Here is a 115,343-nt window from a genome sequence, read left to right as displayed (position 1 = left end):
ACGATTCTAGAAAAGCAATCAGACAAAATCACGCAATTCGTCAAAATTATCAATACTATTTCTGATCAGACAAACCTGCTGGCATTGAACGCAGCCATTGAAGCTGCCAGGGCAGGAGAACACGGAAAGGGATTTGCTGTAGTCGCAAACGAGGTCCGCAAGCTTGCTGAGGAAAGTGCAAAATCAGCTTCGACCATTATTTCCATCGTTAACGAGAATGTCCAAAACACTCGTACTGCAGTTGATTACATCACAAAAACAAGAGAAGCAGTCCAGTATAATAAAGACCTTTCTATGAAGGCGAAAAATACGCTAAATGAAATTTATGAAACAACCTTGGAGATCGAGGATAATTCCAATAATATCGCGACAGCCATTGAACAGCAGGTCATCGCATTTGAACAAATAACCAACTCACTCGATACAGTCTCTCAGGCGTCCCAGCAGATTGCAGCAGGTACCGGCCAGACAGACCAGTCCACACAGGAACAGCTCAGAATTGCCGAAAATGTAAACGAAAGTGCAAAAATCCTTCAACGCACAGCATCGGAGTTAGAGAAATTGACTGGAAACTTCAAGTTATAGGCCTGATTTCTACAATTGAAAAAGGATGCCCTCGGGCATCCTTTTTACCTTTTCCTGAATCCTTCTTCTTCCAAATATTGTTTGGCCTCATTATATGAAAGAAATGTCCCGTCAAGATTCAGGCCAGCATACACATTCCACATTTCATCTTCATGAACAAGGATCAATGTATGGTTTTCTGAATTAATCCAGCGCTCTTCCTCATTGTCCTCAATAATGGCAGATTCAACGGTACTATTGGCTGACAACGATTGAATGGATTGTTCAATGATGTTTTTAAGCTCTTCCGCAGTAAAATCACGGATATTTACCAAGCCTTTGGGATCGACATCATAGCCATCTAAAAACTCTCCATAGACAAAGCCATTTCCATTAGGATGCAGATGGTACACAACATTTTTCTTGTCATAAACACTTTCCGCAAAATGAAAGTTAACACGGCCCAAAGAGACATTTTTCCGTTCCAGTTCAGGGAATGATTCTATGATTGCAAGTTTTTGTTCAAAAGTAAGCATAATTGCCTCCAGCTAATTCTATTTTTTTCGATTCTGTTCATTATAACATTTGGAAGCAGCTTAACAAAAAATTTCAGTGAGCATTTAACATGTTACATAATTAGATTTAGGATATAATTAAGTTACCTAAGGGAGTGATATGATGAAAACCGTAAGTCCAATCAAATCGAAAAACAAGATCATGCTTATGAAGGATTTCCTTATAAATCACTCGACCAGGGATTATTGTTTATTTGTACTTGGTATTAATACCGGGATCAAACTGCATGATCTACTCAACCTGCGTGTACATGATGTGTGCCGCCAGGATGGGGAAATTACAGAAGTCCTTTCAATTCCTCTTTATAGCAATCCACCTGTTTACTTAAATGAGTCCATCAGAAGTTCCCTAAAAAAGTATCTAACCGAAAGTTCTTTTATTGGAACAGACTATCTCTTTAGGTCCCGAAAAACTGCGAATCCAATTACAAGGCAACAAGCTTACAGGATAATCAACGCCGCTGCTAGAAATGCCGGAATTGATGAACCGGTAGGTATGACCACTTTGCGTAAAACATTCGGCTATCATGCCTACTCCCAGGGCGTTGCCATTTCACTGATTCAAAAAAGGCTGCTGCATGCCTCTCCATCCGAAACAAAGCACTTCATTGGAATAGACCAGGAAACAGTCCAGGTTAAAATTGATATCAATTTATAAAGGGGGAGTTTTTATTGCCAGAACATGTTATTAGTACAGACTCTTTCATTCTTCTTCTTGCTTTCTTATTCATTGTTGGGGTTATAACAACGAGGTTTTCAACCAGACTTGGGGTTCCCTCTCTGATTTTCTTTATCATGGTCGGGATGGTCATGGGCAGCGATGTCCTTGGCATCATTTATTTTGATAATGCAGCAGTTACACAGATGATTGGTGTTATCGCACTAGTCATAATCCTGTTTGAAGGCGGCCTGCAAACAAATTTGAAAGACGTCAGGCCAGTAATTATCCCATCTTTATCACTTGCAACGGTTGGAGTGCTAATCACCTCTGGAATCGTTGCCGTCGCTGCGAAAATGATTTTGGGCCTTGATTGGCTGGAAGCCATTTTATTCGGGGCAATTGTTGGTTCCACTGATGCCGCAGCTGTTTTTGCAGTCCTGAAAGGCCATAATATATCTTCAAAACTTGGTTCTACTCTCGAAGCAGAATCTGGTTCCAATGATCCGATGGCTGTATTCTTAACCGTAGCAATGATTGAACTTATTACGATTCCTGATGCAAGTATCCTAAAGTTGATCGGTGACTTCTTTTTGCAAATGGGACTGGGCCTGATACTGGGTGTGATTTTTGGAAAGGTCGCAGTCAAAGCTTTGAATTCGATAAACTTGGATTCGAGTGGACTTTATCCCGTTTTCGCCACCGCATTTGCTTTGCTGACTTATGGAGTAACTACATTTTTGAATGGCAGCGGTCTTTTGGCCGTATACATTGCGGCGATTATCATTGGAAACGCTGAGATTGCATATCGCCATTCTATTTTCCGCTTCACAGAAGGTTTCGCCTGGATGATGCAGATTCTTATGTTTGTCATCCTTGGGCTCCTTGTATTTCCATCTGAACTTTTCAACCCGGCTATCTTGATTCAGGGCATATTGATATCCGTAATCCTGATGCTGGTGGCAAGACCTGTAGCTGTATTTTTATCAACAATAAAAATGGATTACTCTCAAAAAGAGCGGATTTTCCTTTCATGGGCTGGCTTGAAAGGCGCGGTTCCGATTATCCTCGCCACCTTCCCATTGCTGGCAGGTATTGAGGACAGCCATCAGATTTTCAATGTTGTCTTCTTCGTCGTTTTGACGAGCGCACTTATTCAGGGATCTACCATACCGATGCTAGCAAATAAGCTGGGATTGAACGGTCCCAAAAAAACGATACCAATGCAGTCACTTGAGCTGATTTCACTTGGAAAAGCGGATGCCGAGATGATTGAATATGAGATGGAAAGCGACAATGCCATCGTTGGTAAAACGTTGGTGGATATCCCCTTTCCTGAAGGAACACTGGTGAATGCGATCATCCGCAATGGCAAACTTATCGCACCTACGGGGAATACCGTCATCATGACAGGTGATTTCCTCTATATCCTTTCAGAGAGGAAGAACAAGCCGAAACTGAAGAAGCTCTTGAAGGAAAAAGCAAAATATAGTCAAGATGCACTAGACCTTAAATAATCGCGGTTCACATACTGCAAACTAAAAACCAGTGAGGATCCTCACTGGTTTTTAATCATTTTGAGCTTAGTTTTTCTAAGAATATCGACTGCATTTCTCTTAATATATGCTTATAATGGTAATCTTCAAGTATGGTAGCCTGCAATGTGGCCCCATTGACAATCGCCCAAAATATATCCGCATATGTCTCTGGATCAAGTTCCTTGTTAAATTCACCTGCTGCCTGACCTTCTTTAATGATTCCTGTCAGCAATGAAACAAAGAAATCTCTGTATCGCTTCGTCAACATATCCTTTAATTTTGGATTCCGTGTTGAGTACAATCTGAATTCGTAATGAACGATCGCATGCCCGATGTTTTCTTCATCATTCGGGTCATTGTCCAGGTAGGCTTCAATCAGGTAATTGAGTTTTTCCAATGAGGTCTCACGCTCAGCAATGGCTTTGGCAAATTTACTTCCCGAGTCATTTGTTTGGCCTTCCATCAGTGCCAGATAAATTTCATCCTTACTTTTGAAGTAATTGTAAATTGCCCCCTTGCTTAGTTTGGAGCGGGCCACAATATCATCAACAGTCGATGCTTCAAATCCCTTTTCGGCAAAGCAAACATGGGCACTCTGCAAAATTTCCTGACGCTTCTTTTGCTTATATTCCTCTGAAACAATTGGCGTCATATGATTTACCCCATTTTTCCGCTAATATTAGAGTTTATATACCTTACTATATTTCTCTTCCAGGTACTGTACCAGATAATCCGCATTCAATTCTTCACCGGTAGCTTTTACTATCAGTTCATTTGGTGTATAGAGCATTCCGTACTGATGAATATTTTCCCTTAACCAGTCCTGGATCACTGCAAAATCCCCTTGCTCGATACTTTCATAGAATCCAGGTACATCCTTCTTGATCTTAGTCAAGATCTGTGCCGCATACAGATTCCCAAGAGAGTATGACGGGAAGTACCCCAGCCCTCCGAATGACCAGTGGATATCCTGAAGGACCCCTTCACTGTCAGTGGATGGTGTGATGCCTAGGTAATCCCTCATTTTTTCGTTCCAGATTCCAGGCAGATCTTTTGCCTCTATTTCCCCGGCAATCAATGCCTTCTCAATTTCATAGCGAACCATGATATGAAGATTATATGTGAGCTCATCTGCTTCCACCCTGATGAAGGATGGCTGGACAGCATTTGTGGCACGATAGAAATCTTCCAATTCAACATTCCCTAATTGCTCCGGAAAATGTTCCTGCAGCTTCGGATAGAAGTACTTCCAGAATTCCTCGCTGCGTCCCACCATATTTTCCAGGAATCTGGACTGGGATTCATGAATTCCGAATGAAGCCCCTTCCTGTAAAACTGAATCCTGGAACTCTGGATTGATATTTTGTTCATAAATACCATGTCCAGCTTCATGAATTGTTCCAAAAATCGCCGATCGGACATTATTTTCAAGGTACCTGGTCGTAATCCTGACATCCCCGGTATTCACAGTTTGTGCAAATGGATGAACCGTTTCATCCAGCCTGCCTGCTTCCATATCGAAGCCGATCACTGGCAGAATATAACGATTGAATTCTTTTTGCTTCTCTACTGAATAAGGCTGTTCGAATATCTCGACTGATGGTTTGTCAGAAGACCCTTGAATCCTTTTCAGTAAATCAGTGCTTGATTCTCTTAATTTACTAAACAATGGATCAAGTTTTTCAACTGTAAGACCAGGTTCAAATTCATCCAGCAGCGCATCATATGGATGATTTTCATAACCGTAAATCTCAACAGCTTTCCTCTTAAACTCTACAATCTTCTCAAGGTAAGGAAGATATCTTTCAAAATCATTGTTCTCCCTTGCTTCTTCCCAGGCATCATTTGCTTTTGATGTCAGCACTGTGAAATCTTTAATCATTTCTGCCGGGATACTTTTGGATCGGTTATAAAATTTCAGCCGTTCACGAACCTTGGCCTTTGCAGCCTCATCAAGGTGCTCCTCTGCTTCCGGTGTCGTTAGTACCTTAAGCAACTCACCCATTTCTTCAGAAACAGTCAGTTTGAACGCTTCAGTTCTTAAAGTTCCATTCGCATTCGCAAATATGGAGCGTCCTTTCTTCGGTGAGATTACTTTTTGATCCCAGCTCAACAAACCTAAAATACTATTAAAATGCGAAATCTTCTCATCCAATTCATTGAACTTTTCGAGCGCAGACATGATTGATTGATTCAGTACCTTTTGTTCCATGCCATTTCCCCTCTCTCTGATTGAGTTAAATTCCCCCTGGATTGTGAATCCCATAATTCTTGACTACAGATACTTTGCTATAAATTAAAAACTTTAAATAAACTATCCAGTCGGTTTATTATAATCCATATTACATTATTTTTTCAATTATCACAAAATTATTAAAAAAAATCTAAAATCTTGCAACCTTTCATAAACATCCTACGTCAAAAACTAAAAAGAAATTTTTCCCAAAGGAGAGTATATGAAAAAAATCATTCATTACCCATTTTTATTTTTGACCTCTATTGCAGGTCTTTTATTTTTCATGGCCTTTCCCAGGCTTTTTAACTTCCGCCCATCAGAAAGTGAGCACCTTGGCATGCAATTATCTGGCTTTATTAAAGCAATTGAAGCTACTGCAGTGCAATTTTTCAAGCCTGAAAGCTGGGGAGTACTAGAAAGCTGGTATCAGGAAACAGTCATCGACCGCTATACATATTCTCTTGAACTTATTTTCTTCAGTCTGTTGTTCACTATTTTTATAGGAAGTGTGATTGCCTATCTATTTATGAATCTTCCATATAAACAGCGTATAAGAGTAAAGAATGTCCTGAATTTCTTCGAGGGAATTCCGGATTTGCTGGTTATATTCATGATGCAGCTGTTTTTGTTCATGCTCTACAGGGAGTTCAATATTCGCCTTGTCACAATGTACGGGCTGGCAGGGAAAGAGCCAATCATCTTCCCGATGATCATTAATTCACTCCTTCCATCCTTATTTTTTGCTCAATACCTGATCAAAGTAATGGAAGAAGAATTTGAAAAGCACTACATTCTTTTAGGCCAGGCAAAAGGGTTATCAAAGCTGCAGCTTCTTTTTTCACATTTGACCAGGAATATTGTGCCCGTTGTCTCTATCCACTTTAAAACCATTATATTCATGGTTTTGACAACCCTGGTCCTCGTTGAACACATGTTTGTTCTTGATGGGTACATTAAAGAGCTTAATAAACTGCTGCAGATTCAAAATAGTTCTCCTGTGCATATCTTCTTTTACGTGGGAGTTTTCATGCTTCCTGTCATTCTTGTAGAAAGATTCGTTTCGTTGATCGGTAAAAAGTTCGGAAGCGTTCGGGGGATGGATATATGAGAAAGATGAGGAACAATATTTCATCAGCAATATTGTCGATTTCCACTAAAGTAAGTGATGGCCTATCCTGGCTTGTCAGGGAGTCAAAAGAACTGAACCCCCAAAAAGCAAAAAGGGGATTGTTTCATTTTCTGAAAATGATTATGAAAATAACTGCCTATATCAATAACCATAGACACCGGAATATGCTGGTTGGTTCAGCGATACTAGTTACATTGTTCCTGATCAGTTGGAATACAGAATTGATGCCTGAGAGCAATGAGCCGCTGATTTTCGATGAGAACGGAAAATTTGTCGCGGCTCCGCCTGCTCCTCCTTCGCTCACCTTTCCGCTCGGGACTGATTTGGGAGCACGAAGCATGGTTAACCTTGTTCTCGTTGGAGTTAAGTATACTCTCGGTGCTATATTGGCTATCACAATTGGCCGGCTATTGCTTGGAACAATACTGGCACTTGTGACAACCCTATTCTACCCGAGCTTTAAACGGTATTTCACTGCATTCTTTTGGCCATTCAGGTATATCCCTCAATTGCTTGTTGGGATTATCTTGATGCTTCCAGTAGCAGCATCACCAATCGGCTACTCAGCAAAGGTCATTTTGGAATATCAATTGATTATCATGCTGCTGATCGGCCTTCCAAGCGTTTTTTATTACATGCTAGATATGATTGATGAAATTGAAAAGCAGCCTTATGTGCTAAGTTCAACATTAATGGGTGGAAGCAAGTTTCACACCTTGAAAAAGCATGTATGGCCCAATGCCAAATCTCATCTGCTGTTATTGACCACTCAGCAAATTTTATCAGTATTACAGCTGCTGACGTTTTTAGGAATTTTCTCATTGTATTTAGGGGGTCCGCACCCCACAGCTTTGACTGATTCACCTCGACTGATTTACAGAACGATCACCAACGAACTTGCAGGAATGGCCGGCCAAAATTTCTGGCTGATCAGAAGAGCACCATGGATGGCCTACAGTCCAATCCTGATCATTGCCTTTATCGCCATTATCGTGAATTGGATGAAAAAAGGGGTCGAGGACCATATAGCGGGTGTGATACCAGTAAAACATCGGCCCAATACGTCTGCCGAGCAGGTATTAAATGCAGATGCAAACCTCTCCAGGAATTTTACAATAGTAGGCGTGCCAGAGCAGCCTCTGGCGAAACATGATAAGAAGAAATATGTTAGTGACGTTATCCGTGAAAAACTCAGGGGTACTCGTGGGTACTTGCTCCGCTACAAGGTTTACCGATTAATTGATGTGCTTGCCATCAGGACTGCAGAACATATTTCAGATTACCCTAAGCACGCATTTACCGCATTATTGACGGTATCCTTCGTCCTTTTGGCGGGTGTATTTTCGTATGCAGAGTTTTTCCCAGAGGAAAATACGAAGAAAGAGGGAAAAAGTGTTGAAGCATCAACTGAACCAAAAGAAACTAAAGATTTATTTAGTTACAGCTTTACCAACAGGGAGCATAATCCTGTAAAATATAAGGCCGACTTGACCTATATGGATGCTGATGCGACATTGCAGGGAACACTGCATGTCGAAACCACTAATACCACCGGTGCCGAACAGGATAAAATCTATTTCCACCTGTATCCTAACCAGTTTAAGGAACCGATAGATGGGCCCGAATGGGAATTCGTCAGAGGCCCTTCACCGACACCAGGCTGGATTGAAATCCAAGACATCAAAGTGAATGAACAGAAAGCTGATTTTAAAGTCGAAGGAACTATTCTGGAAGTTACTATGAATCAGTGGAAAGACATGGCACATTCCGAAATCGACATTCAATTCAACTTCCAGCTCCCTTCGAATTACAGCAATGCAAGCTATGATTATGCCGCAGTATGGCTTGGCAATTTCCTGCCAATACAGGCTGTATATGATAAAAACGGCTGGAACCTGGATCCGTATTCACCTTTTGGATATCCATTTTATAGCGAAACAGCTAGCTATGATGTAACCATTAACGCTCCTGCTAAATACGAGATCCTTTCTAATGCAGAAGAAGCTAATGCGACAACAGAAATACAAGGTGAAAACAAGAAATATAGCGCCAAGGTAGAGGGTGTCCGCGATTTTTCTATCGTCTTATTGGATACTCAATATTATCAAACTGAAAGATTCATGACCCAGAATGAAACACTCGTGAATGTTTGGTACCGCCCAACCACTGACAAACAAGAAACAGCAAACAGAAATGCCATGGGCGCTGGTCAATCAATCGATTACTTTGAAGAGTTTTTTGATTCCACATTACCATATAAAGAACTGGATATTATCCGTACAGTAGAAGGCAACTCCCAAATGGCTTACCAGGGAATGATCTTCTCAGCTGGGTATAATTTTTCAGATAACAGCTTTACTTCTCTCAGCATGACTGAGGGAGTGGTCCGCCAATGGCTGTCAGGATTGGTCGGAAGCCAAGGATATAAAGAACCATGGGTAAATGAAAGTCTCGTAAGCTATTCCTTGAAAACCTATATGGGTGAAAAAGGCTACATGGCCAGAACCTCTGCCGAAGATCAAATAAAACAACAGGAAGAGATCGCGAGAATCCAAAAAGAAGGCCAGTATTTAAGCAGCCCATTAAGCGATTATAAAAATATCAATGACTACGCCATCATGATGGGTATACAAGGTTACAATATGTACGCTGAACTGGACTATTTAGTGAAGGCTGGAAAAGTAAATAAAGCTTTGAAAACATATGTCAACGAGTATACAAATAAAAATGCCTCTGGACACGATCTAATCACAATCCTTGAAAAGGCAGGACACCCGCAGGCAAAAGGATATTTTGATAGTTGGCTGAAACCTGAGGTAACAGAATAGTTTTTGTGTTCGCCTGAGCTCTTGATGTTGAGCTCAGGTGTTTTTTAATTGGGGCTTGTCCATCACCTTGGATAATAATTCGCCTGGGCTTCCTCGTTTTGTTCGAACCTGCATCTACTTCAGACAAAATAGCGCCTGAGCTTTGTCCGAACTCGCATCTACTTCAGACAAAATAGCGCTCGGGCTTCCTCGTTTTGGCCGAACCTGCATCTACTTCAGATAAAATAGCGCCCAGGCTTCCTCGTTTTGGCCGAACCTGCATCTACTTCAGACAAAATAGCGCTCGTGCCTCCTCGTTTTGAACGAACTCGCATCTAATTCAGACAAAATAGCGCCCAGGCTTCCTCGTTTTGGCCGAACTCGCATCTACTTCAGACAAAATCTCACCTGGGCTTCCTCGTTTTGGCCGAACCTGCATCTACTTCAGACAAAATAGCGCCCAGGCTTCCTCGTTTTGGCCGAACCTGCATCTACTTTAGACAAAATCTCACCTGGGCTTCCTCGTTTTGGCCGAACCTGCATCTACTTCAGACAAAATCTCGCCCAGGCTTCCTCGTAGTGGCCGAACCTGCACCTAATTCAGACAAAATAGCACTTGAGCTTCCTCTTTTTGTCCAAACCTGTACTTACTTTAGACAAAATTGCGCTCGAGTTTCCTCGTTTTGTCCGAACCTGCACCTACTTCAGACAAAATCACGTTCGTGCTTCCCTGTTTTGTCCGAACCTGCATCTACTTCAGACAAAATCACGTCGGTGCTTCCCTGTTTTGTCCGAACCTGCACCTACTTCAGACAAAATAGCGCTCGGGCCTCCTCGTTTTGGCCGAACCAGCACCCGATTAAGCAAGTAGCACTTCTCACTATGATCCTGCATTCAACGAAACACCATCATTCGTAATATGTATCCGAGGTGTTTCCGGCTGCTTTATAGTACTTCTTCAGTACTCGGGTTATTCTTCTTTTATTTATATCAATGTTGCACCATTCATAGATGCTTTGTGCTGTTATCTTTCTTTCCGGAAACAGAAGCTTGAATTCTTCTATTTGCTGTATAATTGCATTTTCCGCACGTTCAGAATTTCCACACTTTCCGCAGACTAAATGCTGTTTTTTAATAGAAGTGTTAAAGGAACCACAAGCCCTGCAGTGCATTCCCTTTTCCAATTGTTCATAATTATATTCAGGTAGAGTGGTAAACGGGTTTTTATCATGATGTAATGTTAGCAATTTTTGGGCGAGTATTTTATGATTCTCGTCCAACTTGGAAAGTGTATCGTTAAGTTCTTTTAAAAAGCGATTAATTTGGGTTGGAAAAATGATTGGCAGGTCCATTGAGGCTTGGTAAAGGGTGAATGCAGGGTTGTTGAAAACAACAGAAGCCTGGACGAGGTAATTTAGTTTGAGGTTTTGAAGCAGTTGGCGAAAGAGTGTCTCGCTACGCTTTAATTGTATGATTGGATTTTTGTATTCTTTGCCACTGGTTACTGAGTAGAATCTGTCTGATTCCAGATAAAAATCACCTTCATGATATTTCACATCCAATAGATGGATCAATCCCCCAGAGATTATTACCTTATCAATTTGAAAATAAGAATTATTCACTTGTAGCAGGAGATCATCTATTATATACCTTTCCTCAGAGAGTTTTTCTGTCAGCACATCGAATTCTGTCTCCCCTCTATACCCCTTTTCTAAATTGGAAAGTTGAAATTTATCCTTTGCAGATAACTCCTTTCTCATATTTAGATAGCGCATTACTACTAACTCCCTCGACTCACTTCTTTTTTTAAGTAACATACTCCACTTCCTTTCTTTAAGTTCATTCTAATTCAAACCTCATTTAATTTTTGTGAATTTTTTGTTAACTTTTTGGATTGATTCACTAAAGCTTTTAAGCCAAAAAATGGCGTGGATTATTCCCACGCCATTTGCTATGTCTTTAATCGGTACTTACCTCAGACGGGTTTCCCTCTTATTCTTCCTGCTTTATCACAGCTTCAATCCTATTTTCAGGCTTGTTTTCGCGAATTTCATCTGTCAAAGCGTCGATGCTGTGTCTGACATTCGCTTTTCCTGAGAAGTTTTCAATCAATTCTTTGACGTCGATTCCGGATGATGCTTTAAGGGATTCTTGAAGTGTCGACATCAGGTTTGTGGCATAGCCTGTTACCTTGTTCGCTCCACCATTGGAATCACTGCCTCCAGTATCGACAACGGTGATCTTGTCAATGTTGCCAAGTGGTGCTGCAACTTGCTTCGCGTATTCAGGAAGCATTTTCAGGATCATGTCGAGAATCGCAGCCTGGCCGAATTGTTCGAATGCTTCGGCGATCTTTTCTTTCGCTTCTGCTTCTGCAAGACCTTTCAGGCGGATGATCTCAGCTTCGGATTCACCCTTCGCTCTTTCTGCTTCCGCTTTTGCAAGACCATCCATACGGACTTTTTCTGCTTCTGCTTTAGCCATTGCTTCAATACGGTATTTATTCGCATCTGCCTCGGCGATTTGCTTCGCTTTTTCCGCAGCTGCTGATTGTTCAACAGAATAACGGTCGGCATCGGCTTTCTTCTTGACCTCAGAATCATATTGGCGTTCGCGGCGGAGGATTTCTTTTTCCTCGAGCTCGATTTGCTTTTGGCGCTCGATGATCTTGACCTGCATTTCCTGCTCTGTTACCTCCTGCTGAGCACGGGCATTTTCCAGGTCATATGCTTGGTCGGCACGTGCCTTGGCAATGTCTTGCTCACGGCGGAATTCAGCCATTTTCAACCCGTTGATTTTTTCAGCTTCGGCAATTTCAGTCGCACGTTCAAATTCTGCTTTTTTCGCTTCTTTATCTGCTTCCGCCTTCTTGATGCGTGTTTCTTTTTCCGCATCCGCAGTCGCGATATCCGCATCACGCTTTACCTGGGCAATACGAGGTTTACCAAGGGAATCAAGGTACCCGTTTTTATCACGGACATCCTTGATTGTGAATGACACAATGACCAGACCCATTTTTGCAAGGTCCTGTGAAGCAACTCGCTGGACTTCCTGTGAGAACTTATCACGGTTCTTATAGATTTCTTCTACGGTCATCGACCCTAGAATGGAACGTAAATGCCCTTCCAATACTTCCTTCGCTTCATTCTCGCGGTCTTCTTTTGACTTTCCAAGGAATTGTTCTGCAGCGGTGGCAATTTCACTAATGGATCCGCCGATTTTAATGATCGCCGTTCCATCTGCCATGACTGGCACACCCTGTTCTGTGTATACCTCAGGAGTAGTCACTTCAAGCTTGCTTGAGAGCAGGCTGAGCGGGCGGGACTGCTGGAAAACCGGGAAGATGAACGTACCGCCTCCACGAATTATTTTTATTCTGTTGTTCGATTCATCTGTATGAACATTTCGGCTTCCCAAGAAGCTTCCCGTAACAATCAAGGCCTCGTCAGGCCCCGCCGTCTTATACTTGGTGATGAAGACGGCTACCATTGCGATAACTAGGAAGACAACAAAACCAATAACAATAAACATAAGATCCATACCTTTTCCCCCTAAATATAAGTCTATAATTCTTCGTACAACTTGACTTGCAGGACTCCGTTTTCAATATCAATGATCAGTACTTTTTTTCCATAGGGTATTTCTGTTTTTGTAAAACTGACTGCCGGCTTGGAGATGCGGCCGCTGATATTCTCAATCATGACTTCACCATAGCCGTCGACCGGAATACCTGTGATCACGGTTCCAACCCTCCCCCTTAAGTCACTCTCTTTATACACGAGAGACTCCTCGGCATTTGATAGTGGAATCAGCACAAATACATTCAGCAAAGTTACTAGAATAAGAGCAATAATGGCTGAAGCAGCAGCAATCATAACACTGTGCAGCTTTGTAAAAACCTCACCTAAATAACCGCCTGCTGAAAAAATCGCAACAAAGGAAAAAATTAATGTTGGATTCACAAAAGGAATAGCTTCTGTCAGTCCCTCAAGGGCATCACCAAAGAATAAATAAATGATCGTAACACCACCTGAAATGACCAACCCGTAAAAATAAATCGTTTCTAATGGCATGCCAAATAGCTCCATTTTACTCACCCCTTGCTAAAATCGAACAAGCACCCTCCCTTATTCCATTTATTTCTTGATATGTAATACGATTGTCACAAAAATTAGTTTCAATATTTTTAAAAATTTGTAGAAAATTAGCTGTATATGGATATATCGCAAAAAATCCGTGAATGCTTCACGGATTCTGCTGGTTACTCTATTTGGCTAAATGTTCTTTTTGCAAGCTATGAATCTTCTTGATCATCCTAATCTGGCCGCGGTGGTTAATTTCATCTTCAAACACGTGGAACCATTTAAAGTAATTGTTTCCTGGCTCGCCCCACCACCAATCCGTCTGCTCAAACAGCCAATCGTCAGAAAGTATCCCGAACTTGCGATACGTATCTTCCCGTTCAGCCTCGAGATCAGCCAAATAATGTTCCAGAGGAAATCCGTTGAATGCGGCCTTTCCTTTTTCACCAAGATCAAGGCCAGCTGCAAGGGCTTCTTCCTCTTCTGCAGTTGGATCTCTTTTCTCAAAAGTAACAATCTGGTAAATTCTTTCTACTGCAGCCATGTGGGCAAGCAGCATGCCAATAGAATTTGCTCCATCATGAATCAGGAAATCCAGTTCCTCTATTGTGAGTCCTTCTACTGCCTCCAGGGTGGTGGAACGGACGTAATTCATCATTGACACAAGGTGACTGAAAGTGGGGCCGAAACCCTCTTTCTCATCAATTAAAAACAGTTGAGACCTGTCTAATACCATAATTCCCCTCATTTCTGAAGTTTCATGAACTAATATTATTCGGCATCTTCCACAATTATCCTTTAATAAATTCTTTATTTTTGGGACAGGCTCCTTTTCATTGAACACAAACATGGCAGTTCGCCCACTACTCAATAAATGGGGATTCAAAAAAGCCCAGCTGAATTAGCTGGACTTTTTTGAATTAGCTTTCCAAATCAGTTGACTCTTGATCTTCATGGACTTGCGGAGCAATCAATTCATTGTAGAAGGTTGCATTTGCTGTACTGATGTAGGGAGTCAGCCAGAGGAAGCCAATTCCAAGTGTAAATATAGCAATGAATGCCCAGCCGATAAAACTGAGATTCATCAGGAAATATTTCCACTTATAGCCTTTCATCCTGATTTTACTTTCGGTAATCGCTTCAAGAGCGGAGAGCTGCGGGTTATCCCTAAGCAGGAAGAATACTTGAGAATAGGATAGCCCTTTGATAATGCCCGGGATGATTAATAATAATGACCATAGAATTGTAAAGATTCCAACGAGGATGGAGGTCCCGATTAGCTTAAGTGAAAGCTCCCATTCTTTATAAACCGCAAATACTTCAGAAATTTTCGGGTCATTCCACCGGGCAATGCTCAAAAAGAACCAATAGCTTGCAACCGTCAGCGGGATGAATAAAAAAGAAATCAATAGATTGACCATATCTGCAATTACTGGAGTTTCAGTTTGATTAATCCATTGAGAAAATCCACCACTTAACAAAATCTCTAAAATCGTGGGGACAATCGTCGTAACCAGAAAGACTATAAAAGTAAGTGCGACACCGAGACCCCACTTTCCTTTTAAAGTGGCAAGGGATTTCTTTTTGATTTGTGAAATCGATAAATTCATTTACTTTTCTCCTTTGATTAAATTGTATCGTCATAAAAATGAAGATACCTCATGTATATTTTGAAATGATTAAATCTTTCATAGAATATTTACTCAGACTGCAATCTCATTAAAATCATCAATCCAACTAACAAGCCCATCTGCCTCTAGCGGTTTAGAGTAGTAATAACCCTGGATAATTGGATTCTCGGAATTTGAGGATAGGAATTTCATTTGTTCTTCGTTTTCCACTCCCTCAATCACCACTTTCAGTTTCAATGAATGTCCCAGGCTAATAATGGCTTTCATGATTGCAGAATCCTTTTCTGATTGAGGTACATCATCCACAAAGGATTTGTCGATTTTCATGGTCGAAATCGGCAGTCGTTTTAAATAAGATAATGAAGATACACCTGTCCCAAAATCATCCAGGGCTACCGTAAAACCAAATTCCTTGAAGGCACCCACCGCTCTTATTGCATCTTCGATCTGGTCAATTACACTCGTCTCGGTAATTTCAAGCTCGAGAAAATGACTGTCGATGCCATATTTTGATACGCACTGCTTCAATGTTTCCATTAAATGGGGAGAGGTAAAATAAGATCCCGGTATATTGATTGCTACTTTGAAAATGGGCAGTTCAAGTGAGTTCCAGACGCTAATCTGCTTGCACACATGATCTATGAGCCAATCTGTAACTTCATGCATTTTCCCGTTTTCTTCAAGAATCGGTATAAAGATACCGGGTGAAATCACACCATGTACTGAATGCTTCCAACGAAGCAGAGCTTCAACCCCGAACACCACCCGAGTCTTGGAACATATTTTAGGCTGATATAAAACAAAAAGTTCATCCTCCCGCATCGCCCTGTCTATGTCCTGGATCAGATTCCGTTCGAAGGCGAAGGTATGGATATTTGGGTCATATTCAATCACTGCATGATTAAATGCAGTGTGAGAGTGCTGTAGTACTGCCATCGCATTGGCAAAGAGTTCAGAACGGTCATTTCCTTCAGAAGAAGCCACTGAACAGACCATATCAATAGCTAATTTTTTTTCATTAATAACTAACGGTTTTTTCAAAAATGCCATGATTCTTTCCATGGAAAGAATCAGTTTTTCACTGTCACGTTCATTCTCTAATACCAGGGCAAAACGATTGCCTTCTATTCTGTACAACATACAATACGCCGGCTTAAGCTTGACAAGAGTTTCGCTGACAGCCCTAATCACTTCATCGCCAACTTCATACCCATATCTCCTATTCCATTTTTCGAGTCCATGTAGGTGGATGATGGCTATATTTGCAGGCGAAGAGACATTGAGCATTTTTTCGAACTGCCGTCTATTCGGCATCCCTGTCAAGGCATCGAAATGATTTAAACGGAAATCTACATACCGATCAAGCAGGCTAGATAGACCTGATAGTCCCAAAATCACTCCTATTCCTAATGTCACAGAAACAATGAGCATCTTTACATTCATATGATGTGCATGCGCTGTGGAAGGAAGTGTATTTCCCTCTGTGTAAAAAACAACCGCCTCCATGCCAGTATAATGCATGCTGGCGACAGCTATCCCCATTAATAAGGAGGTGATCGCTTTGAGAAAAAAGTTACCCATGAATTTTTGCAGGCTGGTAAAGATGTATAGCGCAACATATGAAACAAGAATGGAAATCATGATTGATAGGATGAAAAGGACCGGCTGATAGGCATAATCAATTTCCATTTCCATCGCTGACATCCCGATATAATGCATCGAAGCAATACCGATTCCCATAATGAAACCGGCCAGTATTTTAGGCCAGCGAGTTAAATTGGTCCGATTTGAAATATAAAACGCCAGGTACGAGGCCATTACCGCCGGAAAAATAGATAATATAGTCGCTGAAAGATTATATTCCATAGACACCGGAAGCCTAAAAGCACTCATTCCGATGAAATGCATCGCCCAAATTCCCATTCCCATTGCAATGGATGCCAGGACCAGCCAAAAATTCCTGCTGAAGAAACCATTCTTCCTGATCCTCTCATTCAATGAAAGCGCAGTATAAGAAGCGAGAAATGCGATGACTATCGAAAGCAATACAATCGACAGAGAATATTCTCCTTGTAAAATAACAATATCTTCAGGTTTATGAGTGATAAACATGCTTGGCAAACATCCCTTAGCTGTATTTTCATGCTGGTTACATGGTAATTATATCGGCTTAAGGTAAACTTATTTAAGTGATTTTGTATGAAGCCCTTTTAAAAATTCGCCTTGCTCAGGATGCAGCCACAAAGCGGCAGATTGTTTTGCGATTTGTTCTTGTGAACTTTGTTCATCATTTGTACCTTTACGGCTCATTGGTGTCAAAATAAAAACAGACTGTAGACATTCCCGGTTCCCACCTGAGTCTGTCTACAGTCTGTATTAAGGGTTGGCCTATACTAGGTCATTTTTTATTTTTTTCTGGCTCTTTACTAGCTGCTTTCTCTAACCTCCGGAATCGTCTTAAATCTGCAGGCCTGATCGGCAGTGGTTCTTTTTTCAGCAGTTTAAGAATCGCGAACATCAGCAGCAGAAGCAAGACAGTAAATGGAAGTGCAGCAATCAATGAAGCAGTCTGCAATGCTTCGAGCCCGCCAGCGTATAGCAGCACGGCTGATATAGCTGCCATTAAAGATCCCCAGACGATTTTTGCGAATCTAGGAGGATTCAAACTCCCTGATGTCGTCATACTTGCAAGGATGTAGGTAGCTGAATCCGCTGATGTGACCAGGAAGGTGAAAATCAAAATGATCGATAATATCGATAAAACTGACGTCATTGGCAGAACTTCGAAAGTCTTGAATAAAGCAGATGTTAAATCTTCGTTTACTGCTGCCGCAATCCCTGTATCATAATTCAGGTCATTCCATAAAGCTGTTCCACCGAAAGCCGCAATCCACAGGCAGGCAATCACAGGCGGAATCACCATGACTCCAAAGATATACTCCCTTATTGTCCTTCCCTTGGAAACACGGGCAACGAAGGCTCCTACAAATGGAGACCAGGCAATCGCCCAGGCCCAATAAAAGATCGTCCAATCCCTTGTCCAGGTTCCTTCCTGGTAGGGCTGCAGCCTCAGGCTATATTGGATGAAATTCGCGAAATAGTCACCAATTGCCAGTGTAAAGCTTTCCATGATAAAAACGGTAGGACCAGCTATCAAAACGAATAACAAAAGCACAATCGCTATCCCGAGATTCAAATTACTGAGCATTGCAATTCCTTTATCTAGACCGGTTGATGACGAAATCATGTAGGCAATGAAAATGACCAAAATAATGATCATTTGTATGCCGATAGAGTTTCCAGTGCCGAACACAGCGTTAAGGCCGCCATTCATTTGCAGGACACCTAGGCCGACAGAAGTTGCGATCCCCATTACAGTTGCGACGACAGCAAGTGTATCTATTGTATTTTTCACAGCCGGTTTTGTGCCGGTAATCGGCTCAAGAGCTGTAGACACCAATCCATTTCTTTGCTTTCGGAATTGTAGAAATCCGATTACCAGCCCCACAATGGCAAAAACCGACCATTGGCTGACTCCCCAATGAAAGAATGAATAGCCCATTGCGACTCTGGCTGCATTCCTTGATTCTCCTTCAATATTGGCAAATGGGGTGTTGAAAAAGTGGCTCATTGGTTCAGCAATTCCCCAGAAAACGAGTCCGGCTCCAAAACCGGCTGAGAAAAGCATGCCAATCCAAGTAAAGAAAGAAAACTCGGGGCGCTCTCCTTCACCGCCAAGCCTGATGGAGCCATATTTACTTACAGCCAGTCCTATTAAGAACAACACAATGATAAATACAGCAAGCAAGTAGAACCAGCCAAAATTGACAGTTGTAAAACCAAAAAGCTCTCCAGCGATGGCGCCAAACTTCTTTGGCACAATCGCCCCAACTACGACGAACAGCAGAATCACCGCAGCTGACACAGAAAAAACAAAGTTTGATAATATATTTTTGAGCATGTCAGCCTCCATGAATATGTAATTTTCAGTTTGTATAACTTCGTACAAAGCAACCGTAAATAGCGTGATGCCATGTAATTATTCTGCAATCAATTTCCCTTTATTATCCACTGCGAAACTTTATTTTTCACATACCTTTTATGCCATTCGAGTTTAACCTGATAAAGAAGCGGGATTGATCATTCTACTTAACCAAAGAGAAAATGAACGCTTAGAGAAACTAAGCGTCCATCCTTTAAAATGTTTTGCTTAAAAACTCGCGTGTACGTTCTTCGACTGGGTTTTCAAATATTTCTTCAGGATGACCTACTTCTACGATCCGTCCTCCATGCATATAGACAACCCAATCCGCCACCTCACGAGCGAAGCCCATTTCATGTGTGACAACTACCATTGTCATCCCTTCTTCTGCCAGTTCCTTCATGGTTGCCAAAACTTCTCCTACCAGCTCAGGATCCAGTGCTGATGTCGGTTCATCAAACAGCATGATATCAGGTTTCATCGCCAGCGCCCTAGCAATCGCTACACGCTGTTTCTGTCCGCCGGAAAGCTTGGATGGATAGACTTTTTCTTTATCCGCCAGGCCAACCTTCCCCAGCAGTTCCCTTGCTTCCTTAATGGCCTGGGATTTGCTGATCCCTTTTACATGAATAGGTGCCTCGATAATATTTTCAATCACATTTTTATGTGGGAACAGGTTAAAGTGCTGAAAAACCATGCCTATTTTCTGGCGCACTTCATTCAAATCATGAGAACCTGCATTTATTTCTTCCCCTTCAATGATGATCTGTCCATCATCCTTGATTTCCAGGAAGTTCAAGCAGCGAAGCAGGGTGCTTTTACCAGAGCCACTGGCTCCAATCAAACAGACCACGTCGCTTTCTTTTACTGTTATATCGACGTCCTTCAATACATGAAGGTCACCAAAAGATTTATTCAGTTTCTTAACATTGATCATATCTCTTCCGTCCAAAACAATTCCTCCTTAATCACTTACCGAAAGTTTCTTCTCAAGCAGTCCAACCAAAGCAGATATCAAGTAAACAAGGAATAAATAGTACACAGCAACAATGAGCAAGTACGTCATATTATCGAAATCGTTCGCACCTTTTGTTGTCGCTACGTTAAATAACTCGTACATTCCGATAAAAGCTGCTAATGATGAATCCTTGAGGCCGATGATAAACTGATTGCCGAGTGGAGGCAGAGCGCGACGGAATGCCTGTGGAAGGATAATTCTCCTCATAGTCAAAACCCTGCTCATTCCCAGTGAACGGCCAGCTTCCATTTGTCCCTTATCAATAGACTGAATCGTTCCCCTGAAAATTTCCGCAATATAGGCACCGTTATGGAATGCCAGTCCTAGTGCAACAGACCAAAAAGCAGAGATATTTAAATTTGTCATTCCAAAGTAGAAGATAAAGATCTGAACGATCAATGGGGTTCCTCTGACTAAATAGATATAGGCATTTGCAATCCATTCCAGAACTTTAATACCTGATATTTTGAGGAAAGCAAAAAACAATCCTATGAAAATAGCAATCAAAATCGATACTGCTGTGACTTGCAATGTGAGTAGCATGCCTTTGAGGAAAATATCATACGTGTCAAAAAAGACTTCTATAACATGCGATAGACTTGGCAAATTCATTCAACTCCCTGTTGGCTCTATTATTCATTACTATCATTCTTCGTTCTTAAGCAGAAACGAATGTGCAGTTACACCGCACATTCGCTCCAGATGACAACTTATTACTCCGGTTTAGCTGTGATGTCTTCACCGAAATATTTTTCACTGATTTCTTTCAACGTTCCATTTTCTCTTAGAGTTTCCAATGCTTCGTTGACTTTCTCCAGTAATTCATCGTTGTCTTGGGCTATGGCAATTGCCTGCTCGCTTCGGCCAAGAAGCTCTTTGCCTTCAATTTCAAGGCCAGCACCCATCGCTTCTTTCCCTGTAATAAAGTCCGTTATAACAGCGTCGTGCCTTCCGTTGGCTAACGCTTCTAAAGCAGTTACGTCACTGTCATAAAGCACAATATTATCTGTCACTTCTTCAGCAGTTTTTGCATAAGTAGAGCCTTTTGATACTGCAATTTCCAATCCATCCAGGTCTGCTAGTTTTTCATGATCACTGTCTGGTCGAACAAAGATCTGTGGTCCCGAGTAGTAGTAAGGTGTGGAGAAATCCACGTGCTTCAAGCGATCTTTGTTAATGGTATGGCTTGCAACAGCTGCATCGAATCGGCCAGACTTCACACCTTCTACGATACTCGCAAACTTGAACTTTTTCTGGTTTGGTTCCAGGCCAAGTTCCTTCGCCACGGCCTCTGCCACGTCGATGTCAAAACCGCTCATCTTTCCTGACCCATCCGTTACGCTGAATGGTTTGAATTCACCAGATGATGCAAAAGTGAACTTGCCATCCTCAGCCAGTTTCATACCGCCGTCACCGGATGCTTTTTCATCGCTGCCACAAGCAGCCAGGAGACCAATCATGGTCACCATAAGAATGAATAATGTTAAAATTTTCTTCACTGTTTAAAACTCCCCCTCATAATCTATAATGTTAAATTTATTCTGTTAAACGGCTCTTATACCAACTATAAAAAACCGCAACATTCACCCTAAAACCTTAATACCCAGTTCTCGATTATAGTAAACTACTATTGTCGGAATTGATTCATATTTCCTAATTCATCGAATATGACAATTTGAGTTTCAAATACGTTTATAAAGATAATTGTAACAATTCTGTAACATTCAATCAAAATCCAAATTATCTGATAATTCTCCATATCAATTGATATTCATTGCTCTCGCCTACTGAGCCAACAGAGACTCCCTTTTCCCTCTATATCCTCTTATATACTCCGGATTCTTTCTCGTCCGACAAGGTACGAGGATAAACTACATTATATTAGGAAAAGCCAGCAGCTCCTTATGAGAGCTCCCGGCTATCATTAAATCATTCTTTATACCTGTTCATTTAAATTATGATAGAAGCTGTGTTAGAACCATCTCGGCCCTCTCTGCCTTTCACTTTTCCCATCTACCGAACTGCTTTCATCCTCAAAGTGTCTGCCTTCTCCGGAGTCATTCCTTCCTCTGTTTCCGTGACCAAAGAAATCCAAAGGATGCCTTCTATCCCTAGGGTGTCTATTAGGTCTCTCCTGAATGATTTCAACTTCTTTGGCATGAATCGTAAGCTTATCTACATGGATCACTTTTTCTTTTTCACGCGACATATCTTCCCTCCTCTTATATTTATTCTGTACTATCCTATTCGTGTTCCCAGGAAAGGTATAGGCGAATTTGAATTTAGTCCTTCTCCATTTGATAAAAAAGCACTTTGTACAGATTATGGAACTTTAGAAAATAAAAAGGTATTTGTGTCATATTTTTCAACCCATATATTCGTTTATATGACTAGGCCATGGGTAAAACTTGTACATTGAATACTTAGGTTCTTTTCATAAACATTGCAGTCCACAAGCTAATAGTATTCGATTATCAACCATTTCCTACGCCTATTCAAAAGAGCCAAATCTAAGAAATGCGGATATAACAATAAATATCAAGCCATTACTAAAACAGAATAATAATAAGAGAGGAGGTTGCTAACTCATGTTCGGATTTTCTGACTTCGTGGGCTTTCTATTAGCCCTTTTACTTATTTATCCTGTCGTTTCACTGATACATGAATTAGGACATTCTTTTTTTGCGTGGATCTTTGGAGGGAAATTCACTTTCTCCCTCGGACGAGGCAAAACAGTTTTCAAGAAAGGACCATTCAGTTTGAATAGCATGTATTTTTTGGACGCTTTTTGTGAGTATGAGCAACTTAAATGGAATAATCGGTTAACACACTTCCTTGTCCATGCTGGCGGTATCATTTTTAACCTTGGGTCGGTATTGGTGCTGAATATACTCATCTCACAAGGCTTCATAGAACCTCATAGTATATTTGTGCGATATTCCTATTTTTCTGTCTGGCTGGCAACCTTTTCATTGGTCCCAGTTGATTACGGCAACGGCAATTATAGTGACGGGCTGGCCATTTACCATGTTCTTCGTTATAATGAGTGGCCAAAACTTACCGGATAAATTCGCATCATCAATAGCACCTGTCCAAATTGGACAGGTGCTATTTTAAATGGAAACGAGAAGTTATACTCATCTAGTAATGGTTTGTCCTCCATTTTCATAAGATGGTGAAAAGGAGGCTAGCCATGATTTTGTTCAATGCTTATATTTTTTTCACTCTCGCAGTTACCCTTGTGATTTCCATAATATTGGGCCTTCGATACAGAAATGAATTGACGAGCATGAATGGGATGATCATATCAATGTATCTCGGCATGAATATCGGATTGACTAGCGGGGTATTACTTGGAGCTGTTTTTCGCGGAGATTTATTTTTATCTACCATTCTTTCCATGCTTTTAGGAGCAGCAGCTGGCACAATAATGGGAGCTGTATTCAATGCTGCTGCATCAATCGAGGGGCTTATGTCAGGAATAATGGGCGGCATGATGGGGGCCATGCTTGGAGAAATGCTGCCACCTGAAAAGTCACTGATATTGATCAATATCTTCTTAACCATTTCAATAGCTGCTTTATTCCTGTTTAAAATACTCCCCCAAACAGAGTCAGCAAACGCACCCAAAAAATATGTAATGAAACCTATTCTCGCCTTTATAATGCTGGTTATCTATCTCTATTCAGGAAGCCAACTGGGAGACACTTGGATCGAAGCTCTTACGGGAAGTATCCCTCACCAGGAACACCTACACCATCCATAAGAAAAGAAACGGTTTTTATACAACCGTTTCTTTACACAATAACTGCTCTTTCTTGACAGCTTTGGGCTCCACTACCGGAAAGTTGTCATAATAACCGCTTTTTCTTGACAGCTTTAGACTCCACAAACGGAAAGCTGTCACAATAACCGCTTTTTCTTGACAGCTTCGGGCTTCACAAACGGAAAGTTGTCATAATAACTGCTCTTTCTTGACAGCTTTGGGCTCCACTACCGGAAAGTTGTCATAATAACCGCTTTTTCTTGACAGCTTTAGGCTCCACAAACGGAAAGCTGTCACAATAACCGTATTTTCTTGACAGCTTCGGGCTTCACAAACGGAAAGCTGTCACAATAACCGTATTTTCTTGACAGCTTTGCGCTCCACAAACGGAAAGCTGTCACAATAACCGCTTTTTTTGACAGCTTCGGGCTTCACAAACGGAAAGCTGTCACAATAACCGTATTTTCTTGACAGCTTTGCGCTCCACAAACGGAAAGCTGTCATAATAACAGCACTTTCTTGACAGCTTTGCGCTCCATCAACTAAAACCTGTCATAATCAAACCACTATCTCGACATCTTTGCGCATATTCCTGAAGGAAGTTTTTCACACCCAGTAAGGAACCTATAGACAATTAACGCTCCCTCCTCCCAAAGGAATGCTAATCAAATATAGAAATAATTTTTTTAGCAAAGGCTGCTAGTTCAAGCTTTTCGAGTGTTTGGCAATACTCATATTCTATATTTCCAACAGCGGGTTCCTCTATCTCCTTAAGATACTCCAAGACTCTAATATCATGAAACCATTCTCCAGTTTCTGCCTCTGGATGCTGAATGTTTTTCCATACGTTTTGCAGTGTGGGGCTATAAATCCTTCTAGCCCCTCGTTTTAGCTTGCATGAACTCAATTTAATTTGATATTTAAGTCCGGGGCTCCCTTCATGAACGTCATTAAATATATGGGGCCAGTAATCCTTTCTTGAACCTGTATGGTACTGTTCGATGGCCCACTCTTCCACCTTGTTCAGGACATCAGGATCAAATAGAATAACATAAAGCCGCTTTCCCAGTTGGATTCTTTCGCGCACCGACTCAAATTGGTTCACTGTCTGGCCCGCCAGTTTCATTACACCATAATCATTGTATGGGAAAAGAATTTGATTGAAGGACAAAATATCCTGTATTTCAAACTCTAGTGTATGAAAGACCTCTTGGATGTACTTTTGATTTTGAATGACTCTTTTCTCTATATAATGCTGTTCATTAATGATCAGCCCTACAGTGAGCAAAGAAGAGTTGGAAGTCTTCCAAAAGTGCTCCCATATCGTCTCCATAAATACAGATACGTTCATGTGCGGAAGGAGCCTGAATAGCGATTCTTTCCTCTTCATACTTTCTTCATAAAGCAGGAGCTGTGGATAGGCATCCTGGAAGATCAGCCAATTCCCTCGTTCAAGGAAGGAGAAATAGGATTTCTTTTCTTCCTTAGATAATATTCTATTTAAAAGCTCAGCTTTTAAATCAGTCATGCTCCAACCGCCATTCCGAGAAACCATATGGGCCAGGAATGCCCAGTGGATTTCCGGATGCTTCTTATAAAAATCGAGGTAGGCTTTCGTTCTTGTAATATTATTTTCATTTAACTGTTCGGTTTTCCGCTTTATCTCATTGATGATTTTTTTCTCCTCCGCTGTAGGGTTCCTTACCAGCTTCACCTTTTGCCTATTTTGCAACTCCACTTTGATCACTTCAATTGGTGATTTTACTCTTCTTTTAAAAAAGGAAATGGTCCATTCCCCCCTTCCAATGATGTTTTTCGTACTAGGATATGAAGGATTATTTAGGATAATAACTTGTCTCCGTGGATTGAAACCAAAACAATGGTAAATGATTCGCGACATTCCATGTCTCTTTTTCAAATCCAAGTTCCTTAAACCTTAATAGCCCATATGATAAGTGTGGAATGCATTTTTTGTTTGAGGAGGAATATGATGTTTTACCATGTAAAAGAGTTACAATATCAAGCAAAGCCAGAACGGCCAGATCCTGTCTATGCTAAGAAACTACAGGAAGTTATAGGTGGACAATTCGGGGAAATCTCTGTTGCTATGCAATATTTATTCCAGGGATGGAATACGCGCGGGGATGGGAAATATCGGGATCTCTTGATGGATACCGGGACAGAAGAACTTGCCCATATTGAAATGCTTTCTACAATGGTCGCCAGACTTTTAGATGGAGCACCTGTTGCCGCACAAGAGGAAGCCGCAAAGGATCCCATGATGAAGGCGATTTTAGGAGGCATGAATCCTCAGCATATCATCGTCTCAGGATTAGGCGCCATGCCGGCTGACAGTGTTGGAAACCGGTGGACAGCAGATTACATCGTCGCGAGCGGCAACCTTCTTGCCGACTTCAGAGCTAACCTGAATGCTGAATCCCAGGGAAGGCTACAGGTTGCAAGACTATATTATGAAACGACAGACCGGGGAGTACGGGATATGCTATCCTGGCTGCTGGCAAGAGACACCATGCACCAAAATCAATGGATTGCCGCTATAAAAGAATTGGAATCAAAGGAAAATGTAGTGGTGCCAAGTACATTCCCGAAACACCTGGAAAAACAGGAAGTTTCCTACGTGCTATTTAACCTTTCAGAGGGAGACGAAAGTGCTGCGGGCAGATGGGCAAGCGGTACTAGCATGGATGGCCTGGGCACATTCCAATATGTTCAAAATCCGGTTCCATTTGGACCGAAGCCAAAGCTTAAACCAGCACCACCTTATATTTTCAATACACCTCCTGCGGTTTTACGCAATGAACAAATACCACCAAACTTGATGTAAAAAATGTTGGTGAACGAAAAAAAAGCTTCAACCCTTTATAAAAGGATTGAAGCTTTTTAGTATGATTCCTACTGGGTTCGAACCAGCGACCTCTACCCTGTCAAGGTAGCGCTCTCCCAGCTGAGCTAAGGAATCGTATTTAAGTTTGTCCTATTTAGTGAGGACATTTACTAATATATACTGGATTGAAGCTATTGTCAATATTATTTTGTGTAAAAATCCTAATCTATAAATACTTGATCGCCTTAATCACACTTTCGATATATGCATCTTCATGGGGAACAAAATCGCTCCTGGTCACAAGCATGCTTTGCGATTTTTTTTCATTATTCCCACTTACCAGGAAACCTTCAACTGTAATTTCTTGAACCTTTCCAAACCATAATTTTTCAAATTCAGCGAGCTTTGCCAGCATGATGCCGGAGACTTCTTCTCTTTGCAGCATGAAGTTATCAAAAGGTTGATGTTGATCATATAAAAAGACATGGCATAATTCATTATCAATGAATCCAGGACTGGTCAATGAATCTTTGATCATCCCTAAAGAATGCAAATCTTCCAGAGACAGGTCGATCCCTAGCTCCTCCTTTACCTCTCTTAAGCCATCAGGAGCACTTTCATTAGCAAGAATATGCCCTGCTGCCGTAATATCCAGCAAACCGGGATAATCTTTCTTAACTGCACTGCGAACTTGGAAGTATAGAAGAATCTCTTTGCCTGTCCTCTCTGTAAACCAGCAATGAAATGTTTCGTGCCAATGACCTGCTTTATGTACTTCTGACCTAGGTGCTGTTCCTATTTCCGCTCCTTGTTCGTCAAAAATTTTCAGCTTTTCGTTTTCCATATTTATCACCCCATGAATAAAATTATAACATTTAACACAAAAATTAAAACGAACATTCGTTCTTATTTTCTTGAATAAAGAACGAATGTTCGGATATAATAGGAATATACAATTAAGGTGGTGATACTATGAACAATCTGCTTACAAGATCACTTAATGAAAGCCAGCCTGTTGAAATGATTTACCTGGCCGCAAATAACCAGATTACTCATCGCAGGATCATCGTCAAGGAAATGCGCGGCACCTGCTTTAAAGCCTTTTGTTTTCTCCGCAATGATGATCGCCTTTTCAAGGTCGAAAATATTCTTTCAGTCATGCCTGAAAAACGTACATTGCTAAAAACAAGCTAAAAAAGAAGCCCCCGCAAAGAGGACTTCTTAAATAGACTATTAGCTGGCTGGACTTGTCTCTGCGGTATCATTTCGCTTAATCAATAATTGCAAAGCAATGATTAATACAAATGAACCAAGGCCGATGATATCGGTAATTTTCTCAGGATAGATAAGCATCAATCCACTAACGACACCAATTAACCTTTCGTACCAGAATAACTTCCTCAGCCAGAATCCAATAATTCCAGCTCCAATTAACATCATTCCTGCCAGTGCAGTAAATACTACCCAAATCAAATAATACCATGTTGTATCAATCATTAACAATTCTGGTGACAATACGAACATATAAGGTATGATGAACGCTGCGATAGCCAGTTTTGCCGAGTTGACACCTGTTTTTATCGGTTCCCCTCCAGACACTCCTGCTGCGGCAAATGCTGCAAGCGCCACTGGTGGGGTAATATCAGCAATAATCCCGAAATAGAACACAAATAAGTGTGCAGATAAATCAGGTACACCCAACAGTATGATTGCCGGGGCAGCAATCGTTGAAGTAATTACGTAGTTAGCAGTTGTTGGTGATCCCATACCAAGAACAAGAGATGCTACCATAGTGAATGCCAGGGTAAGGAGCAAATGTCCTCCGGCAAGATCCAAAAGCCCGTTGGCAAGCTTTAAGCCCAGACCTGTTTTTGTTACTACTCCAACAATGATACCTGCAGCGGCAGTTGCAGCTGCTACGCCTAATGCCGTGCGCGCACCGTCCACCAGTGCTTCAATCATATCTCTGAATCCAATCCTTGTTTCTTTCTTGATCGCACTTACAGCAACGGTGATCAAAATACTCCAGAGTGCAGCACGCATAACACTCATTCCGGATACCATCAGGATAATGACCGCCAGGATTGGCAGAAGCAAGTAAATTTTAGCCAGAACTTCCTTACGATTCGGCATTTCTTCATCCTTAAGACCTCGGAGTCCGACCCGTTTTGCTTCGAAATGGGTCATGATCCAAATCCCTGTAAAATAAAGCAACGCTGGGATAGCGGCAGCCTTGGCGATATCCCAATAAGTAATTCCGCCGCCGATGAATTCTACCATCAGGAATGCAGCTGCCCCCATTATAGGTGGCATCAGCTGGCCACCTGTAGAAGCCGCAGCCTCAACTGCACCAGCAAACTCTTTGCGGTAACCAAGTTTTTTCATCATCGGGATCGTAAATGAACCAGATGTTACAACGTTAGCTACAGAACTTCCGCTGATGGTTCCCTGCAGGGCACTCGAGAAAATCGCTACCTTTGCAGGCCCGCCGACTCTTTTGCCCGCGATTGACACAGCAAGGTCATTAAAGTATTGGCCAACACCTGTTTTAACAAGGAAAGCACCAAATAATAAGAATAAAAAGATAAAAGTTGACGAAACACCTAATGGGGTTCCAAGTATGCCTTCAGTGGTGAAGAACATAGTTTGAATTAAACTGTCGAGTTCCAGTCCCCTGTGTGCCAGGAATCCCGGCATATAAGGACCATACAATGCATATACCATAAACAAAATTGCAATAATCGTAATTGGCAAACCCACGGTTCTTCTTGTCGCTTCCAGGACGAGTATTACAGCCGCAAGCCCAATATAAAAGTCAACAGGTGTGAGACGCCCAACCCTGTTAACTAGTTCATCAATCATTAATGGCCAGTAGGCACCTACTGCAATAGCGATAACAGCCAATATGATATCATACCAGGCCACTTTGTTATGTACACGGTCTTTCTTCCGTGCAGGAAATAAAATAAAAATCAGCGCAAGCGCAAAGCCTAGATGAATCGATCTTTGCAGCTGCGCAGTCAAAACCCCAAATATTGATGTATACAGCTGAAATAGTGAGAATGACAGCAACAGAACGAATGCTATCATGCCCATTATTCCTTTTAATTTCCTTGAAGCAGCTTCAGGATCGTATTTTTCCAGCAGTTCTTGCTGTTCCTGTTCTGATAAAGTTTCATTCTTTACGCTCAAGGATATTCACTCCTTTCATTTGCTGAATAAAATTAATTTTCCTGACCTGTATCCTCACTCTTGTTCCTGGCTCTATTGCCTTGGAAAGCGGAAAGGAGATCTTCCCCTGAACAAACGTGTGATTGGCCCTCACTTTTCCAACTCGCAGGTCGAAATGTTCAAACCTTCTATCCATATTCTTTATATAGTACTTACCATCCTCCATCAAGAACCTTTCACTTCCAGATACTTCTGAAGGCATTCCTATTGCAAAGTCTTCGTATTCTAGTTCATATTGCTGTATTTCATTTTGCTTCGTCACTTTATAGCTTTCAATTACATCAGACAAATGAATTGAATGCTTATACCTTATCTTAAAGTTTTCCCCGGAAGCAATAGGCACATAGCAGAGTATATCACCTTTTTCCGGTTGAAGAAAAACCAGAGCTTGTTTGTAAGGAATTTTAATTGAGATTATCAATAATAAACTAATGAGGAGCAACAGAACGAAGATCTTGTTTTTAATCTTAATTGGTTTCATATAACTTCTTCCTCGCCTGTTCAATAACTATCAAAGAGGTTGATATCCATACAGTAAAAGAGACCGGAATTGGGTTCGGTCTGTTCTTTCGTGGAACCGCCGGAGTACAGATGCCATCCAGAATATTAATTGACCGGGCAAAATCCCTGAAAGGGTTTTGTCCGGCCATGGTTTACCCTATTACTCGGCAGCTTTGATTCCTTTTTCGTCAAAATACTTTTGAGCTCCAGGGTGTACATCGATTCCTACACCATTCAAAGCATTTTCAGCCTTGATTTGTTTTGCTTTTGCATGTTGTACCTGATCCAGGTTTTCAAAGATCGCCTTAGTGATATCATAAACAACATCATCTGAAAGATCTGCTTTAACAACAAGCATCGCCTGAACAGCTACAGTTGGAACAGCTGCACCAATCTTGTATGTTCCGCTAGGAACTTCTTCCTTTGTATAGTAAGGATATTTTTCGATAAGCTTATCAGCTTTTTCAGCATCTACCGGAACAATTACAACTTTTTCTGTTGCTGACAGTTCCTCAACAGCAGCTGTTGGATGTCCAGCAGTTACGAATGCAGCATCAATATTGCCATCTTTGATTCCGTTTACTGACTCATCAAAGCTAAGATCTTGCTTTTGGATATCATCAAGAGTCATGCCATATGCTTCAAGAATCTGTTCAGCATTCGCTGCTGTACCAGAACCTGGTGCTCCGATAGATACTTTTTTGCCTTTCAGATCTTCTACTGTTTTAATTCCAGATTTTTCAGTTGTGACGATTTGGATTGTTTCAGGGTATAGTGTTCCGATTGCCTTGATATTATCAATCGCATTTCCGTCAAACATCAGCTTTCCTTCAGTTGCATAGGAAGCAATATCTGTTTGTGTGAATGCAATTTCACCTTTATTGTCTTTAATGCTCTGCATGTTTTCTGCAGAAGCTCCTGTTGTTTCAGCATTTGTGCTAACCCCTGTTGCGTCAGATACGATTTTGGCAAATGATCCGCCCAACGGGAAGTATGTACCACCCGTACCACCAGTAAGGATGCTCATGTATTTTGGTTTTTCTTCTGATTGTCCTTCTCCGCCGCCCTTTTCCTCAGAGCCGCCGCCACATGCTGCAAGCACCATTGAAACGACCAGCATTAATGCAGTGAACAAAAGAAACTTTCTTTTTTTCATCAGATTTCCCCCTTAAAGAAATAGAATTATTCAACTTTATCTTACCATAAGAGTTCACACAATTGTCAAACATGTTACTTGCTTACTATATTTCTTTAATACTGCAAGTAGATTGCCAAAAAAGCTTTTTTAAAATACATATGCTAAAATCTTAGTGATGAAACACAAGATATTTGTTGTTTGGAGGTAAATGAATGGAATTTCCAATGGGCAAAATAGAAGAAATCAATCTTAAAAGCAAGGAACTCGGAGAAGAAGTAATCATGCTGGTATACTTGCCCGCCAATTATTCTCCCTTATATAAATATTCAATACTTATTGCACAGGATGGCCGGGATTATTTCCAGCTAGGCCGAATCGGAAGGGTTGCAGACGAGCTTCTTGGCAAAAAGGAAATTGAAAACGTCATCATCGTAGGCATCCCATATGAATCGGTTGAGGACAGGCGGCGCAAATATCATCCAAAAGGAGAGCAGCATCAAGCCTATATCCGTTTTCTGGCTCATGAACTTGTACCCTATTTGGATGAACAATACCCAACCTACCAAATGGGCATGGGCCGCGCACTGATTGGGGATTCTCTGGCAGCAACCGTTTCCTTGCTAGCAGCACTTCAATACCCGCACACATTTGGCAAAGTGCTGCTGCAGTCACCATATGTAAATGAAGATGTATTTGAGGCCGTTAAGGATTTCCGCCAACCTGAGTTGCTCCACATTTACCACACGGTCGGTGAGCAGGAAACAGAAGTCAAAACGAGCTCAGCCAAAAATAAAGATTTCCTTACACCAAACAGGGAGCTTTCAAAGGTTTTCAAGGACAAAGGTTTTGGGTATTTTTATGATGAGTTCAGCGGGGATCACACTTGGACTTATTGGCAGCCTGACCTCAAAAGGGCCATTAAACAAGTGTTTTCATAATATATGCTTCTTTATATTATATATTTAGAAAATTTGTTATAATGAATGGTAAATCATATTTTTAGTATTCTTAGTTAATCCATGTGCACCACACTAATGAAACGGGGGTATCTGAGATGAAGTTCGGTATTGTCATTTTTCCATCGAAGAAAATCCAGGATTTTGCGAATTCAATGAGAAGGCGCTATGATCCTCACTATGCGTTAATCCCGCCTCATGTGACACTAAAGTCCTCATTTGAAGCAACGGAGGAAGAAATCAAGGAAATCGCAAATAAACTCGATACAATCGCCAGAAATTTCAAACCAATCAATATACAGGTCACTAAGATTGGATCCTTCAAGCCCGTTAACAACGTCATTTACTTGAAGATTGAATCACCAGAAGATCTGGAAAGGCTTCATAATGAGCTAAATGCAACATTTGATGATGGGAATCAGGAGTATAACTTTGTGCCCCATATCACCATCGGGCAAAAAATGTCCGACGATGAGCATTCCGATGTATATGGTTCACTGCGCATGACAAAGGTTCATTATGAGGATACTGCCGACAGGATTCACTTACTGTACCAGCTGGATAATGGATCGTGGACAGTATATGAAACATTCAGGCTTGGAAAGGAATAATCAAACGTGGAAGTAAAAATCGTAACCAACGAACAAGAATTAGCAGACGCATTCGAGGTACGCAAGACTGTCTTCATTCATGAGCAAAATGTACCTGAAGAAGAAGAAATTGATCAATTTGAATCAGACTCAATCCACTTTGTGCTATATGATAACGGAAAAGCTGCTGGAGCCGGGAGATTCCGTGTATTGGATGGAGTCGGCAAGGTTGAAAGAATTTGTGTCTTGAAAGAGAACCGCAAAAACGGTGCTGGTGTCGCCGTCATGAATAAAATCGAGGAATATGCCAAGTCACAAGGCATCTCCACCTTAAAACTGAATGCGCAGACACATGCCATCCCATTTTACAGCAAGCTAGGATATGAAACGGTATCAGAAGAATTCCTGGATGCCGGGATTCCACATAAAACGATGAAAAAATATGTATGAATGAAATGAAACTCCACTCATCTGAGTGGAGTTTCGCTTTTTCCTCTAAGCTTAAATAAAAAAGCACTGCAGCTGAGTTTAGACTGACTCGCTGTAGTGCCTTCCTTTTCCTGTTAGTTCAGCATATGCCTTGCTGACCACTGAAGGATTCACCTTTTTCTTATAAATCCGATCAATAGCAGAGTAGCTTATGTCAGAAGCTGCCAGCTGCATTCTTGTAACAGGCTGATGGTCCTTCCGTTTTTGCATAGGTGCAACGGCTTGTTCTTGTCGTTCCTGCCCTTTTTCTACCGGATCTTCTTTGCGGATCCTGCTAACCTTTTGGATCTGAAATGGATCATAATCTGTTCCTATTTCCCGCTCAGCATATTGTATATATTGATAATTTGTCACTGGAAGAATGTATCCCATTTTGATATCCCCCAAGCCATATTATTTACCTTCTCACTATATTCTTCTTTTCCTTTTCCCTGTTTATGACCGTAGTAAACTATTAATGGAAAACTTTTCTGCTAAATCGTAAAGTGGTAAACCGAGCAGAAAACATCTTTTGTAAAAAATCTTATTCTGATATGATAAAGATTGTGCTATTTTTGGTCGGAGATGAGGGAAAACATGAAAACAGCCAAGTATAATCAACAGATAATAAACCTTGATCACTATAACCGTGAGGATTACCAAAAGCTTTATGATGATGCTAAAAAAGGAATGCTTACATGTTCTGTATGCGGAGAACAAGTACTCCTTTATCTAGGCATAAAAGAAAAGCCCCATTTCTACCACTATCTTTCTGCAAAGGAAGGCTGCATCGATCATAACGAACACTTCCCAGCCCTTCAGACTACCGAGAAAACAGAATATACCGAACGAAACGGCTTTCGCATGCCAAAGTCCCGTACGATTACAGCTGAGGCTGAAAGAGAAGAAAAATTCATCTATCCGCGTGAAGTTAAGATTCCATCACCTTTTACTCCGCTCCCACCTGCTAAGCCAGGGGTAAAGGTAAACTATTTAAAACTGCTTAAAGAAGCTGGGGTCCATTTTGATGGCAACCAGGAAAAAGCTGTTGTTTCTACAGAGGGCCCCTTATTGATTCTGGCAGGTGCCGGGAGTGGAAAGACGAGAGTGCTGACCGCTAGAACCGCCTTCATGATTGAAGAAAAGAAGGTTGACCCTGGTTCAATCATGCTTGTAACCTTCACCGCGAAGGCTGCTGCTGAGATGAAGAAACGGATTGCCCATTACCCGGGCATGTCCCCCGCTAAGGTCAATCAGCTGATCGCCGGCACATTCCATAGCATCTTCTACCGTATCCTTTGTTTTCACGAACGTGAAAAATGGTCATCTGACAAGCTGATGAAAAAAGAATGGCAACGGGAGCAAATTCTTAAGGAAGCTGGGAGGAAGCTGCAGCTCGATGAAAAAGAGTTCGCTTATGATCTGGCTCTGCAGCAAATCGGTTTATGGAAAAATACAATGATCATGCCACATGAGGTTAAAGCGGAATCTCCTTGGGAAGAAAAGGTTGCTCTGCTGTATAAAGACTATGAAACAGCTAAAGAGAGGCAACATTTATTTGATTTTGATGATATGCTTCTCGGATGTTATCAGCTTTTCAAGGAAAAGCCCGAAATACTGGAAAACTATCAAAATCGTTTTCATCATTTTTTGATTGACGAGTTTCAGGATATCAATAAAGTTCAATACGAACTCATGAAAATGCTATCTGGAAAGCATGGAAATGTGTGTGCTGTCGGAGATGACGACCAGTCAATCTACTCATTCAGGGGCAGTGATCCTGCCTATCTGTTCAAGTTCAAGACAGACTTTCAGAATACCCAACTAATCATCTTGAACCAAAATTACCGTTCGCCGCATGAGATTGTCGAGACAGCCAACACGCTGATATCAGCAAATCTCACTCGCCATGAAAAAGAAATGCGGGCTCAGTTTTCCGGAGAGTGTTCGCCGGTAATCTTCCATCCTTATGATGAAGAAGAAGAAGCAACGATGATTTTGACAGACATAAAAGAACGGATTGAACAAGGTGAACGCCCCGGTGATTTCGCCATCCTGTTCAGGACCAATGCAGCCAGCCGCTCAGTTTTCGAGAGGCTTGCCACTTCAAGCTTGCCATTCCGGCTGGATCAGGATATTGAATCCTTTTATGAACGCTTCATGGTAAAAGGAATGCTGTCCTTCCTGCGGCTTAGCATGAATCCGGATGACCCGGAGGCCATCAAAAATATTCTTCCATCCCTATTTTTGAAGCAGTCGATTTTCCGTGATTTACAGGCGAATAGTATCCTGAATGATTGTTCCATGCTTGAAGCACTTACCTATGTAAAGACCGGCTTTGCCTTCCAGGAACAAAAATTAAAAAGACTTATCCCGATTGTCCACTCTCTGACTTCACTATCCCCCCTTGCGGCGATTGATATAGTTGAAAAGGACCTTGGTTACCAGGACTTTATCAAAAAGCGCGGGAATGAAGGCAACCAGCTTGAAAAGGGCTCTGACGACATCCGGGATTTAAGGGTGGCTGCCCGCAATTTTAAAACGATCGGAGAATTCCTTGAGCATGCTGACCATATGACAGCCATGAATGCTGAAATCAAACGGAGCAGCAGAAAGCTTAACGACGCCATCACTCTTAGCACCATCCATCGAGCCAAGGGGTTGGAATACGGAAATGTCTATATTATCGGGACAGTTGACGGCAGCATTCCTCATGATTACGCTTTGGATGCGTATCGTAATGGAGACCAGCTGCCCCTGGAAGAAGAACGCCGTCTACTCTATGTTGCAGTGACAAGGGCAGAGAAGAACTTGTTCATTTCAGTTCCCCAAAAGAGACGCGGAAGAAAGGCTAACCCTTCCCGCTTTTTATCCAACATAAAAAGAAAAATGCCAAATCAGGACCTGGGGATTTAAACTCAGGTCCTGATTTGGCATTTCAAGAATTACTTCTTGTTGATCATTTTTGAGATCTGGCCAAAGTCAAGCTGCTTTCCATCCTTGACAATGGATTCCACAATCTTGTCTTCCATTTCTTTATTCACAGGTTTGTTAGCCATTTTTGATACACGGCGGATAACGCCTCTTACAGTTTGCTCATCTTTAAAGTTCGCATTTTGTAATGAATTTGCTAGCTCAAATACATCATTCATATTTACGCCAGTCTTTTTTTCTATATTCTTGAAGAAATTATTATCCATATAAATCACGCCTCCTTCTTTAACTACTCTATAGTATGAAGGAAGCAAAAAAAGGTGAAAGTGAGATTTGGAATATTAACATAAGTTCATGCAGAAAAAGCTGTCCCGAATTGGAACAACTTTTTCTTCGGCTTCTTAGCTGTAGAAGCTTGCTCCTACAATAATCAACAAAATGAACAATACGACGATCAAAACGAAAGTGGAGCCGTTATAGCCGCCACCGCCATAGCCGTAGCCGCCACCACACCAACCGTAGCCCATTCTTCTTCACCTCACTTTTTATTACTCAATAGCAATATATGTGAGGCTTGACGATTTTGTATGGGCGAGCCCCCACCCATTTATGAATCGCTGATCAAATATGATCAAAGTCTGGAAAAGGACAGGATATGTATTCATCATAAAGGTCTACACTAAGGTCTCCTTTTGAATCCATTTCTGCATAAAAAACCTGCTGAGGTTCAAATCCTTTTTCCTGGATTCTCCCATTAAGTTCTTCTCGATCGATGCCTGCACGGCCAAGGTTTTCCTCAATTATTTTGCCGTCAATCAAAACGGGCACCGGGGCAGACTCTTCTTCCCATTGACTTCCGAGGTCTTCGTATTTTAAAGGTTGTTTTGCTTTTTTCAATAAAACACTCAATTCACCGTTCGAATCAAGTGACGCAAATTCAACATCAGCCACCTTAAATACACTTTTCTTGCGGAGTTGTTCCAGCAGCTCGTCAATACTGTATCTTTCTTTCCGCATATTCTTCTCTAAAATATTGCCATTTTTAATGAAGGTCGTTGATTTCCCCTCCACTATTCTGCGGAACACTCTGCTCCTTAAGGATATAGTTGAAATCGCCAAGGGAACGAATGACCAGACAACCAGGCTGGCAATCCCATCCCTTAAGCTCAAGTCAGGATCCATCGATAATGTACCGGCAATATCGCCCACCGTGATCCCTACAATATATTCGAAAAATGACAGACTTGATAGCTGTTTTTTCCCAAGAAGCTTTGTGATGATGAACAAGCCAATGATAAGCATGATGGAGCGTATGATTGTCCTAAGAATATCCGGCATTTGATCATCCCTCTTGCCACAAAATCAACCTTTTGGTTTAAAAATAAGGGCACCGATAAACCCAAAGATAACTGCAGCCGAGATACCTGAACTCGTTATCTCAAACATTCCTGTCAGGACCCCGACAAGCCCATGCTGCTCCGCTTCCTGGAGCGCTCCATGAACTAGCGAATTGCCAAAGCTAGTAATTGGAATCGTAGCACCCGCTCCAGCAAAATCAATCAAGGGTTCATATAATCCAAACCCATCAAGGATAGCCCCTATAACCACGAGCAGGCTCATCGTATGTCCTGGTGTCAATTTCACAATATCAAACATCAGCTGGCCGAATACACAGATCAAGCCTCCGACAACAAAAGCCCAGAAAAACATTGGCAGCAAAGCGATTCCTCCTTTCTAATCCATTTCAATCGAAACAGCGTGGGCAATGCATGGTATCGTTTCTTTTTGCTGGAATGACAGTGGTGATAACAGAGCTCCTGTAGCAACAACAAGGATTCTCTTATATGCCCCACTGTTCATCTTGTTGAGTAAATGTCCATATAAGACGGATGCAGAACACCCTGCTCCACTCCCCCCTGATTGAACCGGCTGGTCTTCGTTATAGATCATCAGACCGCAATCCTGAAATTGTTCCTTCGTTATATCAAGCCCAGCCTTCTGTAATAGCTCGTAGGTAGCCGCCTGCCCAATCCTTCCAAGATCCCCCGTGACGACTAAATCATAATAAGATGGTTCCCGTCCAAAATCTTTAAAATGGGAGATGATCGTATCCGCTGCTGCAGGTGCCATAGCCCCTCCCATATTAAACGGATCCGAAATCCCCATATCCACTACTTTTCCGATAGTGGCTGAGGTCGTGACGATTTTCCCTTGCTTATCAGAATTGTCCGTAACAACTGCCGCTCCTGCTCCAGTTACGGTCCATTGAGCAGTCGGAGGTTTTTGCCCGCCATATTCTGTAGGATAGCGGAATTGTTTTTCTGCGGCTGAATTGTGGCTTGAAGCACCGGTTACAACCTTCTTTGCTCCCTGGTAGTTGATGATGAACGATGCTAGTGCAAGCCCCTCCATTGAAGTAGAGCATGCGCCGAAAAGGCCAAAATAAGGAATTGCCATCGTTCTTGCCGCAAAACTGGTCGGTGTAATCTGGTTGATTAAATCACCTGCCAGCATGAATTGCATGTCCTCTTTGTTGAAATTCCCCTTTTGCAACGCTGATTTAATCGCTTCTTCCAATAGAACTCTGTGAGCCTTCTCGTATGATTCTTCTCCCATCCACAAATCATCATGCAGGACATCAAAGTCCGCAGCGAGTTTTCCCTCCGCTTCAAACGGGCCCCCTGATGAGCCCCATGACTCGATGACAGGACGGTTCGAAAATTGCCATGACTGCTTTCCAACCAACATTTACAGCACCCCCATCATGGTCAACAAAGTCTTTATAAGTGCTACAATAAAAGCAGCAAAGACACCAAACAAGATGACTGATCCTGCAAGCTTGAACATATTTCCACCGACACCAAGGACAAAACCTTCAGTACGGTGTTCTATCGCTGCCGAGATGACAGAGTTCCCAAAGCCAGTTACTGGAACAGCACTGCCCGCTCCTGCAAATTGGCCGATGTGGTCGTAAACACCAAACCCGGTCAGCAGCATGGATAGAAAAATCATTGTCGCAACTGTCGGATTTCCGGCTGTTTGTTCAGTGAAATCAAAAAAGTAGATATAAAAATAGGTGATTGCCTGTCCAATTGTACAAATCAATCCACCAACCAAAAATGCTTTTATGCAATTTTTCACTACTGGCCGTTTGATTTCATGCTTTTGTTCCAACTGCTGATATTGCTGCTGCTCAGGTGTCATTTTTTGCTTTTTTTTATCCCCCATCACACCCATCCTTTCTTATGTTAATTCTTTTTTCAACGAAATAATCCGCTGCAATTGCTCCTCAGCTTTCTTATCCGGAAAGGACGGATCCTTCATTCTCTCCCGAAGCTCGACAGCCTCTATAAAAATCTTGTAATCGCTGGAAACAATGAAATCTTCATCAGGATAGTTCTTTTCCAACTTCTTATTGATTTCTTTCTCAATCTGCTTCATGCCAAATCTCTTCAAATGCTTGACCTTGTATACGACTAAAATTTCTTTTTTTCCTGCAATGACGGCCACATCATAAATAGCATCAAGTGCTGCGATATCTTTCTTGACCTTCTTAGCAAGCTTAAGATCCTTCTCCTCCAGATCATTCGTCGCTCCTGGGTCAGGATTGACTGATTGAATCATGGATGCTCTGCTCTCTGGGGAGGTTTTTCCGAAAGAAGAACAGCCAGCCGTTCCAGCTCCTAGCATGACTAATATTGCCAAAATACTTACTGTCTGTCTCATATTCATCATAAATCCCTTCCTATGGTTCATCTGATAAAATTATTTTCCACGTCTAAAACCCAATTTATGAATTTTTCAGCACGAGTTTTATTTCCAAGTAATGTAAATGAAGTGGTTTCAGCATTTCTGGCAGCAAATTATTGGAAATATGGGTATGTCCAAGAGCCAAATTCATCTGCCCTTTATAGAATGCCCAATTCAGCAAAATCATTAAAAAAAAAAGACGCCTGCCATATGATCAGGCAGACGCTGCTTTCATGATGATTGTTTTTTCTTCTTTCCACAACCACAGCCACGTTTTTTCCGCACACGGCGAGCTGAGGCATTTTTCTTGGATACCGTCCAATCATTGCTGCTTGGAGATTTTTGTTCTTGCTCCATTACTACAACCCCTTTTTTAAAGAGTCCATATGGTAGTTTATGAACAATGTTTCAAATGGGTTCTGGACGGACTCACTAATTTATCTCTGTCAGTCTTTTATGAAATGATGCTGGATTACCGAAGCCACCCCGGAAATCGCCAACACTATGATGACTGGCATTGATAGCTGCGGCAGCAAGGCGTAGCCAGCATACAGGACTGTCGCCGACCAAATCCCCGTGCACCAATGGCAGCTTAACAGCTCGCCGATCCAATACCTCAGCCCTTCTCCTTTTATTTCAATATAAGTTTCCGTGCTGCCGTCCTCCTGGCTTTCAACCACCGTATCATGAAATGGTGCCCGAATAAATTCAGTGATTGTATCGTAGACGATCAGCCTGGTCAAACGGAAGCTCGCAAATACAATAAGGAATAGATCCATCCAATTGCCCATCCACTTCACCACCAGTATTAAATCGAGTCCCTACAGTTTATGTGGGGCAAATCCCTATGTATAGGCTTGTGCCTGTCCGCTCCTGTCATCATTTTTTATGGGAATCATGATGAAAATTAGACAAACACCCACACCATTAGAGAGGCAATTCATATTCTATTAAGGACAATAGGTCATATCAACTAAAAGGAGATGAATTATATGTCTTGTGGAAAAAGAAAATTTGACACAGATAGTTGTGTAGCGGATATTTTAAAGCGCGTTGCAGACGCTCAAGACGAAGTTGACAACGATGATGGTGATTGTGATGTAAGCTGCCATAAATCCATCCAGGATCTTCTTGCGGGAGCGACTACTCCGACAACTTTTGATACAATTCCGCTAATCCTGTACTGCGGATGTGAACCATTCCTTGGTACAGGTGTTCAGTTGCTTCAAAGAACAAATGGAACCACTCAAACATTACGCTGCATTGAGTCTTTCTTCTTCAGGGTGTCAAAAGTGGATGACAACTGCGCTAAGCTGGAGTTGCTGACAACAACTGACGAACCTAATGGTTTGAGCAAATATGACGATCCTTGCAGCCAAATCAACGGAGAAACTACTTTCTTCAGAACCGGCATCTGTATGACTGTAGACCTTGACTGCTTCTGCGCAGTGGTTTGCCTGGATCCAGTAGCTACAGAAGACCTGTAAGGATAAGGGGCTGCCAAAAGGTAGCCCTTTACCTTTATAAACCGCTAATTCTAATGTCCTGGAGTTCATCGATCATTATTTTTAATGGCTTTCTTTTGTTCCTTGGAAAAACTCGGATGTGATCATCTTCCTTAGAAATGAAATATCCTACAATCTTATTTTCCTTAGTGATGAAACTGTATTGAATTTTCACAATCGTAGCAGGAAATTGTGCTAAATACTCAATCTTTTCATGAATGGCCATTTCCTTGAATGGCTTTTTTTCCGTTTCTTCCATTAGCTCATCGCTTTCCATTATGTCTTCCTCAGTACTGGTTTCTGCCATATCAACCGCAACTTGGCTTTCTGCTGCAGCTTCCTCTGGCAATTGAACATCCTTCTCTTCAACTTGCTCTTGATCATTGAAAATAAATTTATCCTGCATTTTGGTTGAAACATCTTGATATGTCGGCTGATCAATATATAACAAAGGGTTCATACGTTTTCTTCTTCGGGCCATTTCGAAACCTCCCGGGTCGAATCAATTAGTCTCTTTATGTTTATGCTGGACATTCACCCAGGGTTAAAACTTTTTGAAGTAAAAATGCCTATATACATAAAAAAAGCCCGTTTGAGATTCAAACGGACTTTGCTTTCGTAAAAGATCTTTATAGGATATGGAACCCTGAATCAACATGGATATTCTCGCCGGTGATTCCTCGTGACATGTCGCTGAACAGGAATACCGCTGTGTCGCCTACTTCCTCAGGAGTAGTGTTGCGGCGAAGCGGAGCTCTTTCTTCAATATCCCTCAAGATTGAATTAAAGTCACTTACACCTTTAGCAGACAGTGTACGGATTGGTCCTGCCGAAATAGAGTTCACACGGATATTATGCTTTCCTAAGTCTGCAGCAAGATAGCGGACACTTGCATCCAGGGATGCTTTTGCGACACCCATGACATTATAGTTCGGGATTGCGCGTTCCCCGCCCAGGTAAGTCAATGTCACAATGCTTCCGCCTTCAGCCATCAGCTCTTTCGCTTCCTTGGCGACGGCAGTCAGTGAGTATGCACTGATATTATGGGCCAGCAGGAATCCATCGCGTGACACATTCATATAGTCGCCCTGCAGTTCTTCCTTGTTCGCGAATGCGATACAGTGTGCAACACCATAAATCGTGCCAGAAGCTTCCTTGATGTCCTTGAAGCATTTAGCGACATCTTCATCACTTGTTACATCGCAAGGCAGGACTAAATAATTTTCATCCAGGGATGCCGCAAGTTCGCGTACGCTCTTTTCCAGGCGTTCTCCTGCATAAGTGAAAATCAAATTTGCCCGGGCATTGTGGAGAGATTGAGCAATACCCCAGGCGATGCTCCTTTTATTGGCTACACCCATTACTACATATGTTTTACCGTTCAATGAAAGAGTCATTTTAAAATAATCCCCCTGTTAATACAAGTTATTAGTACCTAGTGCTAATTCTACACTATAATGTTTCATTTGAAAAGAAAAACCCGCCGGTAAGGCGGGTTTAGTTCAATTTAACACCAAAAACAGAATTCAAGCTCGCGTTTCAGTTCATCGACATATTCCTTGGAACCTGTAACGATAAGACGGTCGTTCAGCCTTAGCTCGGTATCACCGTGAGGTACAATTGAATCATTTCCGCGCAGGATGCGGACAAATATGACATCTCCGGTGAACGGGAATCGTCTTATAGTCATACCGTCAAAGTGATCATTCAGCATTCTGATCTCATGGAGCGAGTTATCCTGATTGGTCAGAATCGTCATGACCCCAGGTGATTCAATCATGGCTCGAAGCAGCGATTCGGTAGAACGGAGGACCGAGAAGACCTCAATTCCCTCTTCCTGGGCTTTTTCTGCCAGATCCGGACTTTCAATCCTGGCAATGACACGACCAACACCCTGTTCCTTCGCACTGACGGCAATCGTTGCATTCAAGTCAGGATCTCCGGTGGAAATGACAATAATATCGGCGGTATATACTTCATGTTTTTTAAGCGTTTCAATTTCGTAATTCTCCATCTCAATGATATCAAAAACAGAATCAGCGATTTGTTTTTCAGCTTTTTCTTGCTTTGTATGATAAAGAACAGGTTCATATAAGGAAGATTGCAGACCCCGGGAAACAGGAAGTGTCATCTGATTGGCACCAATGAAGACCACTTTCACTTTCTTCTCTTCTGCTTTTTCCTGCGGGAACAACTTCTTGAACAAAATCGGTGTCAGGACACTCGATATCACCGCTACAAGAATTAATGTCCCACTCATCTGAGGAGTGATCATTTCCATTCTTTCCCCTATTGTTGCGGCCGCGATGACAAGCGATAAAGTTGACGTCAACAAGAATCCAGCTGCTAATACCGTTTTCGAATCATACCATTTTTTCAATAGGTAGACGGGGATCAGTTTAGATAAGAATAGCGCCAGCAGTAATAGCGGAATAAGCATTAGAAGCTTCTTATCGCTGAATAGTGCCCAGATATCCAAATCAACACCGACCATGACGAAGAAAATCGGGATTAAAAACCCATAGCCAAACGAATCCAGTTTGTGGACCATTTCCTGGTCTGGTGCCAGCAGTGAAACAAGCACACCAGCAAGGAATGCACCCAGGATATTTTCAGCCCCAACCGTCTCGGAAATTGCTACCAGCAGGATAATCAGTGCGAAAACTGCACGTGTTCCTATTTGGGTAGTACCAGTCGATAGCGCATTTATGAACGTACGATTTTTGAAAACTTTTCCTACAAAATACAATGCAACTCCTGCTGCAAACAATACGAGAAGCAGCCATGTATTTCCTTCTCCCCCATCATAAAGGGAGACGAAGACAGCAAGGAGGATCATCGTAGCAAGATCCGCGATGACGGCCACTAATAAAATAATCTGTCCGATATTCGTCTTCATTAAATGGGCGTCTTTAAGTGTAGGGACTACGACCCCTAGTGAGATGGTCGATATAATCAACGTCATTAAGAATACATTTTCGATAAAGCCGGCAAGTACAAATAAATAGGATAATCCAAGTGAGGCAATAAAAATGCCCGCGAAGATGATGGATGCAACTGCAAAAGTGTTCGGCTCCTTTTTTCCATTAGCCAATGTTTTATTCTTTTTGCCACTTGAGAAGGCAGAGAAATCTATTTCCAACCCGCTCAGGAACATCAGGAACAGGAAGCCTAATGTAGAAAGCGTCCCCAGCCAGGCATCTTCATGGACGATGTTGAAGCCGCTTTTACCAATGATGAGTCCCATAATGATTTCCGCGACAACAACTGGTATGATGCTCAATTTTAACCGGTGAAGTAAAATAGGTGTTAAAAATGCAACAATGATGACAATCACTAGTGAAGTTATCGAAGCATGATGTTCCATCTTCATCCCTCCTTTATTTAGTAAGATAGCTCATGAAAGCCGTAGCAATTCCAAAATAGATCAAGATGCTGATAATGTCATTAATAGTAGTTATGAAGGGTCCTGATGCCACAGCCGGGTCAATCTTAAGCCGGTGCATCAGCAAGGGCACAAGTGACCCCGCAAGTGTGGCAATGATTAGTGTAATAAAAATAGAAATGCCTACAAGGGCCCCGAGGAATAGTTCACCTTTCCAGAAGTAGACAACGAATGTGATCAGGATACCGCAAACTGCACCAGTTATAAATCCAGTTCCCGCTTCTCTCAAGATAATGTTCCATTTGCTCTCTTTATCAAGGTCCCCAGTTGCGATTCCTCTGACAGCTACGGCCAGTGCCTGGGTACCAGTATTACCTGCCATTCCGGCAATGAGTGGAATGAAAACTGCCAAAATAGCTACCTTATCCAATGTATCCTCAAACCTACCAATCAGGCTTGCCGTGAACATGCCCAAAAAGAGCAAGATGATCAGCCATGGCAGACGCTTCTTGGCGGCAGCTAACGGATTCCGGTCAACCGTATCAAGATCCGCAATACCTGCCAGCTTGGAGTAATCATCAGAAGCCTCTTCTTCCATAACGTCCATGATGTCATCGACCGTGATAATTCCGAGAAGGTGATTTTGGAAATCCACGACAGGAAGAGCAAGGAAATTGTAATCCCTCATCATCCGGGCAACTTCCTCCTGATCTTCTCCAACAGAAACAGATACAACTCGATCATTCATGACCTCAGCAATCATTGTTTCATCATCCGCCACAATCAGGTCTCTCAAAGAGATAACACCTGCCAGCCTTTTATCTTCATCAACGACAAATATGTAATAAATCGTTTCAGCCTGCGGAGCTTCTTTTTTCAGGATATACATTGCTGATCTCACCGTCTGGTTGGCAGATATCGCAATGAATTCCGTTGTCATGATACTTCCGGCAGTGTATTCTTCATAATGCAGCAAGTCCTTGATTTCCTGTGCTGCTTCTTCGTCCATGATCGTCAAATAACTGGCAACCTGGTCTTTATCCAGTTCATTCAGGACATCTACCGCGTCATCGGCATACATGTTTGACAGCATGTCGGCAGCATAATTAGGATTCATCTGGGCCAATACATCTTTGAAGTCTTCTTCATCCGCTTCCAGGTTCTCGAAAAGGTCAGCCATCTCTTCTGGTGATAGGAAGTTATAGACCTTGGCCCGATCCTCATCATCAAGCTCACTGAAAAATTCGGCCTGGTTATATGGATGCAAGTCTAAAAATTCCGCACGGAAATCATCAATTTTCTCAGAGTAAAGTGCTTCCATCAGCAGCTCAGTATTGATTTGCTGCCTAGATGCTGATTCTTGACGTTCTTCAGACATACACCTTACCCCCTTTCCTTTATGTACATTTCATTATACTAGCATTTATTAAAATCTTTGTCTTTTATCTACTCTTTTTCAATTAAAATTAATTGGGCAACATATTTTATATGCCAGCTTATTGAACCTGGCCTTTCCTTTTAACATTCCCTTTTTTGAAGTAAAATTGTCTTTTTTCAGACTGTGAAAACCAACAATCAAGGAGGAATTCCATATGAACCTCGATATTATAGGCGATATCCATGGCTGTTATGTTGAGTTTGAAAAACTCACCGAAAGACTTGGATACGACTGGAGCACTGGTCTTCCAGTTCATCCCGATGGCCGGCACCTTGCTTTTGTCGGTGATCTGACTGACCGCGGACCAGAATCCTTAAAAACAGCCAAACTGGTTTGGGAGTTAGTGGTAGGTAAACAATCCGCTTTCTATGTTCCCGGGAACCATTGCAATAAATTGTACCGCTACTTGTTAGGAAATAAAGTCCAGACGACACATGGTCTTGAGACTACTGTTTCGGAGTTTATGTCGTTGAATTCAGAGCAGCGAAATGAGTTCCGCGAAAAATTCCTTGATTTATACGATTCTGCACCTTTATACTATGTCCTCGACCAGGGGCGACTTGTGATTGCCCACGCGGGGATTCGGGAAGATTACATAGGGAAAAGCAATTTAAAAGTAAAAACATTTGTCCTTTATGGTGATATCACGGGGCAAAGCAATCCGGACGGAACTCCTGTACGGCGTGATTGGGCAAGGAATTATCAAGGAAAAGCAACCATTGTTTATGGACATACACCGGTCAAAGAGCCGAGAGTCCTCAATAATACGTACAATATCGATACAGGAGCTGTTTTTGGCGGCCACTTGACAGCCCTGCGTTATCCGGAGATGGAACTTGTATCCGTTCCCTCTACAATGCCAATTGTTCCGGAAAAATTCAGGGAGATAAACTAATACCCGGTATTGAAAAAGCTAACCATCTTTGGCTTGATGGTTAGCTTTTCTGCTTTATTTTCCAATAAACATTTGGGTCCAGTAATTCCCTTGGGTTGTATGCCCAACGCCAATATGCGTGTAGTTAGGACTCAGAATATTTTTCCTGTGACCTTCACTGTTCATCCATGCGTTCACGACTTCTTCTGCACTCTGCTGGCCCATCGCGATGTTCTCACCAGCAGTGTTATATGAAACACCAAAGTCCCTCATCATATCGAACGGTGATCCATAAGTAGGACTCGTATGTGAAAAATAATTTTTCGCCTGCATATCATTGGATTTCTCCTGTGCCACATTGCTTAGAGCCGTATCTGGCTGGAGGTTTTGCAAACCATTTTTTCTGCGTTGCTCGTTAGTCAAGTCAATGACTTTCGCTTCAAACGCACTGAGCTCGGTACCAGAAGGAGTTGCTTTTTGCTCCGGAGCCGGGGCAGCTTCTTCTTGAGGAGCTGGGGCCGTTCTTTCCTGTGGTGCAGGCGCTGCTTCTGGTTCTGGAGCTGGAGTCGCTCTTTCCTGTGGTGCAGGCGCTGCTTCTGGTTCTGGAGCTGGAGTTGCTCTTTCTTGTGGTGCAGGCGCTACTTCTGGTTCTGGAGCTGGAGTTGCTCTTTCCTGTGGTGCCGGTGCCGCTCCTTGTTCAGGTGCCGGAGTCGCCCTTTCCTGTGGTGCAGGTATTGCTCCTTGTTCAGGAGCTGGAGTTGCTCTTTCCTGCGGTGCTGGTGCTGCTCCTTGTTCAGGTGCTGGAATTCCTCCGCGATTCAATTGCGGGAGTTCGACACCTGAACGGCGCTGCAATTCAGCCAGCATTTGATCCAGGTCAGCTCGTTGCCCTTCTGTTAAGGTCAGCCTCCCTTGACCGTTCATTTGTGTATGTGGAAATTTAGAACTCGGTATGCCCGTACTATAAGAGTTCGGGTCTATGGTAATATACCCATCAGGCGTTTGCATGATTTCACTTGTTGTATTTCGCCCTTTTTGATTAAAACCTTTGTCATTTGTATTTCTTTTAGCAGAATTGATTTCTGCTCTGCGCCTTTGCTGCTTGATTCTGTTTGCATCGTTATCCCAATAGCTTTCCTGATTATTCCCCAGTGTTGTCATCCTGTTGTCACGCATATCCATCGCTTCATCATTGGTGTTGCATGCGGCAAGACCTAATAACATGACAGCAGATACTGCCATTGCTTTTCCATGTTTATATATGTTCAAGTGATGCTTCCTCCTTCAGGTTTCATTCATTACTCCTTTATGATTTGATTTTTTCACGGAAATATCTGATGAAATATTTGAGAGAAATGTAAAAAGGCAAATCGCGATTAGCACGACTTGCCTTGATTCAGCACTTTATCCATATCGGTAGGAAGATTGGCAGTAAAATGCATTTGTTTATGTAAAAGTGGGTGGATAAAGGTAAGTTCTCTGCAATGCAAGGCTTGCCTTTGAATGAAGTCCTTATTGCCTCCATATAAAGTATCACCAAGAAGCGGATGGCCAAAAAAGCTCATATGGACCCTGATTTGATGGGTCCTGCCAGTTTTTAGCCTGATGTTCATATGAGTGAACTTTCGATATCGTTTGTTTACTTTAAACAATGTACAGGCATATTGTCCATCTGGACGAACTTCGCGTTCAATGATGCTGTCTGGCTTCCTTGCGATCGGCGCTTCAATCATCCCTTCATCCTGTGCAACATCACCGACAGCAAAAGCTTCATAGCTGCGTTTTACACCGCCCGAACGCTGCTGCTTGCTGAATAAGTGATGGATATGGCTATGTTTCGCAATCAGGACCAGTCCGGAAGTATCCCTGTCCAGCCTGGTGACGATATGGGTCGTAGCGGAAATACCATTACGTTTATAATATCCGATCAATGCGTTCGCCAGGCTGCCATTCGGATGCTCCCTGGAAGGAATCGTATTCATCCCCGGAGGCTTGTTGACCACCAGCAAATATTCATCCTCATAAACAATCGTAAGAGGAATTTCCTCCCCCTTCATCCCTTCAGATGGAACTTCGGGAGGGAATTCAACTTTAACTCTATCAGCATCTTTCAAAATGTACCGGACATTCACTTCGTCACCATTGACGGAGATAAATCCACCCTTGAACTTGATATCTGTCAGAGCAGATTTTGAAATTTCCTTCTCTTTAAGGTATTCCCTTAGCATCTTCCCCTGATCAGCTTGTGCAGCTGTAAATTCCAGTGTGAAGTTTTTTGCCATATCAGCGGCTCCTGTCGTTTACTTTCATAAGACCTTGACTTAGTTGTTTACTTTATTGAATATGCAGCTTGAAACCATTGTCCAAAATGAGACTTAAGGTGCTCAGCAGTCTCTAGATATTAATTAGAAAGTGGTTTTTAGACATTGGACGCTCACCAGCCTGGAAATGTCTATAAAACCCTAGTTCTTAGACATTTTGGATGCTCATCAGCCTGGAAATGTCCATAAAACACTGGTTCTTAGACATTTTGGACGTACACCCGCCTGAAAATGTCCATAAAACCCTAGTTCTTAGACATTTTGGACGCTCACCAGCCTGGAAATGTCTATAAAACACTGGTTCTTAGACATTTTGGGTGCTCACCAGCCTGGAAATGTCCATAAAATCCTAGTTCTTAGACATTTTGGGTGTTCACCAGCCTGAAAATGTCCATAAAACCCTAGTTCTTAGACATTTTGGGTGCTCACCAGCCTGGAAATGTCTATAAAAAACTCTTCTTAGACATTTTGGAGATTCTTCCCCTTGTCCAATAAGATCCATATCGCCAGCCGCTCTTAATCACTGTCAGAGATAAAGGAATCATGCACCCTTTTCCAGAATGGAAACGGGCGGAATCGGGCGAAGCGGATTTTTTCATCGGCAACGCGGAATTGGATTGACTTCACGTCTTTATGCAGAAGTGTTAAATGGTCAACCGTTACCTGGAAGTCTGGTCTATTAACTGGTTTAAGAGTACAGGTATGGTGGTCAGGAAGGATCAGCGGTGACCCCACTGTCCGGAATACACGGTTGTTGATGGAGGCCATTTCCGCAACTTGGATTGCCCTTAATGAAGGATGCAGTATGGCACCGCCCAGAGCTTTATTGTATGCAGTACTTCCTGAAGGCGTCGATACGCATAAGCCGTCTCCACGGAAGCGTTCAAAATGCTGGCCCCTGATTTCGACATCCATGACGAGGGTGCCTTCAACAGATTTGACGGTCGATTCATTCAGGGCTAAATACCTGGTTTCCCTGCCGCCATGCTGGTACCTGATGATGACCTCGAGCAATGGGTATTCGATCACCTGGTATGGCGTTTTGGCCACGGCGATGACAAGTTTTTCGATTTCTTCAGGGACCCAGTCGGCATAAAAGCCCAGGTGTCCGGTATGTACTCCAATGAAAGCTGTTTTGTCCAGCCTGCTGCTGTATCGGTGGAAGGCATATAATAGAGTGCCATCCCCTCCTACTGAGATGCAAATATCCGGCTGGTCTTCATCATATTGTAGATCAAAGTCCAAAAGATACGTTTTCATCTTGTGCATCAACGTATTGGACCGGGAATCCCCTTTTGAAGTGATCGCAAATTTCATGTATCAAACACCCCTGCATTTCGGATTTTAACTATTTCTTTCCATCCTGCTGCATTTCTTTTTTTCGTGTAAAAAATGCTTGTGCATCCTGAATTTCTCCTCTGATGGTCGACATTTCTTCATCGAGCCGGAAAGCGGCCTCTGCTGCACGCTGCAGCCTGATTTTAATATCCTCCGGAAAAAGCCCCTTATATTTATAATTAAGCGAATGTTCTACTGTCGCCCAGAAATTCATCGCCAATGTCCTGATTTGGATTTCTGCCAGGATCTTTCTTTCACCGCGGATTGTCTGTACAGGATAGCGGATTACGACATGATAAGAGCGGTAGCCGCTCGCTTTTTTATGCGATATATAATCCCTTTCTTCTACAATCTCAAAATCATTCCGGCTTCTCAATAGTTCCACGACCGTCTTGATGTCATCAACGAACTGACACATGATTCTCAGGCCGGCAATATCCTGCATTTCTGAATCAAGCTTATCAAGTGATATTCCTTTTTGATGGGCTTTATCGAGGATGCTTGCAATAGGCTTTACCCTTCCCGTGACGAATTCAATCGGGGAATGGTCGGAATGGAGCTCATACTGGCTCCTGATTCCCTTAAGCTTTACCTTCAATTCTTCAACAGCATGCTTATAGGGTTCTAAAAATTGATCCCAGTGTTTCACTTCAGTCACCTCATCCGGTTCTATTCACGAAAGCCTAAGCCGAGGGTGCGGCAAATACCTGTTCCACTTTCGCGACCATTTCCTCTCCGTAATTGCTGTTTCCGGTTATATTTTCAATCAAATATTCCATTTCACTTTGGAAGCGATACAGTTTAATTTTTCCGTCTTTATACGTTAAAAAGGTTTCAAGTCCTGCCCGGAGACCATCCTGAATAACACTCCAGGTATCCTCAGGAATGGTGACGTATCGATAACCATCCTCTTGATCAACGATGTAAACAAATGATAATTGATCGGAATCGACGAGCATTTGCCCTGTCGGAACAACACCCGCAAGGTCAGTCTCTATGTTTGCAGAGAGATGTAATTCATTATTTTCAATTTTTGCATCGGTAATTAAAATTCTTTGGCTCATTTCTTCAACCTCCATAATCTTTTTTATTTTATCATATCGCACCATTTTCTACTAAGGATTGAAGCATACCCGATTTAAGGAGATAATAAGGACAACATACTGGAAAGGGCGGAAAAATGTGAGCCAGAATATCGAAATTGAATTTAAGAACATGCTGACTCAAGAAGAATTCCAATTACTAAGAATACACTTTAAAATAGAGCCAGAGCAATTCAAAAAACAAATTAACCATTATTTTGATACTAATTCATTCTCCTTGAAGGACAAAGGTTCTGCATTAAGGATCAGGGAAAAAGGATCAAGCTTTGAAATGACATTGAAGCAGCCTGCTGAACAGGGTTTGCTGGAAACAAACCAGATGTTGACGGCTAGTGAGGCTGAGGATGCTTTGTCTTCAGGTAAGCTTCCTGAAGGTGAAGTAAAAAACGCAGTATCGAAATTACTGCCGGACACAAATTCCCTGAACTACTTCGGATCACTGACAACCGTTCGTGCAGAGGTGGAGTATAAAGATGGATTGCTTGTTTTGGACCATAGTTACTATTTAAATACAGAAGATTATGAGCTAGAATATGAAGTGACGAATGAGTCTGAAGGATATAAAGTTTTCTCCAAATTACTGGAAGAACTAAAAATCCCTCTCAGACCGACCGATAATAAAATTAAAAGATTTTACGCAAAAAAATATAACCTTTTACAAGAATAGAACCAGGCAGGAGAATCATGATGAATGTTAACCAGTTAAAAGTCATGCTTGAATTGCAGGCGCTTCAAAACTTCAACCAGCCAACGAGCCAATCCGGAAATGGCCTTTTCCAGGATATGCTTTCTGGCATCCTCATGGATCAAAGCAATGCTCTTGGTGCTACCGCCACAAGACTGGAAGAATTATTTGACAATGCGCAAACTGCGGTTAACACTTTCGAACTCCCAAAACAGAACATTGCACAGATGCTTCCCCCTTTACAACTGACGAAAGTAGCGGGCAAAAGCACTGCTGATTTTGACAGCATAATTGATAAAGCGGCATCTATGTTCAATATTCCAGCAAAACTCATTAAATCCGTTATTCAAAAGGAATCGAATTTCAATCCAAATGCCGTTAGCCACGCTGGTGCATCAGGGCTGATGCAACTAATGCCTGCGACAGCCAGGGGCCTTGGAGTTAAAAATGTATTTGATCCAGCGGAAAATATAGTTGCCGGAAGTAAATACCTTCGCCAAATGCTCGACAGATATGATAATAATCTAGAGCTGGCGCTTGCAGCCTATAATGCCGGTCCCGGAAATGTAGATAAATATGGCGGAATCCCTCCATTCAAAGAAACGCAAAACTACGTTAGGAAAGTCACGGATGTCTTTTACGGATAAAAGGAAGCTTTAAAAGGAGAATATTCCCATCAGTTTAGACCGTCTGTTAGTGGTAACAGGCGGTCTTTTTGTGTAAATTAGTAAAGCAATCAATAAAAAACCCCTTTTTACAGAATTCAAGACGATTTGTTTGAGATATAAATTTAGCATTGCTACAATAAATAGCATAACTATCAATGCAGAATGAAATTTCAAAATCTATTTTAAAAGGAGTTATCAACATGGTTGAGAATAAGACCTTACCATTCGAAGCCATTGGCGAAGGGACACTTCACCGGCTGGTCGATGCTTTTTACCACCGAGTTGGAATGCATCCTGATCTTGCTCCTATATTCCCGGATGATTTATCAGAAACTGCTAGAAAACAAAAGCAGTTCTTAACTCAATATTTAGGAGGGCCTCCCTTATACACCAATGAACATGGCCATCCAATGCTACGTGCAAGACATTTGCCATTCGATATCACGCCGACCAGAGCGACAGCCTGGCTCGCCTGCATGAACGAGGCAATGGATGAAGTGGGACTTGAAGGGCCAGTAAGAGAGGATTTTTATGCAAGACTTTACCTGACCGCACAGCATATGATTAATACACCAGACGATGATGAAACTGGTGATCATCCATGAAACTGAGCCGGGAAAACCTTTTGAGCTATGACCCATCAGAGTTTTGCCATAGCCTGGATAAAAAACCTATTGAAATTTATATGTTTGTCGACCCGCTCTGTCCAGAATGCTGGGCACTGGAACCAATTATCAAGAAGCTCCAAATCGAATATGGCAGGTATTTTTCCATTCGCCATGTATTAAGCGGCAAATTGGCCACCCTGAACATGAGCAGGAAAAAGCGTTATGAAACGATTGCGGAACTTTGGGAGAAAACAGCAAGCAGAACGGGAATGTCCTGTGACGGATCTCTTTGGTTTGAAAATCCGGTATCATCCCCTTACTTGGCATCCATTGCAATAAAATCCGCTGAGCTTCAGGGTAGAAAAAAAGGCATTGGATTCCTGCGCAAGCTTCAGGAAGTCCTATTTCTTGAAAAACAGAATGTTTCTAACTTCGAGGTGTTAAAAAACTGCGCAAGGAGCGTCGGTTTAGACGTAGAGGAATTTGTCACAGATATTCATTCTGAATCCGCTGCAAAAGCATTTCAGTGTGACTTAAAGATAACGAATGAAATGGATGTCCAGGAAATCCCGACTTTCGTCTTTTTTAACGCTAATGTCGAGGAAGAGGGCATCAAGATTACCGGTCTCTACCCATATGAGGTGTATGTGCAGATTCTTGAGGAAATGCTGCAGGAAAAGCCAGAGCCTGCACAGCCCCCGTTGCTGGAACAATTCCTGAAGCAATACAAGATGGTCGCCTCGAAGGAAGTTGCTGTTGTCTATGACATGACTGTCCAACAGGCCGAGAAGGAATTGAAGAAATTAATGCTAAAACAAAGAGTCGAACAAATCCCTGCTAAATACGGGGTGTTCTGGCGATATCATGAAGGATGACCGTGCATTTGCACGGTTTTTTTATAGGCTCCGTGATCATTTTCATGTAATGTATGAAAATTCATTAGCGGAGAATTTCCTTCTATTGTCTATAGAGGTCGCTTTTGGGGCAGTAATAGACGGAGATATTCCGATTAACTGCATAAAATAAGCCAAATTTCCACGATTTTAATTGTATAACCGGAAAAACGCCTCTTATTTTTACGAAAATAAGGAGTGATTCCAAATTAAGCGGAACTTTTCCGTTAATTTTGGAATCACTGTGAAATCAACATTCAGATAAAACAGAAAAGGCCTTGCAGCTCTCCAACTGCAAGGCCTTTTCTCTATTTTATACGAACAAAGGGGATGGGAGAAATTTTTCACGGTCAAACAAAGGGGTAAATGTTTGCTTGTGATCAACTTCACGCCATAAATATATCATATCTATGCTCCTTTTCACAATATCCTTGTGTGTTATTTCACAATATTGTCAAATCCAATTCATGAATGCCTGGACGCAAGCATATAAATGATATATAAAGTGATTCGGAGTGATTAAATTGGATAAACTGGGACTTTCCCTTATGGCACTTTTCTTACTTTTTTCATTTATACTTAATCTATTAGGATTGATGCATCTCTTACCCCTGTATCTTACTTCCCCTATCCTTTTTCTGGCACTATTTATTTTACTGATATATTTAAATAACCGTAAAAAGTTCAAAGGGTTTTAAATTTGTTTCCTTGATTTACGTGCTAATATCAGCAGGATCTTTATTTTCTACCTAAAAACTTTAAAAACCGGCCGCAATGAACTTTGCGGCCGGTTTCGTTTTGTTATGAAAGCAATGCTTCCATTTCGTTTAGCTTTTCTTCAAAGACTTTCAATGCTTCCTCTATTGGTTTTGCACTTGTCATATCGACTCCTGCCTTTTTCAATACTTCGATTGGGTAATCCGAGCTGCCAGATTTCAGGAAGTCAATATAGCGGTCAACAGCAGGCTGGCCTTCTTCAAGGATTTGTTTGCTCAGCGCTGTTGCTGCACTGAAACCAGTCGCATACTGATAAACATAGTAATTGTAGTAGAAATGCGGGATTCTTGACCATTCAAGACCGATTTCTTCATCAATGATGATGTCCTCTTCACCAAAGTACTTTTTGTTTAGCTCGTAGTAGTCCTTTGTCAGAGAATCAGCTGTCAGTGCCTCGTTATTCTGGGCTTTTTGGTGGATCATATGTTCAAATTCAGCAAACATGGTCTGTCTGAATACTGTTCCACGGAAGCCTTCGAGGTAATGATTCAATAGATACAGACGCTTCTGCTCATCATCGATGGTTTTAAGCATATAGTCATTCAATAACGCTTCATTGCAAGTTGACGCCACTTCAGCGACGAAAATAGAGTAGTTGCCGTAAGGATATGGCTGGGTTTTTCTTGTGTAGTAGCTGTGTACGGAATGGCCGAACTCATGAGCCAGCGTAAACAAATTATTTACATTGTCCTGCCAGTTCATCAGGATATATGGATTTGTGCCATATGCACCAGAAGAATAGGCGCCGCTGCGTTTCCCTTTGTTCTCATACACATCCACCCAGCGGTTTTCGAATCCTTCCTTAAGGATATTGTTATATTCATCGCCAAGAGGTTCTAAACCTTTTAGGACATATTCCTTTGCTTCTCCATAAGGAATCTCCATTTTAACATCCTTAACAAGCGGTGTGTACAGGTCATACATATGAAGCTTCTCCAAACCTAGTACCTTCCTGCGGAGCTTTACATATCTGTGAAGCAGGTGCAGATTGTCATTCACCGTATTCACAAGATTTTCATAGACACTTTCAGGAATATTGTTCGCAGCAAGCGCAGCATGCCTCGCAGAGTCATATTTGCGGATTCTTGCATTGAAGTTATCCTTTTTGATATTGCCGCTCAATGTGCTGGCAAAAGTATTCTTGAAGCTGCCATATGTTTTATACACAGCCTTGAAAGCATCCTCACGAACCCTGCGATCCTCGCTTTCCAGGAACCTGATATAACGGCCGTGCGTGATTTCCACATCTTCTCCGTTCTCATCCTTGATGGAAGGAAATTCGAGATCGGCATTGTTCAGCATTCCAAATGTATTTGAAGGTGAACTCATCACTTCTGAGGCCTGAGCCAGAAGTGCTTCCTCTTCAGCTGAAAGGACATGCGGGCGCTGAAGGTTGATTTCCTCCAATGCATGCTCATACAGCTTCAATTCTTCTTTTTCATTTAAAAAGCCCTTGATCTTCTCTTCATCAACAGCGAGGATTTCAGGTACGATGAAGGCAAGCTCGCTTGCTGCTTGAGAATATAGATTCTTGATACGGTCATCCATACCTTGATAAAAGGAATTGGTTGTATCCTGGTCATAGCGCATATGCGCGTATGTATAAAGTCTTCCTAGACGCTCAAGCAATTTATCCTGCAACTGTAGTGCATTATATAGTTGGTCCGCGCTTTCGCCTAGCTTGCCCTGATACTCCTGGACAGAAGGAATCAAGCCCTTTACTTCATTGAATTCTTGTTCCCATTGCTCATCAACTGCAAAAATATCCTCAAGTCTCCACGTATTCTCTGTGGCAACCTCGTCCCTTACTGGCAATTTCTTTACTGCAGATTCATTTGACATATGGATCCTCCTTACAACAATTTCGGAATTCGAAAAACTTTTCTAGTAACATATTCGCTAATGGATTCTTAATTCCTTCAATAAATCGAAGGAGAAGAAAAATTTTTCATATTAATATACCCATTCTTAACTTCCTTATTTTACGCCACCTTTTCCATTTTCATGTTAGGTTAAAAAGCAATTGGGCAATTTTATTTTGATGTTCAGCAAAAAACTCCGCATCAGCCTCCAGTTGCTCCTCGATAGAGTTAGCAATCACAAATTCCTTTACCACCTGCACGGTACCAGAGTCAATCTTATCCAGATACGATAGCTTGGTTAACAGAAAAACATATTCTGCAAGCGTATACCAGGCATCCCTTTGGCCGGCAGCTGGCAGCAGTCTGAGTTTGATATCCCTTCTTTTAACCCGATTGGCAAAAGCCTCTCGAATGCTCGCATAATATATGATATCCCCTTTTTTAAAATTACGAAAAACATCGAGGTAGAGATAGGTTTGCCAAATGAAGGATGGAGTTTCAATATAGGGGCTTGAGTGTACAGGAAGACCGAAAACAGGAGGGAGAGAGAGAAGGCTTAAACGGTTACGGTACAACTCTTTTAAAAATCGGTTTTGCCTTGCGCCAGGCGATCGCAGATACTGTGATTTCAACTTTTGATTCTCGTTTAGCCAGATTTTCATAAAGGGAAACTTTCCTGCAGCGGGACTAATGAGGTGCTGAATTGAAAATTGATTAAGAGACTTTACTTCAAGATTAGTGATGGTTTTTCTTGCGGAAATTGGAATAGCACCATGAAGGTTGATGAATTGTCCAGAAATCGGGCAAAAAGCGGGGATATTCCAACTGTGCCGATGCCGACGAATGAAGAGGTAGAGGAAGTTATTCAATGACACAACATTCTTCGTCTTCCGTTTAACCAGTGTTTCGGCAGCAATCCAAATCGGGATTACACCATGATCAAGATACGTTTTCGTTCTCTTTTCAAATATCTCAGCAGATATGACTGAACATTGGAATTCAATCGCATATTTTTGACTCTGTAATTTAAAAGCAACATCCGGTTTTTGCTTCATCAGTGGATCATAGCTCTCTAATTCAGCTTGGATTCCCTGCTTTTTCAGCCAATCATAAAGCATTAGCTTCCCTGATCGATGATAATCTGATTCTCGATCATACTCATACTGGCAGCTGCCACCTGCCAAATGTGAAAAATGCCAGCTCTTCTTGCTTCCTAACTTCATGACCACTTCTTCACCGCACTCCGGACAGTGAAACTTCTCCCGTGAACGGATTCCTATTAAATCACTCTTATTCCACTTTTCTCCCAGTGATAATCTTTTACCATTGCTCATGTTTGCTACTAGCACATTCTTTGCGCCTCCTTCCACTGTGAAATATTCTCTGCAACTTAGGAAATACCTTTTTAAAATATAAAAGGTTTATAAAACGTTCACAAAAAAGAAAAACCCGGACACTTGATCCGGGATGTTAAAGCATCGGCGACAGGAGCCGGGATGTGGATTCCAGAAGCCTATAGCCGATATGGCGTTTATTGAAGTCATCCATGACAATCTCTGTTGAATCGAGAATATCGTTTTCGAATTCTTTCACAAGCTTCACCGTGCTGCTAGTTTTATAAAGAAAAGCATTGACCTCGAAATTCAGGTGGAAACTTCTCATATCCATATTCGAAGTTCCGATGGAAGCGAGATGACCATCAACAATAACAATCTTGCTGTGCATGAAGCCTTTTTCATATTCATATATCTTCACACCAGCTTCGAGCAACTCAGGAAAATACGACCTCGAAGCAAAGAACACGATTTTTTTATCTGGCCGCTTCGGCACTAAGAGCCTGACATCCAGTCCACTGAGGGCGGCAACTTTTATCGCACTGAAAATGTCTTCATCAGGAATGAAGTATGGTGAGGCAATCCAAACAGACTTATCAGCAGAGGAAATCATTGAAAAGAAAATATTCTTGATGACACTCCATTCATTATCAGGACCCCCTGCAATCATTTGTACCCCGCCATGTGTGTTAGCCTGCAGAGCTGGCGACAGATAATCCGACGTCAAAAAGCTATTGTTCGTCATGTAATACCAATCTTGAAGGAAAATCAGCTGCAAGCTCCGTACCGCTTCTCCTTTTGCCATTAAATGAGTATCACGCCAAAACCCAAAGCCTTCGTCCCTTCCAAGGTATTCATCACCGATATTCAGGCCTCCGACAAAACCGACCGTCCCATCTATGACGATGATTTTCCTATGATTCCTAAAGTTGAATTTACTGTTAAGGAACGGCAGGCGGACAGGCCCGAATTCAACCACTTCTACCCCCGCTTCACTCAAGTCAGCAATATACTTTTTCGAGAGCTTCCAGGATCCAACAGAATCGTAAAGAAACCGAACCTTTACTCCTTTACTTGCTTTACTGATCAAAACCTCTTTAATTTCCTCCCCTATCTCATCATGGCGGACAATGTAATATTCCATGTGAATATGGTGGGTTGCCTTTTTCAATTCTTCGAGGATATGACGAAAGGTTTCATCTCCATTCGTCAGTACTTGTGTCGAAGTCGCAAATGAAATCGGGCTGTTTCCCAGCTTCTGGGCAAGATTGAATAATCGGCGATGGTCTTCTTCCATTTCCAGCATTCTTGCTTTGTTGGCTCTCTCACTGTCCCCCTCTATCCTTGAGAAAGCCTGTTTATCAAGAAAGTATTTACGGCGGAACATTTTTTCCTTCCGATGGTTCCTGCCGAATAATAAATAAAATATAAAACCAACTACTGGAAATCCACCAAGAACGACAATCCAGGTCAGTGTCTGGGCTGGATGGCGATTCTCGAGGAATATCACAAAGCTGATAAAGATCACGGTTAAAGACATAAAAATACTGATGTATCCAAGATAAACTGTATCAAGTTTTTCATAAAACAAATAATAGATGCCTGCTAAAATTAATAAAAACGCTAAAATCCGCACTGTGTTCTTCATTGTTACCACCTGTTTTCTCTCTCTGGATTTTTTCCCGTAATCATGGTTAGGAGCTTTAGATATATATACGTTTCTATTAAGTAAAGGGATTCATACATAAAAGATTATATCAAAAAAGCCGATTTCATCTCTGAAATCGGCCTGCACTCATGAAAAATGTTTTCTTATGACACCAAATACATCTTCTCCGATAATCTTGTTACCGTATTCATCAAGACGGTGAACCGTAACTGTCGATTCTTGACCATACTCGAGAATGACGCTTAGTATATTGTCAATTTCCTCTTCATCCTCAAAATCCTGCTCAGGAAACTCAATGTACAAATAATACTTATCTTCATAGCTGTACAAGCTAGTTTTTACACTGTCAATTCCCGGCCTTTTTGAAAGTGCTATGACATCTTCGAAATCCTTGAAATAAAGAAGGAATTCTAAATCATCATCGAATGCAGAATCATCATCCTCAATTCCTTTTGGATTGAATTGATGGTCAAGCAGTTCCTCAATTCGTTCATCGACAGGCAAATCCTTCAGCTTGTCATTTGGAAGCGGCAATTCAAACTTAGGACCATCCTTAGAAAGCTGTGCCTTTGTCACCAAAACTTCCAGACCCTTTTCCAGTGCCTGAACCTGGATCCATAAAGGACCTTCAACGGCAAACTCTTCCTCGGCATGGACTTCATCCATCATTTCCCAGAATAGTTCTTCGCTGCGATCACGGTTATACCAGATTTCCTCCCGGTCAAAGCCGCGTTCCTCTATATCCATATATGAAATATAAAACTTAACCGTATTCTCATTAATACGTTCGATTTCCATTCGCTTTCTCTCCCTTCCAGGCAAAGATTTGAAGGGACTAAATACCCCCAAAAAAGCAGTTGGTCTTTATCATTTACCCTTAATAAATAAGTCTGAATCACCTTGATTTACAAAGGGACTGTGTAAAAAAGATAAACAATCTTGTACTTTTATTTTATGTTATGTTAAGCCATTTTGGAAACAAAATATACACCCATTTTTATAAAAGGCTAATGAATGATATCGGCTGAAAAAAATTACAGTTGAAGATGCTGCAGGGAGTCGCAAAATATGATGCCTAAAAGATAGGCATTCGCCCCTTTAGATCCAATCAAGCAGGTTATCCAAATTAAATGGGATTTTAACAAACTAATTTAAAGTATTCTTTACATTTTAGCAGAAAAATGCTTGAATTTCAATTTGTCTGCATGTTCAGGCGAGGAACAAAAATTTATTTTAGATAAAAATAAAAAGCCCCCATAGGGAGCTCTAATGAATTTATTAGGTTTAAGTTTAATTTACTAAACGCTGAGCCTCACGCAATTGGAAAGTACGCACTTTGCGCGGCAGGAACCGTCTGATTTCATCTTCATTATATCCAACCTGCAGGCGTTTTTCATCAATGATAATCGGACGGCGAAGCAAGCCAGGGTTTTCCTTGATAACCTCAAACAATTCCTGTAAAGGCATTGTTTCCAGGTTCACATCAAGCTTTTGGAAGGTCTTAGAACGAGTAGAAATGATCTCATCCGTTCCATCTTCGGTCATACGTAGAATTTCCTTTATCTCATCAATCGATAAAGGCTCAGAGAATATGTTTCTTTCAGTATATGAAATTTCATGTTCTTCCAGCCATGACTTGGCCTTTCTGCATGAGGTACAACTTGGTGAAGTGTATAAAGTGACCATTGGTAATTCACACTCCCTTAGATTTACTTATATATTATTTGCTTCAAATGAACTGTCATTTCTTAAATAATAATAAGTTTAATTTTATAATTCATATTGTTTATTATACACCAAGGATTTAATAAAAGGTATCCCTTTTGATAAATTATTCCGGGTAGTTATGTAAGGTTATTTTTACTCTTCTCTATATATAACGAACGAAATAGAAAAAAGTTTCAATGAAATTATATTTTTTCATCACCTTCTACGTACAATCTATATAAATATTCGTACAATTCATGCCAGTTATGTCCGTCTGGCTTTCATTTTGGTAATTTAATTATATTTACCCGGTCTCACCAGGCTTAAACCTGCTTTTTCAAAAAAGTTTTATTCTCATTTGATTATACAAAAATGAAAACGCAACCAAGTAAAAACCCTGGTTGCGTTTGTGAATTAGATGTCTTGCAGTAAATCATCCCGTTTGTCTTCAACAGTCAGGACTTCTTCAACTGGCTGATATGATGCACCATAAAACTTTTTGTCTTTATAAGTATGGATCATATTGTAGGTTTTCTTCATTGCCTCATAAACCAAATCCTCTGATGCTTCATCCGGCGACCAATAAAGGATTTCCATTTCATTGATTTCTTTCGTAGCGAGCGACCGGCGTCTGTACCCAACTGTCCTGGCATGCTCGAAGCCTTCCCGCTTATAAAAACGAAGGCGTTTTTCAGTATCTGTATCCTCATAATTAACTGGTTCAACCTCAAGGATAATTGGCTTGCCCTTTTCCTTCAGCTTCTCGATCAATTTGTGGCCGAGTCCCTGCCCTCGAGTCGTCTTCGAAACGAAGAGGTAATCAATGAAGACAAAATCGTCTGTCTCTACATACATGAGAACATGGCCAGGGCCTTCATCCTTATGGTAAATCTCTGGTCTTTCCTTTAGAAGTGTTTCCATATGCTCTTTTGATTTCATTTCCTCGATTGGGAAATACTGATTTAATTTTTCATACCAATGCATTGCTTATCTCCTTTTTGATTTTATTCCATCCCGATAAGCACCCAGCTTTTCTTATATAACCATGATCTAACTACTTGTATTATTTTTTCTTTATAAAGTTCTTTTAATACACGAACAATTCTTTTAAAATAAAGATGTACGGGGATCATGAATTATATTTATCACAAAATCACGGTCATTACTTTGTGAAAAAAAAGGTGGAGGTTTATCATGGGCGGTTACATAATGGATTTAACTATCGTTGCTTTACTGATTGTGGGTATCACCGCGACAATTGGTGTCATTACCAATGGAGTAGGAACCAGATTTTTTAGTGGAAATAAAAGAAATGAATTCGTTGATCAATCAACAAGTCTGCAAACTGGCTGGAAAAATGTCGGCGGCAGCAAGAAGTAATCCATATCCCCTTTGTAATTATAACGTACTTTCGTACTGATAATCTAATGATATGAAAAAGCCTGTAATGATTGATCCAGTCATTACAGGCTTTTTTAGTTGAGCTTAAGGTGTGTAATCAACATTGGGCGAGTATCTATTGCTTGCATTCCATAATAAATATTCGTTAATTCCCTGATCCTTCAATGCCCTGATTTGATCTTCGACTTCCTTCTTTCCATATACAAGGTAATTCCCACTGCCTAACCATGATGCGGTGAAATCCTGCAGCCAAGGACGGGATACAGGCGGACTCTTTAATTCCGCAAGTTTTTTCTTTTCTAATTTTGCATATTCCTGAACGAGACGATACGGCTCAGTGTCAGGCTTGGCGATTCCAAAATAAGATGTCCAATGACTTGGATAAATCATTGAGGAAATGACGTCAACATTCTCGGAGATTTTCGAGAAGTTTTGTCCTATTCCCGGAGCTTCCGGGAGAGTGGCAGTATAACCAAAGATATCGACTGATACTTTGACATCATATGGTTTTAGTTCTTTCCGAGCGTACGCCACAAAATCAGTTACTGCTTTAACCCTTTTTTGTACATTATCCATTTCAACATCCTTATAATCACCCATCGAATATTGAAGTTCAGTATCTCTCTTTTCAAATCCCTCTGGGAAGCGGACATAATCGAACTGGATTTCCTGGAATCCCATTTTAGCTGCCTCAATGGCAATTTGAACATTATAATCCCAAACATCTTTCACGAATGGATTGACAAACGACTCGCCCCTTCCGTTTTTCCACACTTGATTTCCATCTTTGAAAGACCATTCAGGCTTTTTATTTGCCAGAGCTGTATCTTTGAAAACTACTACCCTTGCGATAGGGTAAATTTGTTTCTCTTCAAGGGTCTTTAATAGTTTTTGAGGATCCTTAATATAGGGCTTTCCGATATCCTGAAAAGGAGAATCCTCATTTGGTTTATATGTAAGATATCCATGGTCTTCCTTTATATCAATGACCATTGCGTTTAGATCAGTCTCATCAACAAGCTTGGTAAGACTATTAAGCCTCTCTCCTCCAGCTGAATTCCCGGTTACATAGATTCCCCTGACAGCATCAGGATATTCAAAAGAGTAACCTGAATCAAATTTGAACCGTGGCATCTGCTCAGGTAATCCCCTTACCAATGATTGATGTTCCCTGGCCGGAAGTCTTTCTGTTTCATGCGCTTTCGATTCAGCAAACACTGTACTCCCTGTTTGCGAAAAAGAGGCAGCCAATAATGCTGCTGCTGCGATTTTTTTAAACTGCACAAACACCTCTCCTTTCAAAACATACGCCCACAATAGTAGTAGGTATTTTCTATATTATGAATCTATAAGTCTATTTTACCCACTTTCGACAGATTTAGATAATATTGTTGGATTTTTTTATATGGAATTTATTTCCGAACTCTATTTTAATCTCTTACCCTCTTCAAAAAGAATAGCTCTTTAAAACACGGCTGTTGATTTTCGTTCCATCCGCTTCGCCTTCCACTACAATCAGCAGGATGTCAAAAATCAACATATAGCTTTAACAAGCCAAAAAAAAACGATCTCAAAATAAGAGATCGTTAAGATTATTTCACATATTGCTGCTGGTATTGCTTCAGTTCCTTTTCAGAGCAATAGACATAGTGCCCTGGTACAACTTCGCGCATCTTCACTTCTTCTCCGTCTGCATATTGATGCACATTCGGATCATATGTTTTTCTTCTGCGTGTACGCTCAGATTCTGGATCTGGAAGCGGAATCGCTGATAGCAATGATTGAGTGTATGGATGAAGCGGATTTTTGTACAATTCTTCAGCAGTAGTTAACTCAACTAGCTTTCCGAAGTACATTACACCAATTCGGTCACTGATATATTTTACCATCGAAAGATCATGTGCGATAAACAAGTATGTTAAACCTTTTTCACGCTGCAGTTTCTTCATCAGGTTGACAACCTGTGCCTGGATGGAAACATCTAGAGCGGAAATAGGTTCGTCTGCGATAATAAATTCCGGCTGCACAGCAAGGGCACGTGCAATGCCGATACGCTGCCTTTGTCCACCTGAGAATTCATGTGGATAACGGTTGGCGTGTTCTCTGTTTAAGCCAACTGTTTCAAGCAGTTCATATACCATTTCCATTCTTTCTTGCTTACTCTTCGCCAGGCCATGAATATCGATGCCCTCAGCAATAACATCGGAAACCTTCATCCTTGGATTCAAGGATGCATATGGATCTTGGAAAATCATTTGCATACTTCTGTTGAATTTCTTTAAATCTTTTTTGTTCTTCTTGCCGTGTACGTTTTCTCCCTTGTAAAGGACCTCTCCATCTGTCGCTTCATAAAGCCTGATGATTGTTCGGCCAGTTGTGGATTTACCACAACCAGATTCTCCAACCAATCCAAGAGTTTCTCCTTTAAAGATATCAAAAGTAATTCCATCAATCGCTTTTACTTCATTAGGTTGACCCATATTGAAATATTGCTTCAGATTCTTTATTTCAAGAAGCTTTTCTCTATTTTCCATCAGCCAGTCCTCCTCCTACAGTTATTTCGTGCCCATGAATTTACGCATTCTGCTCTTCACAGCTTCCGGCGGTTCTACCTTAGGAGCATCTGGATGCAACAGCCATGTAGCAGCATAATGTGTATCAGACACTTTAAACATTGGAGGCTGTTCTTCTAAGTCGATTTGCATTGCATATTCATTACGAGGTGCAAAAGCATCTCCTTTTGGCGGATGCAATAAGTTTGGCGGAGTACCAGGAATTGCGTATAGTTCCTCTTCTTTGGCATCCAGGCTTGGCATTGAGCTGATCAATCCCCAAGTGTAAGGATGCTGTGGATTGTAGAAGACTTCGTCCACAGTACCGATTTCGACAATTTTTCCACCATACATAACTGCTACCCTGTCCGCTACGTTAGCAACAACACCAAGGTCATGGGTGATGAAAATGATGGAAGTATCGATTTTTTTCTGCAAATCTTTCATTAATTCCAATATCTGTGCCTGTATCGTTACATCCAACGCAGTTGTCGGCTCATCCGCTATTAGAACCTTCGGATTACATGCCAGCGCAATTGCGATAACCACCCTTTGTCTCATACCACCAGAGAATTGGTGAGGGTATTGTTTAACACGCAGCTCAGGTTTAGGAATACCAACCAGCTTCAAAAGCTGGACCGCACGTTCCCTTGCTGATGATTTACTCATATTTTGATGCTTGATCAAAGGTTCCATGATTTGCTTTCCAACAGTCATTGTTGGATTCAATGAAGTCATCGGATCCTGGAAAATCATCGAGATGTCCTGGCCACGAATTTTCTGCATTTGCTTGTCAGTCAATTTAGTTAAGTCCTTGCCTTCAAACAATATTTCGCCTTGCTTGATTTCGGAATTGCCAGGAGGCAGCAATCTCATGATTGCTTTAGTCGTTACTGATTTACCTGATCCCGACTCACCAACTATCGCAAGGGTTTCTCCCTTTTTCAGTTCAAAGTTCACACCGCGGATCGCTTTAACTTCCCCCGCGAATGTATGGAAGGAGATATTTAAATCCTTAACTTCTAAAATATTTTCCATAATACATTCACCTGCCCCTTAATCGCGCATTTTCGGATCAAGCGCATCGCGCAATCCGTCTGCCAGCATATTGAACGTGATCATGATGATACTGATGATAATAGCTGGAATTACCATCTCATGTGGGTGCAATCTTAGCACTTTAAAACCTTCATCAATCAATGTACCGAGTGATGCATATGGATCCTGAAGACCTAGTCCGATGAAGCTCAGGAATGCCTCAAAAAATACTGCATTTGGAATCGTGAACATTGTATTGATAATAATGACACCAGCAAGGTTTGGCAATAAGTGTTTCGAAATGATTTTGCCATCGCTGTTTCCGAGAGTTTTGGAAGCGAGTACAAACTCCTGTTCCTTAAGCTTCAGCGTCTGGGCACGTACCACACGGGCCATACCTACCCAGCCTGTAATCGTCAAGGCAACAGTAATTGATATAATACCAGGCTTCAACACGAGAATCATCAAGATAACTACAATCATTGTCGGAATACCTACTAAGACTTCGGTAATCCTCTGCATGACGTTATCCAATCTTCCACCGAAATATCCTGATATAGCGCCATAAGCAACACCAATTATCATATCAATGACTGCTGCCAAGAGCGCAATGTATAAGGAGATTTGTGTACCTTTCCAGACACGTGTGAATAAATCACGCCCTAAAGCATCAGTACCAAACCAATAATATTCGTCTACTTTTTTGACTTCGTACATATTGATTTCTTTTCCAGCTTTATTTACCTTAACACCGTCAAACGGCAGCCAGCTGATATTTTCGAGTCCCTGGATTCTAGGCGGCAAATTATTATGCCTTACATTTTGAGTATCGAATTCCTTGCCGCTGATCACTGGTCCAAGAAATGCCATGATGATCACTAGTGCCATAACTATCAAACTTACAAGCGCACCCTTATTTTTGCGGACACGCATCCAAGCATCCTGCCAGAAGGTTAAGCTTGGCTTATTAATTTCCTCGCTCTTGGCCGAATCGATCTCCGCCGGCCTAAAACGATCTTTTGGAATTTTAGTTTCAAAGTCAGCCATTACTTATTACCTCCAGACAGCCTGATGCGTGGATCAATAATTCCATAAAGAATATCCACAACAAGGATGATAACTACAAATAATGCAGCAAATAAGATGGTTGTTCCCATGATAACAGGGTAATCATTAAGTGTAATTGATTTTACGAACTGTTCGCCAAGGCCTGGAATCGCAAAAATCTTTTCAATTACTAGTGAACCCGTCATTAATGAAATCGCCAAAGGTCCTAAGACCGTTACCAAAGGAATTAGCGCATTCCTCAGAGCATGCTTAAAGGCAATCTCAAAGAAACTCGCACCCTTAGCTTTTGCCAGCATGATATAATCAGAACCTAAAACCTCAATCATTTCGGTTCTCATGAAACGGGCTGCGATTGCTATAGGCAGCATGGATAAAGCTATGGTCGGAAGGATTGTGTACTCAAATCCTCGCCAGAAAAGTACAGGGAACCAGCCAAGTTTAACACCTATATAATATTGAAGTAATCCAGCAAACACGAAGTTTGGAATGGACTTTCCTAATACTGCTATAAACGTTGAGCTATAGTCGACCCATGTATTTTGTCTTAATGCCGCAAATATTCCGAGCAGGATACCTACGACTGTTCCTAAAATCATCGCTTGTGCACCTAGCTGCATGGAAGGTCCAAGACGACCGACCATCATGTCTGTCACAGATCTGTTATTAAATTGAAAGGAAATTCCTAAATCACCTTGCAGCAGGTTTCCAATATACTTCGCATACTGCACAGGTACCGGCTGGTCAAGACCATATTTCGCTTTCATGATTTCCATTTGTGCCGGCCCCAATTTGTTCGCACTAGCAAAAGGCGTACCTGGGATGATCTTCATTAAGAAAAATGTTAGGGACGCAATGATGAAAAGAGTCAAAAACATATAAAATACCCTTTTTAACAGGTATTTTGCCATAACCGTGCACCTCCTGTATTATTTCAATTTTCCCTATTATTCGACAAATGCTATACAGGGAAAAAGAGAGTATATCTAGATATACTCTCTTTCTATCCTCAGAATTATTACACTCTGAAATAAGAAACTTGCTTCAGTTATTATTCTTCGCCTTCAATTGTTACCCATTGGAATGAGTAGTCAGGACCGTAGTTGTAGATCGCAAGACCTTTAACGTTCGGGTTAAGAAGGATGTTAGCTGCACGCTGGTAAACAGGTGCTAGACCAGCATCTTCTTCAAGCATGATTCTTTCAGCTTCTTGCTGTGCTTCCCATTGAGCTTTTTCGTCAGTAGCAAGTTTGCCTTGAGCATCCTTGATCAACTGATCGTACTTCTCGTTTGAGTAGCCCATTCTGTTGCTTCCACCGTCAGTGATCCAAAGGTCAGTGAACGACAATGCGTTACCGTAGTCAGGACCCCATCCAGCGAATTGAAGATCATAATCCATAGCGTTGTCACGCTCTAGACGTACTGCGAAAGGAACACTTTCAAGATTGATTGTCAAACCAGGAAGGTTTGTTTCCAACTGGTTCTTGATGTAAGCGTCAGTCTTCTTAGCTGCTTCAGTGTCTCCACCAAGGTAGCGAAGTTCTAACTTATCTACACCAAGTTCCTTAAGACCAGTTTCCCAATATTTCTTAGCTTCTTCAGCATTGAATTCAATCAGGTCGCCGTGCTTTTCACGGAAATCTTCACCATCAAGAGTTACGAAATCTTTTGGTACAAAGTAGTTAGCAGCAACTGAACCGTTGTTCAGGATGCTAGCAGCAAGGTCTTCTTTGTTGAAGCCCATTGCGATTGCTTTACGGATGTTAACGTTAGCAAGTGCTTCGTTCTTCTGGTTCATCTTGATCCAGAATACAGTTGCTTCCATCCAGCTAAGCATGCGCTCGTCGCCTTCGTATGCAGGAACTAGATCAGAAGAAAGCAATCCAGTCATGTCTGTTTCGCCTGCTTCAAAAGCGTTTACAGCAGAGTTAGAATCTTTAACGACGTTTACAGTGATTTTTTCAAGTTTAACTTGGTCAGCATTGTGGTAGTTAGGGTTCTTAGTAAGTACCCACTCTTCAGCGTCAGTGCTTTCCCAAGTTTCCATTACGAATGGACCGTTGTAAAGTAAGTTTTCAGCATTGCTTGCGAAAGCTTCGCCTTTCTCTTCAACAAACTTCTGGTTTTGAGGGTAGAATGTTGGGAAAGCGAAAAGGTCTTGCCAGTAAGCGATTGGCTTTTCAAGTGTTACTTCTAAAGTCTTGTCGTCAATAGCTTTTACACCAAGAGTCGTTACATCATAAGGCTTGCCAGCAGCACCAGCTTCTGTGATTGCCTCAGCACCCTTGATTTTGCCGCCCATCATGTATGGACCATAAGGAGAAGCAGTCTTAGGGTCGATAGCGCGCTGCCAAGCAAATACGAAATCGTGAGCTGTTACAGGCTCGCCGTTAGACCATTTTGAATCGATAAGCTTGAAAGTGTAGACAAGGTTGTCATCACTGATTTGTGGCTCGCCATCTGCTAGTGCAGGAACTGGCTTGTGGTTCTGGTCAAGGCGGTAAAGACCCTCACCTACGTTGTTTATGTAAGTGAAACTTGTAGAACCTTCAGCTAGAACGCTGTCCATTGTTGGAATAGCAGAAGAATCCAACATTCTTAGTTCTTGTGGTACGTTAGCAGTTTCGCCAGTTGTACCTTCGCCATCTTCTGGCTTTTCGTCTCCAGCTTTGTTATCTCCGCCGCTACATGCAGACAGGATTAACGAGAATACTAGAGTCAAAATCAATAGAAATGAAAATTTTGACTTTTTCAAGGATATGCCCCCTCTTTTTTAATGTTTTCTGAAAACTTTTTACATTCCCTATTATACATAGATTAAATTAAATGTTCAATATTTTTGCGCGAAAAATTTACAACTTTGAAACAATAGTAATAAATTTCCTCCTTGATTTGTGTTATAATAGTGACTTATAAGCCTTTATCAAGCAAAATCACCCTGTAACTTATTGTAATATTTGCTTTTTTTTGAGGAGATATTCGCTAAATTACTTTTATGAAATAACAATATAAGGGAGAATTAGAAAAATGCGTAATAGATTTGGGAAAATTTTTTTTGGTTTTTTCTTATCTCAACTTTTAGTTTTGATCCTTTCACTTGTCTATCAACAGAGCATCACCTTGCTTGGTTATGTAAATATTTCTTTTTATATTGCTAGTATCCTGCTTTTCACTTCCCTTATAGTCTTTACAGTCAATTCTGGATTCTTCGACGCTATTTCTTATTCTTTCCGGACTGTTTTTGCCGGCAAAGAGGAGAAGAAAAAGTCTTTTGACGAAATGACGCCATTATCAGAACTTGTCACCATCAACGCAAACCCCCTGTTTTTGGTGGGCTTGCTCGACTTTATCCTTATGCTTGCTGCACTGTACGTTTATTATCTATAAAATCCTCATGGTGCCCTTGCTTATCATTGAAGATTTGATTATAATCATTTTTAATAAATCTAAATCAAAAAGAGCTATGATGAAGAGTAGTACATCTGTTCAAGGCTTTCAGAGAGTTTGTGGTTGGTGGGAACAAACAGCCTGGCATTTGGAATGGACTTTTGAGCTTCTGGTTCGAACTTAAGTAGATCCAGGCGTAATCCTGCGTTAAAGGATCCATGCTTCATTAGCATGGGCAGAGTGACTCATTCGTGAGTAATTAGGGTGGCAACACGGACCATTCGTCCCTATAAATTAGGGACGAATGGTCTTTTTTGTGTTCTCTTTCCTCTGTTTGTAGCAAATGCACAGATACAGACAGAAGAATAGACTATATATTAGGAGGAATTATCATGGAGACTATTTTTTCTGGTATCCAGCCAAGCGGTACAATCACACTTGGCAATTACATCGGCGCAATGAAGCAATTCACAGAACTTCAGGACGAATATAATTGTTACTTCTGTATCGTCGATCAACATGCGATTACCGTGCCGCAGGACCGTTTGCAGCTTCGCAAAAACATTAAAAGCCTTGCAGCTTTGTATATTGCGTCAGGAATTGATCCTGAAAAGGTAACTTTATTCATCCAGTCAGAAGTGCCGGCACATGCTCAGGCAGGATGGATGATGCAATGCGTTGCCTATATTGGCGAGCTTGAAAGAATGACTCAGTTCAAGGATAAATCCACTGGGAAAGAAGCGGTTTCAGCCGGTCTTTTAACTTATCCCCCGTTAATGGCAGCCGACATCCTTCTATATAATACGAATCTTGTACCAGTCGGCGAAGACCAAAAGCAGCATTTAGAGCTGACGAGAGATCTTGCTGAACGCTTCAATAAAAAATACAATGACATTTTTACGATTCCAGACGTCCGCATTGCTAAAGTCGGCGCAAGGGTCATGTCCTTACAGGATCCGCAGAAGAAAATGAGCAAGTCGGATCCTAACAACAAGGCTTTCATCTCCATGCTTGACGAACCGAAGCAAATTGAAAAGAAAATCAAGAGTGCAGTAACAGACTCTGAAGGCATCGTAAAATATGATAAAGAGAACAAGCCAGGAGTTTCAAACCTCTTATCCATCTATTCTATCTTAACCGGTAAAGAAATTGCGGAAATTGAAAAAGACTATGAGGGTAAAGGGTACGGAGATTTCAAGGGTGACCTTGCAAAGGTTGTTGTCGATGTCATTGAACCTATACAGAAAAAATACTATGAGCTGATTGATTCTGCTGAATTGGATGAAATTCTTGATCGTGGCGCTGAAAAAGCAAACCAGGTCGCGAACAAAATGCTTAAGAAAATGGAAAATGCAATGGGCCTGGGGCGCAAACGCAAGTAATAATTTAAAGGAGCTGACACAATGTCAGCTCCTTTTTTAGTTAAGCAAATACAAAGGCTTTGTCAATTTACTTTTGGGCCGTGCTCCATTTCCCAAAGTTTTTCGAAAAAGGCCTGTCCCTTGATTATATTTTCGCAAAATTTTTCGTGCTTAAATGACCATCCAAACTTAGTTTCTTCATATAACTGCTCCCACACCTCTTCAAATGAGAGACGCTGAATTTCTTCATATAGTTCAGGCTTCCATTCAGTGAACCAGTATCGGACTTCTGCTACATTTTTTGAAGAATTCAGTTGATCCATGGCCATGAACAATAATTGCTTTAACTGTCTTTCTTTACGGGTCAACCCCCTCATTAAATCCGGAGAAGGCGATAGGATATGGAAATCCTTTAATGCACTCTGATCATTGAATCCATATTGAATCGTATCCTGATTTTCAATCATTTCGTACACCAGCTGCTCCTGACGAGGGATTAGCCGGCTTTTTCGGATAGGGATATTATAGCCAATCGTGTCAACAGCAAGGATTCCTGTTCCATCTGACACGACGAAGCAATAATCAAGCTGCGTACGTTCATGATTCTTCCGCAAATAGGCCTTTCGGTAAATGTCATCCAGTAGTTGCTGAGGCAACTCTGATAAATCATTCTCAATGTAATTAAATAACACATGGTCAATTTTTAGAAGCGGCACCTGGTCAAGCAGTTCAACACCATCGTCCTTCCGCCATTCGTGGAAATGGCAGACGTTATAGCCATTCTCTTCCCCTTCGAACCAGTTCACCCAGACATCATGAAGATACAACATGATTTTTAACCCCTCACTTCAAGAAACTGTTTGTCCATCAGTATGGGCAGCACTAAGTAAAAATATTCCTTAAAAGGAAGATCAATTTATATCATCATTATGCGGCCAATAAATACTTAACCAGATGATCCCGATTCCTGCAGGCAGTAAGTAGCATTCGACTCTCCGGGAGATAAAGGATAAATACTCATCTAAACCGTGCCCGGCTGTAATCATATTCAAATACGCGATTGCGCTGATCCCTCCGGATACCGCTAATCCAAATCCAATCGTCAAGACAAAAATCCTAAAAATCATAAAAATGGCTCACTTTATACAAACAATTCATATCACGCACATACCTCACCCCGGCCTGTCCATTGTTATCATATATATATGAGGCAAGTTGGTAAGGAAGTACTGAAATATGACTATAGTTAACACAGTAAGGGCTAACTGTTTGTTCAGTTTTATTACCGATCTGGGAGCAACTTCTGATATTTCTCGCCTTTTAGCTTGCTGTTTTGTCCGAGCTTGGGGCTACTTCGGACATTTTCTGCCTTCCAGCTTGCTGTTTTGTCCGAACCTTAACCTACTTCGGACATTTTCTGCCTTCCAGCTTGCTGTTTTGTCCTAACCCCTGGCCTTTTCCTGTCTTTGAACTGATAAGTGATATGGTCCCTTATCATTCATCACACGTTCAAACAGGAAAAATAGGCAAAATAAAAAATCTACCTTTGTATGGTAGATTTTTTAACGGCGTGATCTTGGATTCAATGCATCTTTCAGGCCTTCACCTACGAAGTTGATGGACAAAATCGTGAGCGTGATAGCAAGTGCTGGTGGAATCCAGATCCACGGCTTTCCTTGTAATACGTCTGGTTCATTTGCGAATGCTAGCATGTTACCCCATGATGGAATTTCGGATGGTACACCGAATCCCAAGAAGCTTAGTCCTGTTTCTGCGACAATCATGGAAGCGAACAAGATTGTTGCTTGTACGATGATTGTTGAAAGAACGTTAGGCAGTAAATGCTTTGTGATGACTTTGAATGGTGAACATCCGATTGAGATTGCTGCAAGAATGTATTCGTTCTCCTTCTCTGCCAAGATCTTGCTTCGGACAATCCTTGCTACCCCGCCCCAGCTCAGCAAGCTGATGACCATGATCAGGATGACAAGACCATTGATTTTACCATGGAAAATTGTAGCCAACACGATAACGAAAACAAGGAATGGGAAGTTCAGGACGAAATCAGTAAAACGCATGAGCATGCTGTCTACGATTCCTCCAAAGTATCCTGCGATTGACCCTACAATTGTTCCGAAAAAGATGACGAATAATGTACAGCTAATTCCGACTAAAAGGGAAACCCTTCCGCCGTATAATAATCTCGTGAAAACGTCACGTCCGTTTTTGTCTGTTCCAAGCCAGTGCTCTGCAGATGGCTTTAAGGACATAGATCCAATGTTAATTTTGGTTATATCTGTTGTTGTAATGTATGGAGCCAGGAAAGAGACAATCATTACGAAAATCAAGAAGACCAAGCTTGTCATCGCCAACTTGTTTTTCACAAATTTTCTTCTAGCGATGGCCCAAGGAGACATGCCTTTTTCCGGCTTCAGGTTAATCTGTGTATTATTTGCTGTAGAAACTTCCATAGCCATCCTCCTTAATCAAGCCTGATCCTTGGATCAACGATTCCATATAATATATCTGCAACAAGGTTTCCAAACAGTGTCAAGAATGAGAACATCATTGTCAGTGTCATTAGTACTGGATAGTCTCTCTGGCTGACAGAGTTCAAGAATAGTTGACCGATACCAGGATAAGTGAAGATTGTTTCGGTAATGATTGCGCCACCGACCAATGCAACGATATCGAATCCAAGGAATGTGATCAGCGGGATGATAGAATTACGCAAAATGTGCTGATTGTAGATCTTTTTTTCCGGTGTGCCTTTAGCACGTGCCGTCCTTACAAAATCTTTACGGCTGTTTTCTATAATGTCATTACGCAGGAATTGCGTATAGCTTGCAGTGCTCAATAAACCTAATACAAGTGCTGGTAAGAAAACATGATGAATTCGGCTTAACCAATATGCTGCTGTACCTTCTGTCGTTGAAATATCAACAGAACCGTTTGAAGGGAACCAGCCTAAATTAAATGAGAAGAAATAGATGGCGAACACCCCTGCAACGAATGAAGGGAGGGCCAATCCTATATAGTTGGCGGTACCTATGACGTTATCACCAAGTGTATATGGCTTCCTTCCGGCATAAATACCCATGATAAACGCTAAAACATAAGTTATTAAAATACTTGAAAAACCAAGAAATATCGTATTTGGCAGACGTTCGCCAATGATTTCACTTGCCGGGATTTTATAACGGGTTGATTTCCCGAAGTCTCCCTGCATGAAATTTGTGATCCATGTGAAATATTGAATGTGGACTGGGTCATTATAACCGAGCTTCTCGCGCATCTCTTCTATGTATGCCGGATCCGTATTGTTCGGATCGATCTCCCCACTGAGTGAGTCCCCTGGCATAAGTTTCGCCAGGGAAAACACTACAACAGAGATAAGGAAAAGCATAGGAATCATGCCGAGTATGCGTCGTAAACTGTATTTAAGCATATGCATTCTCCTTAACTGAATAGGTGGTACCTAATGATTATTGCTTGATCCACCATTCATGAGGTGAGTTAGAACCAGAAACGTCGTACTTGACGCCTTGAACGCGCTTAGCAACAGCCATAACTTCTTCTAGTTCAAGGATAGGAAGTGCTGGTACTTCTTCGTTGAAGATTTTCTGCCAGTCAGCATACAATTGTGCACGCTTTTCAGTGTCAGTTCCAACTACTTCAAGGTCAACAGCATCTTCAAGAAGCTTTTGAGCTTCGTCATTTACCCAACGTGGGTAGTTCCATACAGATTCAATGCCCCAAAGTGGTAGTGGATCCGGATCAGCACCAGTTCCCCATCCGCCATAGAATACTTCTAGAGCAGGGTCATCTTTTTCAAGTTGATCATAGTAAAGGTTAACATCAGTCATTTGAAGCTCAGACTTCAAGCCAACTGCTTCCCAATACTGAGTCATAGCTTTTGCACGTGCTTCGAAAGTTGGGTTGCCAGTTGCATAGTGAGAGAACTTAACAGTGAACTTTTCTCCCTTTGGATCTTCACGGAATCCGTCTCCGTCCTTGTCAACATAACCAGCTTTATCAAGGATTTCTTTCGCTTTTTCTGGGTTGTATTCATATTGGATTGGCATATCTTCATTAGGTGCAGCAATCCAGTGTGATGTTGGGATCGGACGGTTAAGCGGCTTTCCTAATCCGCTGAAGAATGCATCTGTCCACTCTTGGCGGTTGATTGCGAAAAGCATAGCTTGGCGCAATTCTTTGCTTGCGTATTTATCTTTGTCCATTACGTTTTTCTTGCCATCATATTTACCAAGTTTGAAACCGATGTAGTAGTATGATAAGCCAGGGAATTTTACAACTTCAACGTTATCAAGTGCTTCGATTTCAGGAAGAACTGTTGGGTGGAATGGAGTCATGTCAAGAGTTCCATTCTTAAGTTCTCCAGTAGTAAGTGAAGAATCGATAACTTTAACAACGATCTTGTCTAAGTGCGGAGCACCTTTCCAGTAGTTTTCGTTTTTAACTAGTTCTACTGATTCACCAGGGATAACCTTTGCAACTTTGAATGGACCAGTTCCTACAGGCTTAGTGCGGACCTGCTCAGAAGCAGCCATATCCTTAGGGTCAATTCCTTCAAATTCCTTGCGTGAAAGCGGGTAAGCCCAAACATTCTCAAGGTTGTTTACGCGAGCTTTGTCAAAAGTGATCTTCAAAGTATAGTCATCAACAACTTCAAGACCGGCAATCTTGTCAGACTTTCCTTCGTTGAAGTCCTTTGCACCTTCGATTGTGTTTACATTAGACCAGCGCTGGTGTTCTCCACCAAGAGTAGCGATTGTTTCAAGAGCGAATACCCAGTCATGAACTGTAAGTTCTTCGCCATTGTGCCATTTTACGCCTTTTTCAAAAGTGAAAGTGAAAACTTTATTGTCTTCAGTTTCCCAGCTTGCGATATTAGGCTCTGCTTTAAGGTTTTCATCATAGTCGATCAATGCATCGTCGAAGAATGCGATGATATCATCGTCTCCGTCAGCATCGTAGAAGTTCCAGTTCAAAAGGCCTTTGAACTCAGAGCTTAAAGCGTAAGTCAATGTACCGCCATCTTGCGGTCCTGTTTCTTCTGCTGCGTTGTCTTTGTCGCCTTCTTTTGGATCAGCTGTTGTCTTCTCTTTGTCTCCTCCGCTGCACGCAGCAAGGAATGTTGATAAAACCAATACTAGCATAGCTAGCCAAAGCAATGGTTTCTTCATGGTTTTCCCCCCGTTTTTTCAATGTATTTTTTGCAAAAATTATTGCCCTAGTAAAGGTGGCAAGCAACTCGGTGTCCTGGCTTCACCTCCTTTAAAGCTGGCTTCACTTGTGAACACTCTGCCATCGCAGCTGGGCAGCGCGGATGGAATGGACATCCTGTCGGAGGGTTCAATGGACTTGGCACATCTCCTTCAAGTACGATCCTTTCCTTCTTCCTGCGCGGATCAGGCATTGGGATGGCTGATATCAAAGCCTGGGTATATGGGTGGAGCGGCTCAGCATACATGCTGTTGCGATCAGCAATTTCTACCATATTGCCGAGATACATTACGCCGATCCGGTCACTCATATGCTTAACGACACTAAGGTCATGAGCGATAAATAAGAAAGTCAAGTCAAATTCCTTCTGAAGCTCTTTCAATAGATTAAGTACCTGGGATTGCACGGATACGTCAAGGGCTGATACCGGCTCATCAGCTATGATCAGCTTCGGTCTCAACGCAAGCGCCCTGGCAATTCCGATCCTTTGTCTCTGTCCGCCCGAAAATTCATGGGCGTATTTATAGTAAGCATCTTCAGGAAGACCAACTTTTGTTAATAAATCCATTACTTCATTCTTCAAGTCCTTCATACTTGCATTCTTGAAGTTCCTGATAGGTTCAGAGACAATGTCACCGACCATTTGCATCGGGTTGAGCGAAGCGTAAGGGTCCTGGAAGACCATCTGGATATCCTGGCGGATCGACTGCAGTGTCTTGCCTCTTAATTTAGTGATATCCTTGCCTTCAAAAATGATTTCACCATCTGTCGCATTCAGCAATCTGATGATTGTTCTCCCGGTTGTTGATTTGCCGCAGCCTGATTCTCCTACGAGACCTAATGTTTCACCCTTTTTGATTTCGAATGAAACATCATCGACTGCTTTGACATTGCCGACCGTGCGGCGGAAGAACCCGCCTTTGACAGGATAATAGGTTTTCAGATTCTTAATTTCCAGCAAATTCTCTTTTTCTATTAAAGTTGTATTGCTCATTATGCCTTAACCCCTTCTTTTGGCATACTTGCTTCATATAGAATGCACGCCACTTCATGTCCTTGCTCGATTTCTCCAAGCTGTGGAGTGATACTAGTACACTCTGGCATTGCTTTCGGACAACGGTTTGCGAAACGGCAGCCAGTTGCTGGCATATTTTTAAGCGAAGGGACAATCCCTTTGATTGAGCTTAGTTCTTCTTTGTCTTCATCCATCTTAGGAATGGCACCCATCATCAATTCTGTGTATGGATGCTTCGGGTTATAGAAAAGTGTGTCAACATCAGCACGTTCTACGATCCGGCCTGCATACATTACGATGACTTCATCACACATCTCTGCAACAACGCCAAGGTCATGAGTGATCATGATGACTGACATATCATTTACTTCCTGGATACTCTTAAGCAAATCGAGAATCTGGGCTTGGACTGTTACATCCAATGCTGTTGTAGGCTCGTCCGCAATAAGAAGCTTTGGCTGGTTTGCAATGGCCATCGCTATCATAACCCTTTGTCTCATACCGCCGGATAGCTGGTGCGGATACTCATCTACGATTTTCTCTGGGCGGGAAATGCCTACACTTTTCAATAACGCAATGCTTTTCTGCCTTGCTTCTGCTTTAGAGATTTTCGTGTGGTTAAACAATACTTCCTGCAGCTGGAATCCTATCGTAAAAACTGGATTCATCGATGTCATCGGCTCCTGGAAGATCATTGAAATGTCGCGTCCGCGAATTTTATTCATTTCCTTTTCGGATAACTTTTCGAGATGAACTCCCTCAAAAACAATCTCTCCGCCGCGGATCTTTCCAACCCCTTTTGGAAGGAGCTGCATGACCGATAAGCTCATAACTGATTTCCCGCACCCTGATTCGCCAACAACCCCGACAATCTGCCTTGGTTTGACAGCAAAACTCACCTTGTCTACAGCATTATAATATTCGCCATCGATATTGAATGCTGTCTCAAGGTTCTTGACTTCAAGCAAAGGTGCTTCTTTATGTATTGAATAGTTGCTCATTAGGACACCTTCTCACATTTTAAATAATAAAATATTCTGCAAATTCGATATATTTTAATAAAATGTTATTACAGATTTATTACATTTGCAATACTTTTTTTTCAATTGGGAAATTTATAATTTTTTAGATATAGTAAAAAAACCCATGGTTATTGGGTTTTTTAATGTTTTAAAATTATTAAAATTTTAGCAACTTTGTAAATTCAGAAGAAGAAATCTTAAATGATGCTTTTTCAGTAAAATTTCCATATTGTTTATATTGTTTTACTAATTCATAGCCAATCGCATAGCCTAGGAGCCTGGGCCTGCTGCCTAATCCAAACAAAATCTCATCATGGTCACGGTCTTTCCTCGTAATTGAAAGCTTGTTTTCAATATCTTTTCCCCAAAAATCAGCCAGTTTTTTTGTCGAATATCGCTTGCTCCATTCCCCTGTGTACGGTACACCGCAATTTTCGGCAACAGCATGCTCAGCTAAGCCCTCTAAGATCATTGAATCAAGGAGAGTATATTCTTCAGGGTTCTTCTTTTGTGCCTTCATCCTGCAAACATGGTGGTATTCATGTACAAATAATGCCTCCAATTCTCTCTCATCATCGATCGGGGACAGAAAGAGGAACATTTTATCTATGAAGGATAGACCGGATTTCCCTTTCCCTTCCCTCATCAACCTGGCATTCGATTGATCCATTGGAAAAATAAAAATCGGAATATCCGGCCCATTCCATTTTCGTTTGTATTTAATAAAAATTTTCTCTATCCGATTCCAGTACCCTTCTATTTTCAGCTTCTCGAATATCCCTTTGTTTTTGCGATCCGGCTTGTACATGCCGAAGTTCTTTAAATAGGAGTAGACCTTTTTGGGATCATCGGCTCCATGAAAATGGTCAAGCAGTTTTTCACATATCTTCTTTGTATCGTCAAAATCAGTTTCAAGCCAATTATCTGTCCTTACGATCACATTGCATTCCCTCCACTGTCTTCCTTTTTTACACCTATTTTATGAATTTAACAGTCAATGGTTCGAAAGCGTTCTTCACTCACGAAAATTTTCCCAACATAAGATAAAAGCCAGAGAGGCCCCTGGCTTTTCAGTGTTCATATAAGTGTCTTGGTATCCCAACCTGTGACCAGATCTTATTCGTTAATCTTCGGGTCAAGAGCATCCCTCAGTCCATCCCCTACAAAGTTGAAACAAATGACGGTCAGCAGGATCATCAATCCTGGGGCAAGCGGATACCACCATGATTTCAGGAGAATTGTAAAATTCTGTGCGTCCTGGAGCATATTCCCCCAGCTTGCGTGCGGCGGTTGGATCCCCAGACCCAAATAGCTCAAGCCTGATTCGGCCAAGATGACATAGCCAACTGCCAATGTGGCTGATACGATGATTGGACCCATCGCATTCGGCAAAATATGGGAGAAAATAATCATAGGCGTTTTAGTGCCAATCGTTTTGGATGCCAGGACAAATTCCCTCGACCTTAATGACAGGAACTCACCTCTGACAAGTCGTGCAGTAGTTGTCCATCCCAAGAGCGCGAAGATCAAAATCAATTTATCCACTCCTGGCTTGAAGATCGTGACTAATGTGATCAATAGGAAGATTGATGGGATTGAAAGTATGATATCGACAAATCGCATGATCATCGCATCTACGATCCCGCCAACATAGCCAGCGACTGCTCCGAGGAAGGTACCGATCGTAATGGAGCCCAAAACCGATGCGAATCCGACTAAAAGTGAAATTCTTGCTCCGTATAAAAGTCTTGAAAACATGTCCCTGCCAAACCTATCAGTACCAAGCCAATTCTCACTGTTCGGCGGCTGCAATTTTAAAAGCAAGTTTTGCTTGGAAGGTGAGTACGGGGCAATCATTGGCGCTAACAGAGCAGCAGTTATGATGATGATCAGGAAAATGCCTCCGAATACGGCAAGTTTATTTTTCACAAATTTCCTGACTATGATCCCAAGCATTGTGTCATGCGAGGTGTTTACTCCATGCATTTCCAGGCTGCCAGATTGATTTCCGGCTAGATTTGTTTTTGCCATGTTTACCTCCCCTTAATACTCGATCCTTGGATCAAAAATTGCGTACAGGATGTCCGCGATCAAGTTGCCGATCACAACGAACACTGCCGAGATGACAGTCAATCCCATCAGAACCGGATAATCCCTCTGGAACGCCGAATCCACGAATAGCAAGCCAATTCCCGGCCATGTGAAAATTTTTTCAACGATGACTGCTCCGCCAATGAAGGAAGGAATCATCAAGCCAAAAATCGTGATGACTGGAATCAATCCATTTCGAAGACCGTGCTTGTAAATAACCTTGTTCTCCTTAAAGCCCTTAGCTCTCGCAGTCCGCATATAATCCTGCTTGATCACTTCCATCATGCTCGATCTTGTATACCTTGTCAGTCCTGCCATGTCTGCTGCAGCCAGAACGAATGCCGGCATGATCAAATGGTGGATCCTGTCCCAGAGACTGAATGGCGCATTCAAAGTTGCCACCCCTCCAGTCGGAAACAAGTTATTCTGGACAGCAAAAACCATGATCAAAATCAACCCAAGAAAGAAGTTTGGTGTTGCAACTCCCAAAAAAGATGTAACCGTTACTGTATAGTCTAGCTTTGAATACGGTCTTGTAGCCGATATGACACCAAAAGGAATCGAAATCAACATGGCCAGCAATGTCGAAACTACCATTAATAAAATGGTATTCGGCATCCTGTTCATGATCATTTCTATTACAGGTACCCCTTTGCGGATCAATGAAGTCCCAAAGTCTCCCTGAAGCATGGCTCCGAGCCACTTTAAATATTGGATATGGATCGGATCATTAAGACCGTACCTTTCCATGAATCTGGCCTTGTCCTCAGGGCTGATCGTAGGATCCATCATCAAGCTCGCAGGATCCCCGGGGGCCAGCTTCATGATGGCAAAAGAGACGATGGTAATGCCCAGCAACAATGGAATGGCCATCAGTATTCGGCGAATGATATAAGATAGCATGGCAATTCTCCTTTTGAAATTGAGAGATTATTAAATTTGAAAGGGAAGGGACTCTCCCTTCCCTCCCATCCTGATCCTATTTTTTCAGCCACCACTTGGAGATATCGTAGAAATCATCCTTCGCGTGGAATACATAGCCTTCCAGATTAGCCGGCATGACCCTGTGGACATTTGGATAGTAAAGGAAAGTGTACGGCTGGTCTTCTGCCAGCATCTTATAAATGTCGGCATAAGCTGCTTTATACTCATCCTGATCAAGGATTTGCTTAGCTTCTTCCATCAGCTTATCCGCTTCAGGATTCGAGTACCAAACGAAGTTCAAGCCTTCTTCCATCTGGCTTGTGTGGAAAATATCATACTGATCCGGGAATGTAGACAAGCTCCATCCAAGCACAAGGGCGTCGTAATTCCAGTTTGGAGCCGAGATTTGCTCGATGAACGCACTCCATTCAACGATTTCAGGCTTCGCTTCGATTCCAACTTCCTTTAATTGCTCCTGAAGGACCACGACAATATCTTCCCTTACTTTGTTACCCTGGTTTGTTTTTACCGTAAAGGAGAATTTCTTGCCGTCCTTATCAAGAATCCCGTCACCATCTGAGTCCTTCCAGCCAGCCTCAGCTAGTAAAGATTTTGCTTTTTCAACGTCAAATTCAAATTTAGGAACATCCTCATTGTATGCAAACGATAGTGGACTTTCTGGGACATGCGCCACTTTTCCGTCACCATTCATGACAGAGCTGACGATTGCTTCCCTGTCAATGGCATGAGTGATTGCCTGACGGACTTTTTTGTCTTTGAACAGATCATTCTTCTGGTTGTAACCTAAATATGTGTATGAAAGACCAAGACCGGACTCCACTTTAACTCCCGGGAATGATTTTACAGTTTCAATATCAGTTCCAGGAACACCTGCCGCGAAGTGGATATCTCCAGCCTGGATTTGTGCGATCATCGCATCCATATCAGGCACGATCTTATAGGTGAGCGTATCAAGATATGGACGGCCTTTAAAATAGTCATCAAATGCTTCTACCTTTACATACTCTCCGTCTTTCCATTCTACGAATTTGAACGGACCAGTACCAATCGGGCTTTTCGTATTAAATTCATGCTCGCCAAGCTCTGCAACAGGTACATCCTTAAGGATATGTTCAGGCAGGATGAAATAGCTTAGCGAAACCGGATAGAAGGATGCATCCTTCTTGCTCAGCTTGAACTCGACAGTATAGTCATCAACTTTTGTGACAGACTCCATTGCTTCAAAGGCAGATCCGCGCTCACCATTATAATCAGGATTTTTTGGAATGCTGAAAGTGAATACAACGTCATCGGCAGTGAACTCTTCTCCGTCATGCCATTTGATCCCCTTTTTCAATTTGGCTGTGAATGTCAGCCCATCCTCAGAAATATCGATTGACTCCGCCATGCTCATTGTCGGGTTGAACTCCGTGTCTGATGATACAAGGCTGTCATATATGAAGCCTTCAATGTCAGAGCTGGATGTATCAGTAGAATAAAGCGGGTTGAATACAGTAGGCGCTCCAGTAGAACCAATGATTAAATCTCCGCCTTGCTGCGGACCAGAGGCCTGCTCCTCTTCTTTCGTGCCATCATCTCCAGGAGTTTCTTTCGGATCCTCAGCTTGATTTCCTGTACATGCTGTCAGGAAGATCGACAGGATCAGGGTAAGACTGATTAATAACCAGGAAGCTTTTCTTAATTTCACATTTTTTCCCCCTTAAATTTTTTTACTAGTTTTTTAGAGACAAGCAGAAAGGTGTTCCTATCTCCTCCCTTCAAATCTTGCAGCTGCCCTATGTATATAGATGGCAGGCGACAAAATGATTGCTCTTGACTTCTTTGAAGTCAGGATTCACTTGTTTGCAAAGGTCAAATGCGGCTGGGCACCTTGTATGGAATACACACCCGGTGGGTGGATTTGACGGACTTGGAAGCTCCCCTTTCAGGATGATCCGCTCCCGTTTCATAACTCCTTTTTTCCTCGGAACCGGTACAGCTGACAGCAAAGCCTGTGTGTATGGATGCAGCGGTTCTGCATAAAGCTCTTTCTTGGAGGCAAGCTCCATCATTTTTCCCAGGTACATAACCCCTACCCTGTCACTTATATGCCTCACCACGCTTAAGTCATGAGAGATAAAAAGATAAGTAAGACCGAATTCTTCCTGAAGGTCTTCCATCAAATTGATGATTTGTGCCTGAATCGAGACATCCAGTGCTGACACTGCTTCGTCAGCGATAATCATTTCCGGGTTCAATGCGAGTGTCCTGGCTATCCCGATTCTCTGCCTCTGCCCTCCGGAAAATTCATGTGGATAACGATTGATAAAGGAAGCATTCAAGCCAACCTTTTCTAATAAACTCTCGACATGTTCGTCCCGCTCTTTGCCTCTGTAAATATGGTGAGTATCAAGGGGCTCCCTGATGATCGATCTCAAAGTTTTCCTCGGATTGAGGGAAGCAAAAGGATCCTGGAAGATCATCTGGATATTTTTGCGTACATCCTTCCGCAGTTCGCTCTCAGAAAGATGGGAGATATCCTTGCCATTGAAGATGACTTTTCCATCGGTAGGTTCATAGAGTCGGATGATGGTTCTGCCGACAGTCGACTTCCCGCAGCCTGATTCTCCGACGATTCCCAATGTTTCTCCCTTATTCACCTTCAAATTTATTCCGTCAACTGCCTTTATATGACCAACTGTCTTTTGCAGCAAGCCGGATTTGATAGGAAAGTGTTTCTTTAAATCCTGTAATTCAAGCAAGATTTCAGAGTTGTTTTCCGTTGTTTTATTTTCCGGGGATTCACTTGTTGAGATCATTTCTCCACCTCCTTGCCATCATGTAAAAAACACCTTACAGACCGGGTGCTGTATTTCCTCAGAAGACTCGGCGTTTCACTGAAACAGCGGTCAAAAGCATGTGGACAGCGTGGAGCAAATCGACAGCCTTTCGGCAAATTCTCGGGCGATGGAACATTTCCTTCAATAGAGGCAAGCCGTTCATGATCTTCGTCTATGGATGGAATTGAACCCATGAGACCGTTTGTGTAAGGATGGAGTGGATTTTCAAATAAATCTTCCACCATTGCTTCTTCCACCACTTGGCCCGCATACATGACCACGACCCGGTCAGCAACTTCAGACACCACCCCGAGATCATGTGTGATAATCAGGATGGATGTATTGAATTTCGTACTCAAATCCTTCATCAAATCCAGGATTTGCGCCTGGATGGTCACGTCCAAAGCTGTTGTCGGCTCATCCGCAATCAAAAGCTTCGGGTTGCAGCTCATCGCCATGGCGATCATCACCCTCTGCCTCATCCCTCCAGAAAGACGGTGAGGATAATCATTGATGATCTCCTTGGCACGCGAAAAACCAACGAGTTCTAGCATCTCAATCGCCTTTTTCTTAGCCATTGCCTGATTGAGTCCCTGGTGGTATGTCAGGACTTCCGTGATCTGTTCCCCAATGGTAAGCACAGGATTCAGTGATGTCATCGGCTCCTGGAAAATCATCGAGATGTCATTGCCGCGGATCCTGCACATTTCTTCCTCACTTGCTTTCACCAGATCCCGGCCATCAAATTGAATCTGCCCGTCCACAATTTCCCCGGGTGGACTGGGAATCAATCGCATGATTGATAGAGAAGTAATACTTTTTCCAGATCCCGACTCACCCACCAATGCGACAGTTTCCCCTTTATTGATGACAAGGTCCACTCCATCTACTGCTGGAATCACTGACTTTTTCCTTTTAAAATAGGTTTTTAGATTTTTTAGCTCCAATAAGGCTGTCACGATTCTTGCACACCGCCTATCCAAATGAATTGATATAAAAGATTTGATTTTCTGTTCAGGAGAAGATTCTGATAATTATTAATTATTAGAAACGCCGCCCTTTTATTACACTTTCATTACTTTTTTTAAGATAATATTCCTCGAATATTTTTTAGAAGTATGCTTTTTGAACGAATAATACTTTTTCAGGAAAATAGATTTAGGTATTTTTTCTGTTTAGTTCATGAGGGCTTAAGTCTGGTTTTTCATTGATAAGGATGGGGGCAGTTAAGTGAAATGTAGACTATGGAAGATTTGCTTTTACCGAAATTCGTTTGCTGAATCATTTTCGGGCAATGCAGTGTCTTCATTTTGTCCCAAATGCCCTGTCTGCAAAATAAAAAAGCAGAAACCCGATCAAACAGGGTTTCTGCTTCAATATTGTGAGGGGCTCACCCTCGAAACTTATTATGCTTCGTATTTTCGGAAAGCGATGGTGGCGTTGTGGCCGCCGAAGCCCAGTGAGTTGCTGATTGCTGCATTAACCTCTTGCTTACGCGCTGCGTTCGGCACATAATCGAGGTCACAATCTGGGTCCGGTGTATCCAGGTTGATGGTTGGCGGCAGGATTCCTTCCTTCAAAGCGAGGATTGTGAAGATCGCTTCGATTCCGCCTGCTGCACCAAGCAAGTGGCCTGTCATCGATTTGGTTGAGCTTACTGCAAGCTTGTATGCATGCTCGCCAAACACTGTCTTGATGGCCATTGTTTCAAATTTATCATTATATTCGGTGCTTGTTCCGTGTGCATTGATATACCCAACTTCTTCTGGTGCAAGGCCTGCATCGTCAAGAGCCATTTTCATCGCTCTTGCGCCGCCTTCCCCTTCAGGAGCTGGAGCGGTAATATGGTAGGCATCGCCGGTAGCGCCGTAACCCACGATTTCTGCATAGATTTTAGCTCCGCGTGCCAATGCGTGCTCTAAATCTTCCAAGACAACGATTCCAGCGCCCTCACCCATAACGAAGCCATCTCGATCTTTATCGAAAGGTCTGCTCGCTTTTTGCGGGTCCTGGTTGGTAGAAAGTGCTGTATTCGCACAGAATCCTGCGAAGGACATCTTTGTGATCGGAGCTTCTGCGCCGCCAGTAACCATCACATCGGCATCGCCGCGCTGGATGACCTTGAAAGCATCCCCGATTGAGTTGGTTCCAGTCGCACATGCTGTGACCGTACAGGAATTAAATCCTCTTGCTCCTAGAGTGATGGATACCTGTCCTGTTGCCATATCAGGAATCATCATCGGTACGAAGAAAGGACTGACTCTTCGGTATCCTCGGTTCATGAACGTTTCGTGCTGCTGCTCGAATGTCTCCATCCCGCCGATGCCTGATCCGATCCACACACCGACCCGCGGAGCATTTTCATCTGTGATTTCAAGTCCTGAATCTTTCACAGCCATCAATGAAGCCGCCACTGCATAATGAGTAAAACGGTCCATCTTCCTGGCATCTTTCCTGTCTATAAAGTTCTCAACATTGAATTCTTTTACTTCTGCCGCCACTTTTGCAGGGAATTCATCGGCATTCAGTCTTGTGATCGGGCCGATTCCCGATACTCCTTCAATGATATTATTCCAGGTAGTTCCGGCGTCATTTCCAAGAGGCGTAACAGCCCCGATCCCTGTAACAACAACTCTGCGTTTCTCCATCATTTTGCATCTCCTTTATTCGTACTGTTAATTTATATAGAGTTCATATGATAATTAGTTTAATTACCCCATCGCATTGCAATCGCGCCCCATGTCAATCCGCCGCCAAAGCCAACCATTACTACGACATCTCCATCTTTTATCTTTCCTGCTTCCAGTTCCTCAAAAAGCGAGATTGGAATCGACGCGGCAGATGTATTTCCATATTTATGGACGGTCTTTGACATTTTTTCTACAGGGAGCTCAAGCCGCTGACGAGCTGCTTCCATAATCCTGATATTTGCCTGATGCGGAATCAGGAAATCGACATCTTCTTTTGAGAGCCCGGCTTTTTCCAGGACATTGATACTGCTCTCTCCCATTTGCCTAACTGCAAATTTAAAGACTTCCCGACCATTCATGACGATATAATCATCCTGATATAAGTGCTTCCCACCTGAACCATCGGACCCCAGTTCAAAAGAAAGCACCCCTCTGTTATCTGAAACAGGCCCCATGACAACTGCTCCGGCCCCATCACCGAATAGCACAGCCGTGTTGCGGTCATTCCAGTCGGTTATTTTTGAAAGCTTTTCTACACCTACTATTAAAACATACTTATATGTGCCCGCCTCAATAAATTGTTTTGCGGTAACCATTCCATACATAAATCCAGCACAAGCAGCACTCAAGTCCATTGCTGCAGCTTTTTTCGCTCCCAATTGATCCTGGAGCATACATGCTACAGTTGGGAATGGCTGATCAGGTGTGACAGTCGCCACTAAGATCAAGTCGAGGTCCTCGGCTGAAATCCCCGCATTGCTGATGGCTTCAACAGCAGCACGATAGGCTAAATCTGAAGTATCCATATCGTCGCCTGCTATTCTTCTTTCTTCAATCCCCGTTCTTGTCCTGATCCATTCATCTGAAGTATCCATCTTTTTTTCAAGATCAAGGTTTGTTACAACTTCCTCCGGCAAATACCGCCCAACCCCAGTTATCCCTGCATTCATGGGATCCATCTCCTTTTATATTGGATTCTGTCTATTTAGCTATAATTTATTATCAATTATTATGACTTGGTACTAATTTTATCAGAAACTGCTCTTTCACTGCAACTTAAAAATAAGATTTCCGCACATGCCCTAGTCCATATAGCCAGATCAATCATAAACTGATAGGGAAAAACAATGCTTTCAGGCCGGCTTTTAACGACCTGAAACCATCCAGAATAAGCCAGTCTAACCAGTTGCTCAAAAATACTTTTAAATGTTTTTTTCACTAAAAGTGCCTATAAAAAGAGAAATAGAGAAAGGTGGGAGTGAAGGTGGAGGATGAAAGAACCCGGGACCTCTTTGGTTTTAAGCTCAGGAGGGAAAATGAGGAGAGTTCCGAACAACGTGAACAGGAATATGATCCTTTCGACCATTTCATGTTCGGAAGGTCAAGAAAAACAGAAGAAACGAGTGAGGAAAGTGTCAACAATGTCTCCCCACTAAATAAGTATTTAGGACAAATCGATTTAGATGAAGTGATGTATCATGTAGACACCTTGATCACATCAGCTCGCGAGCTCAAGCCGCTAATGGGAAAGGTACGGCCTCTGTTTGACCAATTTATTGAAAAAAATAAAAGCTGAGGGCAGGCCTCAGCTTTTACTATGTATGCTATTCTTTTGCAGCATCCGCTTTTCCAAGCTCATATGCTTCGTTCATTACATTAGTGAAAAGTGTGAAAAACGGCTGCAGGTTGTCCATTGTCAACTCAATGCCTGCCTCCTGAAGTTTTTGCTGTGCTTCCGGAAGATACTTCATGGCAATTTGCATGAACTCCATTGTTTTGTCATTACTTTGCATGTCTATTGTCTCCTTTGAAATCATTTACTGGTTGGGCAATTTGCCGGTTTCCTTATATGTATTGATATAAGTCCCGATTCTTTCCCTGAAATTTGAATCGACTTGAGGACTGAATTTCCCAAGGGAAATAACTCCATCCTGGAAGTCGAAGCTCAGGTTGCCCGATTTGAGCTCCCCATTATTGTACTTCTCTGCCGTCAGTTCATACAAGTCATCCACATGCTGGACAGTACTGGTCAATACCGTGGACTCACCGAAATCTGATTGGTCGGAAATATAGCCAATCACATATAAACCTCGGTCCTTTACCCTTTCAATGACAGGTACATTATACCCATCTCCAGCAGGGTATATGACATCAGCTCCCTCAGCCAATACATCGTCCAAGACATCGAGTGCCTTCTTTTCGTCATCCCAGTGTCCAACAAGGCGAATGTCGACCTTCATATCCTTATTTTCAAACATCGCGCCATCGTAAAAGCCCTCCACTTCAGGCTGCCACTCATACGCGGCTATGATTCCGACTCTGCCGGTTTCAGACATATAGCTCGCGACCATACCGCCAAAAAAGCCCATAGCATATGCCTTGAAGTTTAAGCTTGTCGTATTTCCTTCCCTCGCATCTCCATTAAAACTAATGAAATGTATGTCGGGATATTCACTTGAAATTTTATTGAAATAAGCAGCGTACTCATTTCCATGTCCATATATAAGATTGACTCCCTGCCGGTCGAACTCCCTCACCGCATCCTCAACAACTTCCTGTGAATTCATCCCTTCTTTGAAGAAGACATCAACTCCCAGGCTGGATTGGATTTGCAGGAGTCCCCGATACCCTTTCGTCCCCCACACCTGATCATTAATAGTTTCAGGCACCAAGAGGCCTACTTTCTCAACCTTGCCCGTAGAAAGAGGTTGTCCGCATCCCCCAAGCAAAAGAAGGCTTAACAATATTAGCCCGAAACGTTTCAGCATCCGATGCATCTCCTTTATGCGCCACTGTGCAATACACTTTTATATTCAGTGTTCGCTTTATTAAAATGGAACCGATTAAAAGAATCTTTTACCATTTTACTCTTTGGAGTATTAGTTTGAAAAGTCATTTATTGAAATTCGCTTACACCCTGCTGTCCTGTATCCGGTTAAATTGCTCCTTTTGCCTGCTTAACCCCTTGCCGATTTGCTCATTTTGTCCTACTGTCATGACCTGGATGGATTTTTTTATTGCAGGTGCTGCAGCCTTATTTCTAAGCAACCCTGCCTCCCTGCCCAGCAGCTCTTCTGCACACTGAAACCATTTATCCTGTTCTCCACTAGATAATATATACTGTCCCTGAAGCCCTGACTCAGCCATTTCCTTTATCATTTTTACAGCATCATCTATATAAAGACAATCATGCGTCCATTCCATGTCAGGTATCTTCTTATTTTTATATGAAGATTGAAACATTGCTTGCTGGAAGAAGCATTCTTCCGGCTGCCATGGTCCATAAATGGTCGGCAAATAAAGTGTAAGAAGATTGGAATCCCAGCTAGAGATCAAAGAGATCACACTTGCCTCTTGCTGTCTCAAATCTGCTTTCTCCTGAGCAAAATAAGCTGGCAATATGACGGCTGTCGGCAGCTTTTTCAGTTGTCGATTTTCTAGGTCACTCAGAAGTACTTTCAATAGATCATCCGAATTTTGCCGACTCTGTAGGGATTCAAACAACGCCACAAATAGAATTCCTTCTGCTCGTTCTGCTTCCCATTCTTGCAGTCCGATTTCCAGGAAGTTGGCATTCCTGCCGATTTCCAGGCGTTTTTCCTCTATAAAATAATCCTTTTTGTTTCCTTCTGTATGGATTCCACTTATCTCAACACCCTGATCAAGCAAATACCGGCACAAGCCATACCCTATAAAATCATATATTCCGAGAATCGTTGCCCTTTCCATTTATATTCCTCCCTGCAAATACTCTCTTGTATCCTATGAATCTAAAAGTCAAAATATTGCAGGGAGTTATAGGACTTGCTCATATTTTGTAAAAAAATGTACGCTTTGGCTTCCTACTTGGAGCATTTTTTCTGAAAGTACATAGCTCACTGTTACCGGCAGGCCATCTTTCTCCCATTCAGCGGACAGTTCCTTAAGGATGCCAGACTGTTTGTAGGACCTGTTTCCTGATAATACATGGATGATTTTGACCGGTGTTTCTTTCTTGAAAACAGGACTGGAAGAGATTTCATCCAGGCTCTCAAGCAGCTTGCTAATTTCTGTTTCGTAAGCCGCTTCTAGTTCAGCGACAAGCTTTTTATAAAAAAACTTATTCTCCTTTTCCTGCTCCAGATGCTTACTTAAAGAGAGGATCGGATTGATTAAGATCAAACTCCTGATTTTAAAGTCACTATCCGCTAAAAGCTTCAAGGCTACAAGTGCGCCCATGCCTTCTGCAACGACATGGAAAGAGGTATTCAAGATTTCATTTCGGACGATATGGCTGCACAGTCTCATCGTTAAATCGACAGCCTTCTCACTTCCCCAGTGCTTTCCATATAAATTTGAATAGAAGACCGTATACCCTTCTTTTTTCCATATGTTCAGTAATGAACGTTTACCTTCATTCTGCGTCCAGAAGCTGCTGCTGTCGTTCACAAAATGCCTTTCGTCTCCGATTGTCAGGATACCGAAACCGTTTGGCCTTTCAGGATAATGGATAACATTCCATTCGGTATCCAGTTTAAAGTTCCGGCTCTCCATCTTACCATCCCCTTTCCCTATAGATTATTCATATTACTGTATGTAATTTAACAGGAAATGAAAGGGGGTTTGCCCATTTTTCAGGATTAATCCCTTCACTTTGCTTTAACCTTCATAACTTTGTCTAATATAATTTTACCAGGTTTTACAAAATAAAGTGTTTCGTGAAAACGCTTTTCAATTTATGTGAAATTCATTTATAATTTATATGGCTTGTGGTAAGATGAGAAAAGATTTAATAATGTAAGAGGTGAAAATCGTGAAATATTTCTGGACATTACTCTGGACATTCCTCCTGGTCCTAATGCTAAATTACGTAGCTGGCGCGATGATCGGCGTTGGACTGGACTTAGCTCAAAGTGCGATCCTGGCAGTTGTGTCAACAATCATTCTCCTTGTGTTTCCTGCTGTTCTTCCAAATGGTTCTGAAGAAAACCATACTCATTAGTACATAAAAAAGTCATCCAGCCGGATGACTTTTTTCATTGGCTCACTTAGGATTCAGTGTTGATATTCGCGTAGGGATGGGAATTCATAAGCGGAGAATTTCCGGCTATTGTATATAGAGGACGCTAATTGAGCCGAAATAAGCGGAGATTTTCCGGTTAACTGCTTTAAATATGACAAAATCCAACGATTCGGACGAAATAAACGGAAAAACGCCCCTTATTTTTAACGAAATAAGGGGCGTTTCCAATTTAAGCGAAAATTTTCCGCTTAGATTCCAAAAAATCAACTTCATTTATAACAGACATTCATTACATAACACTTAATGAGATATCTCCCTCGTTGACGCCAATTTCTACCTGGCTCTTCTCTTTGATCCTGCCTGCAATGATTTCTCTGGCAAGCTTGGTTTCGACACTTCTCTGGATAAATCGCTTCAACGGTCGCGCACCATAAACAGGGTCGAATCCATGTTCAGCTAAAAATTCCTTTGCTTCATCAGTGATTGACAGCTGTATCTGCTGGTCAGCGAGCCTTCCCTGCAAATTCTTCACTAGCTTTTCGACAATCATTTTGATTTCCTTTAATGCTAAAGGCTTGAATAAAATGATTTCATCTACACGGTTAAGGAATTCTGGACGGAAATGGCTGCGCAGTTGCGCCATCACAAGATCCCTCGTTTCAGAGGAAATTTCTTCGTCCCCATCCTGCCGGTCAAGCAAATGATGCGAACCAATATTGGACGTCATGATGATCACCGTATTCTTAAAGTCGACCACCCTGCCCTGAGAATCAGTCACCCGTCCATCATCCAGCATTTGCAGAAGGATATTAAACACTTCTGGATGTGCTTTCTCCACTTCATCGAGGAGGATGACAGAATAAGGGTTCCTTCTGACCGCTTCTGTCAGCTGGCCGCCTTCTTCATACCCTACATATCCTGGAGGTGCGCCAATCAGTCTCGATACAGCATGTTTTTCCATATACTCTGACATATCGATCCGGATGATATGCTCTTCACTATCGAACAATGACTGAGCAAGCGTTTTGGCCAGTTCGGTTTTACCCACACCTGTAGGCCCGAGGAAGATGAATGACCCGATTGGCCTGTTCGGATCCTTGATTCCCGCTCTTGCCCTGAGGACCGCATCGGACACAAGCGATACCGCTTCATCCTGTCCGACAACACGTTCATGGAGGATGCTCTCAAGCTTGAGAAGCTTTTCGCGTTCTCCTTCAACCAGCTTCATCACCGGAATACCTGTCCACCGTGAAACAATCCCGGCAATTTCTTCTTCGGTGACTTCTTCCCGAAGCAATCTTTCTCCTTCATTTTCGCTGACTTCCAATTCGAGTGCCTTCAGATTTTTTTCAAGCTCAGGAATTCGGCCATGCCTAAGTTCAGCTGCTTTATTCAAATCATAGTCATTTTCTGCTTTTTCCAGTTCTCGGCGAAGCTTTTCCAGCAGCTCCCGCTGTTCCTGAACCTTATGGATGCCTTCCTTTTCCTTCTGCCATCTTGATTTCATTGCATTTGCTTTTTCCCTCAAGTTGGCAAGTTCCTTACGAAGAGTTTCGAGTCGCTCCCGGCTGGCATCATCTTTTTCCTTAGTCAACGCAGCTTCTTCAATTTCCAGCTGCATCACCCTTCTGGTCACTTCATCGAGCTCTGTTGGCATCGAATCAATTTCTGTACGAATCATCGCGCATGCTTCATCAACAAGGTCAATCGCCTTGTCCGGCAAAAATCGGTCGGTGATATACCTGTCAGATAATGTCGCTGCAGCAACAAGAGCACGATCATGGATGTTTACTCCATGGTGGATTTCAAACCTTTCCTTCAATCCTCGTAAAATGGACACGGTATCCTCGACATCCGGCTCCTGCACTAATACCTGCTGGAATCTTCGTTCCAGTGCTGGATCCTTTTCAATATACTTGCGATGCTCATCAAGTGTCGTTGCCCCGATACAATGCAGTTCTCCACGAGCAAGCATCGGTTTCAACATATTACCAGCATCCATTGCCCCTTCTGTTTTACCTGCGCCAACAATGGTATGAAGCTCATCGATGAACAACAGGATTTTGCCTTCGCTCTTTTTCACTTCATTTAATACTGCTTTCAGTCTCTCCTCGAATTCCCCACGGAATTTCGCTCCCGCTATCAGCGAACTCATATCCAGTGCGAAAATCGTTTTATCCTTCAGGCCTTCCGGAACATCCCTGCGGACAATCCTCTGTGCAAGCCCTTCGACAATCGCTGTCTTGCCAACACCTGGCTCACCGATCAAAACTGGATTATTTTTCGTCTTCCTTGAGAGGATGCGGATGACATTGCGAATTTCACTGTCCCTGCCGATCACCGGGTCAACCTTTCCTGCCCGGACTTCCTCCACAAGATCACGGCCATACTTTTTTAACACTTCATAAGTTGCTTCTGGGTTTTGTGAAGTCACTCTCTGGTTCCCCCTAACTTCATTGATTTTCGCTAATAATTTTTCTCTGCTAACATTGTATTTTTTTAAAGTTGCCCCTGCTTCTGAGCTCGATATTCCAAGTAAAGATAACAAGACATGTTCAACGGACAAATAATCATCCTCAAACTGTTTCATTTCCTTTTCTGCCTGCGCCAAAACCTTCTGCAGTGTTGCCGTAATATATAATTTCCCCTGTTCTGCCCCGCTGCCAGAAACTTGCGGCTTCTTTGACAGGATATGGTTCAATTCTTCTATATAATGATCTAGATTCAATCCGATTCCAGAAAACAAGGTTGCGGCCAGATTGCCATCCTGTTCAAGAAGGGCAAGCAACAGGTGCACATCATCTACTTCCTGGTGATTATGTTGAACAGCCAGGGTCTGGGCTGATACAAAGGCATTCTGCAAGCTTTCAGTCATTTTATTCAAATCCATGCCCAACCACTCCTTTGACCTTTTTTGACCTTTGATTATATTATAATAAAAATTCCCAATTAGTAAAGCCATCCGCATTGGATGGCTTATGGAAAAACCGTATGAATTTCACCCTCGATTAGCTCATGTCATGTTATTGGTACAGGTTATTTGAACTTAGGCATGTAAGTCCAGTGGCGGTTATGGTTGGAGTTTTCCGGAAAACGGTCCCCAGCTTTAAGCTTGATTTTCTGCGGATTGTTGACATTGCTGCCTGTTTCGCCAATTTCAATGTAAATACCATTATTCGGTGCCTTTTGTCCGGCACGGAACTGATGACTTTGACCCATTTGCCTTCCTCCTTCATTAAAGTATTCCGGCCATTTTATTATTTGCTTATTGTAATAAAGTATTTATGCTTAATTTATCCTTCCAAAAAAAAGGGTTATACGTTACATTAGTGTGTATGAGTTTAAAAAAATGCGGAGGATTCAAAACGATATGGAAAATTTTTATGACTTGCTTAAATACATATTTCTCGGTCTATTTCAGGGTATCACCGAACCGATCCCTGTTTCATCAAGCGGACATCTTGAAATAGCAGAGCATTTTTTCGGGCTTGAAATCAGAGGCATGAGTTTCGCACTACTCGTAAACACAGCTTCTTTATTCGCTGTTCTGTTGATTTATCGTAAAGATATCATGCGATTAATTGTCAATGGACTTGCATATCTTAAGAACAAAGATCCAGAAGCGAAATCTGATTTCATGTTCATCGTTTATCTAATTGTTGGAACCATTCCAGCCGGTGTAATCGGGATCCTTTTTGGGGATTTTATTGAGGACAATTTAGCTTCGATTAAGACTGTTGGTTTTACGCTGTTAGTCACAGGCTTGGCATTGTGGATGATCCGTAACCTGAGAGGCCGTAAAACTGATGGAGACTTAAGCATCAAGGATGCCATTATAGTAGGTTTAGCCCAAGCTGTAGCTCTTATCCCTGGAATTAGCCGTTCTGGAGCGACGATTGTTGCGGCGATGGCACTTGGTATGAAACAGGAAACCGCATTGCGTTACTCTTTCCTTTTATATATTCCAGTCAGCGTCGGTGGCATGATTCTTGGATTTTCAGACATTTTAACTGACCCATACCTTGATGAACTGGCAGTACCATATGTATTTGCATTCATCGCTTCACTGATTGCCTCATACTTCTCTTTAAAATGGTTCATGAATATCATGGCGCGAGGAAATTTGAAGTACTTTGCGATTTACTGTTTCGTTGTAGGACCACTTGTCCTTTTCTTTTCATAAGACAAAAGCCGGCTAACTGATTTGTTAGCCGGTTTTTTCCGTTTAATTTACTGAGAGTAGTTCTATAAGCCTTTTTCGTACATTCAGCCACCGATTTGGGCTTATAGAATCTTTCTATAGAACCTTTTCATACCTTCATCCACTGATTTGGGCTTATAGAATCTTTCTATAGAACCTTTTCATACCTTCATCCACTGTTTGGGCTTATAGAATCTTTCTATAGAACCTTTTCATACCTTCATCCACTGTTTGGGCTTATAGAATCTTTCTATAGAACCTTTTCATACCTTCATCCACCGATTTGGGCTTATAAAAACTTTCTATAGAACCTTTTCATACCTTCATCCACTGATTTGGGCTTATAGAATCTTTCTATAGAACCTTTTCATACCTTCACCCACTGTTCGGGCTTATAGAATCTTTCTATAGAACCTTTTTTACCATAACTCACTATAACGGGACTATGGCACTTTTTAATCCTTCAAAATCTCCACCAGCAATGCTTTCTGGGCATGCAGGCGGTTTCCTGCTTGCTCGAATACGACGGAGTGCGAACCGTCTATGACTTCTGCTGTTACTTCTTCACCGCGGTGTGCGGGGAGACAGTGCATGAATAAATAGTCATCATTAGCTGCCTTTAGCAATTCTTCATTCACCTGGAACTCAGAAAAATCTTTGAGTCTCTGCTCATTTTCATTTTCCTGTCCCATGCTGGTCCACACATCCGTATAGATGATATCTGCGGCATCAACTGCTTCTTCTGGTGAGTCTGTAATGATCAGATTAGCACCGCTCTGCTTTGCAAATTCTTCACACCGTGCTGTTATCTTCTCATCCGGGAAGTATCCCTTTGGAGAAGCAATATAGACATCCATCCCGACTTTTGTACAGGCAATCATCAAGGAATGGGCGACATTGTTTCCATCACCGATGTAAGCAAGCTTGAGGCCTTTTAGCTTCCCTCTTTTTTCATAGATCGTCAAAAGATCTGCAAGTGCCTGGCATGGATGATACAAATCCGTCAATCCGTTGATGACTGGAATGTCAGCAAAGTCGGCAAGTTCTTCAACTGACTTGTGCGAGAAGGTTCTGATCATGATTCCGTCTAGATATTGCGAAAGAACCTGGGCTGTATCTGACACAGTCTCGCCGCGGCCAAGCTGAAGGTCGCTGCCATTTAAGTACAGGGCACTTCCACCCAGCTGGATCATGCCTACCTCAAATGATACTCTCGTTCGCGTTGAGGATTTATCAAAAATCATTCCGAGTATTTTGCCTTTGAGTGGCTGGTCAAATTGTTTATTTAAAGTCTTTTCTTTTAAAGTGATTGCCTTATCTAATAAAGTCAGGATTTCCTGTGGTTCCAAATCAGCCAGGGTTAGCAGGTCCTTTCCTTTTAAATCAATTTGAAGCTGCTTCAATGCTGTCATTCTGCCACCACTTCCTCTCTTGTTTTTGCCAGCCATTTGTCCAGGGGGTTGACATCCCAGCTCTGTACTTTCGCACTTTTTAAGAGTGCAGATAATGTCTCCTTTTGGGTCATTACAATCTTTCTGTTCTTGACAGCCCATTCTCTCCAATAGAGGTCTCTTTCTGATTCACCTGGACAATACAGGGCTGCCACCTTACGAGCTTCTTTTACTTTATCGATATGAATGAAATGAAAGTCTCCGGCCAGTTTCCCTGCGTCCAGTAGCTGTTTTTCATCTACATATGCGATAGCTCCATGGACAGCTTTCCCGCTGATTGAATGAAAGCTTTTGGACAATGCCTCTTCAAGTGTCGAAGCAATGCTGATTCCTTCTCCAGTCGAAATCATTTGCGGACCGGTCTTGGCGTCCAGTCCTTTCAATGCAAAATTCGAAAAAACGGGATGTTTCACGACTGTGTATGGAGCATCGGAGTTTAGCAAAACTTCATCTTTCGACAATTTATATTTCCCAAGCAATATTTTTGTCGCTTTTTTGACTAATTCAACGCCTGCTACCTTGCTGACGATCGGCATTGTCCTGCTTGAGCGTGGATTGACTTCAAGCAAAAATACTTCATGTCCTTTCACAATGAACTGGATGTTCATTAATCCCTTATAATCCAATTCATTCACGATCCGCTTTGCATACTCAGCCATCTTTTCCTTTGTTTCGTTAGAGAAACTGCGGGCAGGAATGATGCAGAAGCTGTCCCCTGAATGGACTCCTGTCTTTTCGATGTGCTCGATGATGGCGGGAATCAGGATATGCTCTCCATCGGCTGCAAGATCCAGTTCCGCCTCTGTTGCTTCAAGGTATTGATCCACCAGGATGGGATATGAAATATTATCTGTCCCCAGAGCAGTTTTAAGTTCCTCTGTATTTCGGATTATCAACATATTCAAGCCGCCAATCACATAAGAAGGCCTGATTAATACCGGAAATCCCAATCTCTTAACAGCGGCCAGCAGTTCACCCTCATCCCCAGCTGTCTCACCCTTTACTCGGGGAATCTGCAGCTTGTCGAGCAACTGGTAAAATTGATCCCTGTCTTCAAATAAATCAATGGTTGCGGAACTCGTTCCCAGCAGCTTGACTCCAGCTTCTTCTAAGCCTTTGGCGAGATTCAAGGCAGTCTGGCCGCCGAGCTGGACAATGACTTCCTCTATCCCTTCCATTTCAATCACATTCAGGATGTCTTCCTGTGTTAAGGGTTCGAAATACAATCGATCTGATATCGTGAAATCTGTGCTGACTGTCTCAGGATTATTGTTGATCATGATTGTTTCTACATCTTCTTCTTTGAGAGCAAATACACCATGAACCGAACAATAATCAAACTCGATTCCCTGACCGATGCTGATCGGACCACTGCCTATGACCAGTACCTTTCGTTTACTGCTTGCGACTTTTGCTTCATTCTCACCAATATAACTTGAGTAATAATAATTTGAAGCAGATTCAAATTCCGCCGCACATGTATCAACCATTTTATAAACTGGTGCAATGCCGTATTTTTTGCGAAGCTCTCTTACCTGCCGTTCGCTAAACTTCCATTCATTTGCCAAATAAGCATCGCTGAACCCTTTCTCTTTCAGATATCTTAACTCAGTAGCTGAGATCGTTTCGATTCCAAGCTTTGCAATTTGATTCTCTACTTCTGTCAAGGATTTGAATCTGTTTAGGAAAAACAGATCTATTTTCGTTTTTTCATGGATAAGCTGGATTGCCTCACCCCGCCGCAGCAGTTCGAGCAATGCAAAAACCCGCTGGTCTGTTTGCTTTCCTGTTAAATCGTATAGCTGATCGACTGTAAATCCTTCAATTGCCGGCAGCTTTAAATCAAGCGTTTTTATGTTCAGAGAACGGACTGCTTTGATAAATGCGCGTTCAAAGCTTCGATCAATTGCCATCGCTTCTCCGGTTGCCTTCATTTGTGTCCCTAAAGTCCTGTCAATGTGCGGGAATTGCTCAAACGGCCATTTCGGTATTTTTACCACTGCATAGTCGAGTGATGGCTCATAGCTGGCAAAGGTATTGCCTGTTACCGGGTTCATGATCTCAGCAAGGTTGTATCCAACTGCCAATTTTGCCGCCATGCGCGCAATCGGGTATCCAGTCGCTTTGGAAGCAAGTGCTGACGACCGGCTGACCCGTGGGTTCACTTCAATTAAATAGTAATTTTTGCTCCTAGGGTCGAGGGCAAACTGGATGTTGCAGCCTCCAACGATTCCAAGTACTGAAATGATTTTAACAGCGGAAGTCCTGAGCATCTGGTATTCCCTGTCTGTAAGCGTCTGTGATGGAGCCACTACGATCGAGTCGCCTGTGTGGATGCCGACCGGGTCGATATTTTCCATATTACAAATGGAAATACAAGTGCCAGCAGCATCACGCATCATTTCGTATTCAATTTCTTTATAGCCGGCAATGCTTCTTTCGACCAGGCATTGATTAATCGGGCTCTCACTAAGCCCTCCGGTAACAAGAGAGACCAATTCTTCCATTGTTCCGGCAATGCCGCCGCCTGTTCCCCCAAGCGTGTAAGCTGGCCTTACAATCAGTGGGAAACCGATTTTTTCTGCGAAAGAGACCGCATCTTCTACAAATTGGACGATCTCACTCTCCGGCACCGGTTCATTAAGCTCATGCATCAGGCTGCGAAATGCTTCCCTGTCTTCACCTTGCTTGATACTTGCAACCGAGGTCCCCAGCACTTTTACATTGTATTTTTCAAGAATTCCTTCCTCACTTAGCTTAAACACCAGGTTCAAACCTGCCTGCCCGCCAAGGGTACCTAATATCCCATCAGGCTTTTCTGCCTGGATCACCTTTTCAACGCCTTCTGCTGTCATTGGTTCAAAATAAACTGCATCTGCAAATACATGATCCGTCATGACGGTTGCCGGGTTATTGTTTACAAGGATGACCCGATAACCTTCTTCTTTCAAGGCAATGCAGGCCTGTGTCCCTGCATAATCAAATTCAGCGGCCTGCCCGATGATGATGGGGCCTGAGCCGATTACCAATATTGACTTGATATTTTTATCCTTAGGCATAGCTGACTACTCTCCGATTTCTGTATTTGACTGTATTGATGAATTCCCCAAATATGAATACACTGTCTTCAGGTCCCGGGCTTGCTTCCGGATGGAACTGGACTGTCATCAGCGGCCATTTCTCATGGTATAGGCCCTCGATTGACTGATCATTTTTATTGAAGAAACGGACCTTCAATCCTGTGTTCCCGATACTATTTTGATCAACCGCAAAGCTGTGGTTTTGGGAAGACATGAATACCCGGTTGCTATTTATATCGTAAACAGGCTGGTTCGCTCCTCGATGGCCAAATAGCATTTTCTTTGTATCCCCTCCAAGTGCGAGCGCTGCCAGCTGGTGCCCTAGACAAATCCCCAATACTGGATAGTGCTCGATTACTTTCCTGATCTCGTGCAGCTGCCCGAATAATTCCTTCGGATCGCCCGGTCCATTTGATAAAAGCACACCATCAGGCTTCAAGGCTGCGATTTGTTCAAAGCTATAATTGTAAGGAACAATTGTTACGAGGCAATTTTGTTTGACCAGATAGTCAGCGATGGATTTTTTAAAGCCGTAATCAATTAACACGATGTGAGTGTCACCAGAGCCAATCGTTTCTGGTGCCCTCGATGATACTTCCTCCACCTTGAGACCATTAACACTGTCACAGCCTGATTCACAGGCTGCTTCTCTTGATAAGAGGGCAGGCATTGTCCCGTTCTGGCGGATGGATTTTACGAGCTCCCGGGTATCCACATGCTCCAGCACGGGAATATCCCATTTCTCCAGATACTCAGTGAAGCTGAGCTGCGCTTCATAGTGATAAGCTGTTTTTGCAGCCTCAAATACAATTACTGCTGCAACATGCGGCTTTTTGCTTTCAAAGTCATGATCATTGATTCCATAATTGCCTATCAACGGGTAGGTGAAAACAATGATTTGATTTTTATATGAAGGATCTGTCAGTACTTCTTGATAACCGGTCATCCCTGTAAAAAATACGATCTCACCGGCAATTCCCTGTTCAGCTAACGATCCATGCAAGTGCCCTTGAAATGTCTTGCCGTCAGCCAGATGCAGATATCCTTTCATCAGACACATCTCCAAACGTATATTTATTTATACTAATTTATTTTTATACAAATAATCCTAAAAAAATTTATACTGTTACTTTATAGTTAGATAATGCGCATTTCATCAATGAGACTGCCTTCTCTATCTCTTCTTGTTTAACATTCAACGGAGGAAGCAGGCGGATTACCTTTTCTCCTGCCGGCAACGCAATCAGTCCTGATTTTCTTAATTCAGCAAGAATTGGCTGTGCAGGTACAGTCAGTTCAATTCCAGCCATCAACCCCATTCCCCTGATGTCTTTAACCACTTCCATCCAACCGAGTTCATTATGGAGTAACCCAAATAGTAGTCCCCCTTTGGCAGATGACTCTTCAAGGAATCCTTCATTAAAAATGATGTCCATAACGGCTATCGCTGCCGCCAAACTGATTGGATTCCCGCCAAATGTCGATCCGTGGCTTCCCGGCCCAAAAAACTCTGCTAACTTAGCTTTACCAATCGCAGCTCCTATCGGAAATCCATTGCCTAGACCTTTGGCAACAGTGATGATATCGGGTTCAATCCCAAAGTGCTGAAAGGCAAATGGCTTCCCTGTCCGGCCAATCCCGGTCTGGATTTCATCGATAATAAGCAAGACGCCATTTTCAGCGCATAACTTTTCGGCTTCTTTTATAAATTCGTTAGTAACGACATGGATTCCGCCTTCACCCTGGATGATTTCAATCAACACTGCAGCTGTATCCTTATCGATTTCAGCTTTCAGTGACTCTAGATTATTGAATGGCAGGTGGATAAATGTTTCAAGCATACATCCGAATCCTTGCTTGATTTTTTCCTGCCCGGTTGCAGCCATCCCAGCGAAGGTCCTGCCGTGAAAGGATTGCAGAAAAGTGATTATTTTTTTCCGTCCAGTTGCCTTCCTTGCCAGTTTAATAGCTGCTTCGTTTGCTTCAGCACCGCTATTGGCAAAAAATACACAATCCAGGCCAGATTCCTCTGCGAGCTTTTTCGCTGCTGCTTCCTGGATGCTCTGCGGAAAAAGATTGGATACATGCCAGAATAATTCCAGCTGTTTCTTGACTGCAATTTCAACTGGCTCCGGACGATGCCCCAAATTGCAGACGCCAATACCAGAAGTGAAATCCAAGTATTGCTGTCCATCCTTTCCATAGAGAATCGTCCCAGCTGCTTTTTCAGGCTCAATTTCCCATCGTTGATAGGTCGGGAATAAATGGCTCATTTATACACCTCTTCCTGTGCGGCAATCGCTGTTCCGTGCCAGCAGTTATTTTTATAGAATTGCTTTTTGCCAGAAATGATCATGGCAGTATCGACGCCAGCCTTTGTAGCTGATAATGCGGACTTAACCTTCGGAACCATTCCTCCATAGATGCTTCCATCTGTGATGCAGCTTTCTATTTGACTATCCGTCATTTCGCTGACCAGCTCTCCATTTATCAGGATTCCATCAACATTGGTCACAAATGCACAGCGTTCAGCCTTTATTGCTTTCGCAATCGAAGCAGCAGCATAATCGCCATTTATATTAAGCTTGCTGCCATCCTCCGTGATCCCGATTGGAGTAATCACGGGAATATAGCCATTATGGATTGCCATCATAATCAAGTCTGTATTCACATGCGTAATGGTTCCAACAAATCCTAAACCCTCTTTATCAATAAAGTCTGCCTGAAGGCAGCGACCATCGCTGCCATTGATGCCCAGAGCATTGAAATCATGCATCGTCAGCATGCTGCATAACTGCCGGTTCGTCTGTCCCGACAGTACCATTTCGACGATTTCCATGGTCTTTTCACATGTCACACGCAGTCCATCATTGAATTTTGTCTCGATTTTATATAACTCAAGCATCGAATTAATCGCTGGACCTCCACCGTGAACAATGACAGGGCAAAACCCATCCTCGATCAATTCTTTAAGACTATTAAAGAAATTGTCATTAAGGTCCTCCAGAACACTTCCACCACATTTAATGACCACCGTCTCCAATTGATCCGCCCCTTTATGTCCGATAGCTTGCATTTATTTTCACATAATCATAGGAAAGGTCGCAGCCCCATGCCATTCCTTTCCCATCTCCCAGATGGAGATCCACGAATATTTCGACCTTGTCATTCAACAGGTACTCCCTTGCTTCATCTTCATCAAAGTCAACGGGTGTGCTTCCCTTCAGCATAGCCATTTCACCCAGGTAGATATCGACTGTTTTTGGGTTTATCGAAGACGGGCTTTGGCCTATCGCCCCAATAATCCGCCCCCAGTTCGCATCTGCGCCGTAAACTGCTGTCTTGACGAGGTTGGAGCCTGCAATCTGTTTTCCTATCATTCGAGCTTCTTCATCAGACATTGCACCAGCTACTGAGATTTCAATCAGCTTAGTTGCTCCTTCACCATCCTTTGCAATCTGTTTCGCAAGACTAGCACAGCTTTCTTTTAACAGTTCCATAAAAACTGTCCAGTCTGGGTGGGTTGGATCCAATGGCTGATTCCCTGCAGTACCATTTGCCATCACAAGCACCATATCATTCGTTGATGTATCTCCGTCCACCGTAATTTGATTGAAGGTTGTGTTTGTTACCTCTTTTAACGCGGCGGTCAGATGTTCACTTGAGACCTTTGCATCTGTTGTTAAGAAACCAAGCATTGTCGCCATATTAGGGTGAATCATTCCTGAACCTTTTGCTGCTCCTCCCATACTCACTGTTACCCCATCAATTTCAGCAGAGTAACAGCAGCTTTTCATTACCGTATCCGTTGTAAGGATTGCGGTTTGAAAATCTTTGGCATCCTCAATTGCTTTGCCAACTGACAGCTTTCCGATACCATTCTGAATTTTTTCCATTTGCATGAATTCACCGATGACACCTGTTGATGCTACAGCAACATGGTGTTCCGGAACCCCAATTTTTTCTGCTGCCAGTGAGCGCATTTTCAAGGCATCCTGATATCCTTGTTCTCCGGTACAAGCATTTGCGCATGCACTGTTGACGACGATTGCCTGGAGCAACTGCTCCTTTGCTATGCTTTCCTGTGTAACCACCAATGGCGCTGCCTGGAAGTGGCTTGTCGTGTAAACCGCTGCACAGGATGCCAGCTCCTCGCTTACAATCATCCCTAAATCTAGCTTGGTATAGCGCAAGCCTGCATGTACTCCACCGCATTGGAACCCTTTTGGCGTTAAAATGCCTCCATCAGGGATATTCTTAATTAACTGTTTGTCGGTCGTTGCCTGGTACATATTTTCCTCCTTTATGGATAGAGTGGAATCATTTCCAGTCCTGCCCTTTCCTCAAATCCAAACATGATATTAGCGTTTTGAACCGCCTGCCCTGCAGCACCTTTCATTAGATTATCGATCACTGAGACAATCGTCAGCCTTCCCGTCCTGCTGTCTGAATTCAATCCTATATCACAGTAGTTCGATCCCTTGACCTCTTTGACGGAAGGGAACACGCCATTCTTCCTAACTCTTATAAAGGGGTGGCCATCATATGTTTCTTTATATAAATCCAGCAATCTAGAAGTATTTAATTCTTCTTTTAACTGGACATATATTGTAGTCATGATTCCCCTCGTGATGGGTATTAAATGTGTGCTGAAGGTTACGTTAACCTCCTCTTCGTTCCAAAGGCTGAGCTGCTGCTCGATTTCAGGGATATGCTGGTGTTCGTTGACTTTATAAATTTTGAAATTTTCATTTAACTCGGCATATAATGTGCCCATTGACGGAGACCTTCCTGCCCCGGAAACACCAGATTTAGCGTCGATTATGATACTGTTTGAATCAATCAGCTTTTCTGTCAGCACAGGTGCCAGCCCGAGGAGAGCTGCCGTAGGATAGCAGCCAGGGTTAGCCAGCAGGTTGGCATTCCTGATCTGCTCCCTATTCCATTCACTAAGCCCGTATACCGCTTGATTCAGAATAGAGGCATCGACCGACTCATGCTTATACCAAGCTTCATATGCTGTTGGGTCTTTCAATCTCAAATCACCTGATAGATCAATAACTTTGATGTTCTTATTGAGAAATGATTCTGCAAGCTTTCCAGATACTTTTGAAGGGGTCGCAAGGAACACTATGTCTGATTCCTCCGCGATTTTGTCTGTTTCAATCTTGGTGAGGACTTTATCAAAAATCCCAGTTAAATGGGGATATTCTTCTGATACAGGTTTTTCATCCCTTGTCGTGTGGATTGAATGGATTTTGATATATGGATGATTTGCAAGGATACGGATCAACTCTCCACCTCCATACCCAGTAGTACCGATGATCGCTGCCTTCACTTGAAACCTCCTTTTCAACTTTATGAATAAATAAACATAAAAATTTATAATTATAAATAAATTTCTTTTTATTATAAAAACAATGGCAAGAAAACGCAATAGATTTATTAACAATATGTGAACAATTCACAATTTTATTGCTGGCTTTGTATGATTTACAATATAATTATATTAATATCAGATACGGAAGGGAGTATAAAACTCCTCTTAATAAGGTGGTATTCATATGTTGACTGCAACAAAGTTGTCACCAAATTTGAATAGGCTTTTTGAAAAGGTCCACAGAATCAAGAGTATTGACAAAGGACGCTTTCTTTTTGAAGAAGGCAATACCGCGGAAGAGTTATACATTATTCAAAGCGGTAAATTTCAAATAAGCAAAATGGTTCCAGATGGCCGCGAGTTAACAATCAGGATGTGTTCAGCTGGCGAATTTGTTGGCGAGTTAGCTTTGTTCAGCCCGGCATCTCAACATATACTGAATGCCCGCGCCTCCGAAAGCGGGACAGTGGCAGTGATTCCAAAAGAAAAGCTAGAGGCTGAAATTGAAAAGGACAGCGGGCTGGCACTGGAGCTCGTAAAGTGGCTTTCCCTCCAGCACCGCAAATCGCAAACAAGGTTCAGGGATCTTGTGCTTCATGGAAAGAAAGGGGCTCTGTACTCAACGCTGATCCGGATGGTGAACAGTTACGGAGTCAAAACGGAAGATGGCTTAAAAATTGATGTATCACTGACAAACCAGGAACTAGCAAACTTTTGCGGCACATCACGCGAGGTCGTGAACAGATTATTGAGCGACCTGAGGAAAAGTAACATCATATCCATTGATAAAGGATTCATAACCGTCCATGCCCTCAATCGGCTAAAGCGAGAAATAGATTGTGAGAATTGTCCAGTTGAAATATGCAATATAGAATAGCAAAAGCCGCCAGTGAAGTCTGGCGGCTTTTCTTATTATCTATTTTACAAAATCGCAAAGAGCATGATGATAAAGAACAGGACGGCGTTGACGATTTCGTATATCCCTACCTTCATGACGGATAGCGATTTGCCATAAAATGCTACAGCTCTGATTAAGCTTGGCACTGCGGCAACAGCGACGATGATCTCACCTGCTGCTAACCATAGAACAGGGACCAAAAGATGGTATGTCCAGGAAATCCATTTGAATTGGCTGTTCTTCTTTTCGCGGATCATTGTTTTTACATAGAATGTACTTCCGGTGAAAAATAGAATGCTGGATGCAAAGACAAGAATTGCATTTTCATTGATATCCCCATTTGGCAGATAGCTGCTGGCCAGGCCGGCAATAGAAAAGACAACAATGGCGCTTAAATCATTCATCAGCGCACGATCTTTATTTTTAGCAGAGAAATACGCATTGATCAAGAAAAACGGAATCATTGCGAGCCCGAAACTTACGATGGTTGGCGTTGTGAACAACGGAACCATCAGGAACGCAAGCGCTGGCATGATATAAATGAGCGCCCATTTACGATAGAATGGAATTTTCTTTTTCTTGAACATTAATAGTAGCGGATATGTTCCTAAATATAATAAAAGCCATCCGATAAAAAACGGGACATGCTGCCAGATTATTTCACTTGCTGCTGCTCCCAGCCAAAAAGGGATGATTAGCATCGCCCAGGCACCATGCTGTTTCGGCATAAATAATTTCATGGATGAACACTCCCTTATGTTTCTTACCTTAAATATAATGCAGTGAAAGGGATGAATAAGTGAAACACATCACATTTTTCCGTGTTAAAACCCAACCGACACCGAAATGTCAAAAAGAAAAAAGAGACTGAACAGAATCAGCCTCTTCTTTCAAACTGGAGCTTTAAAAAGATCTTTTTTAAATATAAATGCGGTTTTAGCAAATAGTAAATTTCCTTCGTGAATGCCAGACTCAACAGGAATAGGAATACCACAATAAAATGCACCTTTGAGAGTATGGAAACGTCAGTGACCAGGCTCCTGTCCGGCTGCAGTTGCGCTAGGCTGATGAGCCATCTAAACAGCAATACCGGTTCGTAAGCAATGCTGCTCGACAGCACGATGGCAATTCCAGTTGCTGTGCTGGCAGCCATAAGTATTTTGACGACGCCGAGCAGAAGCCTCCCTGCTTTCGAACGTGTTCCTTCTTCTCTCGATGCATCGTACTGCCAGACCAGACCCATCGCTACAATTGCCACAACCGAGTATGGATACACAATCCATAAGAAGATATGCAGCATTTCCATCGCTCTCACCTCACACATATGTCACAACCTGAACCCCTTTACATTCTAACTGGGTAAGTATGAAGTGACAGTGACAAAAGTCGCCGTATATGTCCAAAATAAGAACTTTTCTTGCTAAAACTAAAAATAATTAAAGGAAATCACCTAAAGATTATTTGAAATGTGCGTTGTAATCCAGTCAACTCCATCCTCCATATCGAGAACAGGGACAGCTGTATCTTTCAATATATTCACCAGTTCCGGATCCCGGCATAAAACGACCTGGATATTTTCCAGCTTCTCCATTAGCTCTATATCGTCCTCATTACGAAGGATCACAGCCTTAGGATATGGCTCCTGCTTATGGCCTTCTATTAAAATTAGATCTGGCTTGAAGAATGAAAGCATATCTATTTCTTCAGAAAGCGACCAAGATCCGTTTTCCGCCTGGATGACTAACCTGCCTCCGCCTTCGACAAGTGAAACGGCAGCTCCTGCCTTTACATGCTTATCTGAATCCTTTGACTCAACAACCTCCGGCCTGCCTCCATGACCATGATGCTTGATGGTGGCGACCTTCAGACCTGCTGCTGTCAATTGCTGGATCAATCTAAGGCTCAGAGTGGTCTTGCCGCTGTTTTGATATCCTGCCACCTGGAACAGCAACGGTCTTACCAAGGCCATTCACTGCCCACATGGTCTTCGAGAATCAGAACCTCCACTTCAGTTCCTTCCTCAAAGCCTCGTGTACCTCCAGGGAGAATCATCAGGGAGTTAGCACCAGCCAGGCTCATGATGATATTTGATTTATCCAGGCCGCTAGGAGTCACTACCAACTTGCCATCCTGAATGCCAAGAGCACTTCTTACAAATCTGGTAAAAGGGTTCGCTTTAGGGAAATTGGCATCAAGAATCGCTTTTTCCTTCCTCAAATGAGGCTTCTCAGAGAACAGCATTGTCCTGATGATAGGACGGGCGAACAATTCAAAGCCGACATAGCATGCCGATGGATTTCCTGAAAGACCAAACAATAATTTTCCGTCAAGCTGCGCAACCGTAGTGACGCTGCCCGGTCTCATCGCAACTTTATTGAACAGCACTTCTGCTCCCAGTTTCGCATAAATTTCCGGCAGATAGTCGTAATCCCCCACGGATACCCCGCCAGTCGTGATGAATAGATCCACTTCTTCAATTGCTTTGCTCACTGCATCGAAGCATGTATCAAAATCATCAGGCAGCTGGCCAAAGTATTTCACTTCAGCACCGGCACGAAGGATTTGCGCAGAAATCATATAAGAGTTGCTGTTGCGGATTTTTCCAGGTTCAAGCGGCTCATGTACATCAAGCAATTCAGTTCCTGTGGCATAAAGTCCGATTACCGGCTTTTTCGAAACAGGGACTTTGGCATATCCAAAAGTCGCCAGCATTGCCTGGATACCCGGATTGATGAACGTCCCTTTTTTAACAAGCACTTCGCCTTCCCTGGCATCCTCTCCGCGATACGAAACATTGTCACCTTTATTATGCTTGCGCTTCGTTTCCATGTATTTTTTACCGTCCCGCTCAACTTCCCTTGCTAATTCCAGCATGACAACAGAATCTGCACCAACAGGCATTTGGGCTCCTGTCATGATCCTGACCGCCTGGAACGGCCCTAACTCTTTATCCGTCAGCATACCTGCTCCGATATGGTCTACCACCTCAAATTCAACAGCATGATTTTGAGAGGCTTCCTGAGTATCGACAGACCGGATTGCATAGCCATCGTATGGGGCCCGGTCAAAATGCGGCACATCGCTGGTTGCTTTCAAATCCTCCGAAAGATAGCGTCCGTAACTTTCATTGATTGATACATATTCAGTAGAGCCTTTTTTCTTATGCTCCATCACTCTCTTAACTGCTTCCCCGATTGGAATAGGCTTTCTTTTTTCTAACATATGATCAGCTCCTATAGCAGGCTTAATTTCTAAATTTACCCTTTTTATTATAAGAGTAATGTAAAAATGGAAACATAACAAACCTCACAGTATTCTCTCATAAAATCTATTGAAAATATGTAGATTTTTTGTGAAGTGTGATGCACATCACCAAGTAGTAAAACCATTTCCTTTATGATGAGTATGTAAACAGTATTAAATAATTTACTGGAGGTTTCTCACATGAAAATGCCTTTTGATCAAAATTCTTTAGTTAAAGATATTGTCAATATATTCCCGCAATCAAGTGATTTATTCAAGCAAAATAGGCTTGACTTCTGCTGTGGCGGCAATCGTCCTCTTGCTGAAGCAGCAGCCGAACAAAACCTGGATGTCCCTGCAATCATGACGGCGCTCGAGGAGTTATTCCAAAAGCATAACGGAGCTGCAGAAAGCATGGAAGTCTGGACTGAAACTGGTTCTGGGGAATTGATCGAACATATTAAAAACAAATACCACCGCGAGCTTGAAGAAGAATTAAAACTGCTCAGCCCGTATGTAACGAAGGTAGCTAAAGTTCATGGAGACCGTCACGAAGAGCTGTTGAGAGTCTATGAGCTCTTCTACGAGTTGAAGAATGAGCTCCTGGAACATACTGCAAAAGAAGAAGCGACTGTTTTCCCACTATTGCTGCAGCTTGATACGGCTGATCAGGAAAAACGGTCTGAAATGATCGCCGAAATCACCGAGCTTGAGAAGGAACACGATCATGCAGGCTCAATCCTGAAAGAGTTGCGGGAAATCACTGCCGATTTCAATCCGCCACTTGATGCATGCGGAACGTATCGTCTTGTCTACAAGAGGCTGGAAGCATTGGAAGCACACACCTTTATGCATGTGCATCTAGAAAATAATATTCTGTTCCCAAGGTATATCGCTTAATTAGGAGCACTAAAAAATGACCCCATTCCTCATGACAGGCCACTGAAAATCTGCCGATTTTTTAGATTTTCATGATAACCAAACAAAAAAGCCGATCCAACTCCATATTTTTGGAATTGAATCGGCTTTTTTTCCAGTTTCTTGTCCCCTTTGGCCTCTATTGTTGCCCTTTCAGTTTTAAAATTCTTTTTAAATTGACCGTGAAAATGGCCATGGCGCCTTGCATTTCCATGCCAATTAGACCCGAGGATGTGGCTACATCATACCCGTGTCTGTGTTTCAACTCGCTATTCTTCGCTTCAATCTTATAGCGCTCCTTGGACTTCTGCTTAAAGTATTCACTTTCCTGAAACTCTGCCTGGTCTAGGTGTTCAGTTGACTTCAAGGAAACAGAATACGTCTTACTTTTCGCACCTTCTTTATAACAGCCTTCCCTTAAGGGGCAACGCTTGCACTTATCAATATCAAAATAATAGGTATCTACCTGGTTCGTTCCAGTGTTTTTCTTTCCGGTTCGAGCCTTTCTGATTGCGAGGTGTCCTGCTTTACAGACATACATCCCAGCGTCCTTATTAAATTCGAATTCGTCTTCCTTTGAGCGGAATCCCTGGGTAACACTTGGATTCAATTTTGCGACCAAGTTTATTTTGTTTGTTTTACTGTACTTAATATTGTCTTTTTCTGAATACGCCGCATCGCCGATCACAGTCTCAACCTGTATACCTGCGTCTTCGCTTTTCTCAATAAGAGTTTGAAGTTGCTTGCCATCGTTTTTCTCGCCTGTCGTAATGACAGCTGCCGTTATGATTCGTTCCTCGCTCATTGCCAGGTGGGTCTTGTATCCAAAGAAAGAGGAATCTGCCGTCTTGTGTCCCACTTTCGCATCATGATCCTTTGAGCATTTGATCTGTTCAAGGTCATCTGCGACCGTCTCTTTCAATAAGTTAAGCTGTTCTTTTACTACCGGGTATTGAATCAGGGTCTCTTCCTTTTCAATCACTTCAATGAGTTTCTGTGAATAGGCAATTTCATCCTCCAACACATCAGTCTTTGTCTTGGAAGGAAATTTGGATTTCATGGATTCATCGATTTGGTAAATTGCCTTCCTTAGCTTCTTGGAACGCTCCATCAGAACTTCTTTCGGTTTCATCTGATTATAACGGGCTTTTGTATGAGTGGCATCGACAATAATGGATTTGCTTTTGATGATCTCTTTTTCTAAAGCAATCTCCACCGTTTTATTAATAAGCAGATCCAGGAGGTTAATATCCTTTAACCTCAATTTACGGAATTTGGTCAGGGAGCTCGGGTCTATAACTTCCTCTTCTGGAGTCATATCCAGAAAATATTTGAACGACATATCATACTTCGAACGATCAACAATATCCACGTCCGAAAGGTCATGGATGGTTTTTAATAATAGATATTTGAACATGCGAATGGGATCGATTGCGTTCCTGCCGTTATCAAGGCAATACTTATCCTTGAGCTCTTCATAAACAAAGGTAAAGTCAACCAGATCATTAATCTGACGCAACATATTATCCTTTGGCACGATAAGGTCATAGAGACCCATATAAGGACTTAGTTTGATTGATTGTTGCATTGACATCATTGGAACCACCCATTTCAGCTAAATTAATTCTATTATAAAATAAAAACCGCCCAAATCCCTTAAAAAAGTCAGGATTTGAACGGTTTATAGTTTGTCTAAATAAGGTTTAGTAGCACTAGGTTGATTGGAACGGAAGGTGCGTAGACTCCTGCGGGATCAGCGGGACAGGTGAGACCCCGCAGGCGCTTTAGCGCTGAGGAGGCTCACCGCACGCCCCGCGGAAAGCGAAGCAACCTGGAGTGGAAATCAACCGGTCCTATTTAACAAGCTATCCAGTGGGGACTTTTTCAGTGGCCTCTCCTCATGATGGGGTCATTTTTTTCGTTGGTTCATAATGCACCCGAAAACAGCCGGGCGAAGGATTCCTTCGTTCG

111 protein-coding genes, 1 tRNA gene and 1 other annotated feature (2 of these 113 running past the window's edge) are annotated in these 115,343 nt (G+C 42.2%); of the genes, 27 read left to right on the top strand and 85 right to left on the bottom strand.

The genetic code is table 11. The features are described from left to right. A protein-coding gene (locus RH061_RS06900; protein WP_311074884.1) for a methyl-accepting chemotaxis protein crosses the window boundary here: on the top strand, window positions 1–585 show its 3' end. 1,209 nt of this gene lie to the left of the window's left edge; 585 of the gene's 1,794 nt are visible here — the last part of the coding sequence; its start codon lies beyond the left edge, outside the window; the stop codon is at window positions 583–585. 44 nt (window positions 586–629) lie between these two features. Here the strand turns inward: RH061_RS06900 and RH061_RS06895 are convergent, their stop codons facing one another. Then, a complete protein-coding gene (locus RH061_RS06895; RefSeq protein WP_311074882.1) occupies window positions 630–1,100 on the bottom strand; it encodes a hypothetical protein in 471 nt (156 codons plus the stop codon). A gap of 139 nt (window positions 1,101–1,239) precedes the next feature. Here RH061_RS06895 and RH061_RS06890 point away from each other — a divergent pair, with 139 nt between their 5' ends. Together RH061_RS06890 and RH061_RS06885 are read left to right on the top strand one after the other, a co-directional pair. Continuing rightward, the gene (locus tag RH061_RS06890) at window positions 1,240–1,797 is read left to right on the top strand and encodes a tyrosine-type recombinase/integrase (protein ID WP_311074881.1); all 558 of its coding nucleotides are present in this window, start codon (window positions 1,240–1,242) and stop codon (window positions 1,795–1,797) included. A 14-nt stretch (window positions 1,798–1,811) separates the two neighbouring features. Continuing rightward, complete coding sequence (locus RH061_RS06885; protein WP_311074879.1) at window positions 1,812–3,314, top strand: potassium/proton antiporter; 1,503 nt, start codon at window positions 1,812–1,814, stop codon at window positions 3,312–3,314. A 55-nt stretch (window positions 3,315–3,369) separates the two neighbouring features. On the opposite strand, the gene RH061_RS06880 is transcribed toward RH061_RS06885, so the two are convergent. Next, window positions 3,370–3,987: a TetR/AcrR family transcriptional regulator gene (locus RH061_RS06880; protein WP_311074876.1), complete on the bottom strand. Its 618-nt coding sequence runs from the start codon at window positions 3,985–3,987 to the stop codon at window positions 3,370–3,372. 27 nt (window positions 3,988–4,014) lie between these two features. Then, window positions 4,015–5,547 carry a carboxypeptidase M32 gene (locus RH061_RS06875; protein ID WP_311074874.1) on the bottom strand — a complete coding sequence of 511 codons (1,533 nt, stop codon included), beginning with the start codon at window positions 5,545–5,547 and terminating at the stop codon, window positions 4,015–4,017. A 244-nt stretch (window positions 5,548–5,791) separates the two neighbouring features. Between RH061_RS06875 and RH061_RS06870 the strand changes: the two genes are divergently transcribed. Next, entirely contained in the window at window positions 5,792–6,679 is an 888-nt protein-coding gene (locus RH061_RS06870) for an ABC transporter permease subunit (RefSeq protein WP_311074872.1), read from the top strand. Next, window positions 6,676–9,528, top strand: a complete 2,853-nt coding sequence (locus RH061_RS06865) for a M1 family aminopeptidase (protein ID WP_311074869.1) — start codon at window positions 6,676–6,678, stop codon at window positions 9,526–9,528. The genes RH061_RS06870 and RH061_RS06865 overlap by 4 nt, the downstream gene beginning before the upstream one ends. An 887-nt stretch (window positions 9,529–10,415) precedes the next feature. On the opposite strand, the gene RH061_RS06860 is transcribed toward RH061_RS06865, so the two are convergent. From RH061_RS06860 to RH061_RS06810, 11 genes are all read right to left on the bottom strand, one after another. Further along, window positions 10,416–11,324, bottom strand: a complete 909-nt coding sequence (locus tag RH061_RS06860; protein WP_311074867.1) for a nuclease-related domain-containing protein — start codon at window positions 11,322–11,324, stop codon at window positions 10,416–10,418. Window positions 11,325–11,499: 175 nt separating this feature from the next. Further along, window positions 11,500–13,047, bottom strand: a complete 1,548-nt coding sequence (locus tag RH061_RS06855) for a flotillin lipid rafts scaffold protein FloT (RefSeq protein ID WP_311074865.1) — start codon at window positions 13,045–13,047, stop codon at window positions 11,500–11,502. Between the two features lie 23 nt (window positions 13,048–13,070). Further along, on the bottom strand, window positions 13,071–13,595 hold the full coding sequence (locus RH061_RS06850; protein ID WP_311074863.1) for an NfeD family membrane protein: 525 nt from the start codon (window positions 13,593–13,595) through the stop codon (window positions 13,071–13,073). Between the two features lie 178 nt (window positions 13,596–13,773). Continuing rightward, on the bottom strand, window positions 13,774–14,325 hold the full coding sequence (locus RH061_RS06845) for a DinB family protein (protein WP_311074862.1): 552 nt from the start codon (window positions 14,323–14,325) through the stop codon (window positions 13,774–13,776). A 184-nt stretch (window positions 14,326–14,509) separates the two neighbouring features. Then, on the bottom strand, window positions 14,510–15,199 hold the full coding sequence (locus tag RH061_RS06840) for a DUF975 family protein (protein WP_311074860.1): 690 nt from the start codon (window positions 15,197–15,199) through the stop codon (window positions 14,510–14,512). Between the two features lie 93 nt (window positions 15,200–15,292). Then, on the bottom strand, window positions 15,293–17,332 hold the full coding sequence (locus tag RH061_RS06835; RefSeq protein ID WP_311074858.1) for a bifunctional diguanylate cyclase/phosphodiesterase: 2,040 nt from the start codon (window positions 17,330–17,332) through the stop codon (window positions 15,293–15,295). A gap of 286 nt (window positions 17,333–17,618) precedes the next feature. Further along, window positions 17,619–19,181 carry a BCCT family transporter gene (locus tag RH061_RS06830; protein WP_311074856.1) on the bottom strand — a complete coding sequence of 521 codons (1,563 nt, stop codon included), beginning with the start codon at window positions 19,179–19,181 and terminating at the stop codon, window positions 17,619–17,621. A 235-nt stretch (window positions 19,182–19,416) separates the two neighbouring features. Then, the gene (locus tag RH061_RS06825) at window positions 19,417–20,139 is read right to left on the bottom strand and encodes an amino acid ABC transporter ATP-binding protein (protein WP_311076312.1); all 723 of its coding nucleotides are present in this window, start codon (window positions 20,137–20,139) and stop codon (window positions 19,417–19,419) included. Window positions 20,140–20,166: 27 nt separating this feature from the next. Then, window positions 20,167–20,832, bottom strand: coding sequence for an amino acid ABC transporter permease (locus tag RH061_RS06820; protein ID WP_167833768.1), 666 nt, complete (start codon window positions 20,830–20,832; stop codon window positions 20,167–20,169). Between the two features lie 101 nt (window positions 20,833–20,933). After that, entirely contained in the window at window positions 20,934–21,689 is a 756-nt protein-coding gene (locus tag RH061_RS06815) for a transporter substrate-binding domain-containing protein (protein WP_396654887.1), read from the bottom strand. Between the two features lie 503 nt (window positions 21,690–22,192). Next, window positions 22,193–22,429 (bottom strand): hypothetical protein, encoded by a 237-nt coding sequence (locus RH061_RS06810; protein WP_311074852.1) that lies wholly within the window; start codon window positions 22,427–22,429, stop codon window positions 22,193–22,195. 379 nt (window positions 22,430–22,808) lie between these two features. On the opposite strand from RH061_RS06810, the gene RH061_RS06805 reads away from it, so the two are divergent. Next, a complete protein-coding gene (locus RH061_RS06805) occupies window positions 22,809–23,288 on the top strand; it encodes a hypothetical protein (RefSeq protein WP_311074850.1) in 480 nt (159 codons plus the stop codon). A 125-nt stretch (window positions 23,289–23,413) separates the two neighbouring features. Beyond that, window positions 23,414–23,986 carry a hypothetical protein gene (locus tag RH061_RS06800; protein ID WP_311074848.1) on the top strand — a complete coding sequence of 191 codons (573 nt, stop codon included), beginning with the start codon at window positions 23,414–23,416 and terminating at the stop codon, window positions 23,984–23,986. Window positions 23,987–24,647: 661 nt separating this feature from the next. Here RH061_RS06800 and RH061_RS06795 read toward each other — a convergent pair. Continuing rightward, on the bottom strand, window positions 24,648–25,724 hold the full coding sequence (locus RH061_RS06795) for a DUF2515 domain-containing protein (RefSeq protein ID WP_311074846.1): 1,077 nt from the start codon (window positions 25,722–25,724) through the stop codon (window positions 24,648–24,650). A 252-nt stretch (window positions 25,725–25,976) separates the two neighbouring features. Between RH061_RS06795 and RH061_RS06790 the strand changes: the two genes are divergently transcribed. Beyond that, window positions 25,977–26,831 (top strand): manganese catalase, encoded by an 855-nt coding sequence (locus tag RH061_RS06790; protein ID WP_311076311.1) that lies wholly within the window; start codon window positions 25,977–25,979, stop codon window positions 26,829–26,831. 62 nt (window positions 26,832–26,893) lie between these two features. On the opposite strand, the gene RH061_RS06785 is transcribed toward RH061_RS06790, so the two are convergent. Together RH061_RS06785 and RH061_RS06780 are read right to left on the bottom strand one after the other, a co-directional pair. Continuing rightward, window positions 26,894–26,966, bottom strand: a tRNA-Val gene (locus tag RH061_RS06785). Between the two features lie 91 nt (window positions 26,967–27,057). Beyond that, window positions 27,058–27,675 (bottom strand): NUDIX hydrolase, encoded by a 618-nt coding sequence (locus RH061_RS06780; protein ID WP_311074844.1) that lies wholly within the window; start codon window positions 27,673–27,675, stop codon window positions 27,058–27,060. 128 nt (window positions 27,676–27,803) lie between these two features. Here RH061_RS06780 and RH061_RS06775 point away from each other — a divergent pair, with 128 nt between their 5' ends. Beyond that, window positions 27,804–28,025: a hypothetical protein gene (locus RH061_RS06775; RefSeq protein ID WP_311074842.1), complete on the top strand. Its 222-nt coding sequence runs from the start codon at window positions 27,804–27,806 to the stop codon at window positions 28,023–28,025. A gap of 39 nt (window positions 28,026–28,064) precedes the next feature. Here the strand turns inward: RH061_RS06775 and RH061_RS06770 are convergent, their stop codons facing one another. The 3 genes from RH061_RS06770 to RH061_RS06760 all read right to left on the bottom strand — a co-directional run bounded on the left by RH061_RS06770 (window position 28,065) and on the right by RH061_RS06760 (window position 31,719). After that, window positions 28,065–30,023, bottom strand: a complete 1,959-nt coding sequence (locus tag RH061_RS06770) for a TRAP transporter permease (RefSeq protein WP_311074841.1) — start codon at window positions 30,021–30,023, stop codon at window positions 28,065–28,067. Beyond that, window positions 30,007–30,543: a DUF1850 domain-containing protein gene (locus RH061_RS06765; protein WP_311074838.1), complete on the bottom strand. Its 537-nt coding sequence runs from the start codon at window positions 30,541–30,543 to the stop codon at window positions 30,007–30,009. Before RH061_RS06765 ends, RH061_RS06770 begins: the two co-directional genes overlap by 17 nt. Window positions 30,544–30,723: 180 nt before the next feature. Next, on the bottom strand, window positions 30,724–31,719 hold the full coding sequence (locus RH061_RS06760; RefSeq protein ID WP_311074836.1) for a TAXI family TRAP transporter solute-binding subunit: 996 nt from the start codon (window positions 31,717–31,719) through the stop codon (window positions 30,724–30,726). 194 nt (window positions 31,720–31,913) lie between these two features. On the opposite strand from RH061_RS06760, the gene RH061_RS06755 reads away from it, so the two are divergent. The 3 genes from RH061_RS06755 to RH061_RS06745 all read left to right on the top strand — a co-directional run bounded on the left by RH061_RS06755 (window position 31,914) and on the right by RH061_RS06745 (window position 33,697). Beyond that, on the top strand, window positions 31,914–32,639 hold the full coding sequence (locus RH061_RS06755) for an alpha/beta hydrolase (protein ID WP_311074834.1): 726 nt from the start codon (window positions 31,914–31,916) through the stop codon (window positions 32,637–32,639). Between the two features lie 116 nt (window positions 32,640–32,755). Beyond that, window positions 32,756–33,268: a YjcG family protein gene (locus RH061_RS06750; protein WP_311074832.1), complete on the top strand. Its 513-nt coding sequence runs from the start codon at window positions 32,756–32,758 to the stop codon at window positions 33,266–33,268. Between the two features lie 6 nt (window positions 33,269–33,274). Beyond that, window positions 33,275–33,697 (top strand): GNAT family N-acetyltransferase, encoded by a 423-nt coding sequence (locus RH061_RS06745; RefSeq protein ID WP_311074830.1) that lies wholly within the window; start codon window positions 33,275–33,277, stop codon window positions 33,695–33,697. A gap of 78 nt (window positions 33,698–33,775) precedes the next feature. On the opposite strand, the gene RH061_RS06740 is transcribed toward RH061_RS06745, so the two are convergent. Next, complete coding sequence (locus tag RH061_RS06740) at window positions 33,776–34,108, bottom strand: hypothetical protein (protein ID WP_311074828.1); 333 nt, start codon at window positions 34,106–34,108, stop codon at window positions 33,776–33,778. A 204-nt stretch (window positions 34,109–34,312) separates the two neighbouring features. Between RH061_RS06740 and RH061_RS06735 the strand changes: the two genes are divergently transcribed. After that, window positions 34,313–36,631, top strand: a complete 2,319-nt coding sequence (locus RH061_RS06735; protein ID WP_311074827.1) for a UvrD-helicase domain-containing protein — start codon at window positions 34,313–34,315, stop codon at window positions 36,629–36,631. Between the two features lie 29 nt (window positions 36,632–36,660). On the opposite strand, the gene spoVIF is transcribed toward RH061_RS06735, so the two are convergent. From spoVIF to RH061_RS06690, 9 genes are all read right to left on the bottom strand, one after another. Continuing rightward, on the bottom strand, window positions 36,661–36,915 hold the full coding sequence (gene spoVIF / locus RH061_RS06730) for a sporulation-specific transcription regulator SpoVIF (RefSeq protein ID WP_041968191.1): 255 nt from the start codon (window positions 36,913–36,915) through the stop codon (window positions 36,661–36,663). A 135-nt stretch (window positions 36,916–37,050) separates the two neighbouring features. Further along, window positions 37,051–37,176 (bottom strand): YjcZ family sporulation protein, encoded by a 126-nt coding sequence (locus RH061_RS06725; RefSeq protein ID WP_311074824.1) that lies wholly within the window; start codon window positions 37,174–37,176, stop codon window positions 37,051–37,053. 94 nt (window positions 37,177–37,270) lie between these two features. Beyond that, a complete protein-coding gene (locus RH061_RS06720; protein ID WP_311074822.1) occupies window positions 37,271–37,987 on the bottom strand; it encodes a DUF421 domain-containing protein in 717 nt (238 codons plus the stop codon). A gap of 24 nt (window positions 37,988–38,011) precedes the next feature. After that, window positions 38,012–38,368, bottom strand: a complete 357-nt coding sequence (gene spoVAE, locus RH061_RS06715; protein ID WP_311074820.1) for a stage V sporulation protein AE — start codon at window positions 38,366–38,368, stop codon at window positions 38,012–38,014. Between the two features lie 15 nt (window positions 38,369–38,383). Then, window positions 38,384–39,397, bottom strand: a complete 1,014-nt coding sequence (spoVAD, locus tag RH061_RS06710; RefSeq protein WP_311074819.1) for a stage V sporulation protein AD — start codon at window positions 39,395–39,397, stop codon at window positions 38,384–38,386. Continuing rightward, window positions 39,398–39,877 carry a stage V sporulation protein AC gene (spoVAC, locus tag RH061_RS06705; protein WP_311074817.1) on the bottom strand — a complete coding sequence of 160 codons (480 nt, stop codon included), beginning with the start codon at window positions 39,875–39,877 and terminating at the stop codon, window positions 39,398–39,400. It lies immediately after the preceding gene. 15 nt (window positions 39,878–39,892) lie between these two features. Beyond that, window positions 39,893–40,384 (bottom strand): YhcN/YlaJ family sporulation lipoprotein, encoded by a 492-nt coding sequence (locus RH061_RS06700; protein WP_311074816.1) that lies wholly within the window; start codon window positions 40,382–40,384, stop codon window positions 39,893–39,895. Between the two features lie 246 nt (window positions 40,385–40,630). After that, window positions 40,631–40,756, bottom strand: coding sequence for a hypothetical protein (locus tag RH061_RS06695; RefSeq protein WP_311074815.1), 126 nt, complete (start codon window positions 40,754–40,756; stop codon window positions 40,631–40,633). Window positions 40,757–40,845: 89 nt separating this feature from the next. Further along, the gene (locus RH061_RS06690) at window positions 40,846–41,190 is read right to left on the bottom strand and encodes a DUF1360 domain-containing protein (RefSeq protein WP_311074814.1); all 345 of its coding nucleotides are present in this window, start codon (window positions 41,188–41,190) and stop codon (window positions 40,846–40,848) included. Between the two features lie 201 nt (window positions 41,191–41,391). Here RH061_RS06690 and RH061_RS06685 point away from each other — a divergent pair, with 201 nt between their 5' ends. Further along, window positions 41,392–41,886 carry a CotY/CotZ family spore coat protein gene (locus RH061_RS06685; protein ID WP_311074812.1) on the top strand — a complete coding sequence of 165 codons (495 nt, stop codon included), beginning with the start codon at window positions 41,392–41,394 and terminating at the stop codon, window positions 41,884–41,886. Between the two features lie 34 nt (window positions 41,887–41,920). Here the strand turns inward: RH061_RS06685 and RH061_RS06680 are convergent, their stop codons facing one another. The 4 genes from RH061_RS06680 to mgtE all read right to left on the bottom strand — a co-directional run bounded on the left by RH061_RS06680 (window position 41,921) and on the right by mgtE (window position 46,610). After that, window positions 41,921–42,385: a CotO family spore coat protein gene (locus tag RH061_RS06680; RefSeq protein ID WP_311074810.1), complete on the bottom strand. Its 465-nt coding sequence runs from the start codon at window positions 42,383–42,385 to the stop codon at window positions 41,921–41,923. Between the two features lie 148 nt (window positions 42,386–42,533). After that, window positions 42,534–43,301, bottom strand: coding sequence for an enoyl-ACP reductase FabI (gene fabI, locus RH061_RS06675; protein ID WP_311074809.1), 768 nt, complete (start codon window positions 43,299–43,301; stop codon window positions 42,534–42,536). Window positions 43,302–43,411: 110 nt separating this feature from the next. Beyond that, the gene (locus RH061_RS06670; RefSeq protein WP_311074808.1) at window positions 43,412–45,271 is read right to left on the bottom strand and encodes a monovalent cation:proton antiporter family protein; all 1,860 of its coding nucleotides are present in this window, start codon (window positions 45,269–45,271) and stop codon (window positions 43,412–43,414) included. Between the two features lie 13 nt (window positions 45,272–45,284). Beyond that, complete coding sequence (gene mgtE, locus RH061_RS06665; protein ID WP_311076310.1) at window positions 45,285–46,610, bottom strand: magnesium transporter; 1,326 nt, start codon at window positions 46,608–46,610, stop codon at window positions 45,285–45,287. Window positions 46,611–46,881: 271 nt separating this feature from the next. On the opposite strand from mgtE, the gene prpE reads away from it, so the two are divergent. Next, entirely contained in the window at window positions 46,882–47,622 is a 741-nt protein-coding gene (prpE, locus tag RH061_RS06660) for a bis(5'-nucleosyl)-tetraphosphatase PrpE (protein WP_311074807.1), read from the top strand. Between the two features lie 54 nt (window positions 47,623–47,676). Here prpE and RH061_RS06655 read toward each other — a convergent pair whose 3' ends face one another. The 5 genes from RH061_RS06655 to RH061_RS06635 form a co-directional block, all read right to left on the bottom strand. Continuing rightward, window positions 47,677–48,870: a CAP domain-containing protein gene (locus RH061_RS06655; RefSeq protein WP_311074805.1), complete on the bottom strand. Its 1,194-nt coding sequence runs from the start codon at window positions 48,868–48,870 to the stop codon at window positions 47,677–47,679. 107 nt (window positions 48,871–48,977) lie between these two features. Beyond that, complete coding sequence (locus RH061_RS06650) at window positions 48,978–49,883, bottom strand: RluA family pseudouridine synthase (protein WP_311074804.1); 906 nt, start codon at window positions 49,881–49,883, stop codon at window positions 48,978–48,980. A 555-nt stretch (window positions 49,884–50,438) separates the two neighbouring features. Beyond that, the gene (locus tag RH061_RS06645; protein ID WP_167833807.1) at window positions 50,439–51,239 is read right to left on the bottom strand and encodes an NAD kinase; all 801 of its coding nucleotides are present in this window, start codon (window positions 51,237–51,239) and stop codon (window positions 50,439–50,441) included. Window positions 51,240–51,270: 31 nt separating this feature from the next. Further along, window positions 51,271–51,909, bottom strand: a complete 639-nt coding sequence (gene yjbM / locus RH061_RS06640) for a GTP diphosphokinase (protein WP_311074802.1) — start codon at window positions 51,907–51,909, stop codon at window positions 51,271–51,273. A gap of 34 nt (window positions 51,910–51,943) precedes the next feature. After that, window positions 51,944–52,324 (bottom strand): UPF0738 family protein, encoded by a 381-nt coding sequence (locus tag RH061_RS06635; RefSeq protein ID WP_311074801.1) that lies wholly within the window; start codon window positions 52,322–52,324, stop codon window positions 51,944–51,946. Between the two features lie 118 nt (window positions 52,325–52,442). Between RH061_RS06635 and RH061_RS06630 the strand changes: the two genes are divergently transcribed. The 4 genes from RH061_RS06630 to RH061_RS06615 all read left to right on the top strand — a co-directional run bounded on the left by RH061_RS06630 (window position 52,443) and on the right by RH061_RS06615 (window position 55,199). After that, window positions 52,443–53,030 (top strand): CYTH domain-containing protein, encoded by a 588-nt coding sequence (locus RH061_RS06630; protein ID WP_311074800.1) that lies wholly within the window; start codon window positions 52,443–52,445, stop codon window positions 53,028–53,030. A 20-nt stretch (window positions 53,031–53,050) separates the two neighbouring features. Beyond that, complete coding sequence (locus tag RH061_RS06625) at window positions 53,051–53,695, top strand: lytic transglycosylase domain-containing protein (RefSeq protein ID WP_311076308.1); 645 nt, start codon at window positions 53,051–53,053, stop codon at window positions 53,693–53,695. Between the two features lie 221 nt (window positions 53,696–53,916). Then, a complete protein-coding gene (locus RH061_RS06620; RefSeq protein WP_311074799.1) occupies window positions 53,917–54,321 on the top strand; it encodes a globin domain-containing protein in 405 nt (134 codons plus the stop codon). After that, entirely contained in the window at window positions 54,318–55,199 is an 882-nt protein-coding gene (locus RH061_RS06615) for a ClpXP adapter SpxH family protein (RefSeq protein ID WP_311074797.1), read from the top strand. Before RH061_RS06620 ends, RH061_RS06615 begins: the two co-directional genes overlap by 4 nt. Window positions 55,200–56,018: 819 nt before the next feature. Here RH061_RS06615 and pepF read toward each other — a convergent pair. From pepF to RH061_RS06585, 6 genes are all read right to left on the bottom strand, one after another. After that, window positions 56,019–57,836, bottom strand: coding sequence for an oligoendopeptidase F (pepF, locus tag RH061_RS06610; protein WP_311074795.1), 1,818 nt, complete (start codon window positions 57,834–57,836; stop codon window positions 56,019–56,021). A gap of 160 nt (window positions 57,837–57,996) precedes the next feature. Next, window positions 57,997–59,205 carry a competence protein CoiA gene (locus tag RH061_RS06605; RefSeq protein WP_311074793.1) on the bottom strand — a complete coding sequence of 403 codons (1,209 nt, stop codon included), beginning with the start codon at window positions 59,203–59,205 and terminating at the stop codon, window positions 57,997–57,999. A gap of 121 nt (window positions 59,206–59,326) precedes the next feature. Then, entirely contained in the window at window positions 59,327–60,838 is a 1,512-nt protein-coding gene (gene cls, locus RH061_RS06600) for a cardiolipin synthase (protein ID WP_311074791.1), read from the bottom strand. Between the two features lie 147 nt (window positions 60,839–60,985). Continuing rightward, complete coding sequence (gene mecA, locus RH061_RS06595; RefSeq protein WP_311074790.1) at window positions 60,986–61,657, bottom strand: adaptor protein MecA; 672 nt, start codon at window positions 61,655–61,657, stop codon at window positions 60,986–60,988. Between the two features lie 492 nt (window positions 61,658–62,149). Further along, entirely contained in the window at window positions 62,150–62,545 is a 396-nt protein-coding gene (spxA, locus tag RH061_RS06590; RefSeq protein WP_167833817.1) for a transcriptional regulator SpxA, read from the bottom strand. Between the two features lie 435 nt (window positions 62,546–62,980). Further along, window positions 62,981–63,550, bottom strand: a complete 570-nt coding sequence (locus RH061_RS06585; protein WP_311074787.1) for a GNAT family N-acetyltransferase — start codon at window positions 63,548–63,550, stop codon at window positions 62,981–62,983. A gap of 210 nt (window positions 63,551–63,760) precedes the next feature. Here RH061_RS06585 and RH061_RS06580 point away from each other — a divergent pair, with 210 nt between their 5' ends. Next, window positions 63,761–63,946 (top strand): hypothetical protein, encoded by a 186-nt coding sequence (locus RH061_RS06580; protein WP_041968165.1) that lies wholly within the window; start codon window positions 63,761–63,763, stop codon window positions 63,944–63,946. Window positions 63,947–64,051: 105 nt separating this feature from the next. Here the strand turns inward: RH061_RS06580 and RH061_RS06575 are convergent, their stop codons facing one another. The 6 genes from RH061_RS06575 to RH061_RS06550 form a co-directional block, all read right to left on the bottom strand. Continuing rightward, complete coding sequence (locus tag RH061_RS06575; RefSeq protein WP_311074785.1) at window positions 64,052–65,251, bottom strand: putative glycoside hydrolase; 1,200 nt, start codon at window positions 65,249–65,251, stop codon at window positions 64,052–64,054. A 308-nt stretch (window positions 65,252–65,559) separates the two neighbouring features. Then, window positions 65,560–66,501: an ABC transporter ATP-binding protein gene (locus RH061_RS06570; protein WP_311074784.1), complete on the bottom strand. Its 942-nt coding sequence runs from the start codon at window positions 66,499–66,501 to the stop codon at window positions 65,560–65,562. Between the two features lie 21 nt (window positions 66,502–66,522). Further along, window positions 66,523–67,557: an ABC transporter ATP-binding protein gene (locus RH061_RS06565; protein ID WP_311074783.1), complete on the bottom strand. Its 1,035-nt coding sequence runs from the start codon at window positions 67,555–67,557 to the stop codon at window positions 66,523–66,525. A gap of 18 nt (window positions 67,558–67,575) precedes the next feature. After that, complete coding sequence (opp3C, locus tag RH061_RS06560; RefSeq protein WP_311074781.1) at window positions 67,576–68,604, bottom strand: oligopeptide ABC transporter permease; 1,029 nt, start codon at window positions 68,602–68,604, stop codon at window positions 67,576–67,578. Next, window positions 68,604–69,533, bottom strand: a complete 930-nt coding sequence (opp3b, locus tag RH061_RS06555; protein WP_311074779.1) for an oligopeptide ABC transporter permease — start codon at window positions 69,531–69,533, stop codon at window positions 68,604–68,606. Before opp3b ends, opp3C begins: the two co-directional genes overlap by 1 nt. A gap of 140 nt (window positions 69,534–69,673) precedes the next feature. After that, window positions 69,674–71,377: a peptide ABC transporter substrate-binding protein gene (locus tag RH061_RS06550; RefSeq protein WP_311074777.1), complete on the bottom strand. Its 1,704-nt coding sequence runs from the start codon at window positions 71,375–71,377 to the stop codon at window positions 69,674–69,676. Between the two features lie 272 nt (window positions 71,378–71,649). On the opposite strand from RH061_RS06550, the gene RH061_RS06545 reads away from it, so the two are divergent. Together RH061_RS06545 and trpS are read left to right on the top strand one after the other, a co-directional pair. Continuing rightward, on the top strand, window positions 71,650–72,009 hold the full coding sequence (locus tag RH061_RS06545; protein WP_311074776.1) for a DUF3899 domain-containing protein: 360 nt from the start codon (window positions 71,650–71,652) through the stop codon (window positions 72,007–72,009). Window positions 72,010–72,076: 67 nt separating this feature from the next. Then, window positions 72,077–72,301 (top strand) — a binding site (T-box leader). 97 nt (window positions 72,302–72,398) lie between these two features. Beyond that, window positions 72,399–73,391, top strand: a complete 993-nt coding sequence (gene trpS, locus RH061_RS06540) for a tryptophan--tRNA ligase (protein ID WP_311076307.1) — start codon at window positions 72,399–72,401, stop codon at window positions 73,389–73,391. A gap of 62 nt (window positions 73,392–73,453) precedes the next feature. Here trpS and RH061_RS06535 read toward each other — a convergent pair whose 3' ends face one another. The 15 genes from RH061_RS06535 to RH061_RS06465 all read right to left on the bottom strand — a co-directional run bounded on the left by RH061_RS06535 (window position 73,454) and on the right by RH061_RS06465 (window position 90,149). Continuing rightward, a complete protein-coding gene (locus RH061_RS06535) occupies window positions 73,454–74,200 on the bottom strand; it encodes a YjbA family protein (protein WP_311074774.1) in 747 nt (248 codons plus the stop codon). A gap of 81 nt (window positions 74,201–74,281) precedes the next feature. Beyond that, a complete protein-coding gene (locus RH061_RS06530; RefSeq protein ID WP_311074773.1) occupies window positions 74,282–74,497 on the bottom strand; it encodes a YuzI family membrane protein in 216 nt (71 codons plus the stop codon). A 435-nt stretch (window positions 74,498–74,932) separates the two neighbouring features. Further along, window positions 74,933–75,841: an oligopeptide ABC transporter permease gene (gene opp4C, locus RH061_RS06525; RefSeq protein ID WP_311074772.1), complete on the bottom strand. Its 909-nt coding sequence runs from the start codon at window positions 75,839–75,841 to the stop codon at window positions 74,933–74,935. Between the two features lie 11 nt (window positions 75,842–75,852). Further along, window positions 75,853–76,818, bottom strand: coding sequence for an oligopeptide ABC transporter permease (gene opp4B, locus RH061_RS06520; protein WP_311074770.1), 966 nt, complete (start codon window positions 76,816–76,818; stop codon window positions 75,853–75,855). 37 nt (window positions 76,819–76,855) lie between these two features. Further along, on the bottom strand, window positions 76,856–78,577 hold the full coding sequence (gene opp4A, locus RH061_RS06515) for an oligopeptide ABC transporter substrate-binding protein (protein ID WP_311074768.1): 1,722 nt from the start codon (window positions 78,575–78,577) through the stop codon (window positions 76,856–76,858). Between the two features lie 47 nt (window positions 78,578–78,624). Further along, window positions 78,625–79,611 (bottom strand): ABC transporter ATP-binding protein, encoded by a 987-nt coding sequence (locus RH061_RS06510; protein ID WP_311074767.1) that lies wholly within the window; start codon window positions 79,609–79,611, stop codon window positions 78,625–78,627. Further along, window positions 79,611–80,633 (bottom strand): ABC transporter ATP-binding protein, encoded by a 1,023-nt coding sequence (locus RH061_RS06505; RefSeq protein WP_311074766.1) that lies wholly within the window; start codon window positions 80,631–80,633, stop codon window positions 79,611–79,613. Before RH061_RS06505 ends, RH061_RS06510 begins: the two co-directional genes overlap by 1 nt. Before the next feature lie 178 nt (window positions 80,634–80,811). After that, on the bottom strand, window positions 80,812–81,594 hold the full coding sequence (locus RH061_RS06500) for a DUF2268 domain-containing putative Zn-dependent protease (RefSeq protein WP_311074765.1): 783 nt from the start codon (window positions 81,592–81,594) through the stop codon (window positions 80,812–80,814). Between the two features lie 176 nt (window positions 81,595–81,770). After that, the gene (opp4C, locus tag RH061_RS06495; protein WP_311076305.1) at window positions 81,771–82,640 is read right to left on the bottom strand and encodes an oligopeptide ABC transporter permease; all 870 of its coding nucleotides are present in this window, start codon (window positions 82,638–82,640) and stop codon (window positions 81,771–81,773) included. Window positions 82,641–82,697: 57 nt separating this feature from the next. Further along, window positions 82,698–83,648, bottom strand: a complete 951-nt coding sequence (locus RH061_RS06490; protein ID WP_311074763.1) for an ABC transporter permease — start codon at window positions 83,646–83,648, stop codon at window positions 82,698–82,700. A 76-nt stretch (window positions 83,649–83,724) separates the two neighbouring features. Further along, on the bottom strand, window positions 83,725–85,377 hold the full coding sequence (locus RH061_RS06485) for a peptide-binding protein (protein WP_311074762.1): 1,653 nt from the start codon (window positions 85,375–85,377) through the stop codon (window positions 83,725–83,727). Between the two features lie 88 nt (window positions 85,378–85,465). Beyond that, window positions 85,466–86,488, bottom strand: coding sequence for an ABC transporter ATP-binding protein (locus RH061_RS06480; protein ID WP_311074760.1), 1,023 nt, complete (start codon window positions 86,486–86,488; stop codon window positions 85,466–85,468). Next, complete coding sequence (locus tag RH061_RS06475) at window positions 86,485–87,468, bottom strand: ABC transporter ATP-binding protein (RefSeq protein ID WP_311074759.1); 984 nt, start codon at window positions 87,466–87,468, stop codon at window positions 86,485–86,487. The genes RH061_RS06480 and RH061_RS06475 overlap by 4 nt, the downstream gene beginning before the upstream one ends. A 447-nt stretch (window positions 87,469–87,915) precedes the next feature. Beyond that, window positions 87,916–89,157, bottom strand: coding sequence for a beta-ketoacyl-ACP synthase II (gene fabF, locus RH061_RS06470; protein WP_311076303.1), 1,242 nt, complete (start codon window positions 89,155–89,157; stop codon window positions 87,916–87,918). Window positions 89,158–89,216: 59 nt separating this feature from the next. Further along, the gene (locus tag RH061_RS06465; RefSeq protein WP_311074758.1) at window positions 89,217–90,149 is read right to left on the bottom strand and encodes a beta-ketoacyl-ACP synthase III; all 933 of its coding nucleotides are present in this window, start codon (window positions 90,147–90,149) and stop codon (window positions 89,217–89,219) included. A 314-nt stretch (window positions 90,150–90,463) separates the two neighbouring features. Here RH061_RS06465 and RH061_RS06460 point away from each other — a divergent pair, with 314 nt between their 5' ends. Beyond that, on the top strand, window positions 90,464–90,775 hold the full coding sequence (locus tag RH061_RS06460) for a hypothetical protein (RefSeq protein WP_311074756.1): 312 nt from the start codon (window positions 90,464–90,466) through the stop codon (window positions 90,773–90,775). A gap of 28 nt (window positions 90,776–90,803) precedes the next feature. Here RH061_RS06460 and RH061_RS06455 read toward each other — a convergent pair whose 3' ends face one another. From RH061_RS06455 to RH061_RS06440, 4 genes are all read right to left on the bottom strand, one after another. After that, window positions 90,804–90,992 (bottom strand): ComZ family protein, encoded by a 189-nt coding sequence (locus RH061_RS06455; protein ID WP_041967344.1) that lies wholly within the window; start codon window positions 90,990–90,992, stop codon window positions 90,804–90,806. 24 nt (window positions 90,993–91,016) lie between these two features. Further along, on the bottom strand, window positions 91,017–91,967 hold the full coding sequence (locus tag RH061_RS06450) for a BMP family ABC transporter substrate-binding protein (protein ID WP_463675597.1): 951 nt from the start codon (window positions 91,965–91,967) through the stop codon (window positions 91,017–91,019). Window positions 91,968–92,109: 142 nt separating this feature from the next. Then, on the bottom strand, window positions 92,110–92,928 hold the full coding sequence (locus RH061_RS06445) for a hypothetical protein (protein ID WP_311074754.1): 819 nt from the start codon (window positions 92,926–92,928) through the stop codon (window positions 92,110–92,112). A gap of 66 nt (window positions 92,929–92,994) precedes the next feature. Further along, complete coding sequence (locus RH061_RS06440) at window positions 92,995–93,732, bottom strand: hydrolase (protein WP_311074752.1); 738 nt, start codon at window positions 93,730–93,732, stop codon at window positions 92,995–92,997. 259 nt (window positions 93,733–93,991) lie between these two features. Between RH061_RS06440 and RH061_RS06435 the strand changes: the two genes are divergently transcribed. Beyond that, the gene (locus tag RH061_RS06435) at window positions 93,992–94,180 is read left to right on the top strand and encodes a YjzD family protein (protein WP_311074750.1); all 189 of its coding nucleotides are present in this window, start codon (window positions 93,992–93,994) and stop codon (window positions 94,178–94,180) included. Between the two features lie 310 nt (window positions 94,181–94,490). On the opposite strand, the gene clpB is transcribed toward RH061_RS06435, so the two are convergent. Beyond that, window positions 94,491–97,091, bottom strand: a complete 2,601-nt coding sequence (clpB, locus tag RH061_RS06430) for an ATP-dependent chaperone ClpB (RefSeq protein WP_311074748.1) — start codon at window positions 97,089–97,091, stop codon at window positions 94,491–94,493. Between the two features lie 146 nt (window positions 97,092–97,237). Further along, window positions 97,238–97,420, bottom strand: a complete 183-nt coding sequence (locus RH061_RS06425; protein WP_079508079.1) for a YjzC family protein — start codon at window positions 97,418–97,420, stop codon at window positions 97,238–97,240. Between the two features lie 151 nt (window positions 97,421–97,571). Here RH061_RS06425 and RH061_RS06420 point away from each other — a divergent pair, with 151 nt between their 5' ends. Further along, complete coding sequence (locus RH061_RS06420) at window positions 97,572–98,384, top strand: undecaprenyl-diphosphate phosphatase (protein WP_311074745.1); 813 nt, start codon at window positions 97,572–97,574, stop codon at window positions 98,382–98,384. Between the two features lie 473 nt (window positions 98,385–98,857). Here RH061_RS06420 and argF read toward each other — a convergent pair whose 3' ends face one another. From argF to argC, 7 genes are all read right to left on the bottom strand, one after another. Continuing rightward, window positions 98,858–99,814 carry an ornithine carbamoyltransferase gene (gene argF, locus RH061_RS06415; RefSeq protein WP_311074744.1) on the bottom strand — a complete coding sequence of 319 codons (957 nt, stop codon included), beginning with the start codon at window positions 99,812–99,814 and terminating at the stop codon, window positions 98,858–98,860. Further along, a complete protein-coding gene (locus RH061_RS06410; RefSeq protein ID WP_311074742.1) occupies window positions 99,811–102,912 on the bottom strand; it encodes a carbamoyl-phosphate synthase (glutamine-hydrolyzing) large subunit in 3,102 nt (1,033 codons plus the stop codon). Before RH061_RS06410 ends, argF begins: the two co-directional genes overlap by 4 nt. Further along, entirely contained in the window at window positions 102,905–103,984 is a 1,080-nt protein-coding gene (locus tag RH061_RS06405; protein WP_311074740.1) for a carbamoyl phosphate synthase small subunit, read from the bottom strand. The genes RH061_RS06410 and RH061_RS06405 overlap by 8 nt, the downstream gene beginning before the upstream one ends. A 67-nt stretch (window positions 103,985–104,051) precedes the next feature. Further along, window positions 104,052–105,206, bottom strand: coding sequence for an acetylornithine transaminase (locus RH061_RS06400; RefSeq protein WP_311074737.1), 1,155 nt, complete (start codon window positions 105,204–105,206; stop codon window positions 104,052–104,054). After that, window positions 105,203–106,009, bottom strand: coding sequence for an acetylglutamate kinase (gene argB, locus RH061_RS06395; RefSeq protein WP_311074735.1), 807 nt, complete (start codon window positions 106,007–106,009; stop codon window positions 105,203–105,205). Before argB ends, RH061_RS06400 begins: the two co-directional genes overlap by 4 nt. Next, window positions 105,990–107,225, bottom strand: a complete 1,236-nt coding sequence (gene argJ / locus RH061_RS06390; protein ID WP_311074733.1) for a bifunctional ornithine acetyltransferase/N-acetylglutamate synthase — start codon at window positions 107,223–107,225, stop codon at window positions 105,990–105,992. The genes argB and argJ overlap by 20 nt, the downstream gene beginning before the upstream one ends. 11 nt (window positions 107,226–107,236) lie before the next feature. Next, window positions 107,237–108,271, bottom strand: coding sequence for an N-acetyl-gamma-glutamyl-phosphate reductase (argC, locus tag RH061_RS06385; protein WP_311074732.1), 1,035 nt, complete (start codon window positions 108,269–108,271; stop codon window positions 107,237–107,239). A 226-nt stretch (window positions 108,272–108,497) separates the two neighbouring features. Between argC and RH061_RS06380 the strand changes: the two genes are divergently transcribed. After that, window positions 108,498–109,190 carry a Crp/Fnr family transcriptional regulator gene (locus RH061_RS06380; RefSeq protein WP_311074731.1) on the top strand — a complete coding sequence of 231 codons (693 nt, stop codon included), beginning with the start codon at window positions 108,498–108,500 and terminating at the stop codon, window positions 109,188–109,190. Between the two features lie 44 nt (window positions 109,191–109,234). On the opposite strand, the gene RH061_RS06375 is transcribed toward RH061_RS06380, so the two are convergent. From RH061_RS06375 to RH061_RS06360, 4 genes are all read right to left on the bottom strand, one after another. After that, window positions 109,235–109,951, bottom strand: coding sequence for a YwiC-like family protein (locus RH061_RS06375; RefSeq protein WP_311074729.1), 717 nt, complete (start codon window positions 109,949–109,951; stop codon window positions 109,235–109,237). Between the two features lie 137 nt (window positions 109,952–110,088). Then, the gene (locus tag RH061_RS06370; protein ID WP_311074728.1) at window positions 110,089–110,517 is read right to left on the bottom strand and encodes a respiratory nitrate reductase subunit gamma; all 429 of its coding nucleotides are present in this window, start codon (window positions 110,515–110,517) and stop codon (window positions 110,089–110,091) included. Between the two features lie 144 nt (window positions 110,518–110,661). Then, window positions 110,662–111,180 (bottom strand): molybdopterin-guanine dinucleotide biosynthesis protein B, encoded by a 519-nt coding sequence (mobB, locus tag RH061_RS06365; RefSeq protein WP_311074727.1) that lies wholly within the window; start codon window positions 111,178–111,180, stop codon window positions 110,662–110,664. After that, window positions 111,168–112,433 carry a molybdopterin molybdotransferase MoeA gene (locus RH061_RS06360; protein ID WP_311074725.1) on the bottom strand — a complete coding sequence of 422 codons (1,266 nt, stop codon included), beginning with the start codon at window positions 112,431–112,433 and terminating at the stop codon, window positions 111,168–111,170. The genes mobB and RH061_RS06360 overlap by 13 nt, the downstream gene beginning before the upstream one ends. 222 nt (window positions 112,434–112,655) lie before the next feature. Here RH061_RS06360 and ric point away from each other — a divergent pair, with 222 nt between their 5' ends. Then, on the top strand, window positions 112,656–113,354 hold the full coding sequence (gene ric / locus RH061_RS06355; protein ID WP_311074724.1) for an iron-sulfur cluster repair di-iron protein: 699 nt from the start codon (window positions 112,656–112,658) through the stop codon (window positions 113,352–113,354). Between the two features lie 157 nt (window positions 113,355–113,511). Here ric and RH061_RS06350 read toward each other — a convergent pair whose 3' ends face one another. Both RH061_RS06350 and cls (RH061_RS06345) read right to left on the bottom strand, forming a co-directional pair. After that, a complete protein-coding gene (locus tag RH061_RS06350) occupies window positions 113,512–114,969 on the bottom strand; it encodes an IS1182 family transposase (protein WP_311070855.1) in 1,458 nt (485 codons plus the stop codon). Between the two features lie 329 nt (window positions 114,970–115,298). Then, window positions 115,299–115,343, bottom strand: the end of a protein-coding gene (gene cls / locus RH061_RS06345; protein ID WP_311074723.1) for a cardiolipin synthase. It continues 1,467 nt past the right edge of the window; only the last 45 of its 1,512 coding nucleotides appear in the window; the start codon falls outside the window, past its right edge; it ends in the stop codon at window positions 115,299–115,301.

It is taken from the genome of Mesobacillus jeotgali, from assembly GCF_031759225.1.
In the GTDB taxonomy this organism is placed as follows: domain Bacteria; phylum Bacillota; class Bacilli; order Bacillales; family Cytobacillaceae; genus Mesobacillus; species Mesobacillus jeotgali_B.
This window is presented reverse-complemented; position numbering and strand designations above follow the sequence as displayed.

Bases quoted from the DNA above. Each gene is read 5' to 3' on its own strand.
- argF (WP_311074744.1), bottom strand. From the start codon at position 99,814: ATGACAGCATTGAAGCAGCTTCAAATTGATTTAAAAGGAAAGGACCTG.
- spoVAC (WP_311074817.1), bottom strand. From the start codon at position 39,877: ATGGGGGATAAAAAAAAGCAAAAAATGACACCTGAGCAGCAGCAATAT.
- RH061_RS06850 (WP_311074863.1), bottom strand. From the start codon at position 13,595: ATGGAGCTATTTGGCATGCCATTAGAAACGATTTATTTTTACGGGTTG.
- RH061_RS06725 (WP_311074824.1), bottom strand. From the start codon at position 37,176: ATGGGCTACGGTTGGTGTGGTGGCGGCTACGGCTATGGCGGTGGCGGC.
- mobB (WP_311074727.1), bottom strand. From the start codon at position 111,180: ATGGCCTTGGTAAGACCGTTGCTGTTCCAGGTGGCAGGATATCAAAAC.
- RH061_RS06635 (WP_311074801.1), bottom strand. From the start codon at position 52,324: ATGAGCCAAAGAATTTTAATTACCGATGCAAAAATTGAAAATAATGAA.
- RH061_RS06790 (WP_311076311.1), top strand. From the start codon at position 25,977: ATGTTTTACCATGTAAAAGAGTTACAATATCAAGCAAAGCCAGAACGG.
- RH061_RS06840 (WP_311074860.1), bottom strand. From the start codon at position 15,199: ATGAATTTATCGATTTCACAAATCAAAAAGAAATCCCTTGCCACTTTA.
- opp4C (WP_311074772.1), bottom strand. From the start codon at position 75,841: ATGGAAGTTTCTACAGCAAATAATACACAGATTAACCTGAAGCCGGAA.
- RH061_RS06815 (WP_396654887.1), bottom strand. From the start codon at position 21,689: ATGGTGACCATGATTGGTCTCCTGGCTGCTTGTGGCAGCGATGAAAAA.
- RH061_RS06510 (WP_311074767.1), bottom strand. From the start codon at position 79,611: ATGAGCAATACAACTTTAATAGAAAAAGAGAATTTGCTGGAAATTAAG.
- RH061_RS06800 (WP_311074848.1), top strand. From the start codon at position 23,414: ATGATTTTGTTCAATGCTTATATTTTTTTCACTCTCGCAGTTACCCTT.
- RH061_RS06895 (WP_311074882.1), bottom strand. From the start codon at position 1,100: ATGCTTACTTTTGAACAAAAACTTGCAATCATAGAATCATTCCCTGAA.
- RH061_RS06685 (WP_311074812.1), top strand. From the start codon at position 41,392: ATGTCTTGTGGAAAAAGAAAATTTGACACAGATAGTTGTGTAGCGGAT.
- RH061_RS06775 (WP_311074842.1), top strand. From the start codon at position 27,804: ATGAACAATCTGCTTACAAGATCACTTAATGAAAGCCAGCCTGTTGAA.
- RH061_RS06350 (WP_311070855.1), bottom strand. From the start codon at position 114,969: ATGATGTCAATGCAACAATCAATCAAACTAAGTCCTTATATGGGTCTC.
- RH061_RS06750 (WP_311074832.1), top strand. From the start codon at position 32,756: ATGAAGTTCGGTATTGTCATTTTTCCATCGAAGAAAATCCAGGATTTT.
- RH061_RS06375 (WP_311074729.1), bottom strand. From the start codon at position 109,951: ATGAAATTATTTATGCCGAAACAGCATGGTGCCTGGGCGATGCTAATC.
- RH061_RS06410 (WP_311074742.1), bottom strand. From the start codon at position 102,912: ATGCCTAAGGATAAAAATATCAAGTCAATATTGGTAATCGGCTCAGGC.
- RH061_RS06625 (WP_311076308.1), top strand. From the start codon at position 53,051: ATGAATGTTAACCAGTTAAAAGTCATGCTTGAATTGCAGGCGCTTCAA.
- RH061_RS06765 (WP_311074838.1), bottom strand. From the start codon at position 30,543: ATGAAACCAATTAAGATTAAAAACAAGATCTTCGTTCTGTTGCTCCTC.
- fabF (WP_311076303.1), bottom strand. From the start codon at position 89,157: ATGGAGAAACGCAGAGTTGTTGTTACAGGGATCGGGGCTGTTACGCCT.
- argB (WP_311074735.1), bottom strand. From the start codon at position 106,009: ATGCAAGCTATCGGACATAAAGGGGCGGATCAATTGGAGACGGTGGTC.
- mgtE (WP_311076310.1), bottom strand. From the start codon at position 46,610: ATGGAAGCACTTTACTCTGAGAAAATTGATGATTTCCGTGCGGAATTT.
- RH061_RS06360 (WP_311074725.1), bottom strand. From the start codon at position 112,433: ATGTTAGAAAAAAGAAAGCCTATTCCAATCGGGGAAGCAGTTAAGAGA.
- RH061_RS06570 (WP_311074784.1), bottom strand. From the start codon at position 66,501: ATGGAAAATAGAGAAAAGCTTCTTGAAATAAAGAATCTGAAGCAATAT.
- RH061_RS06465 (WP_311074758.1), bottom strand. From the start codon at position 90,149: ATGAATGCAGGGATAACTGGGGTTGGGCGGTATTTGCCGGAGGAAGTT.
- RH061_RS06445 (WP_311074754.1), bottom strand. From the start codon at position 92,928: ATGGAAAGGGCAACGATTCTCGGAATATATGATTTTATAGGGTATGGC.
- RH061_RS06835 (WP_311074858.1), bottom strand. From the start codon at position 17,332: ATGTTTATCACTCATAAACCTGAAGATATTGTTATTTTACAAGGAGAA.
- spoVAD (WP_311074819.1), bottom strand. From the start codon at position 39,397: ATGTTGGTTGGAAAGCAGTCATGGCAATTTTCGAACCGTCCTGTCATC.
- RH061_RS06440 (WP_311074752.1), bottom strand. From the start codon at position 93,732: ATGGAGAGCCGGAACTTTAAACTGGATACCGAATGGAATGTTATCCAT.
- opp4C (WP_311076305.1), bottom strand. From the start codon at position 82,640: ATGCATGGAGTAAACACCTCGCATGACACAATGCTTGGGATCATAGTC.
- RH061_RS06740 (WP_311074828.1), bottom strand. From the start codon at position 34,108: ATGGGATACATTCTTCCAGTGACAAATTATCAATATATACAATATGCT.
- opp3b (WP_311074779.1), bottom strand. From the start codon at position 69,533: ATGGCAAAATACCTGTTAAAAAGGGTATTTTATATGTTTTTGACTCTT.
- RH061_RS06400 (WP_311074737.1), bottom strand. From the start codon at position 105,206: ATGAGCCATTTATTCCCGACCTATCAACGATGGGAAATTGAGCCTGAA.
- RH061_RS06450 (WP_463675597.1), bottom strand. From the start codon at position 91,967: ATGCTGAAACGTTTCGGGCTAATATTGTTAAGCCTTCTTTTGCTTGGG.
- RH061_RS06380 (WP_311074731.1), top strand. From the start codon at position 108,498: ATGTTGACTGCAACAAAGTTGTCACCAAATTTGAATAGGCTTTTTGAA.
- RH061_RS06670 (WP_311074808.1), bottom strand. From the start codon at position 45,271: ATGGAACATCATGCTTCGATAACTTCACTAGTGATTGTCATCATTGTT.
- RH061_RS06760 (WP_311074836.1), bottom strand. From the start codon at position 31,719: ATGAAAAAAAGAAAGTTTCTTTTGTTCACTGCATTAATGCTGGTCGTT.
- RH061_RS06455 (WP_041967344.1), bottom strand. From the start codon at position 90,992: ATGCAAAGTAATGACAAAACAATGGAGTTCATGCAAATTGCCATGAAG.
- RH061_RS06845 (WP_311074862.1), bottom strand. From the start codon at position 14,325: ATGGTATTAGACAGGTCTCAACTGTTTTTAATTGATGAGAAAGAGGGT.
- RH061_RS06830 (WP_311074856.1), bottom strand. From the start codon at position 19,181: ATGCTCAAAAATATATTATCAAACTTTGTTTTTTCTGTGTCAGCTGCG.
- RH061_RS06490 (WP_311074763.1), bottom strand. From the start codon at position 83,648: ATGCTATCTTATATCATTCGCCGAATACTGATGGCCATTCCATTGTTG.
- RH061_RS06695 (WP_311074815.1), bottom strand. From the start codon at position 40,756: ATGGAGCAAGAACAAAAATCTCCAAGCAGCAATGATTGGACGGTATCC.
- RH061_RS06645 (WP_167833807.1), bottom strand. From the start codon at position 51,239: ATGAAATTTGCGATCACTTCAAAAGGGGATTCCCGGTCCAATACGTTG.
- RH061_RS06425 (WP_079508079.1), bottom strand. From the start codon at position 97,420: ATGGGTCAAAGTCATCAGTTCCGTGCCGGACAAAAGGCACCGAATAAT.
- RH061_RS06810 (WP_311074852.1), bottom strand. From the start codon at position 22,429: ATGTCGCGTGAAAAAGAAAAAGTGATCCATGTAGATAAGCTTACGATT.
- RH061_RS06755 (WP_311074834.1), top strand. From the start codon at position 31,914: ATGGAATTTCCAATGGGCAAAATAGAAGAAATCAATCTTAAAAGCAAG.
- RH061_RS06680 (WP_311074810.1), bottom strand. From the start codon at position 42,385: ATGGCCCGAAGAAGAAAACGTATGAACCCTTTGTTATATATTGATCAG.
- opp3C (WP_311074781.1), bottom strand. From the start codon at position 68,604: ATGGCTGACTTTGAAACTAAAATTCCAAAAGATCGTTTTAGGCCGGCG.
- opp4A (WP_311074768.1), bottom strand. From the start codon at position 78,577: ATGAAGAAACCATTGCTTTGGCTAGCTATGCTAGTATTGGTTTTATCA.
- RH061_RS06480 (WP_311074760.1), bottom strand. From the start codon at position 86,488: ATGATCTCAACAAGTGAATCCCCGGAAAATAAAACAACGGAAAACAAC.
- RH061_RS06535 (WP_311074774.1), bottom strand. From the start codon at position 74,200: ATGTTGTATCTTCATGATGTCTGGGTGAACTGGTTCGAAGGGGAAGAG.
- RH061_RS06880 (WP_311074876.1), bottom strand. From the start codon at position 3,987: ATGACGCCAATTGTTTCAGAGGAATATAAGCAAAAGAAGCGTCAGGAA.
- pepF (WP_311074795.1), bottom strand. From the start codon at position 57,836: ATGTCAAATGAATCTGCAGTAAAGAAATTGCCAGTAAGGGACGAGGTT.
- RH061_RS06650 (WP_311074804.1), bottom strand. From the start codon at position 49,883: ATGGCAAAAAACTTCACACTGGAATTTACAGCTGCACAAGCTGATCAG.
- RH061_RS06565 (WP_311074783.1), bottom strand. From the start codon at position 67,557: ATGGAAAATATTTTAGAAGTTAAGGATTTAAATATCTCCTTCCATACA.
- RH061_RS06875 (WP_311074874.1), bottom strand. From the start codon at position 5,547: ATGGAACAAAAGGTACTGAATCAATCAATCATGTCTGCGCTCGAAAAG.
- RH061_RS06420 (WP_311074745.1), top strand. From the start codon at position 97,572: ATGGAAAATTTTTATGACTTGCTTAAATACATATTTCTCGGTCTATTT.
- RH061_RS06545 (WP_311074776.1), top strand. From the start codon at position 71,650: ATGCGTAATAGATTTGGGAAAATTTTTTTTGGTTTTTTCTTATCTCAA.
- RH061_RS06585 (WP_311074787.1), bottom strand. From the start codon at position 63,550: ATGCATTGGTATGAAAAATTAAATCAGTATTTCCCAATCGAGGAAATG.
- RH061_RS06890 (WP_311074881.1), top strand. From the start codon at position 1,240: ATGATGAAAACCGTAAGTCCAATCAAATCGAAAAACAAGATCATGCTT.
- RH061_RS06530 (WP_311074773.1), bottom strand. From the start codon at position 74,497: ATGATTTTTAGGATTTTTGTCTTGACGATTGGATTTGGATTAGCGGTA.
- RH061_RS06825 (WP_311076312.1), bottom strand. From the start codon at position 20,139: ATGATCAATGTTAAGAAACTGAATAAATCTTTTGGTGACCTTCATGTA.
- RH061_RS06870 (WP_311074872.1), top strand. From the start codon at position 5,792: ATGAAAAAAATCATTCATTACCCATTTTTATTTTTGACCTCTATTGCA.
- prpE (WP_311074807.1), top strand. From the start codon at position 46,882: ATGAACCTCGATATTATAGGCGATATCCATGGCTGTTATGTTGAGTTT.
- RH061_RS06620 (WP_311074799.1), top strand. From the start codon at position 53,917: ATGGTTGAGAATAAGACCTTACCATTCGAAGCCATTGGCGAAGGGACA.
- RH061_RS06865 (WP_311074869.1), top strand. From the start codon at position 6,676: ATGAGAAAGATGAGGAACAATATTTCATCAGCAATATTGTCGATTTCC.
- RH061_RS06690 (WP_311074814.1), bottom strand. From the start codon at position 41,190: ATGGGCAATTGGATGGATCTATTCCTTATTGTATTTGCGAGCTTCCGT.
- RH061_RS06505 (WP_311074766.1), bottom strand. From the start codon at position 80,633: ATGAGCAACTATTCAATACATAAAGAAGCACCTTTGCTTGAAGTCAAG.
- clpB (WP_311074748.1), bottom strand. From the start codon at position 97,091: ATGGATTTGAATAAAATGACTGAAAGCTTGCAGAATGCCTTTGTATCA.
- argJ (WP_311074733.1), bottom strand. From the start codon at position 107,225: ATGTACCAGGCAACGACCGACAAACAGTTAATTAAGAATATCCCTGAT.
- cls (WP_311074791.1), bottom strand. From the start codon at position 60,838: ATGAAGAACACAGTGCGGATTTTAGCGTTTTTATTAATTTTAGCAGGC.
- RH061_RS06580 (WP_041968165.1), top strand. From the start codon at position 63,761: ATGGGCGGTTACATAATGGATTTAACTATCGTTGCTTTACTGATTGTG.
- RH061_RS06820 (WP_167833768.1), bottom strand. From the start codon at position 20,832: ATGAATTTGCCAAGTCTATCGCATGTTATAGAAGTCTTTTTTGACACG.
- RH061_RS06615 (WP_311074797.1), top strand. From the start codon at position 54,318: ATGAAACTGAGCCGGGAAAACCTTTTGAGCTATGACCCATCAGAGTTT.
- RH061_RS06805 (WP_311074850.1), top strand. From the start codon at position 22,809: ATGTTCGGATTTTCTGACTTCGTGGGCTTTCTATTAGCCCTTTTACTT.
- RH061_RS06370 (WP_311074728.1), bottom strand. From the start codon at position 110,517: ATGGAAATGCTGCATATCTTCTTATGGATTGTGTATCCATACTCGGTT.
- spoVIF (WP_041968191.1), bottom strand. From the start codon at position 36,915: ATGGATAATAATTTCTTCAAGAATATAGAAAAAAAGACTGGCGTAAAT.
- ric (WP_311074724.1), top strand. From the start codon at position 112,656: ATGAAAATGCCTTTTGATCAAAATTCTTTAGTTAAAGATATTGTCAAT.
- RH061_RS06700 (WP_311074816.1), bottom strand. From the start codon at position 40,384: ATGATGAATATGAGACAGACAGTAAGTATTTTGGCAATATTAGTCATG.
- opp4B (WP_311074770.1), bottom strand. From the start codon at position 76,818: ATGCTTAAATACAGTTTACGACGCATACTCGGCATGATTCCTATGCTT.
- mecA (WP_311074790.1), bottom strand. From the start codon at position 61,657: ATGGAAATCGAACGTATTAATGAGAATACGGTTAAGTTTTATATTTCA.
- fabI (WP_311074809.1), bottom strand. From the start codon at position 43,301: ATGACTCTTTCATTGAACGGTAAAACATATGTAGTAATGGGTGTAGCC.
- spxA (WP_167833817.1), bottom strand. From the start codon at position 62,545: ATGGTCACTTTATACACTTCACCAAGTTGTACCTCATGCAGAAAGGCC.
- RH061_RS06735 (WP_311074827.1), top strand. From the start codon at position 34,313: ATGAAAACAGCCAAGTATAATCAACAGATAATAAACCTTGATCACTAT.
- RH061_RS06720 (WP_311074822.1), bottom strand. From the start codon at position 37,987: ATGCCGGATATTCTTAGGACAATCATACGCTCCATCATGCTTATCATT.
- RH061_RS06405 (WP_311074740.1), bottom strand. From the start codon at position 103,984: ATGAAAGGATATCTGCATCTGGCTGACGGCAAGACATTTCAAGGGCAC.
- RH061_RS06780 (WP_311074844.1), bottom strand. From the start codon at position 27,675: ATGGAAAACGAAAAGCTGAAAATTTTTGACGAACAAGGAGCGGAAATA.
- RH061_RS06855 (WP_311074865.1), bottom strand. From the start codon at position 13,047: ATGGATCTTATGTTTATTGTTATTGGTTTTGTTGTCTTCCTAGTTATC.
- RH061_RS06860 (WP_311074867.1), bottom strand. From the start codon at position 11,324: ATGTTACTTAAAAAAAGAAGTGAGTCGAGGGAGTTAGTAGTAATGCGC.